Origin of the sequence: Deinococcus aetherius, assembly GCF_025997855.1 — a bacterium.
In the GTDB taxonomy this organism is placed as follows: Bacteria; Deinococcota; Deinococci; order Deinococcales; family Deinococcaceae; genus Deinococcus; species Deinococcus aetherius.
This window is the reverse complement of record NZ_AP026560.1, coordinates 2,937,501-3,046,785: the sequence shown is the minus strand read 5'-3', so window position 1 is coordinate 3,046,785 and position 109,285 is coordinate 2,937,501. Positions and strand designations below refer to the sequence as shown.

121 protein-coding genes, 3 tRNA genes and 1 pseudogene (2 of these 125 only partly in view) are annotated in these 109,285 nt (G+C 70.7%); 63 read left to right on the top strand and 62 right to left on the bottom strand.

The window, feature by feature from the left end; all coding sequences use genetic code 11:
* Positions 1-920: the 5' portion of an amidophosphoribosyltransferase gene (gene purF, locus DAETH_RS15770; RefSeq protein ID WP_264775826.1), read on the bottom strand. 499 nt of this gene lie to the left of the window's left edge; the window shows 920 of its 1,419 coding nt (coding positions 1-920); it begins with the start codon at positions 918-920; its stop codon lies off the left edge, out of view.
* Between purF and DAETH_RS15765 the strand changes: the two genes are divergently transcribed.
* Entirely contained in the window at positions 919-1,380 is a 462-nt protein-coding gene (locus tag DAETH_RS15765; RefSeq protein ID WP_319993721.1) for an endonuclease domain-containing protein, read from the top strand. The two genes, purF and DAETH_RS15765, sit on opposite strands and share 2 nt — an antisense overlap.
* Before the next feature lie 92 nt (positions 1,381-1,472).
* On the opposite strand, the gene purL is transcribed toward DAETH_RS15765, so the two are convergent.
* From purL to DAETH_RS15690, 15 genes are all read right to left on the bottom strand, one after another.
* Positions 1,473-3,719 (bottom strand): phosphoribosylformylglycinamidine synthase subunit PurL, encoded by a 2,247-nt coding sequence (purL, locus tag DAETH_RS15760; protein ID WP_264775824.1) that lies wholly within the window; start codon positions 3,717-3,719, stop codon positions 1,473-1,475.
* On the bottom strand, positions 3,716-4,204 hold the full coding sequence (locus tag DAETH_RS15755; protein ID WP_264775823.1) for a DinB family protein: 489 nt from the start codon (positions 4,202-4,204) through the stop codon (positions 3,716-3,718). Before DAETH_RS15755 ends, purL begins: the two co-directional genes overlap by 4 nt.
* Entirely contained in the window at positions 4,201-4,632 is a 432-nt protein-coding gene (locus DAETH_RS15750; RefSeq protein ID WP_264775822.1) for a type II toxin-antitoxin system VapC family toxin, read from the bottom strand. The genes DAETH_RS15755 and DAETH_RS15750 overlap by 4 nt, the downstream gene beginning before the upstream one ends.
* On the bottom strand, positions 4,629-5,000 hold the full coding sequence (locus tag DAETH_RS15745; protein ID WP_264775821.1) for a helix-turn-helix domain-containing protein: 372 nt from the start codon (positions 4,998-5,000) through the stop codon (positions 4,629-4,631). Before DAETH_RS15745 ends, DAETH_RS15750 begins: the two co-directional genes overlap by 4 nt.
* A 36-nt stretch (positions 5,001-5,036) precedes the next feature.
* A complete protein-coding gene (locus tag DAETH_RS15740; RefSeq protein ID WP_264775820.1) occupies positions 5,037-5,510 on the bottom strand; it encodes a DinB family protein in 474 nt (157 codons plus the stop codon).
* The gene (purQ, locus tag DAETH_RS15735; protein WP_264775819.1) at positions 5,507-6,175 is read right to left on the bottom strand and encodes a phosphoribosylformylglycinamidine synthase subunit PurQ; all 669 of its coding nucleotides are present in this window, start codon (positions 6,173-6,175) and stop codon (positions 5,507-5,509) included. Before purQ ends, DAETH_RS15740 begins: the two co-directional genes overlap by 4 nt.
* An 11-nt stretch (positions 6,176-6,186) precedes the next feature.
* Positions 6,187-6,558, bottom strand: a complete 372-nt coding sequence (locus DAETH_RS15730; protein ID WP_264775818.1) for a cupin domain-containing protein — start codon at positions 6,556-6,558, stop codon at positions 6,187-6,189.
* Positions 6,555-6,821 carry a phosphoribosylformylglycinamidine synthase subunit PurS gene (gene purS, locus DAETH_RS15725; RefSeq protein WP_264775817.1) on the bottom strand — a complete coding sequence of 89 codons (267 nt, stop codon included), beginning with the start codon at positions 6,819-6,821 and terminating at the stop codon, positions 6,555-6,557. The genes DAETH_RS15730 and purS overlap by 4 nt, the downstream gene beginning before the upstream one ends.
* Before the next feature lie 57 nt (positions 6,822-6,878).
* Positions 6,879-7,616: a phosphoribosylaminoimidazolesuccinocarboxamide synthase gene (gene purC, locus DAETH_RS15720; protein WP_264775816.1), complete on the bottom strand. Its 738-nt coding sequence runs from the start codon at positions 7,614-7,616 to the stop codon at positions 6,879-6,881.
* Between the two features lie 245 nt (positions 7,617-7,861).
* The gene (gene prmC / locus DAETH_RS15715; protein WP_264775815.1) at positions 7,862-8,713 is read right to left on the bottom strand and encodes a peptide chain release factor N(5)-glutamine methyltransferase; all 852 of its coding nucleotides are present in this window, start codon (positions 8,711-8,713) and stop codon (positions 7,862-7,864) included.
* 77 nt (positions 8,714-8,790) lie between these two features.
* A complete protein-coding gene (locus DAETH_RS15710) occupies positions 8,791-9,372 on the bottom strand; it encodes a Jag family protein (protein WP_264775814.1) in 582 nt (193 codons plus the stop codon).
* 111 nt (positions 9,373-9,483) lie between these two features.
* On the bottom strand, positions 9,484-10,068 hold the full coding sequence (locus DAETH_RS15705; protein WP_264775813.1) for a peptidylprolyl isomerase: 585 nt from the start codon (positions 10,066-10,068) through the stop codon (positions 9,484-9,486).
* A gap of 95 nt (positions 10,069-10,163) precedes the next feature.
* Positions 10,164-11,399 (bottom strand): aminopeptidase, encoded by a 1,236-nt coding sequence (locus DAETH_RS15700; protein WP_264775812.1) that lies wholly within the window; start codon positions 11,397-11,399, stop codon positions 10,164-10,166.
* Positions 11,400-11,409: 10 nt separating this feature from the next.
* Positions 11,410-12,024 (bottom strand): DUF2087 domain-containing protein, encoded by a 615-nt coding sequence (locus tag DAETH_RS15695; protein WP_264775811.1) that lies wholly within the window; start codon positions 12,022-12,024, stop codon positions 11,410-11,412.
* Positions 12,021-12,263: a hypothetical protein gene (locus DAETH_RS15690; protein WP_264775810.1), complete on the bottom strand. Its 243-nt coding sequence runs from the start codon at positions 12,261-12,263 to the stop codon at positions 12,021-12,023. Before DAETH_RS15690 ends, DAETH_RS15695 begins: the two co-directional genes overlap by 4 nt.
* A gap of 93 nt (positions 12,264-12,356) precedes the next feature.
* On the opposite strand from DAETH_RS15690, the gene DAETH_RS15685 reads away from it, so the two are divergent.
* The gene (locus tag DAETH_RS15685; protein ID WP_264775809.1) at positions 12,357-12,653 is read left to right on the top strand and encodes a hypothetical protein; all 297 of its coding nucleotides are present in this window, start codon (positions 12,357-12,359) and stop codon (positions 12,651-12,653) included.
* 1 nt (position 12,654) lies between these two features.
* Here DAETH_RS15685 and DAETH_RS15680 read toward each other — a convergent pair whose 3' ends face one another.
* Both DAETH_RS15680 and ispF read right to left on the bottom strand, forming a co-directional pair.
* Entirely contained in the window at positions 12,655-13,125 is a 471-nt protein-coding gene (locus tag DAETH_RS15680; protein WP_264775808.1) for a tRNA (cytidine(34)-2'-O)-methyltransferase, read from the bottom strand.
* Complete coding sequence (gene ispF, locus DAETH_RS15675) at positions 13,122-13,613, bottom strand: 2-C-methyl-D-erythritol 2,4-cyclodiphosphate synthase (RefSeq protein WP_264775807.1); 492 nt, start codon at positions 13,611-13,613, stop codon at positions 13,122-13,124. Before ispF ends, DAETH_RS15680 begins: the two co-directional genes overlap by 4 nt.
* Positions 13,614-13,632: 19 nt before the next feature.
* Here ispF and DAETH_RS15670 point away from each other — a divergent pair, with 19 nt between their 5' ends.
* Complete coding sequence (locus DAETH_RS15670) at positions 13,633-13,818, top strand: hypothetical protein (protein WP_264775806.1); 186 nt, start codon at positions 13,633-13,635, stop codon at positions 13,816-13,818.
* Here the strand turns inward: DAETH_RS15670 and DAETH_RS15665 are convergent.
* The 3 genes from DAETH_RS15665 to DAETH_RS15655 are packed head-to-tail and all read right to left on the bottom strand — an operon-like array spanning position 13,815 to position 16,305.
* Positions 13,815-14,438: an IMPACT family protein gene (locus DAETH_RS15665; RefSeq protein WP_264777450.1), complete on the bottom strand. Its 624-nt coding sequence runs from the start codon at positions 14,436-14,438 to the stop codon at positions 13,815-13,817. The genes DAETH_RS15670 and DAETH_RS15665 overlap by 4 nt on opposite strands.
* A gap of 2 nt (positions 14,439-14,440) precedes the next feature.
* A complete protein-coding gene (locus DAETH_RS15660; protein WP_264775805.1) occupies positions 14,441-15,040 on the bottom strand; it encodes an NUDIX domain-containing protein in 600 nt (199 codons plus the stop codon).
* 44 nt (positions 15,041-15,084) lie between these two features.
* Positions 15,085-16,305: a tetratricopeptide repeat protein gene (locus tag DAETH_RS15655; RefSeq protein WP_264775804.1), complete on the bottom strand. Its 1,221-nt coding sequence runs from the start codon at positions 16,303-16,305 to the stop codon at positions 15,085-15,087.
* Positions 16,306-17,015: 710 nt separating this feature from the next.
* Here DAETH_RS15655 and DAETH_RS15650 point away from each other — a divergent pair.
* Positions 17,016-17,261 (top strand): hypothetical protein, encoded by a 246-nt coding sequence (locus DAETH_RS15650; RefSeq protein ID WP_264775803.1) that lies wholly within the window; start codon positions 17,016-17,018, stop codon positions 17,259-17,261.
* Positions 17,262-17,580: 319 nt separating this feature from the next.
* Here the strand turns inward: DAETH_RS15650 and DAETH_RS15645 are convergent.
* A tRNA-Lys gene (locus DAETH_RS15645) sits at positions 17,581-17,656 on the bottom strand.
* 39 nt (positions 17,657-17,695) lie between these two features.
* A complete protein-coding gene (locus DAETH_RS15640; protein WP_264775802.1) occupies positions 17,696-18,868 on the bottom strand; it encodes a glutamate ligase domain-containing protein in 1,173 nt (390 codons plus the stop codon).
* A gap of 227 nt (positions 18,869-19,095) precedes the next feature.
* On the opposite strand from DAETH_RS15640, the gene purE reads away from it, so the two are divergent.
* Genes purE through DAETH_RS15625 form a run of 3 tightly spaced genes read left to right on the top strand, consistent with a single transcriptional unit; the run spans position 19,096 to position 21,330 of the window.
* Entirely contained in the window at positions 19,096-19,629 is a 534-nt protein-coding gene (purE, locus tag DAETH_RS15635; RefSeq protein ID WP_264775801.1) for a 5-(carboxyamino)imidazole ribonucleotide mutase, read from the top strand.
* The gene (gene purK, locus DAETH_RS15630) at positions 19,626-20,738 is read left to right on the top strand and encodes a 5-(carboxyamino)imidazole ribonucleotide synthase (RefSeq protein ID WP_264775800.1); all 1,113 of its coding nucleotides are present in this window, start codon (positions 19,626-19,628) and stop codon (positions 20,736-20,738) included. Before purE ends, purK begins: the two co-directional genes overlap by 4 nt.
* A 19-nt stretch (positions 20,739-20,757) precedes the next feature.
* Positions 20,758-21,330: a GNAT family N-acetyltransferase gene (locus tag DAETH_RS15625; protein WP_264775799.1), complete on the top strand. Its 573-nt coding sequence runs from the start codon at positions 20,758-20,760 to the stop codon at positions 21,328-21,330.
* Between the two features lie 278 nt (positions 21,331-21,608).
* Here the strand turns inward: DAETH_RS15625 and argB are convergent, their stop codons facing one another.
* Positions 21,609-22,358, bottom strand: coding sequence for an acetylglutamate kinase (argB, locus tag DAETH_RS15620; protein WP_264775798.1), 750 nt, complete (start codon positions 22,356-22,358; stop codon positions 21,609-21,611).
* Between the two features lie 25 nt (positions 22,359-22,383).
* Positions 22,384-22,884: a GNAT family N-acetyltransferase gene (locus DAETH_RS15615; protein ID WP_264775797.1), complete on the bottom strand. Its 501-nt coding sequence runs from the start codon at positions 22,882-22,884 to the stop codon at positions 22,384-22,386.
* Positions 22,885-23,046: 162 nt separating this feature from the next.
* On the opposite strand from DAETH_RS15615, the gene DAETH_RS15610 reads away from it, so the two are divergent.
* Positions 23,047-24,051, top strand: a complete 1,005-nt coding sequence (locus tag DAETH_RS15610; RefSeq protein ID WP_264775796.1) for a tRNA dihydrouridine synthase — start codon at positions 23,047-23,049, stop codon at positions 24,049-24,051.
* 102 nt (positions 24,052-24,153) lie between these two features.
* The gene (locus tag DAETH_RS15605; protein ID WP_264775795.1) at positions 24,154-24,717 is read left to right on the top strand and encodes a DinB family protein; all 564 of its coding nucleotides are present in this window, start codon (positions 24,154-24,156) and stop codon (positions 24,715-24,717) included.
* 102 nt (positions 24,718-24,819) lie between these two features.
* Here the strand turns inward: DAETH_RS15605 and DAETH_RS15600 are convergent, their stop codons facing one another.
* Positions 24,820-26,121, bottom strand: a complete 1,302-nt coding sequence (locus tag DAETH_RS15600) for a hemolysin family protein (protein ID WP_264775794.1) — start codon at positions 26,119-26,121, stop codon at positions 24,820-24,822.
* Positions 26,122-26,206: 85 nt separating this feature from the next.
* Between DAETH_RS15600 and hemC the strand changes: the two genes are divergently transcribed.
* The 4 genes from hemC (at position 26,207) to DAETH_RS15580 (ending at position 29,500) form a co-directional block, all read left to right on the top strand.
* The gene (gene hemC / locus DAETH_RS15595; RefSeq protein WP_264775793.1) at positions 26,207-27,136 is read left to right on the top strand and encodes a hydroxymethylbilane synthase; all 930 of its coding nucleotides are present in this window, start codon (positions 26,207-26,209) and stop codon (positions 27,134-27,136) included.
* A 28-nt stretch (positions 27,137-27,164) separates the two neighbouring features.
* Positions 27,165-28,145, top strand: coding sequence for an asparaginase (locus DAETH_RS15590; RefSeq protein WP_264775792.1), 981 nt, complete (start codon positions 27,165-27,167; stop codon positions 28,143-28,145).
* A gap of 96 nt (positions 28,146-28,241) precedes the next feature.
* Entirely contained in the window at positions 28,242-28,955 is a 714-nt protein-coding gene (locus tag DAETH_RS15585) for a hypothetical protein (protein WP_264775791.1), read from the top strand.
* Positions 28,956-29,032: 77 nt separating this feature from the next.
* Positions 29,033-29,500: a YbaY family lipoprotein gene (locus tag DAETH_RS15580; protein ID WP_264775790.1), complete on the top strand. Its 468-nt coding sequence runs from the start codon at positions 29,033-29,035 to the stop codon at positions 29,498-29,500.
* 46 nt (positions 29,501-29,546) lie between these two features.
* On the opposite strand, the gene tmpR is transcribed toward DAETH_RS15580, so the two are convergent.
* The 4 genes from tmpR to DAETH_RS15560 form a co-directional block, all read right to left on the bottom strand.
* Positions 29,547-30,278 (bottom strand): bifunctional dihydropteridine reductase/dihydrofolate reductase TmpR, encoded by a 732-nt coding sequence (gene tmpR / locus DAETH_RS15575; protein WP_264775789.1) that lies wholly within the window; start codon positions 30,276-30,278, stop codon positions 29,547-29,549.
* Positions 30,275-30,685, bottom strand: coding sequence for an NUDIX domain-containing protein (locus tag DAETH_RS15570; protein ID WP_264775788.1), 411 nt, complete (start codon positions 30,683-30,685; stop codon positions 30,275-30,277). Before DAETH_RS15570 ends, tmpR begins: the two co-directional genes overlap by 4 nt.
* 64 nt (positions 30,686-30,749) lie before the next feature.
* Positions 30,750-32,255 (bottom strand): ABC transporter permease subunit, encoded by a 1,506-nt coding sequence (locus DAETH_RS15565; RefSeq protein ID WP_264775787.1) that lies wholly within the window; start codon positions 32,253-32,255, stop codon positions 30,750-30,752.
* Complete coding sequence (locus tag DAETH_RS15560; RefSeq protein ID WP_264775786.1) at positions 32,252-33,160, bottom strand: DMT family transporter; 909 nt, start codon at positions 33,158-33,160, stop codon at positions 32,252-32,254. The genes DAETH_RS15565 and DAETH_RS15560 overlap by 4 nt, the downstream gene beginning before the upstream one ends.
* A 132-nt stretch (positions 33,161-33,292) precedes the next feature.
* Here DAETH_RS15560 and DAETH_RS15555 point away from each other — a divergent pair, with 132 nt between their 5' ends.
* A complete protein-coding gene (locus DAETH_RS15555; protein WP_264775785.1) occupies positions 33,293-33,604 on the top strand; it encodes a hypothetical protein in 312 nt (103 codons plus the stop codon).
* Between the two features lie 121 nt (positions 33,605-33,725).
* Positions 33,726-34,391 carry an SRPBCC family protein gene (locus tag DAETH_RS15550; RefSeq protein ID WP_264775784.1) on the top strand — a complete coding sequence of 222 codons (666 nt, stop codon included), beginning with the start codon at positions 33,726-33,728 and terminating at the stop codon, positions 34,389-34,391.
* Positions 34,392-34,478: 87 nt separating this feature from the next.
* On the opposite strand, the gene DAETH_RS15545 is transcribed toward DAETH_RS15550, so the two are convergent.
* Both DAETH_RS15545 and DAETH_RS15540 read right to left on the bottom strand, forming a co-directional pair.
* Entirely contained in the window at positions 34,479-34,814 is a 336-nt protein-coding gene (locus DAETH_RS15545; protein WP_264775783.1) for a hypothetical protein, read from the bottom strand.
* On the bottom strand, positions 34,811-35,434 hold the full coding sequence (locus DAETH_RS15540; protein WP_264775782.1) for a TetR/AcrR family transcriptional regulator: 624 nt from the start codon (positions 35,432-35,434) through the stop codon (positions 34,811-34,813). The genes DAETH_RS15545 and DAETH_RS15540 overlap by 4 nt, the downstream gene beginning before the upstream one ends.
* Before the next feature lie 109 nt (positions 35,435-35,543).
* Here DAETH_RS15540 and DAETH_RS15535 point away from each other — a divergent pair, with 109 nt between their 5' ends.
* Positions 35,544-36,638, top strand: coding sequence for a pyridoxal phosphate-dependent aminotransferase (locus DAETH_RS15535; protein ID WP_264775781.1), 1,095 nt, complete (start codon positions 35,544-35,546; stop codon positions 36,636-36,638).
* A gap of 79 nt (positions 36,639-36,717) precedes the next feature.
* Positions 36,718-37,041, top strand: coding sequence for a CxxCxxCC domain-containing protein (locus DAETH_RS15530; protein ID WP_264775780.1), 324 nt, complete (start codon positions 36,718-36,720; stop codon positions 37,039-37,041).
* An 87-nt stretch (positions 37,042-37,128) separates the two neighbouring features.
* Here the strand turns inward: DAETH_RS15530 and chrA are convergent, their stop codons facing one another.
* Positions 37,129-38,310 carry a chromate efflux transporter gene (chrA, locus tag DAETH_RS15525; protein ID WP_264775779.1) on the bottom strand — a complete coding sequence of 394 codons (1,182 nt, stop codon included), beginning with the start codon at positions 38,308-38,310 and terminating at the stop codon, positions 37,129-37,131.
* A gap of 169 nt (positions 38,311-38,479) precedes the next feature.
* A complete protein-coding gene (locus tag DAETH_RS15520; protein ID WP_264775778.1) occupies positions 38,480-39,574 on the bottom strand; it encodes an acyl-ACP desaturase in 1,095 nt (364 codons plus the stop codon).
* A gap of 202 nt (positions 39,575-39,776) precedes the next feature.
* Between DAETH_RS15520 and DAETH_RS15515 the strand changes: the two genes are divergently transcribed.
* The 3 genes from DAETH_RS15515 to DAETH_RS15505 all read left to right on the top strand — a co-directional run bounded on the left by DAETH_RS15515 (position 39,777) and on the right by DAETH_RS15505 (position 41,697).
* Positions 39,777-40,232 carry a peroxiredoxin gene (locus DAETH_RS15515; protein WP_264775777.1) on the top strand — a complete coding sequence of 152 codons (456 nt, stop codon included), beginning with the start codon at positions 39,777-39,779 and terminating at the stop codon, positions 40,230-40,232.
* Between the two features lie 133 nt (positions 40,233-40,365).
* Entirely contained in the window at positions 40,366-40,635 is a 270-nt protein-coding gene (locus DAETH_RS15510) for a hypothetical protein (RefSeq protein ID WP_264775776.1), read from the top strand.
* A gap of 108 nt (positions 40,636-40,743) precedes the next feature.
* On the top strand, positions 40,744-41,697 hold the full coding sequence (locus tag DAETH_RS15505) for a phosphotransferase family protein (RefSeq protein WP_264775775.1): 954 nt from the start codon (positions 40,744-40,746) through the stop codon (positions 41,695-41,697).
* Positions 41,698-41,709: 12 nt separating this feature from the next.
* Here DAETH_RS15505 and DAETH_RS15500 read toward each other — a convergent pair whose 3' ends face one another.
* Together DAETH_RS15500 and DAETH_RS15495 are read right to left on the bottom strand one after the other, a co-directional pair.
* Positions 41,710-42,276: an LOG family protein gene (locus DAETH_RS15500; RefSeq protein WP_264775774.1), complete on the bottom strand. Its 567-nt coding sequence runs from the start codon at positions 42,274-42,276 to the stop codon at positions 41,710-41,712.
* The gene (locus DAETH_RS15495) at positions 42,273-42,716 is read right to left on the bottom strand and encodes an NUDIX domain-containing protein (protein ID WP_264775773.1); all 444 of its coding nucleotides are present in this window, start codon (positions 42,714-42,716) and stop codon (positions 42,273-42,275) included. The genes DAETH_RS15500 and DAETH_RS15495 overlap by 4 nt, the downstream gene beginning before the upstream one ends.
* A 131-nt stretch (positions 42,717-42,847) precedes the next feature.
* On the opposite strand from DAETH_RS15495, the gene DAETH_RS15490 reads away from it, so the two are divergent.
* Complete coding sequence (locus DAETH_RS15490; RefSeq protein WP_264775772.1) at positions 42,848-44,659, top strand: ABC transporter ATP-binding protein; 1,812 nt, start codon at positions 42,848-42,850, stop codon at positions 44,657-44,659.
* 142 nt (positions 44,660-44,801) lie between these two features.
* Positions 44,802-46,595, top strand: coding sequence for an ABC transporter ATP-binding protein (locus tag DAETH_RS15485; protein ID WP_264775771.1), 1,794 nt, complete (start codon positions 44,802-44,804; stop codon positions 46,593-46,595).
* A 67-nt stretch (positions 46,596-46,662) separates the two neighbouring features.
* On the opposite strand, the gene DAETH_RS15480 is transcribed toward DAETH_RS15485, so the two are convergent.
* Both DAETH_RS15480 and DAETH_RS15475 read right to left on the bottom strand, forming a co-directional pair.
* A tRNA-OTHER gene (locus DAETH_RS15480) sits at positions 46,663-46,792 on the bottom strand.
* Positions 46,793-46,852: 60 nt separating this feature from the next.
* Positions 46,853-48,193, bottom strand: a complete 1,341-nt coding sequence (locus DAETH_RS15475) for a GH1 family beta-glucosidase (RefSeq protein WP_264775770.1) — start codon at positions 48,191-48,193, stop codon at positions 46,853-46,855.
* 9 nt (positions 48,194-48,202) lie between these two features.
* On the opposite strand from DAETH_RS15475, the gene DAETH_RS15470 reads away from it, so the two are divergent.
* The gene (locus DAETH_RS15470) at positions 48,203-48,646 is read left to right on the top strand and encodes a hypothetical protein (RefSeq protein ID WP_264775769.1); all 444 of its coding nucleotides are present in this window, start codon (positions 48,203-48,205) and stop codon (positions 48,644-48,646) included.
* Between the two features lie 37 nt (positions 48,647-48,683).
* On the opposite strand, the gene phoU is transcribed toward DAETH_RS15470, so the two are convergent.
* The gene (gene phoU / locus DAETH_RS15465) at positions 48,684-49,343 is read right to left on the bottom strand and encodes a phosphate signaling complex protein PhoU (RefSeq protein WP_264775768.1); all 660 of its coding nucleotides are present in this window, start codon (positions 49,341-49,343) and stop codon (positions 48,684-48,686) included.
* A gap of 299 nt (positions 49,344-49,642) precedes the next feature.
* Between phoU and DAETH_RS15460 the strand changes: the two genes are divergently transcribed.
* Together DAETH_RS15460 and DAETH_RS15455 are read left to right on the top strand one after the other, a co-directional pair.
* Complete coding sequence (locus DAETH_RS15460) at positions 49,643-50,572, top strand: PRC and DUF2382 domain-containing protein (RefSeq protein WP_264775767.1); 930 nt, start codon at positions 49,643-49,645, stop codon at positions 50,570-50,572.
* 64 nt (positions 50,573-50,636) lie between these two features.
* The gene (locus tag DAETH_RS15455) at positions 50,637-51,287 is read left to right on the top strand and encodes a hypothetical protein (protein ID WP_264775766.1); all 651 of its coding nucleotides are present in this window, start codon (positions 50,637-50,639) and stop codon (positions 51,285-51,287) included.
* A gap of 67 nt (positions 51,288-51,354) precedes the next feature.
* On the opposite strand, the gene DAETH_RS15450 is transcribed toward DAETH_RS15455, so the two are convergent.
* The 7 genes from DAETH_RS15450 to cdaA form a co-directional block, all read right to left on the bottom strand.
* Entirely contained in the window at positions 51,355-52,335 is a 981-nt protein-coding gene (locus DAETH_RS15450; protein WP_264775765.1) for a sensor histidine kinase, read from the bottom strand.
* The gene (locus tag DAETH_RS15445) at positions 52,332-53,021 is read right to left on the bottom strand and encodes a winged helix-turn-helix domain-containing protein (RefSeq protein WP_264775764.1); all 690 of its coding nucleotides are present in this window, start codon (positions 53,019-53,021) and stop codon (positions 52,332-52,334) included. The genes DAETH_RS15450 and DAETH_RS15445 overlap by 4 nt, the downstream gene beginning before the upstream one ends.
* Before the next feature lie 123 nt (positions 53,022-53,144).
* Positions 53,145-53,534: a ribosome silencing factor gene (gene rsfS, locus DAETH_RS15440; RefSeq protein WP_264775763.1), complete on the bottom strand. Its 390-nt coding sequence runs from the start codon at positions 53,532-53,534 to the stop codon at positions 53,145-53,147.
* Positions 53,531-54,820: an LCP family protein gene (locus tag DAETH_RS15435; RefSeq protein ID WP_264775762.1), complete on the bottom strand. Its 1,290-nt coding sequence runs from the start codon at positions 54,818-54,820 to the stop codon at positions 53,531-53,533. The genes rsfS and DAETH_RS15435 overlap by 4 nt, the downstream gene beginning before the upstream one ends.
* On the bottom strand, positions 54,817-55,503 hold the full coding sequence (gene yqeK, locus DAETH_RS15430; RefSeq protein WP_264775761.1) for a bis(5'-nucleosyl)-tetraphosphatase (symmetrical) YqeK: 687 nt from the start codon (positions 55,501-55,503) through the stop codon (positions 54,817-54,819). Before yqeK ends, DAETH_RS15435 begins: the two co-directional genes overlap by 4 nt.
* Before the next feature lie 444 nt (positions 55,504-55,947).
* Positions 55,948-56,961, bottom strand: a complete 1,014-nt coding sequence (locus DAETH_RS15425; RefSeq protein WP_264775760.1) for a CdaR family protein — start codon at positions 56,959-56,961, stop codon at positions 55,948-55,950.
* On the bottom strand, positions 56,958-57,830 hold the full coding sequence (gene cdaA, locus DAETH_RS15420) for a diadenylate cyclase CdaA (RefSeq protein ID WP_406585086.1): 873 nt from the start codon (positions 57,828-57,830) through the stop codon (positions 56,958-56,960). The genes DAETH_RS15425 and cdaA overlap by 4 nt, the downstream gene beginning before the upstream one ends.
* 163 nt (positions 57,831-57,993) lie before the next feature.
* Between cdaA and DAETH_RS15415 the strand changes: the two genes are divergently transcribed.
* The gene (locus DAETH_RS15415; protein ID WP_264777448.1) at positions 57,994-58,674 is read left to right on the top strand and encodes a metal-dependent hydrolase; all 681 of its coding nucleotides are present in this window, start codon (positions 57,994-57,996) and stop codon (positions 58,672-58,674) included.
* 28 nt (positions 58,675-58,702) lie between these two features.
* Here DAETH_RS15415 and DAETH_RS15410 read toward each other — a convergent pair whose 3' ends face one another.
* Positions 58,703-59,548 carry a nucleotidyltransferase domain-containing protein gene (locus tag DAETH_RS15410; protein WP_264775759.1) on the bottom strand — a complete coding sequence of 282 codons (846 nt, stop codon included), beginning with the start codon at positions 59,546-59,548 and terminating at the stop codon, positions 58,703-58,705.
* Between the two features lie 28 nt (positions 59,549-59,576).
* Positions 59,577-60,317: an RNase H family protein gene (locus DAETH_RS15405; RefSeq protein ID WP_264775758.1), complete on the bottom strand. Its 741-nt coding sequence runs from the start codon at positions 60,315-60,317 to the stop codon at positions 59,577-59,579.
* Between the two features lie 214 nt (positions 60,318-60,531).
* On the opposite strand from DAETH_RS15405, the gene pyrE reads away from it, so the two are divergent.
* Positions 60,532-61,104, top strand: coding sequence for an orotate phosphoribosyltransferase (gene pyrE / locus DAETH_RS15400; protein WP_264775757.1), 573 nt, complete (start codon positions 60,532-60,534; stop codon positions 61,102-61,104).
* Between the two features lie 38 nt (positions 61,105-61,142).
* Here the strand turns inward: pyrE and DAETH_RS15395 are convergent, their stop codons facing one another.
* The 3 genes from DAETH_RS15395 to DAETH_RS15385 form a co-directional block, all read right to left on the bottom strand.
* A complete protein-coding gene (locus DAETH_RS15395) occupies positions 61,143-61,781 on the bottom strand; it encodes a DUF2268 domain-containing putative Zn-dependent protease (RefSeq protein WP_264775756.1) in 639 nt (212 codons plus the stop codon).
* A gap of 73 nt (positions 61,782-61,854) precedes the next feature.
* Complete coding sequence (gene odhB, locus DAETH_RS15390; RefSeq protein WP_264775755.1) at positions 61,855-63,156, bottom strand: 2-oxoglutarate dehydrogenase complex dihydrolipoyllysine-residue succinyltransferase; 1,302 nt, start codon at positions 63,154-63,156, stop codon at positions 61,855-61,857.
* A 127-nt stretch (positions 63,157-63,283) separates the two neighbouring features.
* A complete protein-coding gene (locus DAETH_RS15385; protein WP_264775754.1) occupies positions 63,284-66,127 on the bottom strand; it encodes a 2-oxoglutarate dehydrogenase E1 component in 2,844 nt (947 codons plus the stop codon).
* Between the two features lie 332 nt (positions 66,128-66,459).
* Here DAETH_RS15385 and DAETH_RS15380 point away from each other — a divergent pair, with 332 nt between their 5' ends.
* From DAETH_RS15380 to DAETH_RS15370, 3 genes are all read left to right on the top strand, one after another.
* Positions 66,460-67,164, top strand: a complete 705-nt coding sequence (locus DAETH_RS15380) for a hypothetical protein (RefSeq protein ID WP_264775753.1) — start codon at positions 66,460-66,462, stop codon at positions 67,162-67,164.
* Between the two features lie 300 nt (positions 67,165-67,464).
* Complete coding sequence (locus DAETH_RS15375; protein WP_264775752.1) at positions 67,465-67,671, top strand: hypothetical protein; 207 nt, start codon at positions 67,465-67,467, stop codon at positions 67,669-67,671.
* A 23-nt stretch (positions 67,672-67,694) separates the two neighbouring features.
* Positions 67,695-67,949, top strand: a complete 255-nt coding sequence (locus tag DAETH_RS15370) for a hypothetical protein (RefSeq protein WP_264775751.1) — start codon at positions 67,695-67,697, stop codon at positions 67,947-67,949.
* 64 nt (positions 67,950-68,013) lie between these two features.
* Here DAETH_RS15370 and DAETH_RS15365 read toward each other — a convergent pair whose 3' ends face one another.
* Complete coding sequence (locus DAETH_RS15365) at positions 68,014-69,309, bottom strand: hypothetical protein (protein WP_264777447.1); 1,296 nt, start codon at positions 69,307-69,309, stop codon at positions 68,014-68,016.
* A 249-nt stretch (positions 69,310-69,558) separates the two neighbouring features.
* On the opposite strand from DAETH_RS15365, the gene DAETH_RS15360 reads away from it, so the two are divergent.
* Together DAETH_RS15360 and DAETH_RS15355 are read left to right on the top strand one after the other, a co-directional pair.
* Positions 69,559-69,984, top strand: coding sequence for a ketosteroid isomerase-related protein (locus DAETH_RS15360; protein ID WP_264775750.1), 426 nt, complete (start codon positions 69,559-69,561; stop codon positions 69,982-69,984).
* Positions 69,985-69,989: 5 nt separating this feature from the next.
* Complete coding sequence (locus tag DAETH_RS15355) at positions 69,990-70,586, top strand: GNAT family N-acetyltransferase (protein ID WP_264775749.1); 597 nt, start codon at positions 69,990-69,992, stop codon at positions 70,584-70,586.
* Between the two features lie 9 nt (positions 70,587-70,595).
* Here the strand turns inward: DAETH_RS15355 and DAETH_RS15350 are convergent, their stop codons facing one another.
* Positions 70,596-70,787, bottom strand: a complete 192-nt coding sequence (locus DAETH_RS15350) for a hypothetical protein (RefSeq protein ID WP_264775748.1) — start codon at positions 70,785-70,787, stop codon at positions 70,596-70,598.
* 112 nt (positions 70,788-70,899) lie between these two features.
* Here DAETH_RS15350 and DAETH_RS15345 point away from each other — a divergent pair, with 112 nt between their 5' ends.
* The 12 genes and pseudogenes from DAETH_RS15345 to minE all read left to right on the top strand — a co-directional run bounded on the left by DAETH_RS15345 (position 70,900) and on the right by minE (position 83,118).
* The gene (locus DAETH_RS15345) at positions 70,900-72,435 is read left to right on the top strand and encodes a phytoene desaturase family protein (RefSeq protein WP_264775747.1); all 1,536 of its coding nucleotides are present in this window, start codon (positions 70,900-70,902) and stop codon (positions 72,433-72,435) included.
* 127 nt (positions 72,436-72,562) lie between these two features.
* A complete protein-coding gene (locus tag DAETH_RS15340) occupies positions 72,563-73,579 on the top strand; it encodes a carotenoid biosynthesis protein (protein WP_264775746.1) in 1,017 nt (338 codons plus the stop codon).
* A complete protein-coding gene (locus DAETH_RS15335) occupies positions 73,576-74,232 on the top strand; it encodes a lysophospholipid acyltransferase family protein (RefSeq protein WP_264775745.1) in 657 nt (218 codons plus the stop codon). Before DAETH_RS15340 ends, DAETH_RS15335 begins: the two co-directional genes overlap by 4 nt.
* Positions 74,229-75,335 carry a glycosyltransferase gene (locus tag DAETH_RS15330; RefSeq protein WP_264775744.1) on the top strand — a complete coding sequence of 369 codons (1,107 nt, stop codon included), beginning with the start codon at positions 74,229-74,231 and terminating at the stop codon, positions 75,333-75,335. The genes DAETH_RS15335 and DAETH_RS15330 overlap by 4 nt, the downstream gene beginning before the upstream one ends.
* Positions 75,332-76,774: a phytoene desaturase family protein gene (locus tag DAETH_RS15325; RefSeq protein WP_264775743.1), complete on the top strand. Its 1,443-nt coding sequence runs from the start codon at positions 75,332-75,334 to the stop codon at positions 76,772-76,774. Before DAETH_RS15330 ends, DAETH_RS15325 begins: the two co-directional genes overlap by 4 nt.
* Before the next feature lie 78 nt (positions 76,775-76,852).
* The gene (locus DAETH_RS15320) at positions 76,853-78,031 is read left to right on the top strand and encodes a cytochrome P450 (protein WP_406585085.1); all 1,179 of its coding nucleotides are present in this window, start codon (positions 76,853-76,855) and stop codon (positions 78,029-78,031) included.
* 122 nt (positions 78,032-78,153) lie between these two features.
* Positions 78,154-79,689 (top strand): uroporphyrinogen-III C-methyltransferase, encoded by a 1,536-nt coding sequence (cobA, locus tag DAETH_RS15315; protein WP_264775742.1) that lies wholly within the window; start codon positions 78,154-78,156, stop codon positions 79,687-79,689.
* Between the two features lie 141 nt (positions 79,690-79,830).
* Positions 79,831-80,412 carry a precorrin-2 dehydrogenase/sirohydrochlorin ferrochelatase family protein gene (locus DAETH_RS15310; protein WP_264775741.1) on the top strand — a complete coding sequence of 194 codons (582 nt, stop codon included), beginning with the start codon at positions 79,831-79,833 and terminating at the stop codon, positions 80,410-80,412.
* On the top strand, positions 80,409-81,512 hold the full coding sequence (gene hemA, locus DAETH_RS15305; protein ID WP_264775740.1) for a glutamyl-tRNA reductase: 1,104 nt from the start codon (positions 80,409-80,411) through the stop codon (positions 81,510-81,512). Before DAETH_RS15310 ends, hemA begins: the two co-directional genes overlap by 4 nt.
* A gap of 340 nt (positions 81,513-81,852) precedes the next feature.
* Positions 81,853-81,960, top strand: a pseudogene (locus DAETH_RS15300) (IS982 family transposase); the annotation flags it as partial.
* A 98-nt stretch (positions 81,961-82,058) separates the two neighbouring features.
* Positions 82,059-82,859, top strand: a complete 801-nt coding sequence (gene minD, locus DAETH_RS15295; protein WP_264775739.1) for a septum site-determining protein MinD — start codon at positions 82,059-82,061, stop codon at positions 82,857-82,859.
* A gap of 1 nt (position 82,860) precedes the next feature.
* Positions 82,861-83,118, top strand: coding sequence for a cell division topological specificity factor MinE (minE, locus tag DAETH_RS15290; RefSeq protein ID WP_264775738.1), 258 nt, complete (start codon positions 82,861-82,863; stop codon positions 83,116-83,118).
* 63 nt (positions 83,119-83,181) lie between these two features.
* Here minE and DAETH_RS15285 read toward each other — a convergent pair whose 3' ends face one another.
* Positions 83,182-83,643: an NUDIX hydrolase gene (locus tag DAETH_RS15285; RefSeq protein WP_264775737.1), complete on the bottom strand. Its 462-nt coding sequence runs from the start codon at positions 83,641-83,643 to the stop codon at positions 83,182-83,184.
* A 106-nt stretch (positions 83,644-83,749) separates the two neighbouring features.
* Here DAETH_RS15285 and DAETH_RS15280 point away from each other — a divergent pair, with 106 nt between their 5' ends.
* The 10 genes from DAETH_RS15280 to DAETH_RS15235 all read left to right on the top strand — a co-directional run bounded on the left by DAETH_RS15280 (position 83,750) and on the right by DAETH_RS15235 (position 91,759).
* The gene (locus tag DAETH_RS15280) at positions 83,750-84,823 is read left to right on the top strand and encodes an FtsW/RodA/SpoVE family cell cycle protein (RefSeq protein ID WP_264775736.1); all 1,074 of its coding nucleotides are present in this window, start codon (positions 83,750-83,752) and stop codon (positions 84,821-84,823) included.
* Positions 84,824-84,889: 66 nt separating this feature from the next.
* Positions 84,890-85,837, top strand: coding sequence for a helix-turn-helix transcriptional regulator (locus DAETH_RS15275; protein ID WP_264775735.1), 948 nt, complete (start codon positions 84,890-84,892; stop codon positions 85,835-85,837).
* Positions 85,834-86,685, top strand: coding sequence for an SDR family NAD(P)-dependent oxidoreductase (locus tag DAETH_RS15270; RefSeq protein WP_264775734.1), 852 nt, complete (start codon positions 85,834-85,836; stop codon positions 86,683-86,685). The genes DAETH_RS15275 and DAETH_RS15270 overlap by 4 nt, the downstream gene beginning before the upstream one ends.
* Before the next feature lie 35 nt (positions 86,686-86,720).
* Positions 86,721-87,506, top strand: a complete 786-nt coding sequence (locus DAETH_RS15265) for a DUF429 domain-containing protein (RefSeq protein WP_264775733.1) — start codon at positions 86,721-86,723, stop codon at positions 87,504-87,506.
* Entirely contained in the window at positions 87,503-88,093 is a 591-nt protein-coding gene (locus DAETH_RS15260) for a YdeI/OmpD-associated family protein (RefSeq protein WP_264775732.1), read from the top strand. The genes DAETH_RS15265 and DAETH_RS15260 overlap by 4 nt, the downstream gene beginning before the upstream one ends.
* A complete protein-coding gene (locus DAETH_RS15255; RefSeq protein ID WP_264775731.1) occupies positions 88,090-88,509 on the top strand; it encodes a cupin domain-containing protein in 420 nt (139 codons plus the stop codon). Before DAETH_RS15260 ends, DAETH_RS15255 begins: the two co-directional genes overlap by 4 nt.
* A gap of 80 nt (positions 88,510-88,589) precedes the next feature.
* Positions 88,590-89,534 (top strand): aldo/keto reductase family protein, encoded by a 945-nt coding sequence (locus DAETH_RS15250; protein WP_264775730.1) that lies wholly within the window; start codon positions 88,590-88,592, stop codon positions 89,532-89,534.
* A gap of 80 nt (positions 89,535-89,614) precedes the next feature.
* Positions 89,615-89,770 (top strand): hypothetical protein, encoded by a 156-nt coding sequence (locus DAETH_RS15245; protein ID WP_264775729.1) that lies wholly within the window; start codon positions 89,615-89,617, stop codon positions 89,768-89,770.
* Positions 89,771-89,931: 161 nt separating this feature from the next.
* Positions 89,932-90,894, top strand: coding sequence for an ABC transporter ATP-binding protein (locus DAETH_RS15240; protein WP_264775728.1), 963 nt, complete (start codon positions 89,932-89,934; stop codon positions 90,892-90,894).
* Entirely contained in the window at positions 90,887-91,759 is an 873-nt protein-coding gene (locus DAETH_RS15235) for an ABC transporter permease subunit (protein WP_264775727.1), read from the top strand. Before DAETH_RS15240 ends, DAETH_RS15235 begins: the two co-directional genes overlap by 8 nt.
* A gap of 4 nt (positions 91,760-91,763) precedes the next feature.
* Here DAETH_RS15235 and DAETH_RS15230 read toward each other — a convergent pair whose 3' ends face one another.
* The 7 genes from DAETH_RS15230 to DAETH_RS15200 all read right to left on the bottom strand — a co-directional run bounded on the left by DAETH_RS15230 (position 91,764) and on the right by DAETH_RS15200 (position 99,762).
* Positions 91,764-92,117, bottom strand: coding sequence for a hypothetical protein (locus DAETH_RS15230; protein ID WP_264775726.1), 354 nt, complete (start codon positions 92,115-92,117; stop codon positions 91,764-91,766).
* Positions 92,118-92,230: 113 nt separating this feature from the next.
* Positions 92,231-92,842 carry a hypothetical protein gene (locus DAETH_RS15225; protein WP_264775725.1) on the bottom strand — a complete coding sequence of 204 codons (612 nt, stop codon included), beginning with the start codon at positions 92,840-92,842 and terminating at the stop codon, positions 92,231-92,233.
* Between the two features lie 65 nt (positions 92,843-92,907).
* A complete protein-coding gene (locus DAETH_RS15220) occupies positions 92,908-94,770 on the bottom strand; it encodes an amylo-alpha-1,6-glucosidase (RefSeq protein ID WP_264775724.1) in 1,863 nt (620 codons plus the stop codon).
* A gap of 34 nt (positions 94,771-94,804) precedes the next feature.
* On the bottom strand, positions 94,805-96,340 hold the full coding sequence (locus DAETH_RS15215; RefSeq protein ID WP_264775723.1) for a carbohydrate ABC transporter permease: 1,536 nt from the start codon (positions 96,338-96,340) through the stop codon (positions 94,805-94,807).
* A 28-nt stretch (positions 96,341-96,368) separates the two neighbouring features.
* Positions 96,369-97,466 carry a carbohydrate ABC transporter permease gene (locus DAETH_RS15210; protein ID WP_264775722.1) on the bottom strand — a complete coding sequence of 366 codons (1,098 nt, stop codon included), beginning with the start codon at positions 97,464-97,466 and terminating at the stop codon, positions 96,369-96,371.
* Positions 97,467-97,525: 59 nt separating this feature from the next.
* Positions 97,526-98,764: an ABC transporter substrate-binding protein gene (locus tag DAETH_RS15205; protein ID WP_264775721.1), complete on the bottom strand. Its 1,239-nt coding sequence runs from the start codon at positions 98,762-98,764 to the stop codon at positions 97,526-97,528.
* A complete protein-coding gene (locus tag DAETH_RS15200; RefSeq protein WP_264775720.1) occupies positions 98,761-99,762 on the bottom strand; it encodes a LacI family DNA-binding transcriptional regulator in 1,002 nt (333 codons plus the stop codon). Before DAETH_RS15200 ends, DAETH_RS15205 begins: the two co-directional genes overlap by 4 nt.
* A 223-nt stretch (positions 99,763-99,985) precedes the next feature.
* Between DAETH_RS15200 and DAETH_RS15195 the strand changes: the two genes are divergently transcribed.
* The 9 genes from DAETH_RS15195 to DAETH_RS15155 all read left to right on the top strand — a co-directional run bounded on the left by DAETH_RS15195 (position 99,986) and on the right by DAETH_RS15155 (position 108,881).
* Positions 99,986-101,128 (top strand): XdhC family protein, encoded by a 1,143-nt coding sequence (locus tag DAETH_RS15195; RefSeq protein ID WP_264775719.1) that lies wholly within the window; start codon positions 99,986-99,988, stop codon positions 101,126-101,128.
* Between the two features lie 62 nt (positions 101,129-101,190).
* On the top strand, positions 101,191-101,691 hold the full coding sequence (rraA, locus tag DAETH_RS15190) for a ribonuclease E activity regulator RraA (protein ID WP_264775718.1): 501 nt from the start codon (positions 101,191-101,193) through the stop codon (positions 101,689-101,691).
* Positions 101,692-101,733: 42 nt separating this feature from the next.
* Positions 101,734-102,132 carry a YbaN family protein gene (locus DAETH_RS15185; protein WP_264775717.1) on the top strand — a complete coding sequence of 133 codons (399 nt, stop codon included), beginning with the start codon at positions 101,734-101,736 and terminating at the stop codon, positions 102,130-102,132.
* A complete protein-coding gene (locus DAETH_RS15180) occupies positions 102,129-103,073 on the top strand; it encodes an alpha/beta fold hydrolase (RefSeq protein WP_264775716.1) in 945 nt (314 codons plus the stop codon). Before DAETH_RS15185 ends, DAETH_RS15180 begins: the two co-directional genes overlap by 4 nt.
* Positions 103,074-103,151: 78 nt before the next feature.
* Positions 103,152-103,565: a TspO/MBR family protein gene (locus DAETH_RS15175; protein WP_264775715.1), complete on the top strand. Its 414-nt coding sequence runs from the start codon at positions 103,152-103,154 to the stop codon at positions 103,563-103,565.
* Between the two features lie 238 nt (positions 103,566-103,803).
* On the top strand, positions 103,804-104,802 hold the full coding sequence (locus tag DAETH_RS15170) for an ATP-binding protein (protein ID WP_264775714.1): 999 nt from the start codon (positions 103,804-103,806) through the stop codon (positions 104,800-104,802).
* Between the two features lie 462 nt (positions 104,803-105,264).
* Entirely contained in the window at positions 105,265-107,892 is a 2,628-nt protein-coding gene (locus DAETH_RS15165) for a DEAD/DEAH box helicase (RefSeq protein ID WP_264775713.1), read from the top strand.
* A 66-nt stretch (positions 107,893-107,958) separates the two neighbouring features.
* Positions 107,959-108,032 (top strand) — tRNA-Gln (locus DAETH_RS15160).
* Positions 108,033-108,260: 228 nt separating this feature from the next.
* A complete protein-coding gene (locus DAETH_RS15155; RefSeq protein WP_264775712.1) occupies positions 108,261-108,881 on the top strand; it encodes a DUF4384 domain-containing protein in 621 nt (206 codons plus the stop codon).
* Between the two features lie 107 nt (positions 108,882-108,988).
* On the opposite strand, the gene DAETH_RS15150 is transcribed toward DAETH_RS15155, so the two are convergent.
* Positions 108,989-109,285, bottom strand: partial view of an acyl-CoA acyltransferase gene (locus DAETH_RS15150; protein ID WP_264777445.1) — the 3' portion only. It continues 432 nt past the right edge of the window; the window shows 297 of its 729 coding nt (coding positions 433-729); its start codon lies off the right edge, out of view — the gene reads right to left on this strand; its stop codon occupies positions 108,989-108,991.

Sequence of the window (109,285 nt, the reverse complement as noted above, 5' to 3'; positions counted from 1 at the left end):
CCGATGGCCGCCCCGATGCCGGAGTCGGGCACGGGCACCACGATGTCGGCCTCCACCGGGCGCTCGCGGGCCAGCCGTTCGCCCATGCGGATGCGGCTCGCGTGGATGTCCACCCCGTCGAGTTCGCCGTCGCTGCGCGCGAAGTAGATCCACTCGAAGGCACAGGGCGTGGGCCTCTTCGGCTCGACCATCAGCGAGTGCAGGCCGCCCCGGTCCATCCACACCAGTTCGCCCGGCTGCACGTCCCGCACCAGCCGCGCGCCCACCGCGTACAGGGCGCAGGGCTCGGAGGCGAGCACATACGTCCCATCGTCCCGCTGCCCGATCACCAGGGGCCGGACCCCATGCGGGTCGCGGAAGCCGAGGAGCTGGGTGCGGCTCATCAGCACGCAGGCGTACCCGCCCTTGAGCTGCTTCATGGCGCTCGCGGTCGCCTCGACCAGATCCATGTGGCTCTCGCGGGCGATCAGGTTGAGCATGACCTCCGAGTCGTTCGTGGTCTGGAAGAGGGCGCCCTCCATCAGCATCGCGTTCCTGACCTCGCGGGCGTTCACGAAGTTGCCGTTGTGCGCCAGCCCCAGGATGCCCTTGTTTGTGCGGGTGGTGAGCGGCTGAGCGTTGAAGCGCAGGTTCGAGCCCGTCGTGGAGTAGCGCACGTGCCCGATGCTGACCCGGGCGTTGGCGAGCCGCAGACCATCGAGCCGCCGCTCGTCGAAGACCTGCGTCACCAGCCCCAGGTCCTTGTCCACATGGAACTTCTCGCCGTCCGAGACGCACATGCCCGCTGCCTCCTGCCCCCGATGTTGCAGGGCGAAGAGGCCGAGGTACGTCAGCCAGGCGAGGTCGCTGGGCTCGGGTGAGTACAGCCCGAAGACGCCGCACTCGTCCTGCGGTTTGTCGGTGGCGGGGTCAAAGAGCATGGTGGGGTCCTTTGGGGGGGTGGGCGGTGCGTCGTGTCCCCTCCCTCCCGGCCTCCCCCACGAGGGGGGAGGAGTGAAAAGATGCAGGTGGGTAGATTCGGTTATGCCTTATCGTCCGCCGCGTGAGAGCGTCAGTACGGGGGTAGCGCGCACGTTGCGCCGGAACCTGACTCCCGAGGAGCGGATGCTGTGGGCAAGGTTGAGGAGTGCAGGGTTGGGTGTTAGCTTCCGACGTCAGGAGCCCATCGGACGGTACGTGGTGGATTTCGTGTGCTACCCGGCGCGGCTCGTCATTGAGCTGGACGGTAGCCAGCACCTGAACAGCGAGGCTGACCGGGTGCGAGACGAGGCTCTGAACGCCGATGGCTTCCAAGTTCTGCGCTTTTGGAACAACGAGGTCAGGGCTAACCTTGAAGGCGTCCTCGAACGCATCCGGGCCACCTTCACCGAGCGCCTTTAACTCCTCCCCCCTCGTGGGGGAGGTCGGGAGGGGGGGGACGTAGCGTCCCACCAGCGCCCCCCGTTTCCAACTCAGGGCCCCACCAACCCGCTTCACCCCAAAATCCCCCTCAGCGGTGTCGTATAGGCGGTGGTCAGCGTCCCAAGATTCACGCTCAAGTGTACGTTCGCCCCCGGCAGCGTGATGGCGACGCTTTCCCCACCCGGGCTAGGCAGGCTCTCGCCGAGCACGGTCCAGGGCACCCCCAGATCGTCCAGCACCTGCTGCGCCTCGTCCTCGTGCCCGACTTGAACAGCCACCACCACGCGGCTATGAGCCTCCCCGAAAAGGAGGGCGTCGGGGCGGACCTCCTCGGGGGCGACGAGCGTCACCTTTAGACCCCGCCCACCCGCAATCGCCATCTCTGCCAATGCCACGGCCAATCCACCCTCCGAGCAGTCGTGCGCCGTATTCGTCAGGCCCGCGCGGATCAGGGCGAGCGTTCCGGCGATGACCCGCGCCTCCAAGTCGAGGTCGAGGGGCGGCACCTCCCCCGCCTCCAGCCCGTGAATTGTCTCCAGGTACTGACTCGCCCCGATGCTCTCCGCGTGACGGCCCAGCAGGTAGAGGCTGTGCGGCCCCTCCTTCAGCGCCAGGGTGGCCCGTTTCGTCACGTCCGGCAGCACGCCCACCATGCCAATCGTCGGCGTGGGGTGGATGGCGACGGTGCGGCCCTCCTCCACATACTGGTTGTAGAGGCTGACGTTGCCGCCCGTGACCGGCGTATTGAGCGCGCGGCAGGCGTCCGCGATCCCCTGCACCGCCCGCTGAAGTTGAAAGTACACGTCCGGCCTAAGCGGGTTCCCGAAGTTGAGGTTGTCCGTGATCGCCAGCGGCGTCGCCCCCACGCAGGCGAGGTTGCGCGCGGCCTCGGCGACGGCGGCGGCGGCCCCCAGGTAGGGGTCGAGGTACACGAAGCGCGGGTTGCAGTCGCTTGTCGCGGCCACCCCCAGCCCCGAATCCTTGATTCTCAGCACGGCGGCGTCGGCGGCACCGGGGGCGACGACCGTGTTCGTCATTACCTGATAGTCGTACCGCTCAAAAATGGGCCTTTTGGAGGCGATGGTGGGGTGCGAGAGCAGTTCCACCAGCACCGCGCCGAGGTCGCCGGGCACGGGCACGCCGCTCAGGTCATGCTCGCGCTTGGCCCTGATCTCCTCAGACTCCACGCCCTCGCGCGTGTACTTCGGCGCCTCGTTGAGCAGGGCGACGGGCAGGTCACAGACCACCTCGCCGCGCCAGGTCAGGCGGTAACGGTCGTGCGCCTCCACCTCCCCGATGGTCACCACGTCGAGTTCCCACTTCGCCAGGAGGTCCAGCAGTTCCCCTTCGCGCCCCGGCACCGGCACCAGTATCACCCGCTCCTGCGACTCGCTCAGGCACAGTTCCATCGGCACCATACCCGTCTCACGCGTGGGCACGAGGTCGAGGTTCATGGTGATCCCGAGCCCCGCCCGGTACGCCATCTCGCAGGTCGAGGAGACGAGCCCCGCCGCTCCCATGTCCTGCACGCCCGCGACGAGGCCCGCCTGAATCGCCTCCAGGGTCGCCTCCAGCAGCAGCTTCTCCATGAAGGGGTCGCCCACCTGCACAGCGGGTCGGTCGGCCTGTGAAGCGTCACTGAGGTCGGCGGAGGCGAACACCGCGCCGCCCAGCCCGTCGCGCCCCGTCTTGGAGCCGACGTACACAATTTGGTTTCCGACCGCGCCCATCGTCCCCTTCGCCAGGTCCTCGTGCCGCAGCAGGCCCAGGGCCATGACGTTGACGAGTGGGTTCTCCTGATACGAGGGGTGGAAGGTCACCTCGCCGCCCACGGTGGGAACGCCTATCGCGTTGCCGTAGTGGGAGATGCCCTCAACGACGCCGTTCACCAGAAAGCGGGTGCGGGGCGAGTCGGGATTGCCGAAGCGCAGGGAGTCGAGCACGGCGAAGGGCCGCGCCCCCATCGCAAAGATGTCGCGCAGGATGCCGCCCACCCCGGTCGCCGCCCCCTGCACGGGCTCCACGGCGGACGGGTGGTTGTGGCTCTCCATCTTGAAGGCCACCCCCCACCCCTCGCCGATGTCCGCCACGCCCGCATTCTCGCCGGGCCCCTGGAGGACCTGCGGCCCCGTCGTGGGAAAGGCGGAAAATAAGGGCCGCGAGTTCTTGTACCCGCAGTGTTCCGACCACATCGCGCCGACGATGGCCGCCTCCAGCGCGTTCGGCTCCCGCCCGAGGCCGGAAACGAGGAGGTCGTATTCCCCTTCGGTGAGGCCGAAGGTGGGGGCGCGGTCGCGCAGGGATTGGGTTTGTGTCACGCCAACTCCTTGAGAACGAGGGTCACTTGCCCCCGGTGATACGCGGTGTGCCGCAGATGGTAAGTCAGACCATCGAGCACTGGCCGGGGCCGTTTGAGGGTAGTCCAGAGGGCATCCGGTTCAAAACGGTCTTCGGGCGCTGTCCGCACGGATTTCAGCGCCTCGTCAAACACCTGCCGAACGCTCTTCAGAATGTGCTCGGGTGCGTCATGTTCCTCTACCAGGGTGGGGCCAGTGACGGCACGCGTCCAGTCGGCATCCTCGAAACCCAGATACCCGTAGGTCAGGGCTGGGTTGACCCCTTGCAACCCCGGCTGAATTACGCAACGGGTCCAGTCCATGATGTGTAGCGCGTGCCAGGCGGCGCTGTGTCCATGCTGCGGCTGCTTGCCCAACAGCTCGGCAGGGTATGCGTCCAGCAACTCCATAAGCGCCACGAATTCGGCCTTGAGCGTTCTGGCAAGGAGGGACTGCACCGCATTCATTGCCTGGCCTCCGGCATCAGCTTCCCGGCGGCGTCTTGCAGCCTCACGTCGAAGGTCAGGAACTTGATTTCCGTACTCTGGCGAAGCGCGAGGGCCGAGGCGAGGTGGAGGGCGTCCATCGCGCGGAGGCCCTGCTGAGCCTTTAACACGTCGGCGGCGATTTTGGAGACGGTGGCAGAGACTTCAACGATGTTCACCTGCTCCCAGTTGTCCTCGAAGGCTTGCCGGGTCGCCCAGTACACTTCCTCACTCATGCGCCCCTGCTGAAACTGACGCGCAAAGACGCCGCAGACCTCGGCGTAAGTGATGGCGCTGCTGGCGAGGTCACTGCTTTTCTCAAGGGCAGCTTCGACTTGTGCGGCTTCAACCATGTTTTCGTCGGTGAAGAGCTTGACAAAGGCATTAGAGTCCAGATACAGCGTGGTCATTGCACGTGTCCCCGCAACTCGTCGAGAATCTCCTGGGCCGAGGGGCCGGGGGCAACGTTCGCACGGTAGCCGTTGTACTTGAACACTTTGCGGTTGCTGGCGTCGTAGGCGGGCGGCGTGACCGTCTGGGCAGGAGTCTCCAGAGTCGCGTCCTCCAGCATCTCCGTGATCTCCACCTTCTGCCCCCTGACCCGCTCCAGCGCCTGCAAAATCTTGGCGACGGTATCCAGGTCGATGCGCTGGGCGGGCTTGCGGGCGAGGCTGTAGACCGTGTTGGGCGCGACACGACCCTTCACCTCCTGCACCAGTCGGTAAGCGGAAATGTCGTGTTCTTGCAGGTAACGTCCGAGGTTCAGGCGCAGCGTCATGCTTTCAGCTTACAAGACTACAAGGAGTTGATAGGGTCACGTCAAAACTTTCTTGCCCAATTGGACCTGGCCTCGGTGGTACGCGATGTGCCGCAGGTGCATCCCGATGCCCTGAAGGCGTGGGCGCGTGCCCCCCGGGGCGCTCGGCGAGAAGGAGGTGCCCTGCATGTCGGCGGCGCTCAGTCCTTGCAGGAAGCTCAGCACCCGCCCCGTCATCTCGTCCAGGTGAGCGAGGATCACGGCCTTTCCGGCGCTTTCCGTCTGAGCAGGTTCGCCGCTCAGCGCCCCCACCCACTCCCGGTCCTCCCAGCCCAGGTGCGCGTAGGAGGGCGAGCGGTCGTTCAGGACGGCGAGCCGCAGCCATTCGGCGACGTGGAGGGCGTGCCAGGCGGGAGAGTGCCCGACCGTCGCGGTGTTGAACCCCTCGGCGGGGATGCTCTCCAGGGCCGCGCGAAACGCTCCCAGTTCCGCCCCGTACTGCTCGATCAGGAAGTCCTTCAACTCGTTCATTTCACCACGGCCCCTTTCAGACTCTCGAACATCCCGCGCCCGTCCTCGCTGCCCAACAGGGCCTCGACCGCACGCTCGGGGTGGGGCATCATGCCCAGCACGTTGCCGCGCTCGTTCACGATCCCGGCGATGTCGTTCAGCGAGCCGTTGGGGTTGTCCACGTAGCGGAAGATCACCCGGCCCTCGTCCTCTAGCCGGGCGACCGTCCCTGGGTCGGCGTAGTAGTTGCCCTCGCCGTGCGCGATGGGGATTTCTATGACCTGGCCGGGTGCGTAAGCGTTCGTGTAGGCCGTGCCCGCGTTCTCCACCCGCAGGTGGACGGGCCGGCACAGGAAATGCACCTCGCGGTTGCGGCTCAGGGCGCCGGGGAGGAGGCCCGCCTCGGTGAGCACCTGGAAGCCATTGCACACGCCGAGGACGTAGCCGCCGCGCTCGGCGTGCTCCCTGACGGCGGCCATGATCGGGCTGCGCGCCGCGATGGCCCCGGAGCGGAGATGGTCGCCGTAGGAAAATCCGCCGGGCAGCAGCACGAGGTCGGTGCCCGTGGGGAGGCTGCCCTCGGTATGCCACACGAGGCGCGCGTCCGGGTCGAGGGTGAGACGCGCGGCGTGCAGGGCGTCCGCGTCGCAGTTGGAGCCGGGGAACTGGACGACGGCGACCCTCATCCCGGAAGTTGTCACAGCCGCCCCAGCTCGGTCACGGTGCGCTCGCCGCCGGCGGTCCCGGTGTTCACGGTGGAGGCGGGCTCGAACAGCAGCATCCAGACCTCCTCCGTGTCCGCAACCGGCTGGTGCTCCACGCCGCGCGGCACGATGATGAATTCACCCACCCCGACGACCGCCTCGTGGGTGCGGAAGCGCATCCGCAGCGTGCCGCGCGTGACCAGAAACAGCTCGTCCTCGTGCTCGTGGGCGTGCCAGATGAACTCGCCGCTGATCTTGGCGAGCTTGACCTGCTGGCCGTTCAATTCGCCGACGATCCTGGGCGACCAGTGATCGGTGAACAGGTCGAACTTCTCCTGCAAGCTCACGGTCTGCGGCCTGCTCATGCGCCCACCGGCTCGGCCTCGGTCAGCTCCCAGCGCGCGTCCTCCATGATGGGGTTACTCAACACGTTCCCCACGATCTCCGAAAGTTGCGCCTCGACCGCCGGACGCTCGCCTGAGAGCGTCAGTTCGATGTACTTGCCGACCCGCACGCCCGTCACGTTCGCGTGGTCGAGGTGCGTCAAGGCCCGCTCGACGGTGCGCCCCTGCGGATCGAGGATAGAGGGCTTGAGGGTGACGAAGACTTTGGCGTGGTAGCTGGGCATGGGAACACTCCGTATTGCAGATGGCTGAAGGCGGATGGCAGACGACGATGGGAACTTCTAGCCTTCTGCCTTCTGCTTTCCGCCTTCAGCCTCCGAGGTCACGCGCCGCAGCATCTCCGCGTACGCCTCCTCCACCCCGCCCAGGTCGCGGCGGAAGCGGTCCTTGTCGAGCTTCTCGCCCGTCGCCGCGTCCCAGAAGCGGCAGGTGTCGGGGCTGATCTCGTCGGCGAGGACAACTTGGCCGCCCGGCGTCTTGCCGAACTCCAGCTTGAAGTCGATCAGGCGGATGCCCCGAGCGGCGAAGTAGGGCGTCAGAAAATCCCGCACCCTCAGCGCGAGTTCGCGGATGCGCCCCAGGTCCTCCTCGCTCGCCCAGCCGAGGGCAACCGCCGTATCCCTGTTGATCAGGGGGTCGCCCAGCGCGTCGCTCTTGTAGCAGTACTCGACGACCGGGCGGGCGAGGGGTGTGCCCTCCTCCACGCCGAGCCGCTTGGAGAAACTCCCCGCCGCCACGTTCCGCACGATCACCTCGACGGGCACGATGGTCACGGCCCGGACGCGCTGCTCGGTGTCGGACAAGCGCTCGATGAAGTGGGTGGGGATGCCCGCCGCCTCCAACTGGGGGAAGAGGTGGGCGGTGATGGCGTTGTTGACGGCGCCCTTGCCGAGGATCTGGGCGCGCTTGACCCCGTTGAAGGCGGTCGCGTCGTCCTTGTACTCGACGACGTACTCGTGGGGGTTCTCGGTGGCGTAGACGCGCTTGGCCTTGCCCTCGTACAGTGGCTCGCGCTTCATCCGGGCTCCGGGAAGCGGTGCTGTGGGGGAGAAAGCAGGACGGGCGCCACCCCAACTCGTTCGGGGCGACGCTCGGGGGTCGCGGGGCTGGTCATGCGGGGTCTCCATCGCCGCCTCTCGGGCGGACTTACCGCGACCTCTGGGGCCAGCGGGGCGTCTCGCGGGACGCGGAAGGTGATGTCGCAACCGCTGCGGTTGCCGTACGTCACCCTAACATCACCCGGCGCGCGGCGGTGAGGGGCTGTTCAGGAGGGTAAGCGCGCCCGCACGAACCGCTCCCGCCCGGCCAGGTCAGGCAGCACCTCGGCCCGCCAGCCGTCCGCCCGAAGTTCCGAGGCGAAGGGGGCCGCGTTGCGCGGGTCGAGTTCGAGCAGCAGCACGCCGCCCGGGGCGAGGGCCGCTCTCGCCTGCGCCGCGAGGGGCCGCGCCACCTCCAACCCGTCCGCCCCCGCGTACAGGGCGAGGTCGGGGTCGTGCCGTACCTCGGGATCGGCCCCTGCCCGGTCGCCCTCGGGCAGGTAGGGCGGGTTGCTCACGATCAGGTTGAAGGGACCGGGCAGCCCCGCAAGCAGGCTTCCCTCCACGAGGGTCACGGCCAGCCCGTTCAGCGCCGCGTTCTCCCGGGCGAGGGTCAGCGCCCCGGGGCTGAGGTCGGTCGCCGTCACGGTGGCGTCCGGCCTGGCCGCCGCAACGCCCAGCGCCAGCCCCCCCGTGCCCGTCCCCACGTCGAGCACACGCGGGGCGGGGACGGGGCGCAACGCCTCCAGCGCGAGGTGCAGCAGCCATTCCGTCTCGGGGCGGGGGACGAGGGCCCGGGCGTCCGTCCTCAGCCTGACTCCGCCCCACTCCACCTCCCCCAGCAGGTGCTGGAGGGGAACGCGGGCCGCCCGCCGCTCGATCACCCCGGCCAGCCGCTCCCCCTCCGCCTCGGGCACCACCTCCCCGCCCCGCGTGAGAAGCGCCGATGCACCCAGCCCCAGGGTGTGCAGGACGAGCGCCCGCGCGTCGGCCTCGGGAGACGGCACACCCGCCTCACGCAGGAGACGGGTGGCGTGGAGAAGCCAGGCGCGGAGGGTAAGGGGAGGAGGTTGGGGCAAGGCAGCTCATCTCTTAACTCCTCTCCCCTGTGGGGGAGGTTGGATGGGGGGAACGATGCCGACGCCTGCTTCCACCCCTACCCGTGCCTCGGCTTGATCACCAGCCGCCGCGCCGCCCCCTCACCTATGGACTCGCTGGTCACGTCGGGGTGCTCCTTGAGGGCGATGTGAATGACCCGGCGCTCGGCGGGGGGCATGGGCTGGAGTTCGTGGGGCTCGCCGCTCTTGGCGACCTGCACGGCCAGCCGCTCGGCGAGCTTGGAAAGGGTGTCGGCCTGGCGCCGCCGAAAGCCGCCCACGTCCACCCGCACCCGCAGGTCGCCTCTCCCCGCCTGCTTGGCGAGGACCGTGTAGGCGATCACCTCGATGGCGCCCAGGGTCCGCCCGTCGCGCCCCGCCAACCGGGCGGCGTTCTCCCCGGTGATCTCGGCCTCCAGGGCGTCCTCGACCTCGCGCACGGTCACGGAGAGTTCGGGGTCAATACGGCTCGTCAGGCCTCTCAGGAAACGTTCCAGCACCGCGCGGGGGTCCTCGTGCGCGGCCTCCAGGGCGGGGGCGGCCTGGGGCGCGTCCGGCGCGGGCGGCGGCGGGGCGCTCTCATCCGCGTCGCTGATGCCCAGCCCCGCGAGGTAGTCGTCGAGGTTCGTGCGGTTGTCCATACTGAACAGTCTAACCCGCCCCTCTCACGCCCTTCCCACCGCTCAGCGTTAAGGGAAGGCAACCCTCGGGGCAGAGGCTTTTGCACGGGCCTCCGCCCTCCGCGTCCCCCCTTACTCCTGGGGCCGCTCCACCAGGTACGCCCGCTCGATCACGTCCGGCGTGCCGGGCATCCCCGGCTGGATGCGGGTGAGGCGGTCGAGCACGTCCAGCCCCTCCACCACCCGCCCGAAGACGGTGTGCCGCCCGTCGAGGTGCGGGGTGGCCGTGAAGGTGATGAAGAACTGCGAGCCGTTCGTGCCCGGCCCCCGGTTCGCCATGCTCAGGATGCCCTTGCCGCTGTGGCGGTGCTCACCGCCGAACTCGTCCTCGAACGAGTAGCCGGGGCCGCCCGATCCGGTGCCGGTGGGGTCGCCGCCCTGCGCCATGAAGCCGTCGATCACGCGGTGGAACTTGATCCCGTCGTAGTAGTGGTGGCGGATCAGGTACGCGAAGGAATTGACGGTCACGGGCGCCTCGTCCGCGAACAGTTCCACCACAATCCGGCCCTTGCTCGTCTCCAGCACGGCGCGGTAGTTCTTGCCGGGGTCGATGCCGTCGCCGAGTTCGGGGGCCTGCCGGAACTGGGTCTTGCGCTCGCCCGACAGTTCGGGCGTCTGCGAGAAGCCTTGGGGCTGGTAGGAGTCCTGGGAGGTCATGGGGGGCATTGTAACGGGTCGCCAGTCGCCAGCCTCCAGTCGTCAGGGAAGGCTCAAACCTCATTTCTGGCGACTGGTGACTGGCCCCTGGCGACTTACTCCACCACCCACTCTCCACCCCGCATCAGCGCCTCGCGTGTGCCGTCTCCCCGCACGCCGTCCACATCGGTGCCGGGGGTGCCGATCATCCAGTCCACGTGGATCAAGGAGTCGTTGCCGCCCGCCGCGATCAGGGCCTCGGAGTTCTCGCCGTCCTGCACGTTCGTGGGGTAGCAGCGGCCCAGGGCGATGTGCGAGGCCGCGTTCTCGTCGAAGAGGGTGTTCAGGAAGAGGGTCCCGGTTCGCGCCACCGGGGCCGAGGCGGGCACGAGGGCGATCTCGCCCAGCCGCGCGGCGCCCTCGTCCGTCTCCACGAGCTGGCGCAGGGTGTCTTCCCCCTTCTCGGCCATGACCTCCACCGTCCGGCCCCCCTCGAAGCGCATCCGGATGCCCTCGATCAGTTGGCCCCGGACGCTCAGGGGCTTGCTCGCCACCGCCACCCCGTCCACCCGCTCGCGGTGGGGCGCCGTGAACACCTCGTCGGTGGGGATGTTGGGCACCGCGCGGACGCCGTTTTTCGCGGTCTCCGCGCCGCCCTGCCAGATGTGGCCGTCGGCCAGGCCCACGGTGAGGTCGGTGCCGAGTTCGCTGCGGAGGTGGACCGCCGCGTAACGCCGCTCGTTCAGGAAGGCACACAGCCGTTCCAGGCGGTCCAGATGGGCGGCCCAGGCGGTCACCGGGTCGGGCTGGTCGGCGCGGCTCACGGCGAAGATGTCGTCCCACAGGCGGGCGACGGCCTCTTCCTCGGGAAGCCCCGGGTAGACCGCGCGGGCCCAGGCGGGGGTGCTCATCGCGGCGACGGTCCAGTTCACCTCCATGCCGCCCATCGCGCGGGTCACGTCGCGCATGGCCGCCGCCGTGGCCTTCGAGCGCCGGGCCACCCGCCCCTGGTCCACGCCCGCCAGGAGTGCCGGATCCTCCCCGGTGATGGAGATGAAGGCGTAGCCGTCGGCGACCTGGCGTTCACTCTGCTGCGCCGCCCACTCGGGCAGAAAGTCCACCGCCGCTTCGCTGGCGTCCTCGTAGAGCGCGAGGCTGAGGTGGGGGTCGCTGTACAGGACGCGCACGTCGAGCGCCCCCGCCCGGTACGCCGCGCGGGCGACCAGCCGGGCGAGGGGAGCGGCCTCCAGCGGGGCATTCACACGCACCCTGCCCCCCTCCGGCAGGTTCACCCCCGTTCGCACGAGCAGTTCGGCGTAGCGGGCGAGCTTGGCCTCGAAGTCAGGAGTCATGGGCGTCACTCTACGCGTCCCCCGGGGCAGGCGGCGGCACGGTCAGGATGTGATCGTCGGTCCTCTGCGGGGTGCGTCCCTCGCCCACCCGCCAGTAGATACTGTTCTCGCGGGCGAGCAGCCCCAGCCCGACGAGTTCGCGCCGCAGAGTGAAGAAGTCGGGGTGGTACTCGGCGAGCCGGTCGCTGACCTCGCGCTCGGTGTACGTGCGGCCCGGCTCGAAAAGGGAGGCGAGTTCTTGCAGGATCACGTCGCGCTTCTTACGCTGGGCGGGAATGCGCGTGAGGCGCCCACCTTGCATGAAGGCGCGCAGCACCCGCGCCCGGTAGGGGTCCTCGGCGGCGGGCGTGGTGCCCTCCCCCCGAATCAGCGCGGCGAGCGTCACGCCCAGCGCCGCGTGGTTCGCCACCACGAGCCGGTGGTGCCCGTCTGGCCGCACGGTGGTCAGCCCCGCCTCCGCGAGTTGCGCGAGGTGGTGGCTCACGGTGGCGGGCGCGAGGTTCATCAGCCGCGCGAGCGTCTCCCCGGACAGCGGCTCAGTCCACGCCAGCCGCAACAGCGCCAGCCGTGCGGGGTGCGAGAGCGCGCGAAAGACGGCGGCGCGGGCGGCCAGATCGGCGCTCATCCCGCCGCCTCCCGGGGCCAGGGCCGCTCGCCGTGCGCGTGGAGGTGCGCGGCGGCGTAGATTTCCAGGGTGGCGCGCAGGGTGTCCAGCCGGGCTTGCGCTCTGGCGGTCGCTGTCCGGTTCCCCTCCGCTCGTGCCAGCCGCACATCCCGCTCAGCATTCGTGGGAAGCTCCCTTAAGACATGGCGGTAGTGGGCGTTCATCCTGGCCTGCGGCGGTTCGACCTGAGGAGATGACATTTCTGCTCCTTTCGAATCGAGTTTAGTTCAATTCGAATATTGTCGAAATAGGGAGGATGACCTACCCGCGCCCGGACGCCTTAAGCTGGCCCCATGCGCCGACGCTGGCTCCTCCTCGCCGTTCTCGCCTGGGCGCTGTTCACGTTCGGGCCGCTGCTGGGGGTGCTGCTCTCGTCCTGGGTGGCGGGGGCGAACGGCTGTCGGCTCGACGAGGCGGGGACGTACCCCTGCGTGGTGGCCGGGGTGGACGTGGGGGGCCTGCTCTCCACCCTCTTCGTGCTGGGGTGGCTGATGCTGGTGACGATCCCGGTCGGGGTCCTGGTGGGGCTGGGCGGGCTGGTCGCCTGGGCCGTCCTGCTCGTCTCCCGCCGCGCCGGGCCGCGCGTCTGAGCTACCAGCCCTCGATCTGCCGCCCCGCCTCGAAGGCCGCCGCCCCCACCGCCACCGCGAGGTTGAGGCTGCGGCCTCCGCCGGGCTGCGGGAGCCTCAGGGCGGGCAGCCCCTCGCGTAGCCAGGCGGGCAGGCCGCGCGACTCCGGCCCGAAGCAGAGGAAGTCCCCGCGCCGGAACCCCGCCCGGGTGTAGAGGGCCGTGGCGTGCGTGGAGAAGGCCCACACCCGCGCCCCATCGGGCAGAGAGGCCTGAAAGGCCGACCAGTTCGCGTGCTCGTGCAGGGTCACCCCCTCCAGGTAGTCCATCACAGCCCGCCGGAACTCGCGGTCGTGGAGGTGGAAGCCGAAGGGCCGGATGAGGTGGAGGTCGGCGCCCAGGACGGCGCAGGTGCGCGCCACGTTCCCCACGTTGCCCGCCTTCTCGGGCTCGTAGAGCACCACGCGCAGCAGGGGAGAGGCCGCCTGGGTCACCCCCCCACCCACGCGAGCAGCACCGTCACGCGCACCTGAACGTGGTCGGGGGCCAGCCCCTCCGAGGTCTTGAAGCTCAAGCCCACCTCGGTCTCAGCCAGACCCAGCAGGGCGGCCACGCTCCCGGCGATCTCGGCCCGCAGCGGCCCCAGCTTCGGGCGGTCGAGCGTGACGACGAGGGCGACGTTCGCGGGCGCGTACCCCCCCTCCCGCACGAGGTCCAGGCAACGGGTGAGGATCACGCGCGAGTCCAGCCCGGCGTTCTCGGCGGCGGTGTCCGGGTAATGCTGCCCGATGTCCCCCAGGCTCAGCCCCGAGAGCAGCGCGTCGGCGACCGCGTGGAGCACGGCGTCCCCGTCGCTGTGGGCGACCGCGCCCCGCTCGGCGTGGGGGAGGGGCACGCCCCCCAGGATGAGCGGGCGCCCGGCAGCGAGGCGGTGGGCGTCCTCTCCGAAGCCGATGCGGTAGGGGAGGGGGGAGGGGGTCATGCGGGTAGCTTAGGCCAGGATGTCCAGTCCCTACCTGCTGCTTAACGTCACCGCTCCTCTTGCCGTGGAGCTTTTTGTCGTGGCCTTGCTGTTGGGTGTGACCTCCTGGCGCGATCCTCCGCTGTTTGCTGCCAGTGTTCCCTGCGGCGTTCTGGCCGTGCTTCTGCGCGGGATCCCCGTCCTGCTCGGTTTGACCATCCCCTAGGTTGGGGAATCGTGTCGGAGATCTCCCCCCGCCGCTCCCCTAGTGGCGTCTCGAAGCGCCGCCGCGAAGGCCCCAGCATCCTCCGGGTACACCCCCACCGTGAGATTCACACCCGAGGCCGTGTACGCCTCCTCGCCGCGCTCCACGTCGAAGGTCCCGAGGAGGTGGTAGAGGGCGCTCAGATGCTCGAAGGGCACGCTTGCGGTGAGGGTGACGCGGGGCCGCACCGTCTCGCGCGGCGCCGTCCGCAGGCACTCCGCCGCCGTGCCCCCGTAGGTGCGCACCAGCCCGCCCGTGCCCAGCTTCACCCCGCCGAAGTACCGCACGACGACGACCATGACGTGATCGACCCCTTGCCCCTCGATGGCTCGCAGGATGGGCGCCCCCGCCGTGCCCCCCGGCTCCCCGTCGTCCGAGAAGCGGTACTGGGAACCGATGCGGTAGGCCCAAGGGTGGTGGCTGGCGTCGGGGTAGCGGGCGCGCAGGGCGGCGAGTTGCGCCAGCGCGGCCTCGGGTGTGTCGGCCCGCTTGGCGAAGGCCAGGAACTCGCTGCCCAGGGCCACGGCGTCAAAGCGGTGCGGCGCCGCCAGCGTGGTGAAGGGCGGGGGCAGGTCGGGCACGGTCACAGCAGCCCGCGCCCCGTCAAGTGCCGCCGCGCGTGCCAGAGGGTGAGGCTGCTCGGCCCGTCCTGAATCTCGCCCGCCTCCAGCATCCGGTACGCCTCTCCCAGCGGCATCACGACCCGCTCGATGACCTCGGACTCCTCGTGCGCCGTCTCTCCCAGCGTCACGCCCAGCGCGAGCAGCGGATAGAACACCACCCCGCTGATGCTGGGCTGGGGGTAGAAGCCGGGTAGGCCCACCCACTCGGCGGCCCGGCCCCCCACCTCCTCGGCGAGTTCGCGAACCGCCGCCCCCAGCAACTCCTCGCCGCGCTCGACCCCGCCCGCCACGACCTCCCACACCGTCGCCCGCAGGGGATAACGGTACTGCCGGATCAGGACCGCCTCGCCCGCCGCCGTGACGGGAAGCACGAAGACGGCGCGCGGTCCCCGGGGACGGTACTGGTAGGTGACCTCCACCCCCGAGGCGGTCCGCGCCCGGTCCTCCAGCACCCGGCGAAAGCCGTCCACCAGCGTGCGCGACTCCAGGGTCTCCCACGGTTGGACCTCGTCCGGCACCAGCCCCGGCCAGTTGGGGTGTTCGTCCCGCGTGTCCGCCATACCCGCAGGCTACCGCAGGGTGCCCGGCCCTGCCCTGGACGTCCTCAGCTCCCCATCCGCTGCAACTCGACCACGTAGCGGGCGACCTCCTGCGGGGAAGCCACGCGGCGGGCGATCTCCACCCGTTCCTCCAGCACCTCGGGGTCGTAGGGGTCCACCCGCAGGAGCTGGTTGGCGAGGAGCAGCGCCCGGCGCAGGTCTCCCCGCTCGCGCGCCGCCCGCATCTGCCCGCGCAGGGCGAGCGTGACCGCCGTCTGCAACTCCTCCCGCAACCCGTCGGCCCACTCGCTGTCGGTGACGGACGGCATAAAGGGCCCCCGGTACAGCGCCAGGATGCGCGCGGCGTCGCCCTCGTCCAGCGCCCGGCGCAACTCCTCCACATCGAGGGTCAGGCTGAGCCCCGGCCCCAGCGAGTAACGCGGCTGGTTGTGCGGCCCGCTGTGGACCACGACCTCGCGCCCCAGCCCCTCGCGCAACTCGCGGATCACGCTGCGGATGTAGTTCGACCCCGTGACCGGCTCCTTGTCGGGGTAGAGGTCGAGCTGAATCTCCTGCCGGGTGCGCCCCGGGTTCTGGCTGAGGTACACGAGCAGCAGGGCGCTCCCGTGCAGCGTGAGGGGCACCGGTTGGCCGTCGCGCGTGATCTGCACGCGTCCCAGCGTCTGCACCTGCACGTGGGTCAGCCGCTCGTCGTCGAAAGACGTTCCCCCCGCCACCGCCGTCAGCCGCTCCAGCACCGCCTCCATGAAGGGTGCGACCTCCGGCTCCAGCAGGGCGCTGTGCGTCAGCTCGGCCAGTTCCTCGATGTCGGGCTTGTACCGCGCCTGATCACGGTCTTGCAGCAGCCGCTCCAGAGCCTCGCGCAGGCTCCCCACCGCCTCCTCTGCCCGGCCCGCCCGCCGCAGCGCGTCCGCCTGATGCAGCAGCGTGCGCGTCAGGAGGTGGGCGTCCTGCATAGCCCGCACGCTCGGCAACGCCGCCTCGAAGTCGTTCAGCGCCAGTTCGACCTGTCCCCGCCGCCTGAGTACCACGGCGCGCGTCACCAGCAGGGGAGGAGGCAGGTCCTGACCGGGGCCGACGCCCTTGTGCAGCGCCTCCATCGCCTTCGCGTGCTGCCCCTGCTCGCTGTAGAACTCGGCGAGGCGGGAGGCGGTCCAGATATGTGCTTCGTGGTCTCCGCTGCGCTCGACAAGTTCTAATAGTTGTAAAAGGGTCGTATGTAGCTTGCCCTGATTTGCTTGTAAGCGGTAAAGGTCTACCTCCACCGAGAGAATCATGATGAGCCATTGGTCCGATGCAAACTCTGGCCTGAGAAGAATAGATCGAGCCTCTCTCAAGTACTTTTCCGCCTCATCTAGCTTTTTAAACTCCAGATATAATGTAGCCGCACTGTGCAAAGCCGTTACTCTTGGATAAGGCACGGGGTCAACTTGTAGTACCTTTAAAGCTTCTTTATAAAGTTGGAGGGCTCGACGGTCGTTCCCAATTACAGAATACATCTGCCCCAGTGTTTGGGTAACACGTCCAGTTAATTCCTCATCGCCGAGAGCCATATAGCCATGCCACGCTCTCTCACAACGCATCAATCCAGGTTCGACCTGCCCCATCTGGAACTCTGTTGTACCCCACCACCTCTGATTACGTAGGGCCAGTTCGCCGGACAGCATTGGCTCAATTTGAGAAAATTGGTGAATGGCATCCTCAAATCTGCCGGTGGCCCGTAACAGGTTCCCTAACTCAATCATCGCCTCTAGATCACCCAAAATGCTGGCTCTGGTTAAGGGCGTCTCAGCTAGCTCTAGTTCACGTAATCTAAGATGGGACAAGCCAATTACACGCCATACTTCGGGCGTTACCTTATCAAGTAAGGGCGCGAGTGTGATGACAGATCGGTAATTGCCTGACTCGAATGCAGATTTAATTGCATCCAGCGAGTCCATCTGTCTCCTCATGCCCACCTCAGTACGCTTTACCCATGACCTTCCAAGCTACCACTGCGATCCTTACAGAGCTGTCACAAAACGAGTACAACGTCCTGGAGGCAGGAATTCGTGACTACGGCATCATGAGGGCCGGAATTCGCGACTACGGTATTATGAAGGCAGGAATTCGTGACTACGGCATCATGAGGGCAGGAATTCGTGACTACGGCATTATGAGGGCCGGAATCCGTGATTATGGCATCATGACCCCCCTCCTCACCCTCGGGAAGGCGGCCTAACATGCTGATTTGCAAGGTGACTCCCGCTCCCAAGCCGCAGCCGGTGAAGACGGAGCGACCCGCCGCAGAAAAGCCGCGTGACCTCACGCTCCCCGTGATGCGTGGAACGACAATCGACTTTGGGGTCATCTGAGATGAATATTAACGCAAAGTGGGGCCGTCCGTGAAGGCGGCCCCGCTTCCTTTTCACCTCCTGCCGTGAAGAAATTCACTTCCGAACCATAGACATCCATACAACCGACCTTATCTCCGTAAAGAAAAGCGTCGATGAACACAATTTATAAGACATAAAAAGGCCCGCGCGAAGCGGGACTTACTGTGGTGGGTCGTGTAGGAATCGAACCTACAACCCGCTGATTAAGAGTCAGCTGCTCTGCCAATTGAGCTAACGACCCGGTTAGCGAAGGGGAGTATACGGACGACTGGGGGACCTGTCAAGGGGCGTTCCGGCCGTCCGTGAGAAGGGGCCGAAGAGTTCCTGCCAGGTAGAGGCTCCCCGTGACGAGCAGGGTGCCGCCCGGGGGGGTGAGGTCAAGGGCGCGTGACAGGGCGGCGTGGGGCTCGGGGTAGGCCTCCCCGCCGTACCGCCCGGCGAGGACGTGGGGGGAAGTCGCCGGATCACTGGGCGCGGTGAAGACCCGGACGGGCGCGACGGCGAGGAGGGGCGCGAGCGTGGCGGCGGTGTCCTTGCGGGCGAGGTTGCCGAAAAGCAGCACGTCGGCGTGCGGAACGCTGGCGGCGAGGGCGCCTGTGGCGTGCGGGTTGTGGGCACCGTCGATCAGAACCGTCTTCCCGCCGACCTCGAACCGCTCCAGGCGGGCGGGGTGCGTGGCGTCCAGCGCGGCGTCCGTTCCCGACTCGTGGCCCAACTGCCGCAACGTCGCCAGGGCGAGGGCGGCGTTTGCCCGCTGGTGGACTCCCGCGAGCCGGGGCGGGCGGGGGAGGGCGAAGAGGGCCGGGTGCGTCTCCGGGGTGAAGAGGGGGGCGCCGACCTGTGCCGCGATCTCGCGCACGACCTCCAGCGCCTCCCCGGTCGCGGTGGTGAGCAGGGGCACGCCGGGCCGCGCGGCGAGAGCCTTGTCGCGGGCGATGTCACGCAGGGTGGGGCCGAGGGTCGCCACGTGGTCGAGGTCCACGTTTGTCAGGGCGACGGCGCACACCCGGGAGAGGGCCTGCGTGGCGTCGTTGATCCCCCCCACCCCGGCCTCCATCACAGCGATTCCCACTCCCTGCCGGGCGAACTCCAGGCAGGCGAGCGCCAGGGTGAGGTCGAAGAAAGCGGCGTCCGGCTCGTGCTCCCTCGCCCAGGTGATGAAGGAGGCGGTGCGCGCGGGGTCGAGGTCGCGGCCCCCCACGCGCACCCGTTCCTCGTAGCGGGTGAGGTGCGGGCTGGTGAAGCGGCCCACCCGGACCCTGGCAGCGAGGAGCCCGGCTTCCAGCATCGCGCAGGTGCTGCCCTTGCCGTTCGTGCCGACGACCCTGACGGCCGTGAAAGCACGGTCGGGAGCGCCCAGGCGGTCAAGCAGGGCCCGCGCCGCCCCCGGTCCCCGCGCCCGGCCTGCGCGGGTGCGCGAGAAGAGCCAGTCGTAGTCGGGCCCGCCCGTCATTGACCGAGGGTAGCGCGGGCACTACAGGCTTTTCTCTCCACTGGGTTCAGGATGTAAGCATCGCTCTGTTGCCCCTCTTCCCCGGTGGGACTTGCAAAGCTGCGAAGCAACGGGTGAGGGGGCGTGTGACCGGCCCAGCCGCTCCCCCCAGGGCCAGGGAACGCCTGGCACTCCGGGGCCTGCGGGCGCCGTCCATTCCGGTCTCCTGTGGCCCGGCCCCCTGTAGGATGCGGGCCGTGACACAGACGGGTGGGTCGCCCCGGGTGGGCGTGGTCATGGGCAGCCGAAGCGATTTCGAGACAATGGCGGGGGCGCTGGGCGTGCTGCGCGACCTGGGAATCGGGTACGAGACGCGCGTGCTCTCGGCCCACCGGACGCCCGCCCTCCTTGCCAGTTACGCGGCCCGCGCCGAGCGGCTGAACCTCGCGGCGGTCATCGCGGGGGCGGGGGGCGCCGCCCACCTGCCGGGGATGCTCGCCGCCTTCACCCGGGTGCCCGTCCTCGGCGTGCCCGTTCAGAGCCGCGCCCTGAGCGGCCAGGACAGCCTGCTGAGCATCGTGCAGATGCCCGCCGGGGTCCCGGTCGCCACCTTCGCCATCGGAACGGCCGGGGCGAAGAACGCGGCCCTCTTCGCCGCCGCCCTCCTCGCCACGACCGACGAGGGGGTCCGGGAGCGTCTGGTCGCCTTCCGCGAGCGGCAGACTCGGGCCGTCCTCGACGATCCCTTCTTCGAGGGCCACCCAGAGGCGGGGGCGGAATGACCTCCCACCTCCCCACCCTCGGCATCCTGGGCGGCGGCCAGCTCGCCCAGATGCTCGCCCTCGCCGCCCTGCCCCTGGGGGTGCGGACGGTGGTGCTGGAGCCCGACCCGCAGGCGCCCGCCCGCCTGTGCGCCGAGCATCTGCGCGCCCCCTCCACCGACCCCGCCGCCCTCGACCGCCTCGCTGCCTGCGACGCCGTGACCCTGGAGTTCGAGAACGTGCCCGTGGAGGCGCTCGCCCGGCTGGAGGGGCGGGTCCCCGTGCGGCCCGGTGGCGCCATCCTCGCCCGCAGCAGGCACCGGGCGCGCGAGAAGGAGGCCCTGAGCGCGGCGGGGGCAGGGGTGGCGCCCTTCGTGCCCGTCGAGACGGGGGCCGACCTGCCCGGCGCCCTGGAGAGGGTGGGGGGGCGGGGCCTCCTCAAGACCTCCGAACTCGGCTACGACGGCAAGGGGCAGGCGCGGGTGAACTCGGAGGCGGAGGTGTGCGCGGCGTGGGATGCCCTGGGGCGGGTGCCCTGCGTGCTGGAGGGCCTGGTCCCCTTCGAGCGCGAGGTGAGCCTGGGGGTGGCGCGCACCCCGGCGGGAGAGGTCGCCTTCGGGCCGCTGGTGGAGAACACGCACCGGCAGGGCATCCTGCGCACGAGCGTCTTCCCGGCGCGGGTGCCCCCGGGCACGGAGGCGCGCGCCCGCGACCTCGCCCGGCGGGTGGCCGAGGGCTGGGGGCTGGAGGGGCTGCTGACCCTCGAATTCTTCCAGGTGCCGGGCGGTGATCTCCTCGTGAACGAGGTCGCCCCGCGCGTTCACAACAGCGGGCACCTCACCCAGGACGGCGGGGGGGTCAGCCAGTTCGAGGCGCAGGTGCGCGCGGTGCTGGGCTGGCCGCTGACGGACTGGGCCCCCCTGCACCCCTGCGCGATGGTGAACGTCGTGGGCACCCCGGACGGGCGGGAGCCCGACTGGGCGGGGATCGACGCCCTGAGCGGCACCCGGCGTCACCTCTACCACAAAGCGTCCCGGGTAGGCCGCAAGCTCGGGCACGTCAACCTCGTCGCGCCCGATGTGGAGACGCTGCGTGCCCGCCTGGAGGAGTTGGAGCGGCTGGTCCCCTGAGTTCGCTACAGTCCCCCGCATGACCGTGCCCCACGTCCCCGCCGAGGTCCGCACGCCCCGCCTCCTCCTGCGCGCCCCCCGCCCCGGGGACGCCCCGGCCCTCCACGCCGCCGTCCAGACTTCGCTGCCCGAGTTGCGGCGCTGGATGGTGTGGGCGCAGGAGCCGCTGGACCTGCCCGGCACGGTCGAGAACCTGCGGGAGGCGGCGTCCCGCTTCGAGGCGCGCGAGAATCTGCGGTATCACGTCTGGAACACGGACGGCACGGAACTCGTGGGCAGCAGCGGCTACCACGCGCTCGACTGGCGGGTCCCCAGGGGCGAGATCGGGTACTGGATCGCCACCGCGCACGCCGGGCGGGGCTACGCGACCGAGGTGGCGCGGGCCCTCACGGACCTCGGCCTGCGCTCCCCGGAGGAGGGCGGCCTGGGCTTCCGCCGCATCGAGATTCGCTGCGACGCCCGCAACGAACGTAGCGCCCGCATCCCCCACACCCTGGGTTACCGGCTGGACGCCACCCTCGTGAACGACGCGGTGGCGGCGGATGACCCGGGGCAATTACGCGATACGTTGGTGTTCAGCGTGACGAGGTAGGGGGAGGACGGAACGTTCTTTTACTCCTCCCCCCTTGTGGGGGAGGTTGGGAGGGGGGGAACGCAGGGGCAGCCCGAGGAGGGACGGCAACAAATTTCCACTGGCTTTGGAAGGCTGCGTCTCCTCACCCCCTCAAGACGCCAGATGTGAATTACGGGTCGGGCAACCGAAGCATTCTTCTCCGGCACAAGACGAGCGGCGCTTGTCACCCCCTCCCGACTTCCCCCACAAGGGGGGAGGAGTAAAAAGACCACGGAGGAACTTTGGGGGCTCGCCCCTCAGGGCGTAATGCGCGTTCCCGCCTCTCCCCGCGCCGCCGCCGCGAGGACACCCGCCGTCATCCCGCTGGCGATCACGGCGTAGGGGGCCCCGGCCGCGAGGGCGTCCAGCGCCGCGCGCACCTTGGGGATCATGCCGCCCGCGATCCAGCCCTCCCGGGTGCCGTCCTCGACCTCGGCGCGGGTGAGGTGGGGCGCGCGGGTCGCCGGGTCGGGATAGGCGCGGTACACGCCGTCCACGTCCGTCAGGAAGACGATGCCCTCCCCCAGCGCCCCCGCGACCGCCCCGGCGGCGGTGTCGGCGTTCACGTTCAGGGCGTCGCCGTCCGGGCCGACCGCCACGCAGCCGACGACCGGGGTAATTCCGGCCCCGAGCAGGGTCCGCAGCAGATCGGCATTGACGCGTGTCACGCGCCCCACACGGCCCAGGGCGGGGTCGAATACCTCCGCCCGCAGGAGGTCGCTGTCCCGCCCCATCAGGCCGACCGCCCCGCCTACATCCTGGCTGAGCTGCTTGTTGAGCTGGCAAAGGGCCATCTCGACGACGTCCATCGCCCCCGGGGTGGTGACCCTCAAGCCGCCCCGGAACTCGCTCGCCACACCCCGCGCCGCAAGTTCGCGTTCGATCACCGGCCCGCCCCCGTGGACGACCACGACGGGGTGCGAGGCCCGCAGCGCCGCGATCTCGGCGGCGACGGCCCGGCGCAACTCCACACTCTTCATGGCGTTTCCGCCGTACTTGACGATCACAGGGGAGAGTCTAAGGGGGCAGCGTTCAGACCGCGCGCAGGCTGTCTCCCCCCGGCTGGGTGGGCAGGACGGAAAGGGGCTTGGCGTACCACGTCAGGGAGGGGCGGGCGTCGAGGGCGAAGGTGTAGCCCAGGCGTTCCCAGAAACGGGCGCCCCGGGGGTTCTCCCCCAGGACCGAGGCCAGGATGCGGGTGGTGCCGCGCGGAACCCGGCGTTCCAGGTCGCGCACGGCCCGCTCGCCCAGCCCCTGCGACTGGCGGTCCTCGCGGATCAGGAGCAGGTTGATGGTGAGGTCACCGGGATTGGGGTAGTCCTGCTTGCAGTCGAGGCTGCCGACGAGTTCCCCGGCGGCGTCGTGGAGGAGTTCGAGGTGACGGCGGGGGTCGAGGAGGGCGATCTCCACGTCCCGCTGGACCTCCGCGAAGGAGGGGACGCGGGTGCCGAGCAGGGCGAAGTAGCCGGGCGCGGCGGCGTACAGCGTGTGAAGCAGCGGCGCGTGGTGCAGCGCCAGCGGCGTGACTCTCAAGTCGGGTGCCTCCCGTCCGGCGGGCGGGTTGAAGGAGATGGGGAAGAGGCCGGACTGGGTTCAGGATACCCCCGTCTCCCCCGTCCAGCGCGTGAATTCGGCTACCGGGTCGCTTGGGTCCGTGTTCACGCACGGGGGGTGGGGGTGCGCTACCCTGCCCGGATGAGCCCCGGTTTCTACGCCGCCCGCCTCGCCCGCCCGGGAGCCGTCCTCGCGCCGATGGCGGGCTACAGCGACGCGCCGCTGCGGCAACTCGCCGCCGAGCAGGGCGCCCTGTGGACGGTCAGCGAGATGATTAGCGCCCGGGGCCTCGTCCTGGGTGGCGACTCGGAGAACCTCTCGCTGGGCCGCCCGTACCCCGGCGAGGAAGGGCGGGTGGTTCAACTTTTCGGCGCCGAGCCGGAGATTCTGGCGCGGGCCGTGGGCAAGGTCGAGGGCTGGTTCGCCCCCGCCGCCCTCGACCTCAACATGGGTTGCCCGGTGCCCAAGGTGCGCGGCAAGGGGGGTGCTTGCCTCCTCCAGACGCCCGAGGTCGCGTACGAACTCGTGCGGGCGATGCGTTCGGCGACCGCCCTCGACGTGAGCGCCAAGATTCGTCTGGGGTGGGACACCGACCGCAGCGTGGAGGTCGCCCGGGGGCTCGCGGCGGCGGGCGCGGCCCTGATCACCGTCCACGGCCGCACGAGCGCCCAGCGGTACACGGGCGAGGCCGACTGGGACGCCATCGCCCGGGTCGCGGCGAGCGTGGACGTGCCCGTGGTCGGCAGCGGCGACGTGGGAAGCGCGTCCCAGGCCCGTGAGCGGCTGCGCTCGGGGGTCGCGGCGGTCATGATCGGGCGCGGCGCGGTGGGCAACCCCTGGATTTTCCGCTCGCTCGCCACGGGGGACGACACACCTCCCTCGCTGGGGGAGCGCGTCCGCACCGCTCTGCGCCACGCCGAGTTGCAGGCGGCCTTCTATGGCAAAGGCCGCCGGGGGCTGACGAACATGCGCCCCCTGCGCAAGGTGCTCCCGCAGTACCTCCCCGACCTTCCCGAGCTGCGGGGCGCCCTGGTGGTGGTCGAGACGCTGGAGGACGTGACCCGGGTCCTGACCCCGCTGCTTATCGGTGAGGACCGGGCGCCCACAAGCCGTCCGGCGAGTCGAGACGTGGCTGTCGCCGGATAAGGCCTCTGCCAGGGTTTCGGGCGGGGAAACGGGCGGGGGCTCGGGGAAGATGTAAATGTCTTCACGCCGCGTGAGAAGGGGCAGAGTATGCTGAGGGTGGCCATGAACGTCCGCGAATACTACGCCTACCTGTCCGCCGCCCGCGAGCAGCTATGGAATTTTCTGCGGGCACTCCCGAGCAGCGATCTCGATCAGCACCTGATCGACGGGGACCGCTTCCACAACATCAAGGACCTGCTGCTGCACGTCACCGACGTCGAGGACCACTGGGTCCACGGCATCGCGCTGGGGGACAGCGTGGCCGGGCGTTACCCGCACGACTGGATTCAGCCCCGCGCCGAGCAGTACGACCTGGGCTGGATCATCGACTACGGGCGCGAGGTGGGGGACCTCACCCGCAGCTTCCTGGAGGGCGAGCCCGACCTCGACCGCGAGATCAAACTCGTGCAGGATGACCCGGCCAGCGACACCGTCACCCTCGACCAGCTCATGTGGAACGTCATGACCCACGAGGTCCGCCACACCGCCCAGATCGTCCTGCTCATCCGTCAGCTCGGGCACACGCCGCCCTGGCTCGACTACCTGCGCTTCGCCCGCCCCCACACCGCCGCCCCCGCCCCAGCCGGTGAGCCCGAGCCCGAACTCATCGCCGACGACGAATTCTAGACGCGCTCCTGGGGGAAGTCGCCAGGCCACAGGAGTCAGGAACAGACCGGCGCTTTTGCCCGGGGAGGGGGCGTTCTTCTCCTTGTGGCGGGAGGCGCCGGGTCAGTCTTCCCCGTCGCGGGGGGGCGGCAAGAAGTCGCGCGGGGGGCGGACGAGCAGGCGGTCCACGCGGGGGCCGTCCACGTCCACGACCTCGACCTCCCAGTCCTCCACCCGGATAGCCGAGCCGACCTGCGGGAACTCGCCGAGGACCTCCAGCACGTACCCGGCGAGGGTGCTGAACTCCTCGCGGGGGAGCGGGGGCAGGGGCAGCGTCTCGCGCAGGGTGTGCATCGGGACGCCGCCGTCCACCAGAAAGGTGCCGTCGCCCCGCCGGACGATCAGGCCCTCCTCCTCGGGGTCCTCCATCCCGGCGAGTTCGGCGAGGAGGTCGCTGATCGAGAGCACCCCGCTGAACTCGCCGTACTCGTCCACCACGACGGCGAGGCGCTGCTGCCCCTCGCGCTCCAGGCGGGCGAGGGCGTCCTCCGCCCAGGCGGTCTCGGGGAGAAATGCGGCGGGCCGCACGAAGCTGGCGAGCGGCTGCCCGGTGTGCAGCGAGCGCAGCACGTCCGCCACGGCGACCTGCCCCACCACCTCACCCTTGCCGTCCCGCACCGCGTAGCGGTCGTGCTCGTGGGCGAGGACCGTCTCCACCGCCTCCCCGGTGGGCGCGCTGAGGTCGAGGGTCACGGCGTCCCCCCGGGGAGTCATCAGGTCGCGCACCCGGCGGTCGTTGAAGCGCAGCACCGACTCGATGCGTTCCGTCTCGGTCGCCTCCAGGCTGCCGCTCTCGGCCGCCTGATTCACGATGGCCCGCACGTCCTCCTCGGTGACGAACTCGGCGGCCTCCCCCCTCATCCCGAAGAGGGCGAGGAGCCCACGCGAGGTGGTTTCCAGAATCCACACGACCGGGCGCGTGACCTTTGACAGCACCGTGAAAAAGGGCGCGACCCGGATTGCCAGCGCCTCGGGGTTGCGCAGGGCCACTCCCTTGGGCGCGAGTTCGCCGAGGACCAGGGACAGGAAGGTGACGAGCAGGACGACGGCGATGCCCGCCGCCGAGCCCGACGCCGCCCCGAAGAGGGGGCGCAGCAGCGGTTCGAGGTAGCGGGTGAGACTGCCTCCCGCGAAGACCGCGCTGACGGTCCCGATCAATGTGATGCCGATCTGCACGGTGGCGAGGAAGGCCCCGGGCCGCTCGGTCAGGCGCAGGGCCGCCGCCGCTCCCCGGTTGCCCCGGGCCGCCTCCGCCTCCAGCCGCGATCTCTTGGCGGAGACCACCCCCAGTTCCGAGCCCGAGAAGAAGCCGTTGACCAGGAGCAGCAGAACGAGGATGCCGAATTCCAGCAGGGGATTGCCCACAGGGGGCAGTGTAGGGGCGCCCGGGTGAGCTTTCCTTCACGCGTTCCTGACGGGAGGCGGGCGGGGAGGCTATACTGCGCGGGTTATGCGTACGGTCACGATAGGGACGCGCGGCAGCAACCTCGCGCTCGCGCAGACCCGCTGGGTGGTCGCCCGCCTGAAGGAGGAATGGCCCGACACGGACTTCCGCATTCAGACCATCAGCACGGGGGGCGACCGCAACCGGGGCAGCCTGGAACAGATGGCGCAAAAGGGCGACAAGGGCTTCTGGGTCAAGGAGATCGAGGACGCCCTCCTGACGGGCCGAGTCGACATCGCGGTCCACTCCCTCAAGGACCTGCCCACCGAACAGCCGGAGGGGCTGGAAGTCTCCTCGATCCCCAAACGGGTGGACGCCCGCGACGTCCTCATCGGCCGGGAGGGCATGAAGCGTCTGGCCGACCTGCCCCCCGGCGCCCGGGTGGGCACGAGCAGCGTGCGTAGACGGGCCTTCTTGTGCTCCTACCGCCCCGACCTGGAGGTCATCAACCTGCGGGGCAACATCGACACCCGCCTCGCGGCCCTGGGCACCTCCGACTACGACGCGATCATCCTCGCGGCGGCGGGCCTGATCCGCACCGAGCAGCGCCACCGCATCGACGAATTCATCGAGCCGGACGTCCTGCTCCCGGCGCCGGGTCAGGGAGCCCTCGCCCTGGAGACCCGCGCCGACGACGACCTGAACATCGAGGTCGCCTACGCGATTCACGACCACGGCACCGACGACCGGGTGACCGCCGAGCGCGAGTTCCTGGCGGGGCTGGGGGCGGGCTGTCTCGCCCCGGTGGGGGCCCACGCGAGCGTCAAGGGCGGTGTCCTCACCCTGGAGGGCTGGGTCGGCGCGGTGGACGGCAGCAAGGTGATCCGCGCGACGACCTCGGGCGATCCCTCCGAGTGCGCCGACCTGGGCGCCGAACTCGCCGCCGACATGCTGGGGCAGGGGGCGCGGGACCTCATCGACTCGGTGCGGGTGTGAGGTTGCCGTCCGTTCCCCTCCGGCGGCGGTGATTGGGCCCTCGACCCGGCGGCTCGCGGTCGTCCACACGGGCGGCACCATCGCCAGCCGCCCCAGCCCGGACGGCGTGGGGGTGACCCCGCAGGTCGCCCCGACCGTTTCGGGGCTGCCGGGCGCCCTAGTGCACGACCTCCGGCCCTTCAACCTCCCCAGCCCGCACGTCACGCCCGCACACATGCTGGCCCTCTCGCACCTGATCGCCGGGCTCGCCCCCGAGCACGACGGGGTGGTGGTCACGCACGGCACGGACACGCTGGAGGAGACGGCCTTCCTGCTGCACCTGACGCTCGGCGTCCAGACCCCCGTGGTCTTGACGGGAAGTATGCGCCACGCGGAGGAGGTCTCGTGGGACGGGCCCGGCAACCTCCTCGACGCCGCACACGTCGCCCTGCATCCGGCGAGCCGGGGGCGCGGGCCGCTCGTCGTCTTCGGCGGGGACATCTTCGACGCGCGCACGGTCACCAAGGTCCACACGACCGCCGTGGACGCCTTCGGAGGGTATCCGGGACCCATCGGCCGCATCGACCGCGCAGGCGCCACGCCCCACGTCCGCTTCTTCGCCCGGCCCGAGGCGCGGCCCACCTATCACCCGGCGGCGCTGACCGCACGCGTCGAAATCCTGTACGCCTACGCGGGCTGGACGGGGGAGGGGTACGCGGGGGCCGAGGAGCGCGCGGACGGGTCGGTCATCGCCGCGCTCGGCACGGGGAACCTGCCCGCCGAACTGCTGCCCCTCGTCGCGCGGACGGCCGGGGGCGGCAAGCCCGTGGTGATCGCCACCCGCACCCACGCCGGGCCGGTCATCCCCGTCTACGGTTACCCGGGCGGCGGGGCAACCCTGGTGGCGGCGGGGGCGATTCCCGCGAGCTTCCTGAACGCGCACAAGGCCCGCCTCCTGTTGATGGTGCTCCTGAGCCTGGGGAAGACTCGGGAGGAGATTCGGCAGGTGTTCGAGGAGGGGGCCTTCTGAGGCCGCAGCCCCGCTCGTCGGGCAACTGCCCTTGATCAACCGATGGTCAAAGTTCAGAGCACTTAGTGTTGGTCAAGCTCATCAAGGAGAAAAGCTATGAAATACCCAGCCATCGTCGGCGTCCTCCTTCTCGGTCTCGTCTCCTGCGGTGGGGGTGGGTCAACGCCCCCGGACGGCACCTCCGGTGGGGAGAACCCCGGCGGCGGCACCTCTGGAGGCTCGTCCTACCCCTACAACCCCGGTCCGTCGGCGGTGGAGTCGTCGGACTCACGCGTTCCCTACTACGGCGACTGGGTGTGGGCCGTGAGGCTGCTCGACGGTTCCTACCGCCTGGGCGCCCTGAGCGTGACCCAGCGCGGAATGCCCACCGCCCGCGCCAAGAACGGCGGGGTGGGTGAGGGGTTCGTGTGCGCGGACGCCAACTGCACGACCGTCTACGATGGGAGCTACGGCGTGATCAGCACCTTCCTTGTGGACGGCCAGCCCAAGCTCTCGGCGATTTTCGGCAACGCCACCAGAACCGCCAACCGTCTGGGAATTCTCGACAGTGACGACAAGGTCGCGGCCAATGCCCAGGGTCATGCGGTCATCGCGGGGTCCGGGACGTGGGTGCAGGAGCCCGGAACCGAGGGGCAGCCGGTGAAGGTGGCCTTTGTGCAGGTGGACGCTACGCCCGACATGAAGTTCGGCCAGGACCTTCCGGGAGCTTTTGCCGAGGCCCGGGCTGCGGCGGACGCGGTCGTGACCGCTCAGCAGGTGTCGTCCGTCCCGCTCCTCGCCCCGCAACGGATGCTGCCCAGCGCCAAGTGAAGCGGGGTGGGGGTCGCCCGGGGGCACCCCGGCGCGCGGAGGCACGGTCCCCCGGCCGGATGCTCTAACCTGATCCCATGAAGCTTCGCCCCCTCTTCGTGCTCGCCGCGCTGCTCGCCCCGGGCGCCCTGGCGCAAATGACGATCACCCGCCCCTCGGCGCCCGCTTCAAGCGTTCCGTCCTCGCTCCTCCCCGCCGTGCCTGCCGACCTGCCCGACGGGTGGCGGGTGATCAGCGGCCGGGTCCGCGCCCCCGCCGAGGTGCGTCTGCCCGCCGGGAGCACGGTGACGGTCAGCCTGGAGGACGTATCCCGCCAGGACGGGCCGAGCCTCTCCCGCGTGCAGGCGAGCTTTCCCGTCAGCCGCCTCTCGACCCCGTACCAGCTCCAGTTCAACCCGGGGCGGTTGCGTCCGGGCCGCGCCTACGCCGTGACCGCCCGCGTGACGGCCCCGGGCGGCCGTCTTCTCTACCGCACGACAACCCGTCAGCCGCTCCCCACGGCGCAGAACGCGGTGCAGGATGTGCTGGTGAGCGCGGTGCGGTGAGGAGAGCGATCAGCGGTCAGCCATACCTGCTGAGAGCTGACCGCTCCTAAAGATTCCACCCCCCCGCCACCTCCAGCTCCTGCCCGGTCACGTAGTCGCTGGCCCGCACGAAGTACAGGGCGGCGTCCACGAGTTCGGCCACGGTGCCCACGCGCCCGGCGGGGATCTCGCGCAGGGGCTGGCTCACCGAGGTCTCGATCACGCCGGGCGACACGACGTTCACGGAGACGCCCGTTCCGGCCAGCACCCGGCCGAGCGCGTGCGAGAGGTGCAGCACGCCGGTCTTGGCGATCAGGTACGGGACGATGCCGGGCCGGGCGACGAGGTGCCGCGCCCCCGCGTACCCCAGGTTCACGATCCGCCCGAAACCCGCCTCACGCATGGGCCCAGCGGCCTCCTGGCAGGTGGCGAAGGGGGCGGTGAGGTTGGTGGTGAGCATGTCCGCCCACTCGGCGTCGGTCGTCTCCAGCAGGGGGCGGTGGACGTAGTTGCCCACGTTGTTCACGAGGACGGCGAGGGGTGATTCCGGAAAGGCGGCGTGGGCCTGGCGGACGAGGGCGCGGGCCGCCGCCGGACTGGTCAGGTCGGCCTGAAGGATGGTCGCCCGCACGCCCTCCCGCTCGCACAGCCGGGCCGTCTCCCGCGCGTCCGCCTCGCTGCCCCGGTAGTGGACGGCCACCGCGTACCCCTCGGCGGCAAGGGCGACGGCGAGGGCCCGCCCGATCCCCCGCGCCGCCCCGGTGACGAGGGCCGTGCCCTTTTCCCCTCCGCCCGTCACGCCTCGCCCTGCCTCAGGGCCAGCTCGACGAGCGTGCGGGTGACGGTGTTCAGGGAGTAGCCCGCAGCCTCCCCCAGGGGCACCCACGCCCACTCCTCGATCTCCTCGTTGGGGGTGACCCCGGGATCGTCGGTTCGGGCGAAGAAGTCCACCAGGATCATGTGGGCGGGCTTGTGGAACTCGGGGCTCAGCACGGCCTCCTGGGTCTGGGCGTAGCGCACGTCGCGCAGCCGCAGGCCCGTCTCCTCCCAGAACTCACGCAGGGCTGCCGCCGTGAGCGTCTCGCCCCACTCCACCTTGCCGCCCGGCACCCCCCACAGGCCGCGCCACTTCGTCGTGCGGACGAGCAGGACGCGGCCTTCGGGGTCCCACACGAGCGCCCCCACGCAGACGATTGGCCTTTCCATAGGGGGCAGAGTACGCGGTGCCCGGGGGGCGGGACGCGGAGGATGCGACACAAACCGCGCCCCGCTACCCCCCCCGGTGCCGCAGCACCCGCCGCTCCAACGCCACGACCGCGCCGTACAGCGCCACCCCGAGGAGGATCAGCAGCGCGATGGCGGCGAACTGGCGGGGGGTGTTGTAGTACGCGCGGGCCTGGTTGACGGCGAAGCCCAGGCCGGGCTGGTTGCTCACGAACTCCCACACCACAGCGCCGATCAGGGCGAGGCTCAGGGCCAGCCGCAGGCCGCCGAGCATGACGGGCAGGGCGGAGGGGAGTTCGAGGCGGGTGAGCCGCTGCCAGGGGCCCGCCCGCAGGGTGGAGAAGAGTTCGTGGTCGGTGGGCCGGACCTCCCGCACCCCGACGATGGTGGCGACCATGACGGGGTAGAGGGCGCTCAGGGCGCTGACGAGCACGGCGGGGACGATCTCGAACCCGAACCACGTGATCAAGAGCGGCGCGAGCACCACGATGGGCGTGCTCTGCGAGGCGACGATGAAGGGGCTCAGGAAGCGTTCGAGCGAGCGGGACTTGCCCAGGGGGTAGCCGATCAGGGCCCCGACGAGGCTGCCGAGCAGCGCCCCGAGGAGGGCCACCCGCGCCGTGCCCCAGGTGAAGGCCAGGAACTCGCCGGGGGTCTTGGCGAACTCCGCCCACACCTGCCCGGGGCCGGGGAGGAGGAAGGGCTGATTCAGCACCCGGGCCCCCAGCGTCCACAGCCCCAGCCCCACGAGCAGGGCGGCGGCGGGGGCGAGCCAGCCCAGGCGAACGCGGCCCCGGGGCTCCACGCGCACCCGGGTGGAGTCCCCGGCGCCCAGAAGCGAGCGCAGGTGCGCCTCGACCGGACTGGCGACGGGCGCGTGCGTCTTCTGCCGGGTGTCCAGGACCTCCACGATGCGCCCCGCGCGCAGCACGGCCACCCGGTCGGCGAGGGTGGCGGCCTCCCGGATGGAATGGGTCACGAGAACGGTGGTGCGGCCCGTCTTGTCGTGGAGGTGGCGTAACTCGGCGTTGAAGCGCTCGCGTACCAGCGCGTCCAGGGCCGCGAAGGGCTCGTCGAGGAGGAGCACGTCGCCGCTCTGGGCGAGAGCGCGGGCGAGGGCCACCCGGGCGCGCATTCCCCCCGAGAGCTGGGCCGGGAAGTAGCCCGCGTAGTGATCCAGGCCGACGAGGTGCAGGGCTTCCTTCGGTTCCAGGCCGCCGCCCGCTCCCAGGTCCTGCGGCAACCGCACGTTCCGCAGGGCGGTGCGCCACGGCAGCAGCCGGTTGTCCTGAAACATCAGCGCGGGGGGCGAGGCGACCTCGACCCTGCCCGACTGGGGTCTGAGGAGCCCCGCCAGCACGCGCAGCAGGGTGCTTTTGCCCTCGCCGCTCGGGCCGATCACCGCCAGGAACTCGCCGTGCGGCACCGTCAGCGAGATGTGGTCGAGGATCGTCAGGCCGCCCAGCCGCACGGTCACCCCGTCGAGCCGGATGGCGGCGGGCGGGTCCTGCCGGGGGGCCTCCGCGCGGCCCCTCTCGTGGGTTCCGGTCACGGGGCGGGCCTCCCCCGCGTGTTCACCAGAACCACGCCCGCGACCGCGATCAGGCCGCCGATCAGGCTGATCAGGCCCGGCACCTCCCCCAGCCACAGCCACCCGATCCCGATGGCGAGGACCGGGCTGACGTACAGGAAGGACGTGGTCGTGCTCGCGCCGACCCGCGAGATCGCAAAGGTCCAGGTGAGGTACCCGACGACCGACGGGAAGAGGCCCAGGTAGATCACCGCGAGGTGGGCGGGGAGGGGGGCCGCCGTGAGTTGCGCCCTGAAGCCCGGCAGGAAGGCGAGCATGGGCACGGTGCCCAGCAGCAGGCTCCAGACCGTGAAGTGGAGGGGATTCATCCGCCTCAGGAGGGCGCGCTGGAACACGAAGTACAGGCTGGTGAAAAAGGCCGCCGCCAGGATCAGGAGCGCCCCGTGCGTGAACTCCACGCTCTCCCCGCGCCCGAGGACGATCAGGGCGACGCCCCCCAGGCTGATTCCCGTGCCCAGCCACCCCAGCCCGTTCAGCCGCTCCCCCGCGAAACGGGTGGCGAGCAGCGCCGTGATCACCGGCCCCGCCGCGACGATCAGGCTGGCCGTCCCGGCGGGCACGCTGAGTTCGCCGTAGTTCAGGAGGAGGTGGTAGAGGGTGATCCCCGCGAGGCTGAGCACGAAGATCTGCCCCAGGTCCCGCGCGGGCGGCACGGGAATACGCGCGATGACCGCGTACACGGCCAGGGCCACCCCGGCCACCAGGAAGCGGTAGAGCGTGAGGTGCCCCGGCGTGAAGGCCGAGAGCCCCGCGCGGATGCCCGCGAACGCCGACGCCCAGAACACCAGGGTGACGAGGATCGCTCCCAGCGAGAGGGTGTCGAGGCGGCCGACCTGCGGCGCGCGGGAGGAGACGGAGCGGCTCACACCCGCCAGCGTAGCGCGGACGCCGGGGAGCGTGAGCGGGGGTTCAAGGCGGGCACATCCGCCCCGCGTGCCAGCCAGGGAGCATGGCCTTCTCAGAAGTACAGCCCGACCACCCGCCCCAGGAGGTTTCCTATGGACGAACGCAACAAGGGCTCCGGCGCAACGAACGAGTCGTATATGGGCGCTGGCGACAATGCGCCCGACGCCAACACCAACCTCGACCCCTCCCTGCCCGGCGGCCCGGCGACCCAGGCTGACCGGAACGCCACCCAGGCCGTCGAGGACAGGTACGCGGGCTCGGGTCAGTCGGGCGCCCTTCCCGCCGACGGGCAGAGCGACCCCGCTCGGCAGATGGACAACAGCGGGATGCTCAGCCCCGGCGGGGAGGGACACGAGGCCGACATCATCGGGGCGAGCGGCGACGACCGGAACGAGAACCGCTGAGCGCCGCGCACCCACCCGGCGAGCCTGCTCCGAGTGGGGAAGCTCTTTAATGTGACTTGGGGAAGTATTCACCGGGTCCATGAGAACGCCGCCTAGACTGCCCGGAGCGGAGGGATCCTTCATGACGAATACGAACAGCGGTGAGCAGGGCAAGAGCATGGACCAGGGCCGCCTGATCAGCGGGGCGGCGGGCGGTGCCCTGATGCTGATGGGTCTGCGTCGGCGCGGCATTCTGGGCCTGGGGATGGCGGCGGTGGGCGGGTACCTCACGTACCGCGCGGCGACCGGCAACGACCCGGTGATGGCGGCGGCGGGCCTGAGCGGCAACACGGCGGCGGCCAAGCCGATCTTCGTGGAGCACAGCGTCGTGGTGGACCGCCCGGCGCAGCAGGTGTACGACTACTGGCGCAAGCTGGAGAACCTGCCCCGCATCATGAGCCACCTGGAGAGCGTCACCGTCCTCGACGAGCGCCGCAGCCGCTGGGTGGCCAAGGCGCCGCTGGGCACCCACGTCGAGTGGGAGGCCGAGATCGTGAACGACAAGCCCGGCGAGCGCATCGGCTGGCACTCGCTCCCCGGCGCCACGGTGGACAACGCGGGCAGCGTGCAGTTCGAGAACCTGCCGAACGGCGGCACCCGCGTTCACGTGGCGCTGTCCTACCGCCCGCCCGCCGGGGCGCTGGGCGCGGCCGTCGCCAAGCTCTTCGGCGAGGAGCCCAGTCAGCAGATCGCGGAGGATTTGCAGAAGTTCAAGACGACTTTCGAGGGCGCGAACCCGGCGAACTGAGGGTGAGGGAAGGGGCGGTGGCTTGCGGGCCGCCGCTTCCTTCTTGTGGTGCCCAGGGTGACTGGAGTAGGTGCAACGCCCTCCGCGTCAGGCTCCCGTTTCCCCGTTGCCCTCGCCGCCCCCCGGCGTCTCGGGCACATGCTCCGATCCCGCCTCCACCACCGTCAGCGAGCGCAGGGTCGCCCCCTGGTGCCAGCCGTACTGGGGGTCCCTGAGGTCCAGCGCCTCGGCGACGGCGCGGGCGGTGGCATTATCCGGCTCGCCGTCCAGGGAGAAGAGCAGGAAGCGGCGCCCCCCCGGCGCGATGCGGATGAAGAGGTCGGGGCCGAGTTCGAGCTGCTGGGTGCGGCTCAGTTTCGCTGCCCGACCCTGGGCGTACCGCAGGGCGTCGCGGATGCGAACGGTGACGGTGGGGTGGCTCATCGACCGGCCTCCGTGGGCGGGGCACGCAGGCCGCCGAAGAGCATGTCCGCGTACCCCTCCGCCACGTCGCGCGGCGAGAGGGGGCCGCCGGGGCGGTACCACGTGTACGCCCAGTTCACGGCCGAGAGGATCAGGTTGGCGGCCATCCTCACGTCGAGGTCGGCCCGGAAGATACCTTCGCCGATGCCCTGCCGCACGAGGTCGCGGTAGAAGGCGTCGATGGTGTCGCGCCAGTCGGTGACGTGGCGGTAGGCCCCCGGCGAGAGGTGTTTCCACTCGTGGAAGAAGACGGTCGCGCTCTCCATGTTGTCGGCGACCACCCGCAGGTGGCGGTACATCGCCTCGCGCAGCTTCACGTCGGCCGGAAGGGGCTCGCCCCGCAGGGTGAAGAGGGCCGCGTCGAACTGCCGCGCCGCCCGGTTCACGATCTCGACGAGCAGTTCCTCCTTCCCGCTGATGTGCGCGTACAGGCTGCCCCCCTGCATCCCCAGTTCCCCGGCGAGGTCGCGCATGCTCGTCGCGTGGTAGCCGCGCTCGGAAAACAGGCGGCCCGCCACGTCCTGAATCTGCTCTCGGCGGGTGCGGGTAGGAGTCGGGGAGTCGGCGGGAAGGTCGGTCACGGGAAAAGCCCCCTCGGGGAGCACATTCCGCAAGGGTAGCACGGGGGAAACGAACGCCCGTTTGGCCTGGGTAGACGCGCGGCGGGGAACGGGTGGAAGAATGAGCCCCATGACCTCCGAGTCCCTCCCCCGCACGGCCGAGTCCCCCAACGATCCGGTGGGCGTGCGCGACGCCGTGCGCGCCGTGCCCGCGTACCCCTTCACGCCGGTCGACGCGCCCATCAAGCTCGACCAGAACGAGAGTCCCTACGACTTCCCCGCAGAACTTAAGGCCCTCGCCGCCGAGCGGATGCTCGCCCGGCCCTGGAACCGCTACCCGGACCTGCACGCGGACACCCTGCGCGAGCGTATCGCCGCCTTCGAGGGCTGGAACCCGGAGGGCGTGGTCGTCACGCCGGGGAGCAACGTCCTCATCAAGCTCCTCACCGAACTCGCGGGCATCGGGCAGACGGTTGTCACGGTGAGTCCCACCTTCAGCGTGTACACCCTGGAGGCGCAGCTTCTCGGGGCGCGGCTCGTGCAGGTGCCGCTTGGGGCCGACTTCTCGCTGCCGGTGGAGGGACTCAAGGCCGCCCTGCGCGAGAACCCCCCCGGCGTCCTGTACGTCACCCAGCCCCACGCTCCGACAGGTTTCGCGGACCCCCAGGCGGCCGTGCGCGAGCTGGTGGAGGCGGCGCAGGGCTGGGTCGTCGTCCTCGACGAGGCGTACCACCAGTTCAGCGGCACGGACTACCGGGACCTGATCCGGGCGGGCGGGAACCGGATCGGGCTGCGGACCTTCAGCAAGGCGTGGGGGCTGGCGGGCGTGCGGCTGGGTTACGCGCTGAGCACGCCGACCCTCGCCGCGCACGTCCAGAAGCTCGTCTCGGCCTTCAACGTGGGCCTGCTCGCGCAGACGGCGCTGGAGGTGGCGCTCGAACATCCGGGCTACGTCGAGGACCGCGCCCGCGAGGTCGTGGCGGAGCGGGAGCGGGTGCTGGCCGCCCTCGGCGGTCATCCGGTCTGGCGGGCCCACCCGAGCCAGGCCAATTTCTTCCTGCTGCGGACGCCGGACGCCGACGCCGCCTACCGGCACCTCCTCTCGCACGGCATCGTCGTTCGGCGTCAGGACAAGTTGCCGGGGTTGCAAGGCTGCCTGCGGGTGAGCATCGGCACACCTGCCGAGAACGACGTGTTCCTGGCGGCGGCTCGGGACTTCCGGTAGGGGAGGCCGGTGGGCTGTCCCGGCCCACGTCACACATCGGCGCGGGAAACGGCCCTAGCCTTGCCCCGACGACCCGCCTATGGACCTCTTCACCGCTCCCCCCGACCTCCCGCCCCGCTCCCCGCTCGTGCGGAGCTGCACGGCCTGCGGGGCGTGTTGCGCGGCGCCCGACATCCACGCGCTCGGCAAGCCGCTGGGGGTAAAGTGCGTCCACCTGAGACCGGATTGCCTGTGCGGCGTTTACGCGGCGCGGCCCGCCGTCTGCCGCAACTACCGGCCCGACTGGGTGTGCGGGGAGGTCGCGCCCCTCCCCACCCTGGCGGCGCGGGTGACCCGGTTCCTCCAGATTTACGGGTTGGAGAAGGAAGCCCCGGTCAGGAATTTGAGCGGTTCCCCCCGGTAGGTGAGGGGCAGCCCGGCGAAGTCCTCCGCCTGCCCGTCCTCGCAGCTGGGGCAAAGACGAGCAGGGCCAGCCCGCTGAGGAGTCACCTCACAACGCCACCCACCCCAGCCCCGCGCAGGCTCCCACGACCGCCCAGGCCGGAAGCCGCCCCGCCGTCAGCCCCGCGTAGGCGAGCAGGGCCAGGGCAACCTCACGCGGGCCACGGACGCCGGACGTGAAGACCGGGTCGTACAGGGCGGCGAGGAGCAGGCCCACGACGCCCGCGTTCAGACCGGCGAGCGCCGAACGCGCGGCCGGGCGGGCGGCCAGCGAGGCCCAGAAGGGGAGGGCGCCCGCCATCAGGAGTGCGCCGGGGAGGAAGACGCCGACCGTGGCGATGCCCGCCCCCACCCAGGCCGGGAGCGCCGTCTGCGCCGCGCCCAGGTAGGTGGCAAAGGTGAAGAGCGGCCCCGGCACCGCGTTCGCCGCCCCGTACCCGGCGACGAAGGTTTCGTGCGGCAGGAAGCGGGGGACGAAGCCCGTCTCCAGCAGCGGCAACACCACATGCCCCCCGCCGAACACCAGGGCGCCCGCCCGAAAGGTCGCGTCCGCGAGCGCCCACCCGGCCCCCAGCGGCGCGAGGAAGGGGAGGAGCAGAAGCAGCCCCCCGCAGACAAGCAGCAAGGCCGCGCCCACCCGGCGGGGAACGGGGACGCGGGGCAGGCTGCCCCCTCCCCCCGTACCCGCCGGAAGAAAGCGCCACCCGACCACGGCACACGCCACGAGCGCCGCCACCTGCGCGAAAGCTCCCGGCACCAGCACGAGCGCCGCCGCCACCCCCAGCGCCAGCCCCGCCCGCAGCCGGTCCGTGACGAGGCTGCCCCACATCCCCACCACCGCCTGCGCGACGACGGCGACCGCCGCGACCTTGAGGCCCGCGAGCCACCCCGCGTCCCCCAGGTTCCCCGCCCCCGCCACCCCCCGCGCGAAGGCGAACATCAGCAGCGCGCTCGGCAGGGTGAAGCCCACCCAGGCGGCGAGCATCCCCACCCACCCGGCCCGCAGCAGGCCCACCGCCATCCCCGTCTGGCTGCTCGCGGGTCCCGGCAGGAACTGGGCGAGCGCCACCACGTCCGCGTACCCGGCCTCGCTGAGCCAGCCGCGACGGGCGACGATTTCCGAGCGGAAGTACCCCAGGTGCGCCACGGGTCCCCCGAAACTGGTCAGCCCCAGCCGCAGGAACACCGTGAAGACCTCTCCTGCGGAGCTTTTCAAGTCCAGGGCGCGCATCAGCCCTCAGCGTAGCGGGAGAAGGTCAGGGCGGGGTTCACGGGGCTTGTCCTGTCACCCCCCAAGCAAAGCGTGAGCCAAATACCTCCGCACGATCCTCATGCCAAAGGGAAGGGCCCCCACCTAAGCAGGAGCCTCATTATCTTCGCTGGCGGCTGGCCGCTCCCCCTCAGTCGTCCGCTGCCTGCCCGTCCTTCTTCGGCACGGCGGGGTTTTCCACGAAGACGGTCGGGTCGAGCCGGTCCATGCCGAAGCTCTTCTCGTACTCCTGAATCTTGACGTGCAACCGCCGAACGTCGCCCTCGACCTGGCCGTAGTCGAAGGTGTCGAAGATGGCGGTCGTCTTGTGGTTGGCTCCGTCGAAGTCGGGCACCTCGCGGGTCTTCTTGATGCCCTCCTCCAGCGCCTTGCGGCTCTCGATGCCGAGGTTGCGGAAGGCGATCTGCATCACGTCGCGGTTGAAGTCGCGCGGGCCGTAGATCCCGGCGCGGTAGACCGTCTCGTAGAACTCCTGCCAGTCGGGCACGAGCTGCGCGGCGGGCATCGAGAACTGCCCGATCACGTTCTTGATCGACTCCAGCGTGCGCTCGGGGTAGTAGTAGAGATACATCCGCAGGCCCTCAAGGAAGAAGTTGTAGTGCGCGGCCTCGTCCACTGCGATGGTCTGGGACACCTTGGCGAGCACGGCGTCGGTGACGCCCGCAAGGTGCGGTTTCTCGCTCTTGCCCTGGGCGATCTTCATCATGTTCAGGTAGTTGAGCTGGGTGGCCCGCTCTTGAAACACGGTATACGCGAGGTTGTGGATGGCGTCGGGAAAGGGCAGTTCCCAGACCTGCGAGCGCAGCCGCTCCTTGTACTCGGCGATCCATTCGGGGCTGCGCTGCTCGGAAAAGAGCACCGCGTTCTCCCAGGCGTCGGCGTGCTTCTCCTCCTCGCTGCCCCAGCGCAGTTGAAAGTGGCTGCGCCCGTGCGAGCGCCGCACGACATGCATAAGCTGGCTGGTGAAGTCCGGCGCGTACTGCTCGACCGCGAAGAAGCCCTGGATCACGGTGATGATCTCGGGAGGCAGCGTCTTGCTCATCGCCCGCCAGTCGAAGCTCTGGTCGGGGTTCCAGTTGCGCGTCTCCTGGCTGCGGGCAGTGTACCAGCGGTACAGCCCGAGGAAGCCGCGTTCGATCAATCGGTCTTTTTCCTGGTTGCTCAGCAGCCCGGCGGGGGTGCGCGGGCGCTCGTTGAGCATGTTGGGGGGCATGATGTCGGCCATCAGGGGACTCCTTGCCGTCCCGGGGAGGTGATGCAGGGTGGGGACGGTACGGGGACAGGCTACCCCCCCTCCCGCAGAGGGGCGGCGAATGGGGACGCGGTACAAACCTGGAGCGGACCTTCACCCTTCGTGGGGTGGGCAGGGCTAGAGGAGCCCGTCCCAGCTCCATTTCCCGCCGCTTGGGGGCCGCTACACTCTCGCCATGAGTCTTCTCGGTCAGTCCGCGCCCGATTTCACGCTGCCCTCCACGAGCGGCGAGCCGGTGACCCTGAGCAGTTACCGGGGGCACAAGCACGTGGTGCTGGTGTTCTACCCCCTCGACTTCAGCCCGGTGTGCTCCATGCAGCTTCCCGAGTATTCCGGGCGCCAGGACGACTTCGCCGAGGCGGGCGCCGTGGTCCTGGGGGTCAACCGCGACAGCGTGTACGCTCACAAGGCCTGGGCCGCCGAGTACGGCATCGAGGTCCCCCTCCTCGCCGACATGAACCTGAACGTGGCCCGCCAGTACGGGGTCGCCATCGACGAGCGCGGCATCACCGGGCGGGCCGTCTTCCTGATCGACCGGGCGGGCGTCGTGCGCTTCGAGCATGTGGAGGCGAAGACGAGCGAGTACACGGTCAGGCCGGAGGTCGTGCTGGGGAAGCTCGCGGCGCTGTAGAGGCCATGTGGTGAACTCCCAGCGCCACGCGACGCCGGACACCGTGGAGTGCGTGCGCTGCCGGGCCCGATTCCCACTTGAGCACTTCCGGCTGGGAATGAGGGTGCCCTGTCCCGCCTGCGGCCAGGAGGGGGTGCCTAGGCTGGTCCACTCCGGGTTCTTCTGGTGGGACGTGACCTTCGGTGATTTTCACGGCCTCCTGCTCGACGACGACACGCGAGAGGCCACGTCCCGCCGTGTTCTCGACTGGTTGGGCTGGACGCTGAACAGTCAGGAAGAGGAGGCCTTTTTCGTGGACGCGACCGGGCGGCGGCACTCCCTGGAAGCGGCGCACCTTCTCATCCAGCACACGCCGGAGTGGCAGTTCGACCTCTACCAGATGGCGATGAACTTCTGGCGCTGAGGAGTGGCCCCGGAGTGGTCCTGCGGTGAAGGGCGAGGAGCCCAGACCTTGTGAGGGCTCCGCCTTGTGGCAGAGGCGTGAACTGCCGCGCCTGTCTACGCTCAGTCCATGAATCCATCCCCCGACGCCTGGGGCCTGCCCGACGGAGCGCTCTACGACGCGTTCGTGGCCCTGCACGCCCAGCCCCTCGCCCCCTGGAGGTCGGCGCTGGAGGAGGTGCGTGCCCGCCACGCCCTGCCGCCGGGCGAGTTTCGCCGCTTTCCGCTCGGCAAGAATGCCGTCTTCGCCCTGAGTGACGTGGTGGTCAAACTCGTGCCGCCCCTGTGGTCCGGGGACGCGCGGCGCGAGGGAGCGGCGTTGCGGTTGGTGCAGGACTGCCTGCCGCTGCCGACACCGGAGGTCGTGGCCGCCGGAGAACTGGGGACGTGGCGCTACGTGGTCACGGCCCGGCTGCCCGGTCGCCCCCTGCGCGAGGTCTGGTGGGACCTGCCGGACACCGAGCGGGCGCGGCTCGCGGGGGAACAGGCGGCGCTCATGCGCGAAGTCCAAGCGATTCAACCCGGTCCCGCTGCCGCCGCCGCACTGCACTTCGACTGGCCGGGCCTGCTCCTCGTTCAGGGACTCGAACTGCCGCGCGAGCTGCGTGCCCCGCCCGCTCTGCGTGAGGGTGCGGCGGCCTTTCTGGAACATGTCTTGCGCGCTGGACCCGGGTTCGCCCGCTCCCACGTCCTGCTCCACGGGGACCTGAACTTCCTGAACCTGTTGTGCGAGAACCGAAATGGCCGCGTGACCCTGACCGCCCTGATCGACTGGAGCGACGCCCGCCTGGGTCCCCCGGCCCACGACCTCATCTCGCCCGCCGTGAACCAGTTCCGCCGCGATCCCGCCGCCCGCCGCGCTTGGGGTTCTGCCCCGAACCTCACCCCGGACGACGTGAGGGAGGCGACCGCCCGCGCGCTGCTGTATTACCCGGATGAGTGGCCGGTTCTCCTCGCGGACCTGGGAGCGGAGGGGGTGCGCGACTGGGAGACGGTCGGGGCGGCGCTGTTCGGCGTGGGCTGACCACGCCCGGGATCACGCCAAGCGGGGCATCTCTGGCAGCGTCCAGGCGGCGAGGTCGTCCAGCAACGTTCCCACGTCGTCACCCGACAGCAGCAGGTCGCGGTGGCCGGGGCGCACCAGGCCCTCCCGGACGGCGTGGTCCACCCAGGCGAGGAGGGGGTCGTAGTACCCGGCGACATTCAGCACGCCGCAGGCCTTGGCCTGGGTGCCGATCTGCGTCCAGGTGAGCATCTCGAACAGCTCGTCGAGCGTCCCGTACCCTCCCGGTAGGGCGAGAAAGGCGTCCGAGAGCTCGGCCATCAGCGCCTTGCGTTCGAGCATGTCTCCCACCACGCGCAGGTCACTCAGGCCCGGGTGGGCGACCTCGCGCTCGACGAGGTGGCGCGGGATCACGCCGATGACCTGCCCGCCCGCCGCGAGCGCCGCGTCGGCAATGACCCCCATCAGTCCGATACGTCCCCCGCCGTACACCAGCGTCAGCCCCCGCCGGGCCAGCTCCCGCCCGAGGTGACGGGCGGCCTCCACATACACCTCTTTTGCCGCCCCGCTGCCGCCCAGGAACACCCCAACTTGCCTCACGCCCCGCCTTCCCGCCGCAGGGCTGCCAGAGCGTTCTGCGCCGTGAGCGTCAGGTTCCCGGGCAGAGCGCCGGGTGAGAAGAAGCGCACCTCCTCCGTCTTCTCCGGCTCGGGATTGGAGAGCTGTCCCCCGACGATGCACGCGAGGTAGGCGGGGGCGACCCAGTGCTGGCCCTCGGCGGGAACAAGGTGGTCGGTCACGCACAGCAGGCGCACGAGTTCGACGTGGAGGCCCGTTTCCTCGTGTGCCTCGCGCACCGCCGTCTCCTCCAGGGTCTCCATGAACTCCACCTTGCCGCCCGCGATGCTCCAGCAGCCCGCCTCCGGGGCCCGCCTGCGGAGGGTGAGCAGAACCTCACCGGCATCGTTGAGGATCAGCACGCCGACGCCCACACGGGGCGTGCTGGCTGAGGCAGGCGTCACGGTTTCGGGCGCAGGCATAGGGCGTTGTATCACGGCCCTCCTCGCAGGTTCCTCGTTTGACCCTCGGTTTGGGCGTGTTTGAGAAGCCTGCGACCTCACTGCGCCACTCGGCGGATGCTCGCCTCCCCCCGGTGCTCTAGCCTGGGGAGATGCAAGGCGTGCCCTCTCCTCCAGCCGCCCCGTCCCCGCCGCGCTCCGAGGCCGCGCGCGTGCTGCGCGAGTACCTGGGGCCGCTGCGCTGGCAGGTCATGGCGCTCGCCGCCCTGCTGCTGACGGGGACGGGCCTGAACCTCCTGCTGCCACAACTGTTGGCGCGCTTCGTGGACGGGGTGAAGCTGGGTGCGGGGGCGGATGTGGGCCTGCTCATGCGGCTGGCCGGGGCCTACATCGCGCTGGGGCTGGGGGTGCAACTCCTCACGGCGGGGGCGACCTACCTGGGCGCGCAGGTGGGATGGGCGGCCACCAATAGATTGCGCGCCGACCTGATGCGTCACATGCTCTCCCTCGACCTGCGCGAGCACCAGGAGCGCACGCCCGGCGAGATGATCGAGCGCATCGACGGCGACGTGACGGCCCTGAGCAACTTCTTTTCCCAGTTCGCGGTGCGGGTGTTCGGGGCGGCCCTCCTCCTCGTCGGCGCCCTCGTGATGTTCTTCCTGGAGGACTGGCGGGTGGGGCTGGGCGTCTCCCTCTTCGCCCTCGTCACGCTCCTCGCCCTCAACCGGACGCGGCGGGCGGGGATCGAGCCGACCCGGCTTGAGCGCGAGAGCAGCGCCCGGCTCTTCGGTTACGTGGAGGAGCGGCTGGCGGGCCTGGAGGACGTGCGTGCGCTGGGGGCGGGCGAACATCACCTGCGCGGCTTCCTGCGGGTGCAGCGCGAGTTCTTTCAACGCAGCATAGGGTCGTGGTTGCGGCGGAGCATCGTGTGGCAGATCAGCATGGCCCTCTTCGCTGCCGGGTACGTGGGCGTGCTCGGCGCGGCGGTCGGGCTGTACGCGGCGGGGGCGATCACGCTGGGCACCGCCTTCCTCTTCTACCAGTACATGAGCATGGTCGAAGAACCTATCGACCAGCTCACCCAGCAACTTCAGGACCTGCAAAAGGCGGGGGCGAGCCTGGTGAGGGTGGGCGAACTGCTGAAGCTCCGGTCCGCCCTGCAGGGGGGCCCGCGCGACCTGCCCCCCGGCCCCCTCGACCTGACCTTCGAGGACGTGACCTTCAGCTATGTCCCCGAGGACCCCACTGTCCGGCCCGTGTTGGGGGGCGTGAGCTTCCACCTTCCCGCCGGGCAGACCCTCGGCCTGCTGGGGCGCACCGGGAGCGGCAAGACGAGCCTGACGCGGCTGGTCTCGCGGCTGTTCGATCCCAGCGAGGGGCATGTGCGTCTGGGCGGCCTCGACACCCGCGAGGTGCGGCTGGAGAGCCTGCGGACCCGCGTCGCCGTCGTCACCCAGGACGTGCAGCTCTTCCAGGCCAGCGTGCGCGACAACCTGAGCTTCTTCGACCCGGAGGTGCCCGACGAGCAGGTCGAGGCTGCGCTGCGCGAGGTGGGGCTGGGCTCCTGGCTCGACCGCCTCTCCGATGGCGTCCGCACCCCCCTCCCCACCGGGAGCCTCAGCGCGGGGCAGGCGCAGCTTCTCGCCTTCGCCCGGGTCATGCTGCGCAACCCCGCCGTGATCATCCTCGACGAGCCCAGCAGCCGCCTCGACCCCGCCACCGAGACCCAGCTCACCCGGGCGATGACCCGCCTCCTCGCCGGACGCACCGCCATCGTGATCGCGCACCGCCTGGAGACTGTCGCCCGCGCCGACCGCATCCTCGTCCTGGGGGAGGGCCGGGTGCTGGAGGACGGCCCCCGCGCCGACCTCGCTCGCGACCCCGGGAGCCACTACGCGGGGCTGCTGCGGGTGGGTCTGGAGGGGGACGGGGCCGAGGTGGTGGGGGAAGGGGTGCTGGCGTGAGAAAGCGGTCCGTGGGCAGTGGGGAGTGGTGAGTGGAGGAAATCGCCCCCGCATTTGCTTTCGCCCCCCGTCTTTTCCCACTCACCGCTGACTACTCCCCACTCACCGTCTACTCTCCACTCACCGTCCCCCGGAGCCTCCCATGACCACCTCCCCATCCCCCCAAGGCCGCACCCTCGCCCTCTCCGCGCGCCTCTTCGTCTACCGGCCGTGGTTGTTCGCGGTCAATCTGCTGCTGTGGGGACTCGTCCACGCGGCGCCCGCGCTGCTTACCCTGGCGGTGAGTGCGGTGTTCGGGCGGCTGGACGAGGCCGAGCGGCTGCGGGGAAGCGGGCAACCCATCGACCCGGCCCTCACGGCGGCGTGGGTGGCGGTCGCCGGGTTCGCCCTCGTGCGGGTGGCCCGCTTCAGCGTCTTCTACGGGGGCTTCCGGCTGTGGGTCGAGCTGTCGTACACGCTCGACGCCCTCGTGCGGCGCAACCTGCTCGCCTACCTCCTGACCGCGCCGGGCTCGCGCCGCCTGCCCGACACGCCCGCCGAGGCGGTCAGCCGCTTCCGGGACGATGTGGACGACGTGGCGAACTACACCGAGATCTGGGTGGACGCCTGGGGCCTCCTGATCTACTCGGTGATCGCCGTGGTGCTGATGGCGCGGGTGGACCCGTTGATCACCGCGCTCGTGTGCGCGCCCCTGGCCCTGATCGTCGTGTTCATGCAGCGGCTCTCGCCCGTCATCCGCACCTACCGCCGCCGGATGCGCGAGGCGACCGCCCGCGTGACCGACTTCATCGGCGAGACCTTCGGGGCCGTGGGTGCCGTGAAGCTCGCCGCCCGCGAGGGGGGGATGGTCGCGCACCTCACCGCCCTGGGGGAGGTCCGGCGGCAGGCCGCCCTGCGCGACGTGCTGCTCACCGAATTGATCCAGGGTGTGAACACCAATATGGTGAACGTGATCGTCGGGCTGGTCCTCCTGCTGGGGGCGAGCCGGGTGCGGGGCGGCTCAATGGACGTGGCCGACTTCGTGCTGTTCATCGGCCTGCTGCCGCGTCTGGCCCGCAGCATGGGCTTTTTCGGCCACGCCATCGCCAGCCACCGCCGCACCGGCGTCAGTTACGACCGCATGGAGCGCCTGCTTCAGGACGCGCCCCGCCCCACCATCGTCGCCCACCACCCGGTCTACCTGCGCGAGGACCCGCCCGCCGTCGCTCCCGCTCCCCGGCCCCTTCCGTTACGTGACCTCCGGGTCGAGGGCCTGACCGCCCACCACCCGGGCGGAGCGGGTGTCACGGACGTGAGCTTCACCGTGCGCCGGGGCGAGTTCGTGGTCGTGACCGGGCGGATAGGCAGCGGGAAGACGACCCTGCTGCGCGCCCTCCTCGGCCTGATGCCGCACGCCTCGGGACGCATCCTCTGGAACGGGGAGGAGGTCACCGACCCCGCCACCTTCCTCGTGCCTCCCCACACCGCCTACACGGCGCAACTCCCGGGCCTCTTCTCCGAGACCCTGCGCGAGAACGTGCTGACGGGCGCGGACGAGGAACGGCTGGAGCGCGCGGTGCGGCTGGCCGTCCTCGAACCCGACCTCGCGGGGCTTCCGGCGGGGCTGGACACGCAGGTCGGGGCACGCGGGGTCAAGCTCTCGGGCGGGCAGGTACAGCGCACGGCGGTCGCCCGGATGCTCGCCCAGCACGCCGACCTCCTCGTGTTCGACGACGTGTCGAGTGCGCTGGACGCCCGCACGGAAGCCCTGCTGTGGGAGGGCCTCTTCCGCGAGGAGGGCACGACCTGCCTCGTCGTCTCCCACCGCCGCGCCGCCCTGACCCGCGCCGACCGCATCCTGATCCTGGAGGGCGGGCGCCTGACGGGCGAGGGGACCCTTCCCGAACTGCTGGAGCGCAGCGCGGAGATGCGGGCGCTGTGGGCGGAGGAGGGCTGAGGCGTGCAGACCAAGTATGGACGCTAAAAAGGCGTGCCTGTGGTAGCAAGCACGCCTTGAGTCGGACGGGAACGTAAGGGATTCGAACCCTTGAGCCGCAACCAGGACGACTGGGCGTCCCTCCTGCTCATCCAGTCCAGCCACCTCGACGGGCCCTCATCGGGGACGCCCACATTCAACCACTCTGTCAACGCCCCTCTGCTCCAAGTTTAAAGCCATTTCCACGCAAGTCCATTGGCCCACACGCCCCGAGCCCCTTATCCCCGCCCCCGCAGGTACTCCTGAAGCCAGAAGTAGCTGTCCTTCGGCGTCCGGGTCAGCGTCTCGAAATCGACGTGGACGAGGCCGAAGCGCTGGCTGTAGCCCTCCGCCCACTCGAAGTTGTCGAGCAGGCTCCACGCAAAGTAGCCGCGCACGTCCGCCCCCTGGTTCATCGCCTCCCACACGGCCTCCAGGTGCGCCTCGTGGTAGCGGATGCGGGCCTCGTCGCGCACCCGCCCCGTCTCGTCCACCCGGTCGGGGTAGGAACACCCGCTCTCCGTGACGTACAGCGGCGGGCAAGCGTCCCCGTACCGCTCTTTGAGGCCCGTCAGCGTCTGCGTCAACCCCTCGGGCACGACAGACCAGCCGAAGCCCGTCTTCTCACGGCCCGGCACGCTCCCCCCGTGGCCCCCGAACGGGGAGAAGCGGTCGGCGCGCACCCAATCGGGCTGGTAGTAGTTCACCCCCAGGAAGTCGAGGGGGGCGGCGATGATGCCTAGGTCGCCGGGCTGCACCACCTCCAGCGCCCCCGGCACGCGCTCGGAGAGCAGTTCGGTGACGGCGGCGGGATATTCGCCCTTCAGCAGGGGATCGGTGAAGAGCCAGTTGTGCCAGGCGTCCATCCGTGCCGCCGCCCGCTCGTCCGCCTCCCGGTCGCTCGCGGGCCAGGCGGGGGCGTAGTTGTTGGCGAGGCTGATCCTCCGGGCCCCCGCCTCCCGCAGCGCCCGCGCCGCCAGCCCGTGCCCGAGGAGTTGGTGGTGCGCCACCGGGAACCCGGCCAGCCCCAGTCGCTTCCCCGGCGCGTGGTTCCCGAAGATGTGCCCGAGCAGGAACACGATCACGGGCTCGTTCAGGGTCATGAAGCCGATCACCCGGTCGGCGAGGCGCTCCCCGACTATGAAGGCGTACTCCTCGAAGCGGTGCGCGGTGTCGCGGTTCATCCACCCGCCCGCGTCCTCCAGCGCCTGCGGCAGGTCCCAGTGGAAGAGGGTGGCCCAGGGCTGGATGCCTGCCCCCAGCAGCTCGTCCACCAGTCGGTCGTAGAAGGCCAGGCCCGCCTCGTTCGCCCGCCCGCGTCCCTCGGGCTGGATGCGCGGCCACGCGATGCTGAAGCGGTAGGCGTCCAGGCCCAGCGCACGCATCAGCGCCACGTCCTCGCGGGAGCGGTGGTAGTGGTCGCAGGCCACATCGCCCGTGTCCCCGCCCTTCACGTGTCCCCAGGTGTGCGAGAAGGTGTCCCAGATGCTCGCGCCACGCCCGCCCTCGCGCACCGCCCCCTCGATCTGGTAGGCGGCGGTCGCCGCACCCCACAGGAAATCCGCCGGGAGATTGGTCATGGGGGCATTGTGACGGGGGAGAATGGGGAGGTGACGCCGAACGTGTTGACCTTACGTTGGATTCCCAACAGTGCCGGTGAAGGTCGAGAGGTTGAAGTCCTCGTGGACGGGGTGAACCTCATCGAACGGGCACGAGCCTGGGAAGCCCTGCACACACCCGAGCCGAAGCTGGCGGGAAGTTATTCCGGTGTGAGGGAGTGGAACGCGCAGGACGACTTACGTGATTGGTTTGACCCGACACAGGACCGGGTGAGCCTGCTGGTCTGCGAGTGCGGCACAGGGGGCTGCTGGCCCCTCCAGGCTCGCGTGACCCGTGAAGGCGATCATGTCACCTGGAGCGACTTCGAGCAGCCGCACCGTCGAGGCAGGTGGTCCTACGACGGCTTCGGCCCATTCGTCTTCGAGGCCGGGCAATACGACGCTCAGGTGAAAGCCGTTCTGGAGAACGTGTAGGGCAGCGCCAGGAAGAGAACCTCTTCACGACAGCCCTTCACGTCCTGCTCGTTTCCGCCTCCCGCTGTCCGGTCACCCAGTACCTCACCCGCTCGGCCACGTTCTCCATGTGGTCGCCCACGCGCTCAAGGCTGCGGCCCACCCGCATCAGGGTCAGGGCCTTGGAGATGTTGCGGGGGTCTTCGAGCATGTAGGTGACGAGTTCGCGCTGAATCTGCTCGTACAGCCCGTCCACCTCGTCGTCCATCTCGATGGTGGCCTCGGCGCGGGTCACGTCGCGGTCGGCGATGGCGGTGCGCAGGTTCTGGCTCATCTCGCCCAGCCGTTCGAGCATCCGCGCGAGGTTGATGTACCGCTTCAGGGCGGGGGTCTGCGCGAGTTCCGCCCCGTCGGCGGCGACGTGGACCACGTAATCGCCCATGCGCTCGATGTCCGAAAGGCTCTTGAGAATCAGGGCGACGAGTCGCAGGTCGCGGGCGACGGGCTGGTGCAGGGCGATGATCCGCAGGCACTCGGCCTCGATTCGTTCCTCCTGCGCGTCCACCTCGCGGTCGATGGCCTTGACCTCCTCCAGGCGCTCGGCCCGCGCGTGGATCAGCACGTCCCCGGCGATAGGCAGCATCCGCTCGACGGTGCCGAGCATGTTGAGGGTGCCGTTGAGGACGGCCCGCAGGTCGGTTTCCAGGGCTTCACGCATGAGAACTCCTCCCAGGAACGTAGCACCCCGGGCGGGGCAGACAGGTCATGGAACTGTGATGGCTCCGGACGAGCCCTCACCTGAGCGTGGGATGGGGCGCAGCCTGCGATTTTCATGGAAGCCTTCCTCTCAATCAGGCATCTCCCTCTCAATAAGGGTGCTCATCTTTAACCGCACGTTTTTCTCGGCTTCAGAGAGCGTTATTTTCGACTCCACACCTTAACTTTCTCAGACAAGGCGAAGTTGCATTTCGCACAATGGCCCCGAAGTTAAGTCACACCCCACAAGGAGCGAAGAACATGCCACACCTTCATCGACTGTCCGACATCTCCAACAGCTACCGCGAGGACTTCCAGGACGCGGGAATGTACAACCCGGTCGGCGCGACCGCCTACGCGGGGAGCCGTCAGATCGGCACGGTCCGCGACGTGCTCGTCGACGACGACTACGGCAAGATCCGTTACCTGCTCGTGGACGACGACAACGGCAGCCTGAACGGGGCGCTGATCGTTCCCATCGGCTACGCGCGGATCGAGAACGACGGTGTCTACTTCGACAGCATGAATGAGGGCCAGCTCTCCTCGCTTCACCGGTACGACGAGAACGAGGAATACACCTTCGACCTTGAGGAGAGTGACGAGCGGGTGCTGCGTGGCGCGAACACGGCGATGGGAACGTCCACGACCTCCACGACGACCACCATGTCCGGCTCCACGATGGGCGACGCGGCGATGAGCACGGCGGCCACGGGCGCGATGAGCACGGGAACCGCGAGTGCCTCCTACGACCGCGAGGCCCGGGAGCGGATGTTCAGGACCCCCGAGCGTCTTCAGCTCCTCGAAGAGCGCCTGTCGGTCAACAAGGAGAAGTACCGCGCAGGCAGCGTGCAGATCGGCAAGCGGGTGGAGACCCACCAGGAGACCGTGAGCGTGCCGGTACAGCGCGAAGAGGTCATCATCGAGCGCCACCCCGTCAGCAACCCGCAGCCCGTGCAGGGCGACGTGCTCTCGTCGAGCGGCAGCGAGACGGTCCGGGTGGACCTGGAAGCCGAGCGCGCCGAGGTGAGCAAGCAGGCCTTCGTGGCCGAGGAGGTCGAGGTCGGCAAGCGCGTCGTGACCGAGCAGCAGACGGTCACCGACACCGTGGGCCGCGAGGTGCTGGAGGTCAACCAGACGGGCGACGTGAGGGTCACGGGCGACGAGGACGACCTGCGGAACAACCGCAGCTAAGCCAGGCCTCAGGCCGCCTGGACTCACACGGCATCTTCTTCTCCCAGCCACGCCGGAGGATTCAATGACCCACAACATGCGTAACCTCATGCTCGCCCTGGCCCTCGTCTCCGCTCCGGTGATGGCGACGGCCCAGACGGACGCCACCGACACCGCGACCACGGCCACCGATACAGCTACCGACGCCGCGACTACAGCCACCGATACGGCCACGGACGCCGCCACCGGAGCGGCTGACACAGCGACCGACGCCGCTACTGGAGCGGCCGACGCGGCCACGGACGCCGCCACCGGAGCGGCTGACGCAGCCACCGACGCGGCGACGGGCGCTGCTGACACCGCGACCGATGCGGCCACCGGCGTCCAGAACGACAACATTACCACCGAAACAGAGAGTGACGGCGCCGCCGGGAACGAAGTTCAGGGCACGGACACCACGGGGACCGATACCACGGGCACCGACACCACCGGCACGGACACGACCACGACGGACACGACGACCACGGGCGCCGGCACCACGGACGCCACGGCGACCGATGCCGCGACGACGGGGACGACCGACACCACCACGACCACGACCACCACGAACAACAACCGTGGCTTCCCCTGGGGCCTGCTCGGCCTGATCGGCCTCGCGGGGCTGGCGGGACGGGGTGGTCAGCAGCGCACCACCGAGGTCCGGCTGGGTGGACCGACGGAAGGACCGCGCCGCTAAGGCGAGACAGAAAGACAAAGGGAGGAGGGGGAGCCGTGAACGCTCCCCCTTCCTCCTTTGCGCCCGGTTACCCCAGTCCCGCCACCCCCGGCAGCGTGAAGCAGAAGGCGTTGTGCCCGCCCCGGCGTTCGACCCACGCCTGCCCGCCCCAACCGTGGACGATGCTGCGGACGATGTACAGGCCCATGCCGCTCCCCTGCCCGGTGGCGTGCCTGCCCCGCGTGTGCGCGCGGAAGAGGGCCTCGGTGTCCTCCAGGGGGGGGCCGTGGTCGAGCACGGCGACCTCTACCCAGGAGTCGCGCCGCGCCGTCTGCACCTCGATGGGGTTCTCCGGCGGGCCGTACCTCAGGGCATTTTCGATCAGGTTGAGAAGCACCTGAAGCAGCTTGTCGGGGTCGGCGCGCACGAGATGGCTCTCGCCGAAGGTGAGCCGCGCTCCCCGCGCGCTCAACTCGGGAGCGAGCAGGCGTTCGGCGCGGGCGAAGGCGTCGGCGAGCGGCAGGGTGCGGGCGCGGGTGGGGCGGAAGCCGACCGCCAGGTCTTCGACGAGGCGGGCGAGGCGCTCGACTTCCTGGAGGCCCTGCCGCACGAAATTCCGCGCGAGTTCGGGGGGCATGTCGTACTCCAGGGCCTCCAGCACCCCCTTCAGCCCAGCGACCGGGGTTCGGAACTCGTGGGAGAGCACGGCGGTCGCCTCGCGCAGCTCGGCCTCCCGGCGGCGCAGCTCGGTCACGTCCTCGACGATCAAGGCGCCCTCCCCGTCCTCCCCCGGGCGCACGGCGGTGCAGCGCAGGGTGCGTCCGCTCGCCTCCAGTTCGAGTTCGCCGCCGCGCTCGGCCAGCGCCTCCAGGGTGTGACGGCGCACGACCTCCAGCAGCGGGCGGCCCGCCGCGCGTTCCGGCGCGACACCCCACAACCGGGCGGCAGCGGCGTTCACCCAGGTCACCGTCGCGGTGCGCGGGGCCGTGTCAGTGGGACGAAAGAGCAGCACGGCCTGGGGCAGGGCGTCCATCCAGGCTCCCAGCCGGGGAGCGGGCCCGGCGGTCATGATCCTTCCGCCCAGGGCCGCATCCGGTAGCCCTTGCCCCGCACGGTCTCCACGAAGCGGGGCCGCGCGGGGTCGTCTGCCAGGTGCGCACGCAATTGGGTGACGTGCTGGTCTACCGTGCGCTCACCCCCCAGGAAGTCGGCCCCCCACACCCGGTCGAGCAGTTCGGTGCGCGAGTACACCCGGCCCGTGTTCTGGGTGAGGAAGGCGAGCAGGTCGAACTCGCGGCGGGTGAGGTGGAGCCGCGTGTCCCCCAGCCGCGCGGCGGCGGCCCCCAGGTCCAGGCTGAGCGGCCCGTTGCTCAGAAGCTGGGGCGTCTCGGGCAGGGCGCGTCTCAGGAGGGCCCGCACCCTCGCCACGAGTTCGGCGGCGCTGAAGGGCTTGGTGAGGTAGTCGTCCGCCCCCGACTCCAGCCCCTCCACCCGCTCCGCCTCCGCCGCCCGGGCGGTGAGCATCAGCACGGGGAGGCGCCGCCGCCCGGGATCGGCACGCAGGCGCCGCAAGAGTCCCAGACCGCTCTCGCCCGGCAGCATCCAGTCGAGGACGAGCGCGTCCGCCGCTGCCAGGGCCTCCTCCGCCGCGCGCACCGTGTCAAAGGCGCTCACCCGCAGCCCGGCGCGTTCCAGGTGAAAGCGCACCACCTCCCGCACGGTGCCCTCATCCTCGATCACGACCACATGGCTCATTGCCCTCATTGTGGGGCGCAAGGTCAGGCGGATGTCAGGAGAGCGGTCAGCGATCAGCTCTCAGCTGTCAGCAAAAGCCTTTTGTGGCTGACCGCTGACGGCTGAAAGCTGACTGCTCTCCCTTCACACCGTCCGGTCCGCCGTCTGTTCGGGGAAACTCATCACGTGGGCGTCGCTCCACAGGCCTTCGAGGTCGTAGTACTCGCGCGCCTCGCGGGTCATGATGTGGACGACGATGCTGCCGCCGAAGGCGAGGAGCAGCCAGCGTTCGCTGGGGCCCTCCACGCTGGGGCGGGGCAGGCCCGCCTCCTGGGCCTTCTCGCGGATGTTCTCCTGCACGGCGTTGAGCTGAAGGCCCGCCGTGGCGGTGCAGATCACGAAGTATTCGAGGGTGGAGGAGACCTCGGTCAGGTCGAGCACGACCACGTCCTCGGCGCGGCGTTCGCGGGCGGCGTCCACGATGACGCGGAGCTGGTGCTGGGTGGGGTCGCTGGTCTGTGATGTCGAGGTCATGGGTTCTCCGTCTGGGGGACGTGGCTCAGAAGGGGCCTCTGCCCGCCCCGGCCGAGGTCGGCGAGGGCGGCGAGGCTGACGCGGGCGTCCGCCCCCAGCAGGATACCGACCTCGTTCGCCGAAACCGGGAAGCGTTCACCCTGGAGGCGGGGAAGCCCCAGCGCGCCCGCGAGTTCGTTCGCGGCCTCCACGCTCTGCCCCGTGAAGATCTGGCTCGCCTCGCGGCTGGCGGGCGCGGCCTCCACCGTCACGCGAGTGTACCCCAGCGCCCGCAGCGCCCGCTCCAGGCCCACGCCGAGGTTCGCGCCGCTCGCGTCTACCACGCGCACCATGACGTCCGGCGCGGCCGGGGGCGCGGAGGCTCCAGCCTGCCGACCCCACACCCGCGCGAGCGCCTCCCGGTCCGGCGCGAGGTTGAAGGTGCCCGGAATCGCCCGGGTAGGCAGGGTGGCGAAGGCGAGCTTGAGGTTCGGCAGGTGGGGCAGCAGGGTGGTCAGGAGCCCCGGATCGACGTTCGTCTCCACCCCGTTTCCGATGCCGCCCAGGATGGTGGGCAGCGCCGCCAGCCCCTGCGGGGATTTGAGCCGCGCGGCGAGCTGGGTCAGCGCCTGCTTCTGGTGGTCGATGCGCCCGTAGTCGTCCCCGAAGCCCTTGCGCACCCGCAGGAACAGCACGGCCTGTTCCCCGTTCAGGTGGTGCGGCCCTGCCGGGAGCCTCAGGTCCACCCCCGCTGCCCGGTCGACCCACTCGATCCCGCCCCCCGGCACGGTCACGTCGAGCCCGCCGAGCGCGTCGATCACCCGCGCCACGTAGTCGGTGCGCACGACCACGTAGGCGTCCACCCGCTCGCCCGTGATTGTCTCCACCGCCCGGGTGAGGGCCACCGGACCCCCCGACCAGTAGCGGCTGTTGACCTTCTGCGCGGCGACCGATTCCTGCGGGTCGAACTCCCCGACGTTCGTGTCGCGCGGGATGTTGAGCACGCTGACCTGAGTACCGTCCACCTTCACGAGCATCAGCGTGTCGGTGTTGGGAGGCTGGACGAGTCCGGTGCGCTGGTCCTGATTCTTGCAGGGCGTGCGGTAGTAGCAGTACACGATGTCCCGCCCGGCGAGGAGGAGCGTGAAGTGCGGCACGCTCCCGTCCACCCGGGCGGCCCGCAGCGGGGCCGGGCCCGGCGTGCCCAGCACGGCGAAGCCTCCCAGCGAGAGGGCGGCGAGGCTCAGCCCCCCGATCTGCAGGGCACGCAGCCGGGAGAGGCGGCGGGTGGGCGGGGAGGCCGTCATGCGTGGGAGGGGGTGCCCCGGCGCCGACGCGTGGGCCGGACAACCTGCCCGCCCGGCTCACCCGGCACGGGGCACGCGGGCGGCTCCTGCCCCCCGGCCAGCGCCTCCCGCACGCACGGCAACGCGTGGTAGGCGCGCAGGGTGCGGGGGTGTACCGTGATCCCGCGCCCCTGGAGGTACGTGACCTTGGAGACGATGGCGTTATTCAGCGCCGCAGCCAGGTCGTGCAGGGCGAGCTCGCGGATATGGTCGTTCACCCCGCGCCCGGGCTCGGACACGTCGGCGATGTACACGCAGTCGGCGACCGGGTTGCCGCCGCGCGGGCCGGTCGTGTGGTCCTCGACCGCCTCCAGCACCACGGGGTCGCGGTAGCCCCAGCGTTCGAGCAGGGTGCGGGCCGCCCGCCCGTGCAGCGCGAGCGGGTGCGCCGCGTCGATGGTGCACTCGGGGGGTGCCAGGCGCAGCAGTTCGGCGTCCGGGAGGTCGCGGGCGATGTCGTGCAGCAGACCCGCCGCGTACGCCCGCGCCTCGTCGAGCCCGTTGGCGCACGCAATCCGGCAGGCGAGTTCGGCCACCCGCAGCACATGTTCGTACCGGCGGGGCCGCACCATCAGCCGCACCCGCTCGTCCCACCCGGCCAGTTCGGCCAGCGGGTGCTGAAGGTCGAGGAGTTGAGCAATCATATGGCTACTGGAGTGCCGCGCCACACCATGTGTGAAGTATACCGCCCCTGAGGCCCGGTATCTTGACGTGAGAAACGGTAGCGCTTCCATTTCGGGTGGGTTCCTCACTCTCCGGGGTGGGGACCGGGGAAGTGGTGCGCGTCGGGAGGGCGCTAGCATTCCCTCCCTTGTGCGGCGCTGGACCAGTCCCAACCTCTCCCACAAGCGCCTGATGCAAATCACGGATTGGATTGGGGTTGTTTTTCTTGTCCAGCACGGGGACGGTCTGCGCTCGTCACCCCCTCCCCGGCCCTCCACAAGCGGCTCTCGGAGTCCCCCGCGAGGGGGGAGAAAAAGCGCCCGCCTGTAACGAGGGTTTCCTGCTGCACATCAAGTGTCAAAGGGGCAAAAAGACAGTGCCCAGCCTGTCCTTGAGGGACGCTGCTGGACTTCTCGGCCGGGTCCTCAGGGCCCCGAGGTCCCCGTCTGTGGGCCAGGCGAGGAATCGTCGTCCGGCGGCGTCGTGGTGGGGCGGCGCTCGACGGTCAGGCGCACGTTGACCGTCTCCAGCGCCTGGGCTCCCGCCGGGACGCGCAGGGTGACGGGGGCGGTGTAGGTGCCCTCACGGTAGGTGACGACGCCCGTGACCTCGCGCAGACGGGAGAGGAGTTCGGGGGCGGCGATCAGGCGCACGCTGCTGGGCTGCACGCTGACCGAGGTGACGCGCAGGCCGGGCGGCGGATCGTTCAGCACCACCCGCACGGCCTTGACGGGCAACTCCCCGGTGTCGAGGCGGCGCACCGTCACGCTGGCGGGGGAGGTGGTGACGCCGGGGACGGGCTGGCCCTCGGCGTCGAGGGCGATCAGCGCCGCCTCGCGCTCGTCGCCGGGGGCGAGGCTCAGGGGCGTGCTCACCAGGCGCGCCACCTCACGCACGACCCTGCCCGGCCCGCGTACCGTCGCCTCGTCGGGCGTCACGCTGTAGCGCGGCACGCTCGTCTCGGGGGGGGTGGCGACGCTGAGCGTCACGGGCAGGGTGCGGCCGAGCCGGGTGTCCACGAAGCCCTGCACCCGTCTTGGCCGCTGTTCGCGCAAAGAAGTGCCACTGGGGGACTCCACGGTCACGGGCAGGGTAAAGCTGCCCTCGGGCACGCCCGTCACGTCCACCACCGCCCGCACGTCGTCGCCCGTGAGTTCCTGGAGCCGCTCGCGCCGCCCGCTCAGCGTCACCCGGACGGTGGCGGGGGTCAGGCCGCTCACGGCGCGGGTCCCCTCGCCGCGCCCACCCGTCGTGTCGGAAACGGTCACGGGCACGTCGAAGCCCTGCTCGACGTTCGCCCGGCGGTCGCTCGTCGCGACCACCCAGAGGGTCACGGCCACCAGGAGCGCGAGCACCTTGGCGGGCAGGTTGTGCATCGCCCGCCGCCACAGGTAGCGGGGATCGAGCCAGCGCCGCACCTCACCGCCGCCTCCCCTCACGCGCCTCCCCGTTCGGGCTTGCCGCCCGCCTCGGACTCCGGGGGGGTGGGAGGAGGTGCGCCCGGCACGCCCGGCAGCTCTCCCGTCAGGTCCGCCCGGTCGTACACCAGCGCCCGCAGTTGCTCACGCAGTTCCGAGCCGTTGAGGTGCGGGCCCAGCCTGCCCGCCAGGGCGATCCGCATCGAGCCGCGCTCCTCACTGACCACGAGCACCACGGCGTCGGTGAGTTCCGAGAGGCCGATGGCCGCCCGGTGCCGGGTGCCGTAGCGGCGGTAGGTGCCGTCGGCGGCCTGGAGGGGAAAGAGGCACCCCGCCGCCACGACCCGCGACTCCTGGATGATCACGCCGCCGTCGTGCAGCGGCGCGTTGCGGGCGAACAGCGCCTCCAGAAAGGGCACGCTCACCACCGCGTCGAGCCGCACCCCGGTCGCCGCGTACTCCCCGAGCGGGGTGCGGCGCTCGATGGCGATCAGGGCGCCCGTCCGCCGTTCGGAGAGGCGCTCCATCGCCCGCGCGAGGTCTTGCAACGCCGCCCCGCTCTGCCCGGCGTCGCGCCCGCGCGGGCGGCCCACCCGCTCCAGGGCGGCACGCAGTTCCGGCTGGAACAGCACCACGAGCGCAAAGAGGCCCACCGTCCCCGCCCGGTCGAGGAGGTAACTCAGGGTGGCGAGGCCCAGCACCTTGGAGATCACCCACACCCCGGCGAAGACCAGGATGCCGCGCACCACGTTCACCGCCCGCGTGCCCACCACCAGCAGGTAGCCCTGGTAGATCAGGAACGTCACCAGCAGCACGTCGAGAACGTCCTGAAGGGTCAGTGAACCGAGGGAGGACAGCAGGCCCGGCGCTCCTTCCTCCCGGGTGGGCAAGCGTGCGGCACGGGTCCACTATACGGGCCCCGGGGTGAGTTGCCCCCGAAGCGCGGCCGTCCCCGGCGCCCCTGTCAAGCCCTCCCCCCGGCGAAGCTCAGCGAACTCGAAATCCTGGGTACGTCCACCCTCGGCGCCGAGCCCTTAGCGTGGCGCTATGCCCATCCAGATTCGGTTCCTCGGACAAAGCGCCTTCCTGCTCGAAAGCGGCGGGCACCGCGTCCTGATCGACCCCTTCATCGTGGGGAACCCGAAGTCGCCCGTCACCGTGGAGGAGGCGCTGGGCTGGAACGTCAGCGCCGTCCTGATCAGCCACGCGCACGGGGACCACTGGGGCAACGCGCTCGACTTCGGCCGGGCGGGCGTGCCCGTCATCGGCACGGCGGAGATCGGGGGCTACGCGGGCCAGCACGGCGCGACGAACGCCATCGGCGCGAACATCGGCGGCACCGTGCGCGGCGAGTGGGGGAGCGTCTACTTCACCCCCGCCTGGCACTCCTCCTCCTTCCCCGACGGCACCTACGGCGGGATGCCCACCGGCCTCGTGATCGAGATGGGCGGCACGCGCGTCTACCACGCGGGCGACACCAACCTCTTCTCCGACATGCGGTTGATCGGCGACCGGGGCCTGGACGCCGCCCTTCTCCCCATTGGCGACCACTACACGATGGGCCCGGAGGAGGCCGCCCGCGCGCTGGAACTGCTGCGTCCCCGCGTCGCCGTGCCCATGCACTACGGCACCTTCCCGCCGCTGACCGGCGACCCGCAGGTCTTCGCGCGGGAGGGGCAGGCGCGCGGGGTGGACGTGCACGTGCTGGAGCCCGGCGAGACGACGGAGGTGTGAGTCCGGCGGGGCGGGTCCTCCTTGCGGCCTAACCCTCCAGGGCGGACACGGGGTAGCCCAGGGCCGTGAGTTCGGAACGGACGTAGTTCAGGGCGGTGTCCTCCAGGGCCTGCGGGTAGGGTTCTCCCGCCCGCCGCGCCAGGTGGGGGCCGTGTGCCCGGACGAGCCGTGCCAGGGCCAGGTGGGCCCGGATGAGCGTTCGGGGGGAAAGGTCGCCCAGGGTCACGAGGGCTTCGAGGTGCTGGCGGTCTTCCGGGGAGAGGAAGGCGTTCAGGTTCTTGACGCCCCGGTCCCGCACGGTTCCGGCCCCCAGCATCAGCAGGTCGCACACCAGACCGACCTCGACCAGCAGGCCGTTCAGGGCCACCAGCCGCTCGTCCCGGCCGATGACGGCGGGCAGCAGGGTCAGGCACCGCCAGAATTCCCGAGCCTGGGCCAACCCCCGCCGGGCCAGGGCGACACCGTCGGGGGGTGGTCCCCCGCTCTCCCACCGGAGACTGCCCGGAGTCTCGTGCAGCACCCGGACGGCCACGGGGTCGAGGCCCACCGACTCGCCCCGGTGAGGCCACAGGTCGAGGCGCAGGGCGTCGTGGGTGAGCGCGTTGATCATGTGCCCGCCGAACAGCCGGTTGAACAGGACCAGGGGCCGCACCCCGTTCAGCCAGTCCTCTGCCTCCGCCCCGAAGGTCGCGAAGTCCCGCTCGTGCAGGAGCACATGCAGGTCGATGTCCGAGAACCGGTCCGCGTTCCCCCTCCCCAGGCTGCCCTCTAGCCAGGCCGCCCGAACCCGGGGGTCGGCGGCCAGCGTCACGCCCAACTCCGCCACGTACCGCTCACGGCGGGCGGACGGGTCCTCGGCGGTGGAGGGCATCACCGGCCGAGTATAGGAGGTGGACGGGTTCTCACCCCGTCTTCTGGAACTGCACCTGCACCCCCAGCCCGTCCGCCGTCTGCCGCGCCTCCTGAAGCCGGGCGAGGGCGTCGGGCAGCAGGGCGCGCTCGGGCCGCTGCCACAGCGCCTGGGCCACCTTGCTCGCCCGCCGGACGAACAGCACCTCGCCGGGGCGGGCGAGGGTGATGGCCGCGAGCAGGGCCTGGGCGCTCGGCGGCACGGCGGAGAGGAGGTCGAGGTGGACGTGGGCGGTCACCCGCTCCCCGTGGCGGCGCAGGCTCACGCGCGCCTCGGGGCTGCTGGGCCGCTGCTCGATCAGCACGTCCGCGTGCGGCCCGGCGAGGGCGGGGGTGGTCAGGCCCCGCCGGGCGTCGTTGGCGAGGTCGTGGGCGGCGAGCATGTGACGCCGGGTGCGGGGCGTGTAGCTCAGCCGCAGCCGGACGCCCCGCGCCTGCGCCTCGTCCTGAACCTCGCGGGCGTGTTCGGTGAGCGAGTGCGGTCCCCTTCCTCGCCCCACTGACGCGATGACCGCCTCGTTGTCGGTGTACACGGCCAGCGACTCGTTCGCCGGGGCGTGACGGACGGCTTCCAGCACGGCGCGCAACTCGGCGGCGTTGTTGTCGGGCGCGTTCAGTTGCCCCTGGTAGCGGGCGGGCAGGGTTTCGGGCAGGAGCAGCACCAGACCCCAGCCGCCCACCCCTTGCCCGTCCTGGAGTTCGTGCCAGCTCGCGTCCACATAGGCCTGATTCACGCCGCGCCTCCGGGGCGGGCACGCCTACAGCTCAAGGTCCAGCGTGCGTGACAGCACCCGGCGGGTGAGCGCGTGGAGGCGGCGCGAGCGCAGGGTGAGGGCGTGGGGAAAGGGGGGCGCATGGTCAGGGAACTCCATGCGCCATGATAGGGAAGGAACGCGCCGGGGCGCCGTGTGAGGTCCCGCGCTCGGGCAGCGGTGCGATACTCCAGGCATGGACGTTCTGGCGCTCTACCGCGAGGCGGGCGCGTACCACGAGGGGCACTTCCTGCTCGCCTCGGGCCGCCACTCCCCGAAGTTCCTGCAATCGACCACACTGCTCCAGTACCCCCACCTGACGGAGCGTATAGGCCAGGGCCTCGCCGAGAAGCTGCGCGAGGCAGGGGTACACGCCACGGTCACCGTCGGCCCCGCGATGGGCGGCGTGGTCCTGGCCTACGAGGTCGCCCGCCACTTGAACCGGCAGGGGGGCACCCGCGCCATCTTCGCCGAGAAGGACGGACAGGGCGGCATGAAGATCAGGGAAGCCTTCACCCTCGCCCCTGGTGAGCTCTTCGTCGCCGTGGAGGACGTGCTCACGACCGGCGGCAGCGTACTGAGGGCTGTGCGCGCGGCGGAGGCGGCGGGCGGAACATGCGTCACCATCGCCTGCATCGTGGACCGCCGCAAGGAGGAGGGGCCGCTGGAGGGCTACCCGCTTGTCAGCCTCGCCCGCCTGACCTTCGACACCTACCTGCCCGAAGAGGTGCCGGACTGGCTGGCGGAGCGGCCGTTGCAGAAGATTTGAGCTTGTGGCGCGTGGTTTGTCGAGGGAGGCACGCCGTTTTAGCTTTCCCGAGCACCTCGGAACTCCTCAGCGGAAGTGTCCACGTGGCTCACCGCATCGCGGCCTTGCCGGGCGAGGAAGCGGCGCACGAGTTCGTAGCCGAGGGCGTACCCGGCCCAGCGCGGTAGGCCCGCCGCCTCCGAGCCGAAGAACCAGGCGTTGTGATCGTAGGTGGGGGTGTCCAGTTCCGCCCGCGCCCGGCTCCACAGAGCGCCGAGGTCCGTGAGAGGGCGCGCGTAGGGTGGAGGCTCGCCCCGCTCCTCCACCTCGAAGTGCTGGGCCAATCCCTCGCTGACGAGCGCCTCCAGCAGCGTCCTCCCGTACCCCGGCCCCCGCCATCGCCGCGCGTGGTGGAGTTCGTGAGCGAGCGTAGCGGGAATTTCGGTGCGCCAACACTCCGTGAAATTGGGATTCCCGGGAGTGAGGGTGACCTGTACCCAATGCGGCAGCGGCGCGTACCCACCCACCCCCGTCTCCGGCAGCGTCCAAGGCGTCACATACAACGCCACGTCCACCTCGTCCAGCCCCAGCCGCCCCGCGTGCCGCACCAGCGCCGCCTCCGCCACCTCCCGCACCTCGGCAGCCAGGGCGGAGGAGAGCAGCCCGCCCGCGTTCATCAGGTGCAGCACGTTCGCCACGCCCACACCCTACAAACAAAACCGGCGGCCAACCCCGAAGGGCTGACCGCTGGTGGCTGAACGCCGACCGCCCCTACACCTCCAGCAGCATCCGCGCCGGGTCTTCCAGCAGGTTCTTGATCGTCACCAGGAAGAGCACGGCCTCGCGCCCGTCGATGATGCGGTGGTCGTAGCTCAGCGCCACGTACATCATCGGGCGGATGACGACCTGCCCCTGCTCGGCGACCGGGCGCTCGATGATGTTGTGCATCCCCAGGATGGCGCTCTGCGGCGCGTTGATGATCGGGGTGCTCATCATCGAGCCGAAGGTGCCGCCGTTCGTGATCGAGAAGGTGCCGCCGCTCATGTCCTCCAGCGTCAGCTTGCCGCCCTTGGCCTTCTGGGCGAAGCCCGCGATCTCCTTCTCTATGGTGGCGAGGCTCATCTGGTCCGTGTCGCGCAGGATGGGCACGACCAGGCCCCGGTCACTGGCGACCGCGATGCCGATGTCGTAGTAGCCGTGGTAGATGATGTCCTTGCCCTCGACCGAAGCGTTCACGACTGGGAACTGCCTCAGGGCCTCGGTCGCCGCGCGCACGAAGAGGCTCATGAAGCCCAGCTTGACCCCGTGCTTGGCGACGAACTGGTCCTGGTATTTCTTGCGCAGGTCCATCGCCGGTTTCATGTTCACTTCGTTGAAGGTGGTCAGCAGCGCGGCGGTGTTCTGCACCTCCTTGAGCCGCTCGGCGATGCGCTGGCGGATGCGCGTCATGGGAACCCGCTGCTCAGCGCGGGGGCCGCTGGGCACGGGGGCCGGGGGAGTGGGGGTGGGCGGAGTGGTGGGCGCACTCGGCTGGGCCGTTTGCGTGACGGCGGGCTCGGCCACGGCGGTCGGTGCGGCCTGGGCGGTCGCCACGGCGCCCATCGCGTCCGCCTTGGTGATGTTGCCCCTCGGGCCGGTCGCGGGAATCTGGGCCGGGTTCAGGTTGTTCTCGTCCACCACACGCCGCACGGCGGGGGAGAGGTCGTCGCGCCGGGTCGCCTCGTTCCCTAAGGAGGCGCTGTCAGGCTGGGTCGCCGTGCCGCCCGCGCTCGTCTCGTTTGCCACCGGGCCGCTCGCCTGATCAGGGGCCGGGGCGGCAGGTGTGGCGGCCGGGGCGCCCGCGTCGCCGACGGTGCCCAGGACCTCCTCGCTGAGCACGGTGTCGCCCTCGTTCTTGATGATGCTCTGCAAGACGCCGTCCTGCTGGGCGGTTACCTCCAGCACCACCTTGTCGGTCTCGATCTCGGCGATCACCTCGCCGCGACTGACCGCGTCGCCGGGCTTCTTGTGCCAGGTCAGCAGCGTGCCCTCGCTCACCGACTCGGAAAAAACGGGAACCTTGATTTCGGCCATAACGAGACCCTTTATACCCCCCGGGGAGCGTGACTGGCGCGGGGACGCTCCCCGGGAGAGGGGCGCGGAACGCACGAAAAGGGCGGGGGTGGTCCCGTGACCGCCCCCGCCCCCTTGCTCCCCGCCGTCAGGCCTGTGCCGTCGCCTCCTTGACCGCCGTGACCTGGGCGTCCACCTTCTCGGGCGTGACCCGTTCGCCCAGCGCGTCGGCGATGACCTGCGCCTGCTCCTTGGTGTGGGCGCTGCTGTAGCCCACCGCCGTGCTCGCCGCGCGCGGGCGGGTGGCCGCCGTGAGCCGCTGGTCGGGGCCCAGCACCTTCTCCAGGTCGTCGCGGATCATCAGCCACGCGCCCTGGTTCTGGGGTTCCTCCTGCGCCCAGACGACCTGCGCGCCGGAGTGCCTGGCGAGTTCGGCCTTCAAGGCCTCCGCCGGGAAGGGGTAGAGCTGCTCCAGCCGCACGAGCGCCGTGCCCGCGTACCCCTCCTTGTCGGCACTCCGCGCCTCGAACAGTTCCCAGTGGAGCTTGCCGCTGCTCACGACCACGCGCTTCGCCTGCTGCACCGTGTCGTCGCCGATGACCTCCTGAAAGCGGCCCCCCGCGAGGTCGGAGAGCGGGCTCATCGCCAGCTTGTTCCGCAACAGGCTCTTGGGCGTCATCACGATGAGGGGCTTGCGGTAGGGCCGCAGCACCTGACGGCGCAGGAGGTGGAAGATCTGGGCGGCGGAGCTGGGCACCACGACCTGCATGTTCTTCTGGGCGCACAGTTGCAGGTACCGCTCCAGACGGGCGCTGGAGTGCTCGGGCCCCGCCCCCTCGTACCCGTGCGGCAGGAGCATGGTCAGGCCCGAGAGGCGCTGCCACTTGCTCTCGCCCGCGCTGAGGAACTGGTCGATCACGACCTGCGCCCCGTTGGCGAAGTCGCCGAACTGCGCCTCCCAGGCGACGAGCGCCTTGGGCTCCGAGGTCGAGTAGCCGTACTCGAAGGCAAGGACGGCCTCCTCCGAGAGCGTGGAGTCGATGATCTCGACCTGGCCCTGGTCGGGTGACAGGTGCGCGAGGCTCACGTACTCCTCGTTCATGGGGTCCTGCGCGGCCTGGTTGTGCAGGACGGCGTGACGGTGGACGAAGGTGCCGCGCCCCGAGTCCTGCCCGTCGAGACGGACGTTGTAGCCCTCCACGAGGAGGGTCGCGTAGGCGAGCATCTCGCCCATGCCCCAGTCGAGGGGCTGCTCGCCCCGGCTCATCGCCCGCCTTGCCTCCATCACGCGCGCCACGCCCCGGTGGAGCCCGAAGCCTTCCGGCACCTCGCTGATCTTGAGGCCGAGTTCGGTGAGCTTTTCCCTGGGCACGTTCGTCGGCGTGTCGTCGGTCCAGGGGGTGCCCACGTACCCCTTCCAGTCGGCGGCGAGGCGGCTCTGCTCCTGGTTCTCCATCTCCTCGACCACGGCGCCGCCCGCGTCGAGCTGGTCGCGGAACTTCTCCACCAGCCGGTCGCCCTCGCCTGCCCCCAAGGCGCCCTGCGCCTCCAGGTCCCGCGCGTACAGGGCGCGGGTGCCGGGGTGCGCCTTGATCTCGCGGTACATGATGGGCTGGGTCATCGTGGGGTCGTCCGCCTCGTTGTGGCCGTGACGGCGGAAGCAGATCAGGTCGATGAACACGTCCTTGCCGAAACCCTGGCGGTACTCGATGGCGAGGTCGCCCGCAAAGGCCACCGCCTCGGGGTCGTCGCCGTTGACGTGCATCACGGGCGCGTTGGCGATCTTCGCCACGTCGGTCGAGTAGCGGCTCGACCGGGTATCGCGCGGGTCGCTCACCGTGAAGCCGATCTGGTTGTTGATCACGATGCGGATGGCGCCGCCCGTCGTGAAACCGCGCAGCCGCGAGAAGTTCAGGGTCTCCATGACCACGCCCTGCCCGCTCACCGCCGCGTCGCCGTGGACGGTGATGGGCAGCACCTGCTTGCGCTCCGTGTCGCCCCGGCGGTCCTGTCGGGCGCGCACGGAGCCGTGGACCACGGGCGAGACGATCTCCAGGTGCGAGGGATTGAAGGCCAGCGCGAGGTGCATCGGGCCGCCGGGCGTGCGCACGTCGCTCGAATACCCCATGTGGTACTTCACGTCGCCCGCGATATCCGGGTCGTCGCTGATCTTCTTCTTGCCCTCGAACTCGGCGAAGAGGTCGCTGGGCTTCTTCCCGAAGATGTTCACGAGCACGTTCAGGCGGCCACGGTGCGCCATCCCGATGACCGTCTCCTTGACCCCGAAGGTCCCCGCCTGCTGGATGATCCGGTCGAGGAGGGGGATGAAGCTCTCGCCGCCCTCCAGCGAAAATCTCTTCTGGCCCACATACTTGACGTGCAGGTACCGCTCCAGCCCCTCGGCGGCGTTGAGCTTGACCATCAGGCGCCGGCGTTCCTCGGGGGTGTAGCGGCCCCGGCCGCGCCCGGCCTCCACCCGCTCCTGGAACCATGCGCGCTCGCCCGCAGGCAGGTAATTGAACTCGAAGCCGATGGCCCCGCAGTACGTCTCCCCAAGCTGGGCGATGACCTCGCGCAGCGGCCCGTGGAACTCGCCGTCGTGGACGGTCTCCACGAGGTCCGCCTCCGAGAGGCCGTAGTACTCGGGGGTGAGTTCGGGCACGACCGGGAGGCCGCGCATCCTGAGGGGATTGGTCTTCGCGCTGGTGTAGCCGTACACCCGGTAGGCGGTGATCAGGGCCCCGGCCGCCTGCTGCGCGCCGCTGACGCCCTCGGGCGCGGGGACGACGGTGCCGCCCCGCCGCTGGGTGCCGAGCTCGTAGAACGCTTGCCGGACCCGGGAGTGGGGTGTCTCGCGGGCCCCGCCGCGCAGGTCGTCGAAGTACGCGCGCCACTCGGGGTCCACGCTCGCGGGATCGGCGAGGTACGCCTCGTACAGCCCCTCGATAAAGGCCGCGTTCCCGCCGGACATGATCGTCTGAGACTGCGTCATAACGCCCCCCAGCATACCCCCCGCCCCGGGACTCAATGGCGGCGCCCGCACCCCCCGCGTTGTTCCCACGCAGGGCACAGGTCTGGTCCGGTTCCTGGGCCAGCCCACCCCGGTGATCCAAATTCCGCGCCCGTGCATATCTATCTCCGAGGTGGCTCGGCTCCTGAAGAACGCCCGTCAGGAAGGCACTTGTAAGGAAGCCGTGAGCCCGCCGGCGTTCTAGTGGGGGCAACGTCGGCCTGGGGGAAGCCCGGGCCCCGAAGGAAGGGCAGATGACTGAGGCAGGCAGGACACCGGGCGGGGCGGAGCCAAGGCGGAAAGGAGGACGGACCATGACCGGCGGGCTGCTGGAAGGAAACGCCACGCCGCCCCCCGCCGACGTGCTCGTCGTCAGCGCGAGCGTGGGGAGGGGCAAGGGGGCCGAGCGCCTCGTCGAGAGCCTGGGCCTGCGCGCCCGCCGCGCGGTCAGCCTGGCGGGCCTGCGCGCCGCCCTGCGCGCCCGACCGGCAGCGGCCGTCTTGCTGGAACTGCCGCTCGCGGGGTTCGGGGGGCCGGGGGACCTGCTCCTCCCGGCGGGCACGCGGCTCCTCGCGTTCGGCGCGGAGGTCCCGGCGGGGGTGGCCTCCCTCGGCCCGGTCCTGACTCCCGAGACGCTGCGCCCGGCCCTCGCCTTCCTCCTGCCCGGGCCCGCCGCGCCCCCGCCGCCCTCTCCCGGCAACCGGCGTCTGATGCGCGACCTGCTGGGCAAGCCCGGGGTCCTGGGGGTCACCCTGCTCACGGCGGGCCGCCAGCCCCTCGGGGCGGAGGGCGAGGCGCTCCCGGCCCCGCTGCTCCCACCCCTGTGCGCGCTGCTCGACGCGGCCCGGGCCCTGGGAGAGTTGCCGCAGGGGGGGCCGCTCTTCTCCGCGCAACTGGAGTTCGAGCACCGCACCCTGCTCATCGTCGAGCACGGGGAGCTCTTGATCGTGTGCGTGCTCCGCGACCCCAGCCTGGCGAGCCTGGTCCGGTACCTGCTGCGTTCCCGCCCGGCGGCCTGATCGCGGTACTCCGTTACGCCCTTGGGACAAACTGCGTCCCTTCAACTCCACTGCGACCGCTCTCATCACGGTTGCTCGCTCCGCTCGGGCCGGACAAGTGGAGAGGAAGACCCTCAACTTGTCCGGCCACCGCTGTGAGGCGTGCCCGCCCCCGTCCATGAGGGGTGCGGCGCGTGAACGCTAAAAGCCCCCGTCCTTGTGACCGGGGGCCCCCGCGCGTTTGAATGGTCCTCCACCCCAGAACATCCGGGCGGCACGGAAGGTCCGTGTCCCGGCGTTCACCCCCAGGCGGAGGCTTCCATGACGACCGACCCGAACGACCTCGACTCCAGGAGCCAGAACGGCGCCGACCACACGGGCAGCGCCGAGATCGGCCTGGGCACCGACCCCTCCGGCACGGACGGCACCGTGGACCGGGTGGGCGACACAGGCGCGACGAGCCGCGACAACGCCGACACGCCGATGGGCTCGCTGGGCGGCGGCCTGAAGGGCGACGACGACCGCTGAGCCCGCCCGGGGAGGAGAATTCCATGACCCAGGACGATTCCCACGACCGCGATTCCCAGGGTGGCCTGCCCGCTGACGCGGGCAACGAGATGAGCGACCGCGCCGGGTACGCCGACGACTCCGGGAGCGGGATGACCGAGACACCGGTCACGACGGGCGAGGCCACCCGCATGAGTGACCAGGCCCCCGGCGGCGTGCCCGGTACCCCCGGTCAGGCGGACGGCCTCGCCTCCACCGGCACTACCTTCGGCACCGGCGGCGACGACAAGGAGATGTAACCCGGCGACTCCACCGGAGCGGGGAGGACGTTCGCGCCGCCCCGCCCCGCTTGTCCGGTCAGGCCTACGCCGTGACGGCCAGGGGCTCGCCCCCGCGCACCGTCTGGGGAGCGGCGTTCGGCGTCCGTACCCGGCGGCGCACCCCCTCGGCGTACTCGGCGAGTTCGGCGAGGAGGTCGCGCACGTCAGCGCGCAGCAGGAACTCCCCGCCCGGCAGCGGCGTGAGGGCCAGGAAGGGCGCGCGGGTGAGGGTGTCGAGGATGCTGCTCAGCTCGGCGGTGTTTACCCCGCTGCCGAGTTTCTCCGCGAGGCGGGCGCTGCTCACGACGCTGTGGGCCGGGTGGCTCGCCAGGGTGAGGAGCACGAAGGAAAAGGCTCCCCGCTGGGCGAGGTGCGCCCCCACGAGTTCGGACACGCTCGCCGCCGTCTCCAGGTCGAGGTTCCCGGCCTTCCAGTACCCGCGCAGGTCGATGGGCGACAGGGGCGCGAGCCGGGCGTGCTCGATCAGGGCGCCGAGCGCCTCGCGGGTCAGGCGCGGCAGGCCCTGGGGCCGCTCGTCCTCCCCCGTCACGAGCGCCGCATGGTCCGCTCCCTGCCCCCACGCGGGCGAGCGGGTCGCCGCCTCGCTCAGCGCGACGTGGACCGTGTACCCGTGCGACCCGAGGTCGGCGCGCAGCCGCGCGAGGGCGGGCGCCGGGAAGTCCAGGCGGTAGCCGGTCAGCCGGGCAAGTTCGGCGAGTTGACCCTCCACACTTGCGGGGGCGGGGCGCGACAGGTTGACCTCCGGGCGCTGCCCCGTCCGGGGGCGCGGCGTTGACATGGCCTGTGCGGGCCCCTCGGGCAGGGGCTGGACGGGCGCGGCGGGCTGCACCGGGACGAGCGGCGCCTGGGCGGTGACCCCGGGGGCCGTATTCTCGGCACCTGGGCCGGACGTGGGCCGAACGGTCACGCCGGGCTCCGCCGGGGTGGCCTCCCGCGCCCCCGGGCGGGGCTGCTCCAGCCGCACCTCGCGGACGTGGGGCGTGGCCGACACGACGACGCGGCGGGGTTCGGGGGCCTTGGGCGCCGTGCGGGCGGGGGGCGGCGGGGCGGCGTGCGGCTTGACGGTGGCCTCGACCTGATAGCGGCCGGGGGCCAGGGGGGTGAGTGTCAGCACGTCGTTCACCCCCAGGTTCAGGTCGTGGTAGAGCCTGCCCAGCCCCCAGACGCGGCCCTGGGCGCGGTCCACCTGAACCGTGTGCTCGGTGCCCCGGTCGTCCACGAACTGCGCCGGGCCATTGTCCGCAAAGGTGTGCTGGAGGTACTTGAGCAGTCGCAGGCTGCCTTCTTGCAGGCAGGGCCGGGTGATGATGTAGCGCACTGAGTTCACGCGGGGACTCCTCCATTTCGCAGCGCCCCGCCGGGGGGCGGAAGACGCGTGGGTTCAAGTGTGTTCAAAGTAGCAGAAGCGGCCGCCGCCGGGGCCGCAGGGGACGCACGTTGGCAGGGTAAGGAAATCCTGCCCCCCCATCATGCCCTTTTTTGGAAGATCGTTGTGCGCTTCACCGTCCGGTCACGTCGGCCAGCCCGCGCGCCAACTTGCTTACACTCCCCCCTTACACTTCCCCTCATGACGGCACCCGAATCCCAGACGGCCACCCTCGACCTGATCCGGCGTTACTACGCGGCCTTCAACGCGGGGGACGCGGAGGAAATGCTCGCCCTGCTGACGGGGGACGTGCGCCACGACATCAACGAGGGCGAGACGCAGACCGGGGTGGAAGCCTTTCGCGCCTTCCTGGGCAGGATGGACGCCCACTACCGCGAGCGAGCGGAGGACCTGGTGGTCATGGTGACCCCGGACGGAGGGCGCGGCGCCGCCGAGTTCGTGATCCACGGCGAATACCTGGAGACCGACGCAGGGTTGCCCGAGGCGCGCGGCCAGACCTACGTCCTCCCGGTGGGTGCCTTCTTCGAGGTGCGGGGGGGCCGCATCGGCCGGGTGACGAACTACTACAACCTCGCCGACTGGTCCCGGCAGGTGAGCGGGGGCTAGGAGCCATGCCGGACGCCCTGACCGTCTGCCCCGCCACCGGGGACGAGCTGCGCGCGGCGATTCCCGACCTCGCCCGGCTGCGGCAGGAGGTGTTTCGCGCCTTCCCGTACCTGTACGAGGGGAGCGCGGAGTACGAGGAGCGTTACCTGCGGACGTACCTGGGCGCCCCCGGGGCCCTCGTCGTCCTCGCCCGCGACGGGGAGCGGGTGGTGGGCGCGAGCACGGCGGTGCCGCTGACGCAGGAGACGGAGGAGGTGCGCGCCCCCTTCCAGCCCCCCGAGTTCGACCCCGGAGACGTGCTCTACCTCGGCGAGAGCGTGCTCCTCCCCGAGTACCGGGGGCGCGGGGTGGGCCACCGCTTCTTCGACGAGCGGGAAGCGCACGCCCGGCGGCTGGGGCTGGGGATCACCGCCTTCTGCGCGGTGCGGCGCCCGGCGGACCACCCGGCCCAGCCTCAGGGGTACCGCCCGCTGAATGCCTTCTGGCAGGCGCGCGGCTACACCGAACGCCCCGACCTGGAGACCACCATGACCTGGCAGGACGTGGGCGAGGCGGGGGAGACCGCCAAGCCCATGCGCTTCTGGGTCAGGCGGCTGAGCTGAGCCCGGCGCCTACGACTTCTTCTGCCTCCACCCGTACGCCCGAACCGCGTCCACCGCGAACCACACCGAGGCAGCGCCCCACAGCAGGGCGGGGAGCCACCTCGCCGTCAGCCCGTACCGCACGGCGGGCACGGCGCACAGGAGCGCGAACAGGACGCTGAGCGCAAGGACAATGTGGGGGGGCACGCGGTGACCGAACATGGAGGCAGGGTACGGGGTGACCTGTCACGGGGTTCTGTCTGCTCGCGCTCCGGGGCGAACGCGGTATCCCTGACCCTTACCCGCCCCCCCGGTGTGACAGGATTCGGGCCGGATGCCGGATTTCGACGTGATCGTGATGGGTGCGGGCCACAACGCCCTGGTGACGGCCGCCTACGCCGCGAAGGCCGGGCTGCGGGTGGGCGTGTTCGAGCGGCGCCACCTCGTCGGGGGGGCGGTGAGCACAGAAGAACTCGTGCCCGGCTACCGCTTCGACTACGGCGGCAGCGCGCACATCCTGATCCGCATGACCCCCGTCGTGCGCGAGTTGGAGCTGACCCGCCACGGCCTGCACTACCTGGAGGTGGACCCCATGTTCCACGCCTCGGACGGGGAGACGCCGTGGTTCGTGTGGCGCGACGCCGACCGGACGGCGCGCGAGCTGGAGGCCCTCTTTCCCGGCCAGGGCGAGGCGTACCGCCGCTTTCTCGACGACTGGACCCCCTTCGCCCGAAGCGTCGCCGACCTCTTCAACTCGGCCCCCGGCCCCTTGGAGATGGGAAAGATGCTCGTGAAGAGCGGCAGGGGCCGCGACGCGCAGACGCAACTGCGGCGCATCCTGCGGCCCTACGGGGACGTGGCGCGCGAGTATTTCTCGGAGGAGCGGGTTCGCGCCCCCCTCGTGTGGATGGCGGCCCAGAGCGGTCCCCCCCCGAGCGATCCCCTCAGCGCCCCCTTCCTGTTGTGGCATCCCCTCTACCACGAGGGCGGCGTGGCGCGGCCCAAGGGGGGATCGGGGGGGCTCACGAAGGCCCTGCGCCGGGCGGTCGAGGCGGACGGGGGCGAGGTCTTCGTCAACGCTCCGGTGAAGCGCATCCTGGTGAGGGACGGGAAGGCGCAGGGCATCGAGCTGGAGAACGGCGACGCCTACACCGCCCGCGCCGTCGTTTCCGGCACCCACGTCCTGACGACGGCGGACGCGTTGCCTGAGGAGTACGTGCCCCCCGCCGCGCGGGCTGGCCGGGTCGGGAACGGCTTCGGGATGATCCTGCGCCTGGCCCTCAGTGAGAAAGTCCGGTACAGAAATCATACCGAGCCCGAGAGCCGGGTGGGCCTGGGCCTCCTGATCAAGGACGAGCGCCAACTGATGAAGGGCTACGGCGAGTATCTGGCGGGGGAGCCGACGACCGATCCCCCCCTGATCGCCATGAGCTTTTCCGCCGTGGACGACAGCCTCGCGCCCCCGGGCGGCGACGTGCTGTGGCTGTGGGCGCAGTATTACCCCTATGAGCTGGCCTCGGGAAGCTGGGAGACGCGGACGGCGGAGGCACGCGAGAACATCCTCCGGGCGTTCGAGCACTACGCGCCGGGCACGCGGGACAATATCGTGGGCGAACTCGTGCAGACGCCGCAGTGGCTGGAAAGAGAGTTGGGGCTGCACCGGGGAAACGTGATGCACCTGGAGATGAGCTTCGACCAGATGTTCGCCTTCCGCCCATGGATGGCGGCCAGTCAGTACCGCTGGCCCGGCGTGAAGGGCTTGTACCTGACGGGCGCGAGCACTCACCCCGGAGGCGGCATTATGGGCGCGTCGGGGCGCAACGCCGCCCGGGTGCTCGTGGGTGACCTGACGCGGAGGGGGTGGAGGTGAGGGGGTGGCAGGCAGAAAGCGGAAGGCGGAAGGCGGAGGCTCAGGCCGTTTCCCTCGCGTTTTTTGAGGTGGGCGCCCCGGACCTGGTCGGAAGCCTCCCCGGGCCCTCTGCTCCCCCGGAGGCCGCGTGAGCCCCGTCCTCCTCCGCTCCGGGCTGGCCTTCGCCGCGCTGGGCGTCGCGTTTCTGGGTGCCCTGCTGGTGATCAACGGTTTGCCGGGCGGATGGGGCCTGATCGCCCTGGGTCTGCCCCTGGCTGGGCTGCTCGCGCTGGGGGGAGACGCCCTGCGTGGCGATTTCGCCGGGACCGTGCGGGAGAGGGGCGCCGCCCTGGCGGGGCAGACGCGGCCCTGGATGCTCTGGCTGGTCCTGTACGCTGCGTTCAAGGTGCCCGTGCCGCTGTGGCCGGAGGGCTTTTCCCTTCTCGCGCTGCTCAGCACCGGGGCCCTCTTCGCCTCGGCCCTCGCCTACGCCTGGGAGCGGGCGGGGGCGCGGCGGGCGCTGGTGATGGCAGCGCTCGCCTTCGCGGTGGGGCTGGGGGTGGAATTGCTCGGGAGCCGCACGGGTTTTCCCTTCGGCGTGTATTCCTACGCGGGCGCCCCCGCCCCCACCCTCCTCGGGGTGCCCCTGATCGTGCCGCTGGGTTGGTTCGCCCTGACCCTCGCCGCGACGCTCCTCGCGGAGGGCCGGGCGTGGCTGGCCGGGGTCCTGATGGTGGCCTGGGACGTGGGCCTGGAGCCGCTGATGACGGCGCAGGGGTACTGGCGCTGGAGCGACCCGGCGCCGCTGTGGGCGGGGGCGCCCCTCCAGAACTTCCTGGGGTGGTGGGCGGTGGGGACGGGGCTCGCCTGGGCCTTGACCCGCCTGAGCCCGGGAACGTTCGGGTCGAGGCGGCAAGCCTGGGGGTTGCCCATGCAGGAACGGGCGGCGGGCCGGGTGGCCGCGCACCTGGGACCCGCCACCGCCGAGCACGCCCCCCAGTCCGACCTCTCCCGCCTGACCTTCGGGGTCGCCTACCCGGTCGAGACCTTCTTCCTGCCGGGCGGGCTGATGCTCGTCGGGCGGTACGCGGAGGCGGGCGTGACCTTGGCGGCGATGCTGGCGGGGCTGGCCCTGGCGCGGGCGATGCGCGGGGGGCGGGCGTGAGCTTCGACTGGGTGGCCGCCCTGCTCCAAACGAACATCCGCCGCAGCGTCCACACCGACCTGAGGGGCGTCTGGGTGCGGGGTCCCCTGCCCCAGGGAGGCGCGGTGCTCGCCCCCAACCACCATTCCTGGTGGGACGGGTACGTGCTGCGCGAGGTGACGTGGGTGCTGGGGCTGGACTTCCGGGTGCTGATGGCGGAGGAGCAGCTCGCCCGCTTCCCCTTCCTGCGGCGGCTGGGGGCGCTCGGCACGCGGGACCTGCGGGAGGCGGTGCGCGCGGCGCGGGAGGGCGCGTGGGTGGTCATCTTCCCGGAGGGCACCCTCCACCCCGCCGGGCCCCCCCGGGGCGTGCAGCCGGGTGCCGCCTGGATCGCCCGGACGGCGGGCGTGCCCCTGGTGCCCGTCGCCCTGCGGGTGACGCTGCGGGGCGCCCAGCACCCCGAGGCCTACCTGCGCTTCGGGAGGGGGGTGGAGGGGACCGACCTCGGGAACGCCCTCACGCGTGAACTCGCCGCGCTCGACGCGGAGTTGCGGGAGAGCGGTCCCGAGGCCCCACTCGCGGGGTACCTGCGCCTGTCGGGGGGGCGGACGAGCGCGCAGGAACGCCTGAACCTGCCGGGCCGCGTTCTCGCCCGGATCACGGGGGAGCGGTGAGGCGGGGGCTCGCCCGGGCCTACCGCAACGTCACGCGGGGCTTTTTCACCTACAAGGCGGCGGTGTTCCTCCTGAACGCCCTGACCTTCCCCCGGCTGCGGCCCCGCCCGTTGCCACAGGGTGGCCCGCGCGTCTCCATCCTGATCCCCGCCCGCGACGAGGCGCACAACCTCGTTCATACCCTTCCCGGCGTGCTCGCCCAGGGGGCCCACGAGGTGCTGGTGCTCGACGACGGCAGCCGCGACGGCACGGGGGAGCTGGCCAGGCGCCTGTGCGGGGGGGTGCCGGGCGCGCGGGTGCTGCCCGGGGAGGGGCTGCCCCCCGGGTGGCACGGCAAGCCGTGGGCCTGCCAGCAGCTCGCGCGGGCGGCGACGGGCGACGTGCTGATCTTCACCGACGCGGACGTGAGCTGGAAGCCGGGGGCGCTGGGGGCAGTGCTGTGGGAGCTGGCGCACTCGGGCGTGGATCTGCTGAGCGTGTGGCCGCGTCAGCGCAACGTGACGCCGGGCGAGCGGCTCATCACCCCCCTGGTCGAGGTCGTGCTGCTGACCCTGCTGCCCGCGCCGGGGGTGCGTCTGCCCTTCCCGGCGGCGAGCGCGGCGAACGGGCAACTGATGGCCTTTCGCCGGGCGGCCTACGAGCGGGTGGGCGGGCACGCCCTGGTGCGGGACGAGGTGCTGGAGGACGTGATCTTCGGGCAGCGCCTCAAGGAGCGGGGCGGGCGGCTGGCCCTCGCGCTGGCGGGCGAGTTGATGGAGGTGCGGATGTACCGCAGCTACCCGGCCTCGGTGGCGGGCTTCGGCAAGAACGTCTACCGGGTACATCTGCGCTCGCGCCTCCTGCTCGCCGCCTCCATCCTGTGGCACCTCGCCGTGTACACGCTGCCCTGGTTCCTCCCCGCCCGCCGTGCCCGCTGGCTCTACGCCCTGCGCGCCGCCGGGCTGGTCGAGCGCCCCCTCGTGAGCCTCGTCACCGGGCGCCGTCGCCCCGCCGACCTCGCCGAGGGGTTGCTGAGCCCGGTCACGCCCCTGCTCGCCCTCCCCGTGTACCTGCACGGCCTGCGCCGCCAGGTGGGGTGGAAGGGCCGGGAGTACGAGCAGTGAGGGCAGGCCACCGCCCCCCCGATCACGTCGTCGTCCTCGGCGCGGGCTTCGCGGGCCTGGCGGCGGCCCTGCGGCTGGCGCGCGAGGGCGTGCGGGTCACAGTCCTCGACGGGCTGGACCGCCCGGGCGGGAAGGCGGCGCTGGGCTACCCCGACTTCTCCAGCGGGCCGACGGTGGTCACCATGCCGCAGGTCTTCCGCGCCCTGCACGACCGGACTGGCCTGACGCTCCCCCCGCTGGAGGCCGCGCGCCCCACGACGACCTACCACGCGCCGGATGGACGCACCTTCGCCCCCGAGGCCCTGCATGTGGCGGGGAGCCTGGAGCCCACCCTCGCGCAACTGGATCGGGAGGAGGGCCGGGCGTACGTCCGGTTGCTCGGCATCGCGCGCCGCATCTACCTCGGCGCCGCGCCCACCTTCCTCTTCGCGCCGCCGCCGGGTCGCCTGAGGCTGACGCACTACGCGGTGACGCGCGGCCTCGGCGCAGCCCCGTGGTCCAGTCTCGCCCGCCTCGTCGAGAGCGGCCCCTTCCTGACCCCCTTCTGGCTGCGCTTCGCCACCTATCTGGGGGCCGATCCCTACCGCGCCCCCGCCGTGCTGCACAACGTCTCCTGGGTCGAACTCGGCTACGGGGTGTGGCACCTGGAGGGGGGACTGGGGGCGCTCGCGGTGCGGATGCGGGAGCGGGCGGAGGCGCTGGGGGTACGCTTCGAGTTCGGCACCCGGGTGGAACATCTTGTGACGGAGGAGGGCCGGGTGGTGGGGACCCACACGAGCCGGGGCGCGTTCCCCGCCGATGCCTGGGTCAGCGCCGCCGACCGCGCCCTCACCCGCCGCTGGCTGGGGCTGCCCGACGACCGCACCCCGCGCGGGGTGAGCGGCTTCGCGCTGCAACTGCGGCTCTCGGGGGACTGCGGTCACGCCCACCACATCCTCTGGCCCGCCGAGTACGCCCGGGAATGGCGGGACATCCGCGCCGGGCGTCTCCCGACTGACCCCACCCTCTACCTGCATCTCGACGGGAACCGGGCCTTCCTCCTCGTGAACGCGCCGCCCAACCCCGGGGCGACGGACGATCCGCGCGGGTACGGCGCCTTTTTGCTGCGACGGCTCCAGGCCCGCCTGCCCCTCCCGGTGACGGACTGGCGCCTCCTCTCGCCCGCCGAGTACGCCCGGACCGCCATGCGGGGGGCGCTGTACGGCCGCGCCCCCCACGGGCTGACCGGCAGCCTGCGGCCCGGCTGGACTCACCCCGGGGCGCGCAACCTCGTGCAGGTCGGGGGCACCGTCCACCCGGGCGGCGGCGTGCCCCTCTCCATGCTGAGCGGGTGGAACGGGGCGGGAGGGCTCCTGGGCCTGCCCTACGACGACCTGGAGGGCCCCCGGGTGCCGGGGGAGGGGGAGACGTGGGATGAGGCGAGGTTTCGTCTGAGCTAGCTACCCGCCCTCCAGCGCGACCGGAACCGTTCCTTTTGCCCAACTTCGCCCCTCCCTGCCCGTGCCAGAATGCGCCCCGTGTCGAACCTGCCCGTGCTCAGGCCGGAGGTGCGCGGGCTGGAGACGTTGCCCGAGCCGCCCCCCCGCCCTGGGGACGGTCACCTGCGCGACTGGGCGCTCGCGCCCCTTCCCCTCGTCGAGGAGGGCGCGCGGCGGGCACGGGAGGGCGGCGGCGACCTCTTCCGCCTACGCCTGGGCCTGCCCGCCGTCGTGGGGTTCAGCCCCGCCTGGAACCGCCGCCTGCTGGGGGACCTTCAGACCTTTCGCAGCGCGGGCAGTTTCTCGCGGGTCGTGCCGTACCTCTCGGGAGGCGTGATTCTGACCGACGCGCCCGACCACGGCCCCCGGCGGCAGGTGGTCAACCCGGGGTTCGGGCGGCGGCACCTGGAGGGGTTGCGCGTCCGCGTGCGTGCGGCCCTGCTCCCCGTTCCGGCGGGGGAGTTCGACGCCCTCGCCTGGGCCGACCGCGCCGTGCTGCGCCTCCTGAACGCCGCGTACTTCGGCGGGGAGTTCGACCCAGGGCTGCTCCACGCCTTCCTCGCCCCGCTGCGCCTGCCCTTTCCCCTCCCCACCGTGCCCCGCCCGCTCCTCTTCGCCCGGGTGAACGCCGAACTGCGCCGCCTCGCCCACCAGAGGCTCACGCGTGGCGGCGACGACCTGCTCGCCCTCCTCGCGCCGCTTCCCGGCGGATTGGAGGAGACGCGGGTGAGCCTCGCCGCCGCCCACGACACGACCACGCACGCCCTCGCCTGGGCGGTGTGGCACCTCGCCGTCCACCCCGACTGGCACGCGCCGGGGCATCATCCCGCCGTCCTCAAGGAGACGCTGCGCCTCTTTCCCCCCGGCTGGATGGGCAGCCGCCGCCTCGCCCGCGACCTGACCTGGGAGGGCGTGCGCCTGCCGCGCGGCACCCTGGCCCTCTACAGCCCCTACCTCAGCGCCCGCGACCCCGGCCTCTGGCAGAGCCCCGACGCGTTCCGCCCGTGTCGCTGGCAGGCCCCGCCCCCCGCCTGGGCCTACCTGCCCTTCGGGGGCGGCGAGCGGGTGTGCCTGGGCCTGCACCTCGCCCACCTCCTCATCCTGGAGGCGCTGGCCGCCCTTCCCCCCCTGACCCCCGTGCGCGGCGACCCCACCCCCCGGCCCGGCGTGACCCTGGGGCCGACGGGACCGCTCATCGTGCGGCGCTCCGGCGAGTAGGAGCCGGAGGCGTGGGGAGGGGAGGGTCGCCGTGGCGCTCTTCTGCTCCCGTCACGCCCGGAAGGGGGCATTTTTTGCTTCTCCCCGCATTTGTCCCCCGGCGGGGCGGTTAGCCTGTCGGCATGACCGACTCCGTGGCCCCCGTCTCGCCCCCGCGCGCGTTCGTGTCCCTGATCGGGGCGGGGCCGGGCGATCCGGGGCTGATCACCGTGCGCGGGGTGGAGGCCCTGCGGCGGGCGGACGTGGTGCTCTTCGACTACCTCGCCAACCCGGACCTGCTGCGCCACTGCCCGGAGGCCGAGACGATCTACGTGGGCAAGAAGGGCTTTTCCGAGTACATCTCCCAGGAGCAGATCAGCGACCTGATCGTGCGCAAGGCGCTGGAGGACGGCGGGAAGCGGGTCGCGCGCCTCAAGGGCGGGGACGTGTTCGTCTTCGGGCGCGGCGGCGAGGAGGCCGAGGCGTGTGCGCTCGCGGGCATCGCCTTCGAGGTCGTGCCGGGCGTGACGAGCGCCATCGCGGCTCCCGCCTACGCCGGGATTCCCGTCACCCACCGCGAGGCCGCCCGCTCCTTTGCCGTGCTCACCGGCAACACGAAGGAGGGGGGCGCCCACTACGAGCGGCTCTCCGGGGTGGACACGCTCGTCCTGCTGATGGGCGTGCGCAACCTCGATCAGATCAGCGCCGACCTGATCCAGGCGGGCCGGGCGCCGGAGACCCCCGCCGCCACCGTCCAGTGGGGCACTACACCCCAGCAACGGGTGGCGACGGGCACGCTGGCGACCATCGCCCGGGCCGTCCGCGAGGCCGGGCTGGAGGCGCCTGCCGTCACCGTGGTCGGCGAGGTCGCCCGGCTGCGGGGCACCCTGCGCTGGTTCGACGTGGGGCCGGGCTTCGGGGGCCCCCTGGCGGGCCGCAGCGTCGCCGTGACCCGCACCCGCGACGGGGCAAGCGCCCTCACCGACCTGCTGCGCGCCCGGGGCGCCTCGGTGCTGGAGGTGCCCCTGATCCGCTTCGCCGGGACCGGGCACGAGGCCGAGCTGCACGCCCGGTTGTGCGACCTGTCGGGAGTCGCCTGGCTGTTGCTGACGAGCAACCAGGCCGCGTCGGCCCTCTTCACCCACCTCGAACGGCTGGGTCTCGACGCGCGGCATCTCGCGGGCGTGCGGGTGGCGGCGGTCGGCCCCAGCACCGCCCGCTCGCTGGCGGAACGCGGGGTGCGCGCCGACTTCGTGCCGTCCACCCCCGGCGCCGTCCACCTCGGGGCTGAACTGCCCGGCGGGCCCGGCGACGTGGCCCTGCACCTCACCAGCCAGGTCGCGGAGGACGATCTGGAGCATGAGCTGGAGTCGCGCGGCCTGCGCTACGAGCGTGCCGAACTCTACCGCACCGAGCCCGCCCGGCCCGGCGAGCACGAGATGAACCGCCTGCGGGCCGCCGACGTGGTAACCCTCGCCTCGGGGAGCGCGGCCCGGCACCTCGCGGCCCTCGCCGGGACCGACTTCGCCGTCGCCGCGATGGGCCCCCAGACCGCCGACGCCGCTCGCCGGGCGGGCTTCACCCGCGTGACGGTCGCCGCCGCCCCCACCCTGGAGGCTCTGGCGGACGCGGCGGAGCGGGCCGTGGCCGGGGAGGCGGGCGTGGGGCGCGAGGGTTGAGGACACGCCGCTCCCCCCGGAACGGTCCCCAAACCGCGCCTCCGGGAGAGGCGTGAGGATCAAAAAATGCCGTCCACGCCGCATTTCTTACCGTTCGGTCGGGGACGCCCGCCCCTCCCCCCAGGCGCTATGCTGCGCCCCATGAGTTTGGCGGCCCTCCTCAATCTGCGCGACGAACCGGCCCTGGTGGTGGGGGGCGGGGCGGTGGCCCTGCGCCGCGCGCGGACGCTGCTGGACGCCGGGCTGCGCGTCACGGTCGTCGCGCCCGACCTCCACCCCGACTTCAGGGCGCTCCCCGTGCGGGCCGAGCGCCGTCCCTACCGCCCCGCCGACCTGGAGGGGGTGCGCGTGGCCGTGGCCGCCACGGACAGCGAGGACGTGAACGACGCCGTGACCGGGGACGCCCGCGCCGCCGGGGTGCTCGTCAACCATGCGGGCGACGCGGCGCGGGGCACCCTGCGCTTCCCCGCCGCCGTGGAGCGGGGGGGCGTGCAGGTGGCGGTGAGCACCGGGCGCGAACTGCCCATGCTGGCACAGGCCCTGCGCGAGAGGATCGCCGCGCTGCTCCCCGAGCCGGGGACCGTGGACGGCTGGGCCGCGCGGCGCGAGGAGGCCCTGGGTCTGCCCTTCGCCGCCCGCGAGAGCGCCCTGGAGGCCCTACGCGCCGACATCCGCGTGGCGTTCGGTCTGCCCGTGGCGGGGACCGCCGGGGGAGCCGCGTGACGCTCGCCTGCCCGACCGCCCGCGCCTTCCTCGCTCGGCCCAGGGCGGCGCACCCGGCCCCCCTCGACTTCGCGGTGGTGGGCCTGAACCACCAGACGGCCCCCGTCGAGGTCCGCGAGCGTGCCGCCGTGCGCGCCAGCGACGAGGCTGCCATTCTGGCCACGCTCTCCCGCCACGCCGCCGGGGTGATGCTTCTGGCCACCTGCAACCGCACCGAGGTCTACCTCACGGGGCTGTGCGGCGATCCCGTGCGCGCCTTCGAGGACGCCTGGGGCGACAGCCTGGACGAGTACCTGTACGTGTACCGGGGGGACGCCGCCGTCACCCACCTCTACCGGGTCGCCGCCGGGCTCGACAGCTTGGTGATCGGCGAGACGCAGATCCAGGGGCAGGTCAAGCGGGCCTGGCAGGCCGCCTCTGAACGTCACCCGGGCGGCAAGCTCCTGAACAAGATCGCCCAGGGCGCCCTCGCCGCCGGGAAGCGGGTGCGCGCGGAGACGGGCCTGAGCGACAAGGTGGTCAGCGTGTCGAGCGCCGCCGTGGAACTCGCGCAGGCGGCCCTCGGCGACCTCACGAGCCGCACCGCCCTGATCATCGGCGCGGGCGAGACCGCCGAGCTGACGCTGACCCACCTGCGTGCGGCGGGGGTGCGCGACGTGATCGTCGTCAACCGCACCGAGGCCCGCGCCCGCCAGCTTGCCGAGAAGGTGGGGGGCCGCGTCTGCGCCGTCGAGTACCTCCACGAGGTTCTGCCCGAGGCCGACGTGGTCATCGCGTCGAGCGCCGCACCCCACCACGTCCTCCACGGCGAGGGCGTTCGCACCGCCCTGGAGGACCGCCCCAGTCGCCCGATGTTCCTGATCGACATCAGCGTGCCGCGCATCCTCGACCCCGACATCTCGGGCGTGCCGGGCGCCCACCTCTACAACCTCGACGACCTTACCGCCATCGTGAGCCGCAACCTGCAAAGCCGCCGCGACGCCCTGCCCCACGCCGAGGCGATCATCCGCGAGGCGGCCTCCGACCTCGCCCGCTGGCACCTCACGCGCGAGGCGCAACTGGAGCGTCAGCGGCGGGAGCAGTTGGCGGCGAGCAACTGAGGGTGAGTGGGTGGGGGCACGCCTTGCCCACCTTTCGTTTTCACGCCATGGGGGACGGGGAGAGCATTTTCCGCCGTCCACTAGCCACTCCTGACATGTTGCAGATTTGAAAAATGACGTGTGGAACGCGTTTATGGCCCCATAGTGGGGTGTGTATCCAAAAGAACAGCGTTCCAGACAGCTTTATTCTGACAGCCTGCCCTGCTTTTCTCGCAAGCAGCACCGGGAATCCTTCGAGGTCTTCCTCGACCTGCTGCCGGAACGGGCGAGTGTCAAGTTCCCCTCGGCCCTCAGCCACTTTCTCAACCACGCGGCCTGGGACACCCGACAACTCTGCCTCTCTCAACGGGTTGCAGCTCAGGTCCGCTCCGTTCAAGCCAAGACCCTGCCCGGTTTGCGGCTCCGCGTCGTGCTCGCCGTCCTTGCTCACAACCTCGGCAAGCCCTAAACGGCGTTCTCCATTGCTCATGCCGCCTCCTCCCGTTGCGTCTCCTGTCCCTGGATACCCCGACCTCTACAGGCCGAGTTGCTACACTGCCCCTCGTCATGAATGCCAAGGTCATTGTGGTCACGTCGGGCAAGGGGGGCGTGGGAAAGACCACGACCACCGCGAACATCGGCGCGGCGCTCGCCCGCCTGGGTGAAAAGGTCGTCGTGATCGACGTGGACGTGGGGTTGCGCAACCTCGACGTGGTGATGGGGCTCGAATCCCGGGTGGTCTTCGACCTGATCGACGTGATCGAGGGCAAGTGCCGCCTCTCCCAGGCCCTGATCCGCGACAAGCGGGTGGAGACGCTCTACCTCCTGCCCGCCTCCCAGACGCGCGACAAAGACGCCCTCGACGCCGAGGTCTTTCGCGCAGCGGTGCGGCAACTCATCGAGGAGGAGGGCTTCGACCGGGTGCTCATCGACTCGCCCGCCGGAATCGAGTCGGGCTTCAAGACTGCCGCCGCCCCCGCCGAGGGCGCCCTGGTGGTCGTGAACCCGGAAGTCTCCTCGGTGCGCGACGCCGACCGGATCATCGGGCTGCTCGAAGCCCAGCAGGTCCGGGAAATTCGGCTGGTGATCAACCGATTGCGGCCCAAGATGGTCGCCAGCGGGAACATGCTCTCCGAGGCGGACGTGCTGGAGATCCTGGGGGTCAAGCCCATCGGCGTGATTCCCGAGGACGAGGGCATCCTGGTGAGCACGAACGTGGGCGAGCCCGCCGTGCTCGGCAAGACGAAGGCAGGAACGGCCTTTATGGACACCGCCCGGCGCCTCAAGGGGGAGGACGTGCCGTACCCCAATCTGGAAGAGAACCGGGGGTTCATCGCCATGCTGCGCCGTCTGTTCGGGGGGGCCTGACATGTTCTCGTGGCTCAGGGGCAAGCGCAGCAAGGAGACGCTCAAGGACCGCCTCGAACTCGTCCTCGCCTACGACCGCGCGCAGATTCCTCCCGGCAAGGTGGACGCGTTGAGAAACGACCTGCTGGAGGTCGTGCGGCGGTACTTCCCCGCCGGGAACAGCAACGTGGAGGTCGAGCAGCGCGGCGATCAGGTGGTACTGACGGCGAGCATCGCCCTCGACGAGCGGCCGGAGAACACGGGACGCCCGGGGCGCTGAGGGAGGGGCGCGCGAGGGCCGGGGCGAGGTGAAAGCCCCGGCCCTCCAGCTTGAGACCCCCGATCAACCCTCGTCCACCCGAAGCGGCTCCGGCGGCCAGCCGTGTTCCTGGGCCTTCAGCACAAGCCGCGCGACGGCTGCCGGTCGAACGTCGTGGCGGGTAAGGTCGTCAAGGGGAAGCCAGACGGGCTTGTAGGTGCCGCGTTCCGGGGGGAGGTCGCCCACGTACTCTTCCCCGGTTCCGGCGCCCCAGGTGCCGTCAAGAGGCTCACAGGTCAAAAAGCTCTGGGTGTTTCCCTGAAAAGACACCTGAGCGACGCAGGTCAGGGTGCGGACCCTCAGGCCCGTCTCCTCCAGCATCTCGCGCTCGGCCGCCTCTTGGGGCGTCTCGCCGGTCTCCACTCCGCCTCCCGGGAAGAGGAAATACGTGTGGCCCTGGCGGACGCGGCGGATGAGGGCCACCCGACCCTCCTGCACGAGGAGGACGGCGGCCCGGTGGCGGGAGAGGGGCGTGGAGGTGGACATACGGCATTCCACCAGATTCCAGCGCACCGTGGCCGGGCGGGGCCCTCGCGGCACCCTTTCACCCGCCCGGCCGCTCGCCCCCTTAGCCTGGGGGGGTGATCGAGCCGTGAACCTGAAGTACGACCTGCGCTTCCCCCTGGTGGTCGCCGCCCTGCTGGTGGTCGGCCTGATGACGGTCAGCACGGCGGCCCTGAGCCCCAAGGCGGCCCCCGGCATCTTTCCCAAGCAGGTGATCGGCGCCCTGCTCGCCGCCCTGCCCGTCCTCGGGCTGTGGTGGGCGGGGCGGGACCGGGCCTACCGCGCCGCGCCGTACTTCTACGCGGGGGCGCTCCTGCTTCAGGCGAGCACCTTTGTCATCGGCAAGGAGGTGAACGGCCAGCAGAACTGGATCGTGGTCGGCCCGGTGCAGTTCCAGCCCCTCGAACTCCTGAAATTCGCGCTGATCCTGATGCTGCCGGTCGTGCTGCGAAACAGGTATCAGGGGGTCAAGACGTACGCGGCGGCCCTCGCGGTCTTCCTCCCCGCCCTCGCCCTGGTGGTCTTGCAGGACTTCGGGGGGGCGCTCGTGCTCGGCGTCATGTTCGGGGTGATGATGCTCGCCGCGCGTCTTCCCTGGTGGCACGCCCTGCTCGCGGTCGTCGCCCTGGGCGTCACCTTTCCCACCCTGGTCTACCCGCACCTGGAACCCTATCAACAAAAGCGCCTGACGATCTTCCTCGACCCCTACCAGGACCCGCGCGGGGCGGGGTATCAGGTCATCCAGAGCACCATCGCAGTTGGGTCAGGCGGGGTTCAGGGCAAGGGGTACCAGCAGGGCTCGCAGTCGCACAACGGCTTCCTGCCCGAGGCGCACACCGACTTCGCCTTCTCCTCGTGGGCGGAGGAACAGGGGCTGGTGGGCGGGCTCGCCGTCCTCGTGCTGTACGGGGCACTGTTCTGGCGGCTGTCGGGCATGGCCGCCGAGTCGCCACGCTTGCAGGATCAGATTCTCTTCGCGGGCGTGCTGGGGCAACTCGGCGCGCAGGTGCTCGAAAACGTGGGGGCGGCGCTGGGCCTGCTGCCGCTCACCGGCGTGACCCTGCCCCTGATCAGCTACGGCCTGAGCAGCCTGGTGAGCACCCTCGCCACGCTGGGGCTCGCCTACGTGGTGTACCGGGACCGCTACGGTGGGGTGATCTAGGGGTTGAGGCCGGGAGCGCACAAACGGTCAGGTGCTTCCCGCTCCCCCGGCTTACGCTAACGGGGCATGGGGACTCCAGGGGGAAAGGACCGGGCCGGGGCCCTCCTCGCCCTGCTGCTGGCCGAACTCGGCGAGGCGCGGCGGGGGGAGGAGGTGGCGCGCGGGGCGAATCTCAGCCGCTCGCACGCGGCGCGGCTTTTCCGGGAACGTTTCGGGGAGAGCCCGGCGGCCTTTCGCCGTCGGCTGACGCTGGAACGGGCGGCGTGGACGCTGCGGCACACGGCGGGCAGCGTGACGCAGATTGCGCTGGAGGCGGGCTTCGACTCCCTGGAGGGCTTCACGCGCGCCTTCGCCCGGGCCTACGGCACCTCGCCCAGCCTGTACCGCCGCGCGGGGCTGCGCTCTCACCTCCTGCCCGCGCCGAGCAACATCCACTTTCAGCCCCTCGGTGCCGCCATGCGAACGGAGGATCACATGGACCTGCTCGACCACCTGCTCGCCTTCGACGAGGCGTTCGTCCGCCAGGCGCTCGCGCACGCCCGCACCCTGCCCGACCGGGCGCTCGACACGCCGCTGGGGGAAGCGCAACCTCTGGACTTCGAGGCGCCCGACCGCACCCTGCGGGACCTGCTCGACAAGCTGGTCTTCAACAAGGAGGTCTGGGTGGCGGCGGTGCGCGGCGGCGACTTGCCCCCCGAGAGCCGGGACCGCACCCCGGACGGGTTGGAGGCGCGGCTGAACGTTGCCTTTCCCGCGTTCCGCGCCCTCGCCCGGGAGGTGCAGGCGGAAGGCCGGTGGCGTCAGACCTTCGTGGACGCCCTGTGTGAGCCACCCGAAGTCTTCCCCTACGGCGGGATGCTGGCCCACGTCCTCACCGTGGACGCGCACCGCCGCCACCTCCTGAGCGCGTGGTTGTGGCGGCTGGGGGTGCGGCTGGACGCCGACCCGATGCTCTTCGGCGCTCTGCCCACTCCGCCTCTGGGCCAGGTCGTCCCGGCGGAGGAGCGGGCGTGAGCGGTCCACTCTCAGGCCAGGTCGCCCTGGTCACGGGCGCCTCGCGCGGGTTGGGGCGGGCAACCGCGCTGGAACTCGCGGCGGCAGGTGCCCATATCATCGTGACGGCGCGCAGCACGCGGGGGCAGAGCACGCAGGCGACGCTGCCCCAGACGACGGTTGACGACACGGCCGACGCTATCCGCGCGGCGGATGGTCAGGCCACGCCGCTGAGGTGCGACCACACCGACCCCGCGCAGGTCGAGGCCGTCATCCGGCACATCGCGGTCACGCACGGGCGGCTGGACGTGCTGGTCAACAACGCCTGGGGCGCGCACGACAGGCACGGGGTCGGCGGCGGCCCGGAACTCTGGGATGAACCTCTGGAACAACTGCGGATCATGCTGCTGGCGGGAGCCTATAGCGATTACGTCACCAGCCTGCTGTCCTTGAAACACTTCATGGCCGGGCAGGGGCGCGGCCTGATCGTCTCCACCACCTGGCACACCGAAGAGCCGCCGGGCTGGCTGCCCTACGAGGTCAGCAAGGCGGCAAAAAATCGCCTCGTCTACACGCTCGGGCACAAGTTGCGTGACCGGGGGATCGCGGTGGTCGGGGTCGCGCCCGGGTGGATGCGAACCGAACTGATGCTCCAGCACCACACCGAGCAGGAACTCGCCGGGCAGACCGAGACGCCCCACTACGCCGCCCGGGGCATCGTCGCCCTGGCCCGCGATCCCCAGGTTTCACGGCACACCGGGCGCATTCTCGACGTGGGTGAGCTGGCGGACCTCTACGGTGTGACCGATCTGGACGGCACGCAGCCTCAGTGGTACGCCCGTCACTTGGAAGGGCGTGCGGGCGGCTGAGCGCGGAGGAGTGTCCTCTTCCGGTAACGTATCCCATGCGCTTCATCGGCCTCGACCTCGCCTGGTCTGTCCGCAACCCCACGGGCGGCGCCGTCATCGAAGGGGACGTGTCGGGTGGGTCCTTGCTGGAGACGGCCCTCCTCTCCGACGACGCGAGTGTCCTCGCCTTCGTCGAGAGTCATGCGGGGGACGGCCCGGCCATCGTCGCCATCGACGCGCCGCTCACCGTGCCCAACGTGACCGGGCGCCGTCCCGCCGAGGCGGAGGTCGGAGCCGTATTCGGCCGCTTCCAGGTGGCGGCGCATCCCACGAACCGGACCCGGCTGGCCGATGCGGCGGGCGTCGTTCGGGGGGAAGCGCTGACACAGGCGCTTACGGCGCGCGGCTTCACCCATGATCCCCGCATCCCTGCCGGGCAACCCCTCCGCCGCGTGGTCGAGGTCTACCCTCACCCGGCGACGGTCGCGCTGTTCGGGCTGGGCCGCACCCTGAAGTACAAGAACAAGGGGCAGGCGCGCGAGGTGCTGGACGCCGCGTGGGTCGCCCTCCACGGCCACCTCGCCGCACTGGAACGGGCTGACCCGCCGCTGATGGGCCTCGGCGCCCACCTTTCCGTCAACCCCGCCGCCCTGCGCGGTCGCGCCCTCAAGGACCACGAGGACCGCACCGACGCCATCCTCTGCGCCTATATCGCCCTGTACGCCCACCGCTGGGGCCTGGAGCGGAGCGAGGTGCTGGGCACCCTGGAGGGCGGGTACATCCTCACGCCGACCCTGCCGGAGAGGTGGAGCGCAGCCAGGGCCCAGGCGGTGACCGCATGACTCTCCCCGACGGCGCCTTCGAGCCGGGCTCCCGCGCCGGGTGGCGGGCATGGCTTGACGCTCACCATGAGACGGAAAAGGGCGTGTGGCTCGTGCTGCGCAAGAAGTCGGCGGGCCCGGTGAACCTCAGCGCAGCCGAGGCGGTGGAGGAGGCCCTGTGCTTCGGCTGGATCGACAGCACGGGGCGCAAACTCGACGGGGCGCGCTCCATGCTCTACCTCGCGCCCCGCAGGCCCCGGAGCGGTTGGAGCGCGGTGAACAAGGCCCGGATCGAGCGGATGCAGGCGGCGGGCCAGATGACCCCGGCGGGTCAGGCGAAGATCGACGCGGCGATTCTGGATGGCTCGTGGACCCTCCTAGACTCGGTGGACGCGCTGGAGGTGCCGCCCGACCTGGAGACGGCGCTGATGGAGGAGACGGGCGCGCGGGAGAGGTGGGACGCCTTTCCCCGCAGCGCGAAACGGGGCATCCTGGAGTGGATCACGCAGGCCAAGACTTCCGCCACCCGCGAGAAACGGGTGCGCGAGACGGCGACCCTGGCGGCGCGGGGCGAGCGGGCGAACCAGTGGCGCCGGGGGGCAGGGTGACCGCCGAGGAGATCATCCGCCTGCTGGGGTTGGAGCCGCACCCCGAGGGCGGGCACTACGTCCAGATTCACTCGGACGCGCGGGAGATGGACGGGCGGCCTGTCTGCACCTCCATCTACTTCCTGCTGCGGGCGGGCGAGGTCTCGCACTGGCACCGGGTGGACGCGACCGAGGTCTGGTGCCATCACGCGGGGGCGGCGGTGGAACTGTCGATGTGGGAGGGAGGAGCGGTTCGCCGCCTGCGCCTGGGGTCCGATCTCGCGGGCGGCGAGCGTCCTCAGGGCGTCGTGCCTGCTTACGTCTGGCAGAGCGCGCGTTCCCTGGGCGAGTGGAGCCTGGTGGGCTGTGTGGTGGCCCCGGGGTTCCGGTTCGGCAGCTTCAAGTTGGCCCCACCCGGCTGGGTGCCGCCCGGTTGAGGCGTCCGCTGCGTCACCTCTCCCTTAACCGCCTCTGAATCTGATGGGCGGCTTACCCTCGACTCGCTAGATTGGTCCGCATGGAATACCGCAACCTCGGCAAGAGCGGCCTCAAGGTCTCGGAGGTCTCTCTCGGCGGCTGGGTCACCTTCGGGCAGACCGTCAACGACCAGAGCATGGTGCGCGAGATCGTCATGAAGGCCTACGAGGAGGGCGTGAACTTCTTCGACCAGGCCGACGTGTACGCGCGTGGCAAGTCCGAGGAGTTGATGGGCGCCGTGCTGCGCGAGTTGCCCCGCCACACCCTCGTGATCTCCTCCAAGGTCTTCTGGCCAATGAGCGACGACGTGAATGACCGGGGCCTCTCGCGCAAGCACATCCTGGAGAGCATCGACGGGAGCCTCAGGCGCCTGGGCACCGACTACCTCGACATCTACTTCGCCCACCGCTACGACGAGACGGTCCCGATGGAGGAGATCGTCATGGCCTTCGATCAGGTCGTTCGCTCGGGCCGCGCGATGTACTGGGGCACGTCGATGTGGCCTGCCGCCCGCATCGCCCAGGCGGTCGAGTTCGCCAGGGCGCACGGCCTCCACGCTCCCGTCACCGAGCAGCCCGAGTACTCCATGCTGCGGCGCGACCGGGTGGAGAAGGAAATCCTGCCCTACACCGAAGAGGCGGGCGTCGGCCTCGTCGTGTGGAGCCCGCTGGCGATGGGCCTCTTGACCGGCAAGTACGATCAGGGCCGTCCCGAGGGTGCCCGCCTCAGCGACAACGAGAACTGGGGCAAAAACTTCCTGACTGAGGAGAATATCCAGAAGGTGCGCGACCTGAAGCCCGTCGCCGACGGCCTGGGGGTCACCCGCGCGCAACTCGCCCTCGCCTGGATTCTGCGGCAGAAGGGCGTGAGCAGCGTCATCACCGGGGCCACCCGGGTCGAGCAGATCGAGGAGACCGTGAAGGGGGCGGGCGTCAGGCTCGACGCGGATGTGCTGGGCCGGATCGACGACATCCTGACGCGCTGAGGCGGGAAGGAAACGGGGCAGGGGGTGGGGGAGGAGTCCGGCCCTCTGCTTAATCTGATTTGCCTCCAGTGAGACGAGACGTGATCACCAGCCGCCACGTTCACAGCCATGTCGTTCCCCGGTACTCGGCGGCACGGTCCTCCGCGTCCCTCCGCTTCGAGGACCCGGACTACCCGGCGCACTACGCGGGCCCGTCCGCCGTTCGGCACCTCGACGAGAACATGGGGAGGCGTTAGCGAACGCCCTCCGGCGCGAGTACGGGAGGCTGGAGCCGTCATGAGGGGGTGACCGAGGCCGCATCTTCCCGTGGGGAGGTTCAAGACCTTCCTTATCCTTTGGCCTTTCTTTGCAACCTTAGACGCACGCCGTGACCTGTCCGCGCCTCTATCCTGACCGGATGGCGGCTATCGAAACGCGGGAGTTGCGCAAGGAGTACCGGGGGCGGGCGGTCGTGGACGGCCTGAGCCTCACGGTGGGGGAGGGGGAGGTCTTCGGCTTCCTGGGACCGAATGGGGCGGGCAAGAGCACCACCGTCAAGATGCTCCTCGGCCTCGTCCACCCCTCGGGCGGGGAGGTGCGGGTGCTGGGCGGGCGGCCCTCCGACCCGGCGGTGCGGGCCCGCCTGGGCTTCCTGCCCGAGCAGTTCCGCTTTCAGACCTGGATGACCGCCGAGGAGTTCCTGCGCTTCCACGGGCGGCTGGCGGGTCTGAGGGCGGACGAGACCCGCGCCCGCGTGCCGCAGGTCCTCGAAACCGTAGGACTCGGCGGGCGCGGCGGTGAGGCTATGAGCGGCTACTCCAAGGGGATGCTCCAGCGCGCAGGCCTGGCGGCGGCGATCCTGGCCCGGCCCCGCCTCGTCTTTCTGGACGAGCCGACCTCAGCGCTCGACCCCATCGGCCGCGTCGAGGTGCGGGAGATCATCGAGCGGCTGAAGGCCGAGGGCGTGGCGGTGTTCCTGAACTCGCACCTGCTGTCGGAGGTCGAGCAGGTGTGCGACCGGGTGGCGTTCGTCAAGGCCGGTCGGGTGCTGCGTCAGGGCACCATGCGAGAACTGATGGGAGGCGTTCTCCCGGTGGACCTGCGGGTAGACCACCTCTCGCCCGGCCTGCTCGCCGTGCTGGGGCAGATCGGCGAGGTGCGGCACACCGACACCAACACCCCGGGCCGCGCCGCCGTGGAGTTGTGGCTGGAGCGCGAGGAGAGCCTGCCCGCCCTCGCCGACGCCGTTCACGCCCACCGCGCCCGGCTGTACGCCCTGAGCCCCCGCCGCCCGGACCTCGAAACCATGTTTCTCGAACTCATCGAGGACACGCCGGAGGCCGCGCGCACCGTCCGCACCCCGGAGGTGGCCCGTGCGTAACGCCCTCCTCCTCGCCGAACTCAGCCTGCGCGAGGCGGTTCGCAAGCGGCTGGTCATCGTGCTGCTGCTGCTCACCGCCGCCTTCCTGGGCTTCTACCTGTACGGCGTCGTGCGGCTGGAGCAAACCCTCGACCAGCGGGCGCTCGACGCGGGGCTCGACGGGCGCAGCGTGAACGGGGCGGCGAACGCACCCGTCATGTACGCGACCATCTTCGGGATGTATCTCGTGTACTTCCTGGGGACGCTGATGGCGGTGCTCTCCACCGTCGGCGCCGTGAGCGGGGACGTGGAGAGCGGGGTGATGCAGAGCGTGATCGCGCGGCCGATCAGCCGGGCGCAGCTCGTCCTCGGGCGCTGGCTGGGCTTCACGGTGGTCAACGTGGGGTACGTCGCGCTGATCAGCGTCGCGCTGCTGGGGGGCATCCGGCTGATCACAGGGTTCGTGCCGCCCGCCCCGGTGCCCGCCGTCTTGCTCATCCTGCTCGCCATCGCGCTGACGACCGCGCTGACGGTGCTCGGCAGCACGCTCTTCACCACGCTCGCCAATGGGATTGGCGTCTTCGTGCTGTACGGGGTGGGATTCGCGGGGGGCATCATGGGCAGCATCGCCTCCTTCGCGGACAGCCCCACCCTGACCACCCTCAGCCGCCTCGCCAATATCCTGATGCCCACCAACGCCCTGTGGTTGGGGGCGACCTATCACCTCCAGCCCGAGGTGCTGCTGAGCTTCGCCAACGCGGCGCGTGGGGCCAACCCCTTTTTCAGCACCGAACCCATCGCGGCGAACCTGCTGGGCTGGGCCCTCGTCCTGACCGTGCTCGCCGTCGCCACCGCGATGTGGCACTTCAGTCGCCGCGATCTCTGACCCGTCAGCGGTCCGCCTCCTCGGGGGGGAGGGGCACCGCGCGCCAGTCGGCCTCGGCGGTGTCGTCGTTGCCCTGGGCGCCCGGTCCCGCCGTGTCGTGGCAGGTAAAGCTCATCAGGGGCCAGGTGACGCGGCCCTCTCGCAAATTCATGACGTACACCCCATGTTCGGCCGCGCCGGGAGCACGGCTGGTGGCCGTCTGGTACCGCACCTCCAGCCGCTCTCCCGGGCCCACCTCGGGGAGGCTCGACTCCGTGACGACGCCCTCGAAGGCTCGTCCCGGATCGTGAACGTCGCCGCGCCACGCGCCACGCAGTTCGATCACCGCGTTCGTGAAGCTCCAGTTCTCCTGAGTCATGCCCCAGGGAAGCTCAGGGCCCGGTGAAGGGGATGTGATTCCTCAAGCTCTCCTAGACACGGAGGGGGCCCGCGACGGGTGTATCGCGGGCCCCTCCAAGCGTGCGCTCCGGGTCAGAGGTCCAGGGGGTCGGGCATCTCGGAGGCGGCCCGGCCCTCCTCCTCGCGGTGCTTGTTGATGAACCCCTTCTCACGGGCCGGGAGGTTGCCCTGGCTGGCGGTCGAGTCGCCGAGGTCGGGCCGCTCGTCGCTGTGCTGCACGGTGGGGTCGTGGGTCGTGGGGACGCTGGGGTCACGGTCGGTCATACGGGTCTCCTGGGGGCGGGGCATGGCGTCGGGGATGGTGGGCTCGGTGCCCCGGGCGGTGGTGATGACGACCCGGGGGCTCGATTCCGGGGCAGACGGCCGAGCGACGGGGAGCAGATCAGCCGAGTCCTCCGGGTGGGGCTCGCCGCCCTCCGCGTGGTCCCCGCCCAGCTCGCGCATCAGGCGTTCGCGGGCGCCGATCTCGTCGTCGACGCGGCGGATGTCGTCGCGGATGCCCTGGAGGATGCCCACGTCGGCCCCCGCGTGGTACGAGCGGCCCAGCCGGGCATACAGCAGGTCGAGTTCGCGGGTGAGCTGGAACACCTCCAGGCGCAGCCGCGCGATCTGCGCGACCTCCTCGCCCCGGCGCTGCACCCGCCCGGCTCCCCGGCGCACGCTGTTCAGGATGTTGTCCAGCATGGCGTGATTTTCTCCCCCCCTCCCGGAAGGCGGGTGAGGGGGCCCTTAAAGAACCGCCACACCCTTCACCGTCGGCGCGCCACCGGCTCCCGCTCCACCGGCTCGGCGAGCAGGTGCGCGAGCGCGAGGGGAATCGCCGCGTCCCAGCCCTGCGGGTGGCAGGCGGCGGGGTAGGGGACAGGGGGACCGTTCTCCCGGGGAAAGCCCGCGAACAGTTCGCTGAGGCGGTGATCGGGCGCCCAGCGCGCCGCGTCGAACAGCGCCCGGGTGACCTGAAAGGCCTCGGCGTGCAGGCCGTAGCGGGCCATTCCAAGCGCCGCGACCGCCGTGTCGTGGGGCCACACGCTGCCGTTGTGGTAGGAGACCGGGTTGTAGCGTATTTCCTTCACCCCCAGCGTGCGGATGCCCCAGCCGCTCCACAGCTCGTCCCCCAGCGCCGTGCGGGCGACCTGCTCGGCAAACTCGGGGGGGATAATCCCGGTCCAGAGGGTGTGCGCCGGGTTCGAGACGAGGACGCGCAGGGGCCGCTTGTCCCCGTTCAGCCCGTGGACGTAGTAGCCGCGCTCGGGCCACCAGAAGGTGCGCTGGAAGGTCTCGCGCAGGGTCTGGGCCCGCCCCTCCCACTCCGTCGCGCGTTCCAGTTCCCCGAGCAGGCGGTACATCCGGGCGGCGGCGAGATAGGCGGCGTAGGCGTAGCCCTGCACCTCGATCACGGCGACGTGGCCGCTCACATCCACCCCGCCTTCGGTGAAGGTGGAGTCGCCGCTGTCCTTCCACACGGCGTTCGTGATGCCGTGGGGGTCGGGGGTGTACTCGATCAGGCCGTCGCCGTCCGGGTCGCCCAGGGTGGTCAGCCACTCCAGCGCCGCCTCCCAGTTGGGGCGCAACTCGCGGGCGAGGTCGGGCCGCTGGCGGCTGAGTTCGCCCACCAGCCAGACGAAGAGGGGCGTGGCGTCGGCGGTCGCGTAGTACGGGCGGTGAGGGGTGTGGCCCAGCCGGGTGAGTTCGCCCACCCGCTCCTCGTGCATGATCTTGCCGGGCTCCTCCAGCGTGACGGGGTCGTGTCTCTTCCCCTGCCGCGCGGCGAGGAAGCGGGCGACCGTCACGGCGAGTTCGGGGCGGTGTTCGTGCACCAGCAGAGCGATGATCAGGCTGTCGCGGCCAAAGGGGGCGACGAACCACGGCAGTCCCGCCGCCGGGAAGGGGCCGAACTCGGTGTGGAAACTCAGGCTCCGCAGGTCCTGCACGCTCCGTTCCACGATTTGCGCGTCGCGGGGATCGGGCAGCGTCACGGGCGGACGTAGGGCCGCGTACTCCCGGGCGAGGGCGTCCGGGTCACCGGGGGTGGGCTCCTCGTCCCCCTGGAGGGGGAAGACGCTGACCTTGACCTCGGTGTCCTCGCTGATCTCCCAGGCGAGCGCCTGACCGTCCCAGGTGGGCGACGGGCTGGCCTGCACGAGCGTCCGGCAGCGCAGGCCGTCCCCGGCGGTGTAGCTGAACTCCACCCCGTCGGGAAGGGCACGCGTCTCCACCTCCCGGGGGCCTATGCCCTTGGGCCAGCCCCGCACCTCGAACATGTCGAGGAAGTCGGCGCCGAGTTCGAGGGTCAGGCGGTGGGCGCCGGGCTCGTAGAGGGTGACGCGCAGCCCGTCGCGCAGCTCGGTCCCGGTGACGGTGAGGTCGCGGGTGAGGCCGACGCGCATGGTGTAGCCCACGTCGGCGTTCGCGGCCTGCTCGTGGAGCCAGAAGGGCCACCGTTCGTGGAGGACGAGGTGTTGCGGGGGCTGGCCGTCCAGCCGCCAGGCGTAGCGGGACAGGAAGCGGGTGTCGCGGCGGTACAGGCCGCCCTCCTCGCCGACGGCCTGATAGTGGCGGTTGCCGACGAGGTAGAGGTCGTTTTCCTTGAGGACGGTGCGGGTGCTCAGCATAGGGGTCTTTCTGGTTGAGGCGGGCGGGTGTGGCTCATCCCTTGACGGCGCTGTCGGCCCCGGTGTCCACGAAGTAACGCTGGAAGATCACGAAGATGATGATGACCGGGATGGCGCTGAGGATGGCGCCCGCCAGGATCAGCCCGTAGTCGCCCTGCCCGCCGTACAGTTGTCGGAAGTTCGACAGGCCGACCGTCAGGGTGAAGTTGGTGTTCTCGCGCAGGATGATCAGCGGCCAGAAGAAGTCGTTCCACGCCCCCTGGAACTGGGTGATCGACAGCGCGATCAGGGCCGGGCCCGCCTGCGGCAGCATCACCCGCCAGAAGGTCGTGAAGGGCCCCGCCCCGTCGATGCTCGCGGACTCCTCCAGCTCGCGCGGCATCCCCTCGAAAAACTGCTTCATCAGGAACACGCCGCCCGCCGCGACGAGGCCGTTGAACCACAGGCCCCAGATGTTGAGCAGGTTCAGGTCCTTGAGCAGCACGTAGTTGCTGATCAGGTTGACCTGTGGAGGCACCATCTGGGCGAACAGCACCGCCCCGATGAAGACCAGGTTCTTGCCGGGAAAGTTCAGCCGGGCGAGCGCGTACCCGGCGAGCGAGCAGAACACGACGGCGGCGATCACCCGCAGGAAGGCGTACAGGAACGAGTTGAGCACCCACTTCAGGAACAGGCTGTTCCCCGTCGCCGGGTTGGTCGTCTCGTTGAAGGCGCGCCGGTAGTTGTTGAAGGTGTAGCCCAGGACGCCCGGGGTAACGTTGCGGTACGCCAGCGAGCGCCCGAAGTTCTGGCGGTCGGAGGGCGGCAGCGTGCTGCTCTCCAGGCTCTGCCCACGCTGCACGTCCACCTGAAGCGGCGTGCGCTCGAAGGTCGGCCCGCGCAGGTAGTAGCGCCCGCCGTTTTCCACGAGTTCGACGGGCTGGTACTGGTTGAGGTTGAACTGCACCGCCTGCGCCTCCGGGGTGTCGAGCGTGACCGGCACGACCTGCCCGTTCTCCAGCCGGGCGCTGAGGGTGTCGGTGGGGGCGGTGAGCTGCCCGGTCACCACTCGGCCGGTCTGCCGGGTCAGCGCCGGGTAGCGCACGGTGATGCGGTAGGAACGCGTCTCGCCGACGCTGCCCGTAGGGGTGACCTGCACCTGCGCGAAGTCGCGCGCCTGCGCGTAGCGGGCGATGCTCACCAGGCTGACGGGCTGGTACGGAAAGAGCGCGACCGTCGGCGGGGCCTGCGGGGCGCCCTGCGGCGAGCGCACCGACACGTCGAAGTTCACCGTGCGGCCCGGAGAGAGCCCCCCGTTCCAGCCGTCGCCCCCGCCCTGCACGCCGAGGTTATAGGCGGCGCCGATGTACCGGGCGCTGAGCTGCGGAATCGCCAGCCGGGGCGGGTACTCGTTGGGGTCGTCCTTCATGGAACTGAGTAAGCCCATCAGGAACGGCCCCAGGAAAAAGAGGCTCATGACGAGCATAAAGGCGTAGAGCCAACCGGCCCGGGCCCAGCGGCGGCGGGCCAGCCAGCGGTCGTCCGCCCGGGCGGCGGGGGCCGGGGCATTGGGCGCCTGCAAAACGGTCATAGAGCCCTCCCGCGCGTTCCCGGGGGCATCAGCGCACCTCCGAGGGGAAGAAGCGGCGCTGGACGAAGACCATCACCAGGATGATCAGCGCCAGGATGATCGCCGCCGCCGCCGCGAGGTTGACGGGCGCGGCCCCGGCCTTGAAGGTGTTGGTGTAGACGTAGTACGCCAGGGTGATCAGGGTGTCCTGCGGCGCCGCCGAGCCGATCACCGCCACCTGGTCGAACATCTGCATCGTGCCGATGAGTCCCACCGTCACCACGTAAAAGGTCACCGGGCGCAGGTTGGGCACCGTCACGTTCATCAGCTTCTGGAACGGCGTGGCCCCGTCGATGTCGGCGGCCTCGTACAGCGCGCCGGGGATGTTCTGGAGCCCTGCCAGGAAGAACAGCATCAGCGTGGGCACGGTGGTGAAGGTGTTCTGGATGATGACGACGAGCAGCGGAATGCTCAGCACCCGCGCCCCGCCCAGCGTGATCCACTTGTCGGCGAAATACTGGTAGTCGAAGGGCGGCACCTCGCGCACGCCCGTCACCCCGGCCCACACCAGCCCCGCCGTCACCGCCAGGGACGAGAGCGCGCTCACCACCGCCAGCGCCGGGTCGGTCCAGCGCGCGGGCAGGCCGCTGCGGCGCTCCAGCAGCACCTGGATCACCTGCGCGACCACCAGCCCGACCAGAAAGGTGAGGACCAGCGGCTGGTACGCCTGCCACTGGGTGATCAGGTAGTTGGCGATGCCGCGCTGCTGGAAGAGCCACAGGAAGATCAGGGTGATCACCACGGAGCTGGTGATCGACGGCATGTACCACGCCGAGCGGAAAAAGGCCATCCCGCGCAGCTTGTTGTTCAGCGCGACGGCCATCAGCAGGGCGAAGATGGTCTGGAGCGTCGTGGTGACGACGGCGAAGATCAGACTGTTCGCCAGCGCCCGCTGGAAGGAGGGGTCGTCCACGACCTGCGTGTAGGGCCGCACGCCGATGAGGCTGGGGTTGTTGAAGAGGTTGAAGTCGGTGAAGGAGTAGTAGATCGCCCGCGCGAAGGCGTAAAAGAAAAAGACCGCCGTGGAGATCAGGAACGGCGCGAGAAACAGGTAGGCGGTCGCGGTGGACTGGCCCCTTCGGAACATAGAACCCTCCCGGTGGAGACGGGGGCCCAGGCGCGCGGCCCGGGCCCCCCGCGACGCCCTCAGCGGCTCTGGAAGGTGGTCATGTCCGCCTGCGCCTTTTTCAGCGCGTCGGCGGCGCTGCGCTGCCCGCTCAGCACCGAGGCGAGCGCCTCGTTGATGGGCTTGGCCCAGTCGGTACCCTTGGGCCCGAAGGTGAAGGCCCGGACGTTCCCGTCGTCGGCCCCCTGGAAGACCAGCCTCGCGTTCTGGGCGCCGGGATCGGTCTTCTTGAAGTAGGCGCTGCTTTGCAGCGAGGTGCGGCTGGGAATGGCGAGGCCCTGCTGGAGCACGTACTCTTGCACCTGCGGGCTCGTCAGGATGTTCAGCACCTTGACGGCGGCCGCCTTGTTCTTGGTGCCCGAGTTGATCGCCCAGCCCACGGTGTACAGGAAGTTGCCGCGCTCGCCGGTCTTGTTGTTCTTGGGCATCAGGGCGGTGCCGAACTTCAGGTTGGGGGCGTTGTCGCGCAGGAAATTCACGATCCAGCCGCCCTCGATGGCGACCGCAACCTTGCCGGTCTTCAGGCAGCCGCCGCCCCAGTCGGTCGAGAGCTCGCTGGGCTGCACGCCCACCTTGTCCTTCGCCAGCCCGGTGTAGAAATTAAAGGCCTCGGCGAAGCGCGGGTCGGCGAGGTTGGTCTTGCCGTTCGCGCCGAACTGCTGCCAGCCGGTCGCGTAGGCGAAGGCGCCGAAGCGGTCGAAGGTCGGGGCCAGGCACAGGCCGTAGTACTCGCTGCCGAGTTTTTGCTTGACGTTCCGCAGCTTGGTCGCCAGGCTCGTCCAGGTGTCGTTGTTGTTGGGGTACGCCACGCCCGCCTCGTCGAAGAGGTCCTTGTTGTACACGACCGTCAGGGTGTTGAAGTCCTTGGCGACGGCGTAGAGTTTGCCGTTCCGCGTGAAGGCGGTGTTCAGGCTCTTGATGAAGGGGGTGGTGCTCACGACACCGTTCAGCGGCAGAATTTTCCCGGTGGCGACGAAGCCGTCGAGCGTCTCGGCGGGGAGATACATCACGTCCCCGGCGTTTCCCGCCGCGAGCAGGGTGGTCAGCGCCTGGTTGTAGTCGCCCTGAAGAGGCTGGTACACCACGGTGACGCCGTCCTTCGCCATCTGGGGCTTCACGAAGCGGTTGATGAGGTCGTTCACCAGGGTCTGGTCGGTGCCGCCGTAACCGTTGATCTTGACGGTCTTGGAGGCGGTCTGAGCGCCAGCGGGAGTGACGAGCAGGGCGAGGCCGAGGCTGAGTCCGAGAACGTTCTTCATGGGTTCCCTCCGGGGGATCGCGCGGCCGTCACATGTGAGACGGTCGCGCCGGGAATGAGCTGCACGGGAATGAATTCGCCACGGGGCGGCTGCCCCGAGGTGGCCTCCTGCATGAGAGACAGGGCGGTGCGGGCGAGGCGGGGGATGTCCTGCGCGACGGTGGTGAGGGGCACGGGCAGCGGCAGCTCGGGCAGGCCGTCGAAGCCCACCACGGACACGTCGCCCGGCACCCGCAGCCCCAGGTCCTCCAGGGCGGCCACGGCCCCGACGGCGCTCTCGTCGCTCTGGGCAAAGCAGGCGGTGAAGCGCGCACCCCCCTCCCAGGCCCGGCGCAGGGCGCGGTAGCCGCTCAGCACCGTGAAGTCCGCCTCGATGGGGATCACCTCCGCCCCGGCCTCCCGGGCGGCGCGCAGGCAGCCCCGCTCCCGGTCCTGGGCGACCTGACTGGGACCCCGGCCCAGGTACGCGAGGCGGCGATGCCCCGCCCGGAGAAGCTGGGTGGTGGCGAGGTACCCCCCCCCCTCGTCGTCGGGGGCCACCCAGAACGAGCCGGGCTGGTGGCCGACGAGAACGGCGGGAACCCCGCGCCCCCGCAGCAGGCGCAGGCGGGGGTCGTCGTCCCCCTGGGCGTGAAGGACGAGCACGGCGCTGGGCAAGCGGGCCACGCCGCCCAGGTCGTCGCGCAGGTCCACGAGCTGCACCCCCAGGGGCGCGGTGTGCCCCTCCAGCGCCCGGCGCAGCAGGACGTGGTACGGGCTGAAGGTGAGGTCCTGGGCGGCGAGCGACAGCCCCAGGGTCTGCCCGGTGCGCCAGCTCAGGTGACGGGCGACCGGATCGGGCGCGTACCCCATCCGCCGCATCGTCTCCTGCACCCGCTCGCGGGTGGGCGCGGCCACGGTCGCGTGCCCGTTGAGCACGCGGCTGACCGTCCCCTTGCTCACCCCGCACGCCCGCGCGATGTCGTTGATGGTGGGCCTGACCAGATGACCGAGACTCACGACGCGCCACACCCCCTCCGTAACCGGTTCCAACAACGAGGAACGAGCAAGAGGGAGCCTGCCCCTCCGCCACTCGCGTTTGTAATCGGTTACAAGGTCATTGTGTGCTTTCCGGCCGCGCTGTCAAGTCCTCCGACCACGAAGGTCCCCGAGCCCGGGCAGGTTCCGATTGTTCGTCGCCGTCTTGCCCTTCCGTCCCCAGATGGGGCAGACTCGGGAGAACGTGAACGCAGCCGAGACGCGCGCCCTCCTCGCGGCGCTGAGAACGGCCCTGGCCCGGGGTCAGGGGGCCGCCCTCGCCACGGTGGTCGGGGTGCGGGGCAGCGCCTACCGCCGCGAGGGCACCCGGATGCTCGTGCTCGACGACGGGGTACAGGTCTGCATGCTCTCCGGCGGCTGCCTGGAGGCCGAGGTGGTGGAGGTGGCGCTGGAGGTCATTCGCACCGGCCAGCCCACCCTCACCCACTACGACCTCTCGGAGGACGCGACCTGGGGACTGGGAATCGGCTGCGGGGGCAGCGTGGACGTGCGGGTCGAAAGGGTGGACCCGGGCGATCCCGTGACCGCCGCCTGGCTGGGAGCGCTGGAGGAGGGCCGACCCGCCGCCCTCGCGGTGCCGCTGTCCGGGGAGGGGAGGGTGCTCGTCACCCCGGACGGGGAGGAGGTGGGCCACCTGACCGACCCCGCCCTGCACACCTTCGCTACCCTGGCCGCCCGCGAGCGGTTGGGCCTGCGTGAGCCGCGCGCCGTGACCCTCGCGGCCCCGGACGGCACCCCGGTCTTCCTCGACGTGAGCGTGCCGCCGCCCGAACTCGTGATCTACGGGGCGGGGCACGACGCGATCCCCCTCGCCACCCAGGCCCACGCGCTGGGGTACGACGTCCACGTCATCGACCCCCGCCCCGCGTACCTGACGCCGGGCCGCTTCCCGGGGGCAACGCTGCATCCCCTCGCCCCCGAGGACCTGTCCGCCTTCACCCCGGGGGAACGCGCCCACCTCATCGTGATGAACCACCACCTCGACCGCGACCGGGTGTGCCTAGCCCACGCTCTGCGCTCCGGGGCGCCGTACGTGGGTGTGCTGGGGCCCCGCTCCCGCGCGGAGGACCTGCTGCGGGCCCTGGAGGCGGAGGGCGCCCCCTTCACCCCGGAACAGCTCGCCCGGTTGCGCTCCCCAATTGGCCTGCGCCTGGGGGCCGAGGCGCCCGAGGAGGTCGCCCTGAGCATCTTGGGGGAGCTGATGGCATGGCGCCGGGGCTACGACGGCGGCTTCCTGAGCGGGCACGCGGGCCGCATCCACGACTCGGGCACGCACGCCCCCGCCCCGGCACACCTGGGGGCGTCGGTGGGGTCGGTGGCGGACTGAGCGGGAAGACGTTCCTTTGGCCTCACGTCAAACCCCCCGGTGACTGGTCTGATGGGGACACCATGACCACACCACAAAGCCCCGACTCGGCCTTCACGCCCACCTACGACCTCAGCGACGCCCACCCCGACGCGCCCGTCCTGACGCCGATCTTCCGGGCTTACGGGGGCCGCCCGCGTTTTCACGGCCTAGTGGTGACCGTGTGCGTGCAGGACGACAACACACTCGTGCGCGCGGTGCTGGAGGAACCGGGAGAGGGCCGCGTGCTCGTCGTGGACAACGGCGGTAGCCTGACCTGCGCGGTGGTGGGCGGGACGCTGGCAGAGATCGGGAGGCGGAGCGGCTGGGCGGGCGTGGTTGTGAACGGGTGCGTGCGCGACGTGGCCGAACTCGCCGCCTGCGACCTGGGCGTCCGGGCACTCGCCTCCCATCCCCGGCGGAGCGGCAAGCGTGATCTGGGGGAGCGGGACGTGCCCGTGACCTTTGCGGAAGTCACCTTCCACCCCGGCGACCACCTCTACGCCGACGAGGACGGCATGGTCGTCCTGCCTGCCGGGCGCTGAGCAGGAGCCCCCCGTTCGGCCCCGCCGCCCTATCCTGGGGACATGTCCCGCCGACCTTCCCCGCCCGCCTCACGCCTCGCCCGGCCCCTGTGGGTGGCGTTGGGCTTCGTGCTCACCGGGCTGGGCGTGCTGGGCCTGATCCTGCCGGGCTTTCCGGGGACGGTGTGGTTCGTGCTCGCGGCGGCCTGCTTCGCGCGGGGCAACCCGAAGTGGGAGGCGTGGCTGCTCTCCCGGCCCGTGGTCGGTGAACTGGTGCGCGACTACCGGGCGGGGCGGGGGATGCCCCTGCGGGCCAAGTGGATCGCCTGCACCTGCATCGCCGTGGCGGTGGGCTTCAGCCTGCCCCGTATTCCCGTCCTGGCCGGGCAGGTCGCGTGGGTGCTCGTGGGAGCGGCGGGCATCCTCTTCATCACCCTGCGCGTGCCGACGCGCCGACCTTGAGGACCCGTCCCGCCCTCCTGCTGGGGCTGGCCGCCGCGCTCGGGCTGGGCGCGCTGCTGACCCACGCCCTCGTCCAGCGCGGAGAGAGCCGCTACCCGCCGCGTGGTCGCGTCCTGAACCTCCCGGACGGCCCCACACACGTCATCGACGGCGGAGACCCCTCCGCACCCCCCACCGTCCTCATCCACGGGAGCGACGGGGTGGCGCTCGACTGGCCTGTCTCGCCGCTGTGGGACGAACTCGGGGGGCACGCGCGGCTGATCGCTCCCGACCGCCCGGGGCACGGCCACACCCCCGTCCGGCCGGGCTCGCCCGTCACGGTGGAGGTCAACGTGCGGCGTTTGAGCCAACTTCTCGACGCGCTCGCGGTACGTGAACCCGTCATCCTGCTCGGTCATTCCTACGGGGCGGCGGTGGCGCTCGCCTTCACCGTCGCCTACCCGGAGCGAGTACGCGGGCTGGTGCTCTTTTCCCCTACCGCCTTTCCGGTGCGCGGCCTGACCCGGCCCCTGGCGTACGTGCCGCTCGTGCCCGTGCTGGAAGCACTCCTCACGCGGGTGCTGCTGCTGCCCCTGGGCCGCCTCGTCGCCCGCATCGAGGGCACGCGCGCCTTTCACCCCCACCCCATCCCGCCCGACTGGCACGCGATGATGCTCGCCTTCTCACGCCGCCGGGCACAGGTCCACGCCCTCGCCTGGGAGAACCGCACCTTCGCCCGCGAACTCGCCCGGCTCGCCCCGCAGTACCCCCGGCTGGGCGTGCCCGCCACGATCATCGCCGGAGCGCACGACCGCCTCACGCCCGCGACCCTCCACGCGGTGCCGCTCGCCCGCGCCCTCCCGCGAGCGACCCTGCGCGTCCTGCCCGACGGGGGGCACCAGCTCCACTGGACTCACCCCGGCGAGATCGCCCGCGCCGTGCGGGAGACCGCTCCCCCGTGACCTAGACGCCGGGACACCCCGGATCACGTTCGGACCAGCCCCTTGCGTCCCGCGAATGTCACCCCTCTGGGAGGCCCGATGAACCTGACGGCATTGATCGTGGCCCTGATCGTTTGCCTGGGTTTGGCGACGTTGGGCAACGCCTTTGTGGGGCGCAGTCTGACCGAATGGTACGCGCATCTGCGTCAACCCCGGTGGGCCGTCCCCCTCTGGGCCTTCGTGCTGGTTGCCCTGGCGGTGTACACGGTCCAGGGCGTGATCATCTACCGCCTGGTGGCGCGGCAGCCGCCTGGTTGGGTGTGGGCGCTGACGGCACTCCTCATCACGATGCTCGGAAACGAGGTCTGGAACCTGGTTTTCTTCGGCCGACGCAGCACCCTCGCCGGATTTGTGGGCATCGTGCTGTTCTGTCTTCCTCTGGCCGCGACTTTGATTCTGCTGGAACGGGCTGACGGCTTCGCGGCAAGGTTGCTTGCCCCCTATGCGCTGTAGGTGCTCTACGACCTCGCCTGGACCTATAGCCTGTGGCGACTGAACTTGCGGTGAGTACATCCTGACAGGCCTGAACGGTGGACCCGTTCGCCCGCTGACTTGTCCGGCCCCTCCCACTGCTGAACCCCATTGGCTTCTGGTATCTGGCGAGGAGGGCGACATGGAAAGGGCGGCCGCACGGCGTCCCTTCGTCTCCTGCGTTCCTTTGGGGTCTTTCACCCGACGCTAGACTCCGCCCATGTTGGAAGGTGTCCTGAACCGTCTGGGCGAGTACGGCAACCCGGTGCCGCGCTTTACGGCGCCGCGCTGTCTGCTCGAACGCCAGGCGGTCGGCGGGTGCGACGCCTGTCACGCCACCTGCCCCCACGACGCCATCAGGCTCGGTCCTCTCGGCGACAGCATTCAGATCGACCCGGCTGCCTGCACGGGCTGCGGCCTGTGCGTCCAGGTCTGCCCCTCGGGCGCCCTGGAGTACGACCTCACCCCCACCCTCCAGAGCGTGCGCGACGCGGGTCAGGGGGGGGAAGCCACCCTCACCTGCTCGCAGAGCGGTGCGGGCGGCCCCACCCTGCCCTGCCTGGGCCGCGTGACCCCCGCCGTGGTCGCCGCCGCCGGGGCCTGGGGCACCCCGCTGACCCTGATCCACGGCGAGTGCGGGGCGTGCCCGGTCGGCGCCCCCGACGTGCCCGAGCGGGTGAGCCGGGTGGTCGAGGAGGCCGAGCACCTGCGCGAGGCGACGGGGCGGCCCACCGGGGCCACCGTGCGGCCCGCCACCCCGGAGGACCGCGACCGGGCGGTGCGCGTCTCGCGGCGCGGCGCCTTCGCCACCCTGCTGCGGGCGGGGCGGCAGGGGGTCGCCCAGGCCATCCCCGAGCGCCCCCTGCCCTTCGTGGACTGGAGCGTCCCGGGGGAGCGCACCCCCCAGGAGTGGCGCTGGCGGGCCCGCGCCCTCAAGCCCGACCCGGCCCCCGACGCCGCCGTGTTCTGGCCGGCCCCCCTGGTAGACGACTCCTGCATCGACTGCCCGGTGTGCTCGAACGTCTGCCCCACCGAGGCGATCACCCGCGAACTCAAGCCGGAAGGCGGCGTGCGGTTGCTGCTGAACCTGACCGCCTGCACGAGTTGCATGGCCTGCGTGCGCTCCTGCCCCCCCGACGCGATGCACCCCCAGGGCGAATGGCTCCCCGCCGCCTTCCACGCGCCCATCCTGATCCGGGAGAGCGACTCGGTGATGTAGAGGGTGGGCGAAAGAGAGGGTGTTTTGGGCGTTGGGGGGTGCTGGGGGGCGTTTGCGGTTCACCCCCTCTGCTGTGCAGCTCTGCGAGTCCCAGCCTCCCCCTCAAGGGGGAGGAGTTAAAAGCGCGAGAGCTTCTGCGCTGTTTAAAACGTCAATCCAGACGCCCCATGAGCAGCAGAGAGTGAACGCCCCTGGCCCACGACCACGTCGGCTCGCGCAGCGAGACGGTGGGCAAGTAGATGGGACTCAGCAAGATCAGACCTTGCGATCAGAAAAACACGACCACCGATGCTGTCCGTTAACCCTTGCCCAGCGCCGCGCCGCTCCCCCTGCCCCCTCTGGGGGTAGGGGGTTGGGGGGTGGGGGCAAACCGTGGCCAGACGCCCGGCCCCCCAATACCAACCCCCTGACCGTGACCCCTCTCCCCGCCCACCTCCCCCCGCCCGCCCTACACTGAGACGCGTGTTCCCCGCCCGCTCCCCCTACGCCCGCCTGGAGGCGTTCCTGCGGGACATCCTGGGCGGAGGAGCGGCTCTGCTCCACGAGGAGAAGGAAGCCCCCGCCCGCACCCTGAACACGGCGGCCCTCGGCTGGTCGGACGCGGTCGCGCGCGGCTTCGGCTTCCCCGAGGTCTTCAGCCACCAGGCCGAGACCTACCGCCTGATGCAAGGCGGCAAACACGTCATCGTCACGACCCCGACCGCCAGCGGCAAGACCGGCGCCTTCTTCCCGGCGGTCTTCGAGCGGTTGGAGCGCGACCTACAGGCGACGGCCCTCTTCGTCTACCCCCTCGTCGCCCTCGGGCAAGACCAGCGCGACAAGCTGGCGGCCTTCCAGACGCGCGGGGCTTTCGGCTGGGAGATCGGCGCCTTCCAGGGTACGGCCCAGCCGAACGAGGTCTTCCGCCCCGGCGTGCGGATGGTCACCGCCACCCCCGACAAGCTCCACTGGTCGCTGACCCAGCCACGCGTGCGCGAGTTTCTCTCCCGCCTGTCCTTCATCGTGCTCGACGAGGCGCACACGTACCGGGGCGGCTTCGGCAGCGAGGTCGCCGGGATGCTGCGCCGTCTGCTCGATCTCGCGCGGGCGCTGGGCGCGAACCCGCAGGTCGTCCTCTCCACCGCCACCATCGGCAACCCCGCCGAGTTCGCGCGGGAACTGGTCGGGGTGGACGCCGTGCAGGTGGGCGAGTCGGGCGCGGCGCGACACGGCAAACGCTACTACCTCGCCGACCACCGGGGGCAGCCCCGCCGCTTCTGGGACGCGGTGGTGAGCGCGAGCGTCACGCACAACCTCAAGGTGCTCGCCTTCTTCCGGGGCCGTTCGCGGGCCGCCCGCCTGTACTCCACCTACCGCGCTCAGCCCCTCTATCAACGGCACACCCACCTCTACATGGCCGGGACCTCCGACCGCGAGGGCCGCCTCACCGAGTTTCGCCGCGCGACCAGCGGGGTCATGTTCGCCACCAACGCGCTCGAAGCCGGGGTGGACATCGGCGACCTGGAAGTCGTCATCATCGACGGCTACCCCGGTTCTCGAATGGCCTTCCGGCAGATGGCGGGCCGGGCGGGACGCATTGCCCCCGGACTGGTCCTCTACCTCCCCGCGCTGAACGAGCAGGGCGTGCCGCAGCCCGTGGACGCCTTCTACTCCAACGCCGGGAACTTCCGCGAACTCGTGACGGGGCCCATCGAGAAGGCGGTGGTGGAGGCGAACAACCCCTACCTCTCGCCCCGGCACCGAGACCGCGCGAACGAGGAGTTCAAGGCGGCGGGCCTTCCGGCCGAGGTTCTGCCCGGTCCCAAATATTGGAATCTGCGCGGTGAGGGCAGCGCCAAGTTCGCCGTCGTGGAGGAGGCCGACTGGGAGACGAAGGGCCCGCGCGCCTTTGACACGCCGCTGGAGTCACCCAGCCAGCACTACGCCCTCACCGAGAAGCACGAGGGGGCGGTGTTCACTCTCGACGGGCAGGGGTACAAGGTCACCCGCTGGCAGGAGCACCCGGCGGGGACGGCGATCCTCGCCCAGCGGTTCGAGGCCTCCAACCTCTTCACACGCGGGCTGTACGCCATCGAGGTCAGTCCGACCCACATGGGCGAGTGGGTGCGGCGCGGGGCCCTGGCCTACCGTCACGGCGAGGTCACCATCCGCCGCCGCTACACCGGCTTCATGATGATGAGGCAGGTTTTCGAGCGCGTCTGCACCGGCTGCGACCGCGAGCCCGACCCCACCGAGCGGGTCTGCCGCGCCTGCGGAAGCCGCATCCAGGACCGGATGCAGGACCACAAGCTCTCCGAGCACCTCTACGACGAGCCCCTCGAACTCCCCCCCTTCCGCACCTCCGCCCTGGAGATCGGCGTGGACGCCCGTGCGACCGAGCATCCGACGGCGGTCGCCCACACCCTCAAGCACCTCCTGCAAAAGGTGACTCCCGAACGCGTGGCCTGCGACGAGAACGACCTCGCCGGGGCTTTCCGCGAGGGGCGCGACAACTACTTCTTCCTGTACGACGACTGGCTGGGCGGGCTGGGCGTGTCGCGCCGCGCCTTCGAGAACCTCGACGACCTCCTCGCCCGCGCCCTCGACCTCACCGCCAAGACGTGCTGCAAGGAGCCCCACGGCTGCTACGAGTGCATCGCCGTGAGCCGCTGCTACGCCCCCTTTTTGAGCAGCGGCGAGCGCAGGCCCACCGACAAGCACGCGACGCGGGCCTTCCTGCAAGACCTGCTGGGGGTGCAGCCTGCCTCTGAGCCGGAGCCCGACGCCATCACCCTCCCCGAGGTGCCCGCCCTGCCGCCCTCCTGGCCGCTCCAGGCGCGCGAACTCCTCGACCTCCAGGGCCTCAGCCTGCCCGAGGTCAGCGCCCGGCTCGGCATTCCCAGCCGTGAGATTCAGCGGGCCGTGAGCACCACCGACCCGCTGCGGGTACGCCACGCCAAGTTCGGGGAGGGGGTGCTGCTCCAGGGCTTCGGGCAGGGCGAACGTCGGGAGGTACTGGTCTACTTCCCCGGGGTCGGCCAGAAACGCCTGCTGCTGAGGTACGCGGGCCTGACCGTCATTGAGAAGCCCAGTGTCGTGGCTCGGGGATGAGCGGCGGTTGACCCCCTCGCGCGGGCACGGCTATACTCCACTGCGCCCGCCCTGCGGGTAAGCCGTTGGGGCATTGTGTAATGGCAGCACAGCAGTCTTTGGAACTGTTAGTCAAGGTTCGAATCCTTGTGCCCCAGCCAGCGAGGTGGGAAGAGGCGGAATCCGGTGTGGGTTCCGCCCCTTCTCTTTGTTCTCCGTGAGCCGCACTGCTGAGCCAGATGAAAATGGCGTCAGCCCTCCTCACGTCCAGTCAGGTGAGCTTCACCCGAAGTCAGGCGGGCGGGACTACGGTGAGTTCAGCCAAGCCGCCGAGCAGCATGAGCCGGGACTCTCCCGGCGCGTCGGCGGCCCTGACCGGAGGAATCCTCATGAAGAAGCCCGCCATCCTGACCGCTCTGACCGCCGCCCTGCTTCTTCCCCTCGCCGCGCCCGCCCAGGCCACGCCCCGGCTGAGCACCCAGAGCATCATCGTGAATCCCGTCCCCACCAGCCTCTCCGCGCAGGTGTGGGTGGACCGCGACCCCAGCGGGGCCCAGACCCCGAACTACCGGGTGGGCGAGCGCATCCGGCTCTTCACCCAGGTCAACGAGGACGCCTACGTCTATCTGTTCAACGTCAACCCCGACGGCAGCGTGGACCAGATTCTTCCCAACCGCCTGAGCGGCACCAACTTCGTCCGCAGGGGGGAAGTCCGCGCCTTCCCGGCGGCCGGGGACAACTTCACCTTCGACGTGGCCGGACCCTACGGCCAGAACAAGGTCCTCGTCGTCGCCAGCCGCCGCCCCCTGAACCTCTCGGAGATCAGCTCCTTCCAGGCGGGGCAACCCTTCGCCACCGTGAAGCCCACCGCCAACTCCCCCCAGCGCCTCGCCCAGGCCCTAAGCATCGTCGTCAACCCGGTCACGCCCACGCCTACCCCCACCACCCAGCCTGCCTTCTCCCAGCAGGACTGGGTGAGCGACACGGCCTTCTACAACGTGGCGTACTGAGGTCGGAGAGCGCCACGCCGACGGCCTCCAGAACAAGGCAAGAGGAAAAGGGACCCGGCTGAGTCTGGGTCCCCTCCCTTTTTCCGTCCCCCAATATCCCGCCCTACTCAGCGCGTGAGCACGTAGTACGCCCGCTTCCCCTGCCGGGCGAGGTCGGTCACGGCGTACCCCCGCCCCAGGTAGGTGCCGAGCACGTCGCGCAGAGCGTACCTCCAGGCCAGGCGGGCGGTCTCGGGAAGGAGGTCCGCGTGAATGGGGACTTCCGCGAGGAGGGTCGTGCCCGTCAGGTCAAGGTGAGGACGTCCCGGCCCCTCCCCCTCCGCCTCCAGCGCGGGCTCACCCTCGGGAGCGGGCACCGGGCGCTGCGTGTGCGGCCCCGTCAGTTCCCACTCGATCATCAGGCG

Bases quoted from the DNA above. Each gene is read 5' to 3' on its own strand.
- purQ (WP_264775819.1), bottom strand. From the start codon at position 6,175: ATGAGGGTCGCCGTCGTCCAGTTCCCCGGCTCCAACTGCGACGCGGAC.
- DAETH_RS15355 (WP_264775749.1), top strand. From the start codon at position 69,990: ATGCCGGACGCCCTGACCGTCTGCCCCGCCACCGGGGACGAGCTGCGC.
- rsfS (WP_264775763.1), bottom strand. From the start codon at position 53,534: ATGACCTCGACATCACAGACCAGCGACCCCACCCAGCACCAGCTCCGC.
- DAETH_RS15475 (WP_264775770.1), bottom strand. From the start codon at position 48,193: ATGACCAATCTCCCGGCGGATTTCCTGTGGGGTGCGGCGACCGCCGCC.
- DAETH_RS15605 (WP_264775795.1), top strand. From the start codon at position 24,154: ATGAACGTCCGCGAATACTACGCCTACCTGTCCGCCGCCCGCGAGCAG.
- DAETH_RS15705 (WP_264775813.1), bottom strand. From the start codon at position 10,068: ATGACCTCCCAGGACTCCTACCAGCCCCAAGGCTTCTCGCAGACGCCC.
- DAETH_RS15730 (WP_264775818.1), bottom strand. From the start codon at position 6,558: ATGAGCAGGCCGCAGACCGTGAGCTTGCAGGAGAAGTTCGACCTGTTC.
- DAETH_RS15505 (WP_264775775.1), top strand. From the start codon at position 40,744: ATGAATCCATCCCCCGACGCCTGGGGCCTGCCCGACGGAGCGCTCTAC.
- chrA (WP_264775779.1), bottom strand. From the start codon at position 38,310: ATGCGCGCCCTGGACTTGAAAAGCTCCGCAGGAGAGGTCTTCACGGTG.
- DAETH_RS15490 (WP_264775772.1), top strand. From the start codon at position 42,848: ATGCAAGGCGTGCCCTCTCCTCCAGCCGCCCCGTCCCCGCCGCGCTCC.
- minE (WP_264775738.1), top strand. From the start codon at position 82,861: ATGTTCTCGTGGCTCAGGGGCAAGCGCAGCAAGGAGACGCTCAAGGAC.
- DAETH_RS15530 (WP_264775780.1), top strand. From the start codon at position 36,718: ATGGACCTCTTCACCGCTCCCCCCGACCTCCCGCCCCGCTCCCCGCTC.
- DAETH_RS15455 (WP_264775766.1), top strand. From the start codon at position 50,637: ATGACCCACAACATGCGTAACCTCATGCTCGCCCTGGCCCTCGTCTCC.
- DAETH_RS15740 (WP_264775820.1), bottom strand. From the start codon at position 5,510: ATGAACGAGTTGAAGGACTTCCTGATCGAGCAGTACGGGGCGGAACTG.
- minD (WP_264775739.1), top strand. From the start codon at position 82,059: ATGAATGCCAAGGTCATTGTGGTCACGTCGGGCAAGGGGGGCGTGGGA.
- DAETH_RS15210 (WP_264775722.1), bottom strand. From the start codon at position 97,466: ATGTTCCGAAGGGGCCAGTCCACCGCGACCGCCTACCTGTTTCTCGCG.
- DAETH_RS15700 (WP_264775812.1), bottom strand. From the start codon at position 11,399: ATGACTCCTGACTTCGAGGCCAAGCTCGCCCGCTACGCCGAACTGCTC.
- DAETH_RS15640 (WP_264775802.1), bottom strand. From the start codon at position 18,868: ATGACGGGCGGGCCCGACTACGACTGGCTCTTCTCGCGCACCCGCGCA.
- DAETH_RS15550 (WP_264775784.1), top strand. From the start codon at position 33,726: ATGACGAATACGAACAGCGGTGAGCAGGGCAAGAGCATGGACCAGGGC.
- DAETH_RS15385 (WP_264775754.1), bottom strand. From the start codon at position 66,127: ATGACGCAGTCTCAGACGATCATGTCCGGCGGGAACGCGGCCTTTATC.
- DAETH_RS15460 (WP_264775767.1), top strand. From the start codon at position 49,643: ATGCCACACCTTCATCGACTGTCCGACATCTCCAACAGCTACCGCGAG.
- DAETH_RS15570 (WP_264775788.1), bottom strand. From the start codon at position 30,685: ATGGAAAGGCCAATCGTCTGCGTGGGGGCGCTCGTGTGGGACCCCGAA.
- DAETH_RS15220 (WP_264775724.1), bottom strand. From the start codon at position 94,770: ATGCTGAGCACCCGCACCGTCCTCAAGGAAAACGACCTCTACCTCGTC.
- DAETH_RS15435 (WP_264775762.1), bottom strand. From the start codon at position 54,820: ATGACGGCCTCCCCGCCCACCCGCCGCCTCTCCCGGCTGCGTGCCCTG.
- DAETH_RS15555 (WP_264775785.1), top strand. From the start codon at position 33,293: ATGGACGAACGCAACAAGGGCTCCGGCGCAACGAACGAGTCGTATATG.
- rraA (WP_264775718.1), top strand. From the start codon at position 101,191: ATGACCACACCACAAAGCCCCGACTCGGCCTTCACGCCCACCTACGAC.
- DAETH_RS15610 (WP_264775796.1), top strand. From the start codon at position 23,047: ATGAGCCCCGGTTTCTACGCCGCCCGCCTCGCCCGCCCGGGAGCCGTC.
- DAETH_RS15685 (WP_264775809.1), top strand. From the start codon at position 12,357: ATGCGCCGACGCTGGCTCCTCCTCGCCGTTCTCGCCTGGGCGCTGTTC.
- DAETH_RS15265 (WP_264775733.1), top strand. From the start codon at position 86,721: ATGCGCTTCATCGGCCTCGACCTCGCCTGGTCTGTCCGCAACCCCACG.
- DAETH_RS15230 (WP_264775726.1), bottom strand. From the start codon at position 92,117: ATGACTCAGGAGAACTGGAGCTTCACGAACGCGGTGATCGAACTGCGT.
- purS (WP_264775817.1), bottom strand. From the start codon at position 6,821: ATGCCCAGCTACCACGCCAAAGTCTTCGTCACCCTCAAGCCCTCTATC.
- ispF (WP_264775807.1), bottom strand. From the start codon at position 13,613: ATGACCCCCTCCCCCCTCCCCTACCGCATCGGCTTCGGAGAGGACGCC.
- DAETH_RS15745 (WP_264775821.1), bottom strand. From the start codon at position 5,000: ATGACGCTGCGCCTGAACCTCGGACGTTACCTGCAAGAACACGACATT.
- DAETH_RS15375 (WP_264775752.1), top strand. From the start codon at position 67,465: ATGACGACCGACCCGAACGACCTCGACTCCAGGAGCCAGAACGGCGCC.
- DAETH_RS15450 (WP_264775765.1), bottom strand. From the start codon at position 52,335: ATGACCGCCGGGCCCGCTCCCCGGCTGGGAGCCTGGATGGACGCCCTG.
- DAETH_RS15175 (WP_264775715.1), top strand. From the start codon at position 103,152: ATGAACCTGACGGCATTGATCGTGGCCCTGATCGTTTGCCTGGGTTTG.
- phoU (WP_264775768.1), bottom strand. From the start codon at position 49,343: ATGCGTGAAGCCCTGGAAACCGACCTGCGGGCCGTCCTCAACGGCACC.
- DAETH_RS15650 (WP_264775803.1), top strand. From the start codon at position 17,016: ATGACCTTCCAAGCTACCACTGCGATCCTTACAGAGCTGTCACAAAAC.
- DAETH_RS15755 (WP_264775823.1), bottom strand. From the start codon at position 4,204: ATGAATGCGGTGCAGTCCCTCCTTGCCAGAACGCTCAAGGCCGAATTC.
- DAETH_RS15285 (WP_264775737.1), bottom strand. From the start codon at position 83,643: ATGTCCACCTCCACGCCCCTCTCCCGCCACCGGGCCGCCGTCCTCCTC.
- DAETH_RS15170 (WP_264775714.1), top strand. From the start codon at position 103,804: ATGTTGGAAGGTGTCCTGAACCGTCTGGGCGAGTACGGCAACCCGGTG.
- yqeK (WP_264775761.1), bottom strand. From the start codon at position 55,503: ATGATTGCTCAACTCCTCGACCTTCAGCACCCGCTGGCCGAACTGGCC.
- cobA (WP_264775742.1), top strand. From the start codon at position 78,154: ATGACCGACTCCGTGGCCCCCGTCTCGCCCCCGCGCGCGTTCGTGTCC.
- DAETH_RS15695 (WP_264775811.1), bottom strand. From the start codon at position 12,024: ATGAGCGCCGATCTGGCCGCCCGCGCCGCCGTCTTTCGCGCGCTCTCG.
- DAETH_RS15310 (WP_264775741.1), top strand. From the start codon at position 79,831: ATGAGTTTGGCGGCCCTCCTCAATCTGCGCGACGAACCGGCCCTGGTG.
- DAETH_RS15205 (WP_264775721.1), bottom strand. From the start codon at position 98,764: ATGAAGAACGTTCTCGGACTCAGCCTCGGCCTCGCCCTGCTCGTCACT.
- DAETH_RS15585 (WP_264775791.1), top strand. From the start codon at position 28,242: ATGAAATACCCAGCCATCGTCGGCGTCCTCCTTCTCGGTCTCGTCTCC.
- DAETH_RS15380 (WP_264775753.1), top strand. From the start codon at position 66,460: ATGACCGGCGGGCTGCTGGAAGGAAACGCCACGCCGCCCCCCGCCGAC.
- DAETH_RS15445 (WP_264775764.1), bottom strand. From the start codon at position 53,021: ATGAGCCATGTGGTCGTGATCGAGGATGAGGGCACCGTGCGGGAGGTG.
- DAETH_RS15535 (WP_264775781.1), top strand. From the start codon at position 35,544: ATGACCTCCGAGTCCCTCCCCCGCACGGCCGAGTCCCCCAACGATCCG.
- DAETH_RS15155 (WP_264775712.1), top strand. From the start codon at position 108,261: ATGAAGAAGCCCGCCATCCTGACCGCTCTGACCGCCGCCCTGCTTCTT.
- DAETH_RS15345 (WP_264775747.1), top strand. From the start codon at position 70,900: ATGCCGGATTTCGACGTGATCGTGATGGGTGCGGGCCACAACGCCCTG.
- purK (WP_264775800.1), top strand. From the start codon at position 19,626: ATGACCTCCCACCTCCCCACCCTCGGCATCCTGGGCGGCGGCCAGCTC.
- DAETH_RS15545 (WP_264775783.1), bottom strand. From the start codon at position 34,814: ATGAGCCACCCCACCGTCACCGTTCGCATCCGCGACGCCCTGCGGTAC.
- DAETH_RS15250 (WP_264775730.1), top strand. From the start codon at position 88,590: ATGGAATACCGCAACCTCGGCAAGAGCGGCCTCAAGGTCTCGGAGGTC.
- DAETH_RS15765 (WP_319993721.1), top strand. From the start codon at position 919: ATGGTGGGGTCCTTTGGGGGGGTGGGCGGTGCGTCGTGTCCCCTCCCT.
- odhB (WP_264775755.1), bottom strand. From the start codon at position 63,156: ATGGCCGAAATCAAGGTTCCCGTTTTTTCCGAGTCGGTGAGCGAGGGC.
- DAETH_RS15670 (WP_264775806.1), top strand. From the start codon at position 13,633: ATGTCCAGTCCCTACCTGCTGCTTAACGTCACCGCTCCTCTTGCCGTG.
- DAETH_RS15185 (WP_264775717.1), top strand. From the start codon at position 101,734: ATGTCCCGCCGACCTTCCCCGCCCGCCTCACGCCTCGCCCGGCCCCTG.
- DAETH_RS15515 (WP_264775777.1), top strand. From the start codon at position 39,777: ATGAGTCTTCTCGGTCAGTCCGCGCCCGATTTCACGCTGCCCTCCACG.
- DAETH_RS15225 (WP_264775725.1), bottom strand. From the start codon at position 92,842: ATGCTGGACAACATCCTGAACAGCGTGCGCCGGGGAGCCGGGCGGGTG.
- DAETH_RS15275 (WP_264775735.1), top strand. From the start codon at position 84,890: ATGGGGACTCCAGGGGGAAAGGACCGGGCCGGGGCCCTCCTCGCCCTG.
- DAETH_RS15350 (WP_264775748.1), bottom strand. From the start codon at position 70,787: ATGTTCGGTCACCGCGTGCCCCCCCACATTGTCCTTGCGCTCAGCGTC.
- DAETH_RS15690 (WP_264775810.1), bottom strand. From the start codon at position 12,263: ATGTCATCTCCTCAGGTCGAACCGCCGCAGGCCAGGATGAACGCCCAC.
- DAETH_RS15370 (WP_264775751.1), top strand. From the start codon at position 67,695: ATGACCCAGGACGATTCCCACGACCGCGATTCCCAGGGTGGCCTGCCC.
- hemC (WP_264775793.1), top strand. From the start codon at position 26,207: ATGCGTACGGTCACGATAGGGACGCGCGGCAGCAACCTCGCGCTCGCG.
- DAETH_RS15215 (WP_264775723.1), bottom strand. From the start codon at position 96,340: ATGACCGTTTTGCAGGCGCCCAATGCCCCGGCCCCCGCCGCCCGGGCG.
- DAETH_RS15625 (WP_264775799.1), top strand. From the start codon at position 20,758: ATGACCGTGCCCCACGTCCCCGCCGAGGTCCGCACGCCCCGCCTCCTC.
- DAETH_RS15660 (WP_264775805.1), bottom strand. From the start codon at position 15,040: ATGGCGGACACGCGGGACGAACACCCCAACTGGCCGGGGCTGGTGCCG.
- DAETH_RS15580 (WP_264775790.1), top strand. From the start codon at position 29,033: ATGAAGCTTCGCCCCCTCTTCGTGCTCGCCGCGCTGCTCGCCCCGGGC.
- DAETH_RS15360 (WP_264775750.1), top strand. From the start codon at position 69,559: ATGACGGCACCCGAATCCCAGACGGCCACCCTCGACCTGATCCGGCGT.
- DAETH_RS15495 (WP_264775773.1), bottom strand. From the start codon at position 42,716: ATGCCTGCGCCCGAAACCGTGACGCCTGCCTCAGCCAGCACGCCCCGT.
- DAETH_RS15485 (WP_264775771.1), top strand. From the start codon at position 44,802: ATGACCACCTCCCCATCCCCCCAAGGCCGCACCCTCGCCCTCTCCGCG.
- purE (WP_264775801.1), top strand. From the start codon at position 19,096: ATGCGGGCCGTGACACAGACGGGTGGGTCGCCCCGGGTGGGCGTGGTC.
- DAETH_RS15710 (WP_264775814.1), bottom strand. From the start codon at position 9,372: ATGGACAACCGCACGAACCTCGACGACTACCTCGCGGGGCTGGGCATC.
- DAETH_RS15750 (WP_264775822.1), bottom strand. From the start codon at position 4,632: ATGACCACGCTGTATCTGGACTCTAATGCCTTTGTCAAGCTCTTCACC.
- DAETH_RS15240 (WP_264775728.1), top strand. From the start codon at position 89,932: ATGGCGGCTATCGAAACGCGGGAGTTGCGCAAGGAGTACCGGGGGCGG.
- purC (WP_264775816.1), bottom strand. From the start codon at position 7,616: ATGAAGCGCGAGCCACTGTACGAGGGCAAGGCCAAGCGCGTCTACGCC.
- pyrE (WP_264775757.1), top strand. From the start codon at position 60,532: ATGGACGTTCTGGCGCTCTACCGCGAGGCGGGCGCGTACCACGAGGGG.
- DAETH_RS15260 (WP_264775732.1), top strand. From the start codon at position 87,503: ATGACTCTCCCCGACGGCGCCTTCGAGCCGGGCTCCCGCGCCGGGTGG.
- DAETH_RS15520 (WP_264775778.1), bottom strand. From the start codon at position 39,574: ATGGCCGACATCATGCCCCCCAACATGCTCAACGAGCGCCCGCGCACC.